This window comes from Bacteroidia bacterium (assembly GCA_040880525.1).
Taxonomy (GTDB): Bacteria; Bacteroidota; Bacteroidia; order CAILMK01; family JBBDIG01; genus JBBDIG01.
Map to the genome: position 1 here is coordinate 1 of JBBDIG010000016.1, position 115,343 is coordinate 115,343.

General features: G+C 44.8%; 104 protein-coding genes (1 of these 104 running past the window's edge). 69 read left to right on the top strand and 35 right to left on the bottom strand.

Features of this window, described 5'->3' with window-relative positions; genetic code table 11:
* The 4 genes from WD077_03255 to WD077_03270 all read left to right on the top strand — a co-directional run.
* Positions 1–212: gliding motility-associated C-terminal domain-containing protein (locus tag WD077_03255; GenBank protein ID MEX0966228.1), on the top strand; the 212-nt coding region annotated here is incomplete at its 5' end.
* A gap of 262 nt (positions 213–474) precedes the next feature.
* Complete coding sequence (locus tag WD077_03260) at positions 475–2,703, top strand: SBBP repeat-containing protein (GenBank protein ID MEX0966229.1); 2,229 nt, start codon at positions 475–477, stop codon at positions 2,701–2,703.
* Entirely contained in the window at positions 2,645–2,854 is a 210-nt protein-coding gene (locus tag WD077_03265) for a gliding motility-associated C-terminal domain-containing protein (GenBank protein MEX0966230.1), read from the top strand. Before WD077_03260 ends, WD077_03265 begins: the two co-directional genes overlap by 59 nt.
* A 634-nt stretch (positions 2,855–3,488) precedes the next feature.
* On the top strand, positions 3,489–4,244 hold the full coding sequence (locus WD077_03270) for an NAD(P)-binding oxidoreductase (GenBank protein ID MEX0966231.1): 756 nt from the start codon (positions 3,489–3,491) through the stop codon (positions 4,242–4,244).
* Between the two features lie 72 nt (positions 4,245–4,316).
* On the opposite strand, the gene WD077_03275 is transcribed toward WD077_03270, so the two are convergent.
* Positions 4,317–6,449: a Tex family protein gene (locus tag WD077_03275; GenBank protein ID MEX0966232.1), complete on the bottom strand. Its 2,133-nt coding sequence runs from the start codon at positions 6,447–6,449 to the stop codon at positions 4,317–4,319.
* A 445-nt stretch (positions 6,450–6,894) separates the two neighbouring features.
* Between WD077_03275 and WD077_03280 the strand changes: the two genes are divergently transcribed.
* The 4 genes from WD077_03280 to WD077_03295 all read left to right on the top strand — a co-directional run bounded on the left by WD077_03280 (position 6,895) and on the right by WD077_03295 (position 9,892).
* Positions 6,895–7,473: a hypothetical protein gene (locus tag WD077_03280; GenBank protein MEX0966233.1), complete on the top strand. Its 579-nt coding sequence runs from the start codon at positions 6,895–6,897 to the stop codon at positions 7,471–7,473.
* Between the two features lie 240 nt (positions 7,474–7,713).
* Positions 7,714–8,433 (top strand): hypothetical protein, encoded by a 720-nt coding sequence (locus WD077_03285; GenBank protein ID MEX0966234.1) that lies wholly within the window; start codon positions 7,714–7,716, stop codon positions 8,431–8,433.
* 584 nt (positions 8,434–9,017) lie between these two features.
* A complete protein-coding gene (locus WD077_03290; protein MEX0966235.1) occupies positions 9,018–9,740 on the top strand; it encodes a hypothetical protein in 723 nt (240 codons plus the stop codon).
* A gap of 29 nt (positions 9,741–9,769) precedes the next feature.
* Positions 9,770–9,892 (top strand): hypothetical protein, encoded by a 123-nt coding sequence (locus tag WD077_03295; GenBank protein MEX0966236.1) that lies wholly within the window; start codon positions 9,770–9,772, stop codon positions 9,890–9,892.
* Between the two features lie 183 nt (positions 9,893–10,075).
* On the opposite strand, the gene rdgB is transcribed toward WD077_03295, so the two are convergent.
* Together rdgB and WD077_03305 are read right to left on the bottom strand one after the other, a co-directional pair.
* Entirely contained in the window at positions 10,076–10,666 is a 591-nt protein-coding gene (gene rdgB / locus WD077_03300; protein MEX0966237.1) for an RdgB/HAM1 family non-canonical purine NTP pyrophosphatase, read from the bottom strand.
* Entirely contained in the window at positions 10,666–11,214 is a 549-nt protein-coding gene (locus WD077_03305) for a hypothetical protein (GenBank protein MEX0966238.1), read from the bottom strand. The genes rdgB and WD077_03305 overlap by 1 nt, the downstream gene beginning before the upstream one ends.
* A 56-nt stretch (positions 11,215–11,270) precedes the next feature.
* On the opposite strand from WD077_03305, the gene WD077_03310 reads away from it, so the two are divergent.
* On the top strand, positions 11,271–12,329 hold the full coding sequence (locus WD077_03310; protein ID MEX0966239.1) for a branched-chain amino acid aminotransferase: 1,059 nt from the start codon (positions 11,271–11,273) through the stop codon (positions 12,327–12,329).
* 417 nt (positions 12,330–12,746) lie between these two features.
* Positions 12,747–14,015 carry a patatin-like phospholipase family protein gene (locus WD077_03315; GenBank protein ID MEX0966240.1) on the top strand — a complete coding sequence of 423 codons (1,269 nt, stop codon included), beginning with the start codon at positions 12,747–12,749 and terminating at the stop codon, positions 14,013–14,015.
* A gap of 230 nt (positions 14,016–14,245) precedes the next feature.
* On the opposite strand, the gene WD077_03320 is transcribed toward WD077_03315, so the two are convergent.
* From WD077_03320 to WD077_03335, 4 genes are all read right to left on the bottom strand, one after another.
* A complete protein-coding gene (locus WD077_03320) occupies positions 14,246–14,368 on the bottom strand; it encodes a hypothetical protein (GenBank protein MEX0966241.1) in 123 nt (40 codons plus the stop codon).
* Complete coding sequence (locus WD077_03325; GenBank protein MEX0966242.1) at positions 14,356–16,575, bottom strand: TonB-dependent receptor; 2,220 nt, start codon at positions 16,573–16,575, stop codon at positions 14,356–14,358. The genes WD077_03320 and WD077_03325 overlap by 13 nt, the downstream gene beginning before the upstream one ends.
* Positions 16,576–16,956: 381 nt before the next feature.
* Positions 16,957–17,865: an acetyl-CoA carboxylase, carboxyltransferase subunit beta gene (gene accD / locus WD077_03330; GenBank protein ID MEX0966243.1), complete on the bottom strand. Its 909-nt coding sequence runs from the start codon at positions 17,863–17,865 to the stop codon at positions 16,957–16,959.
* A 109-nt stretch (positions 17,866–17,974) separates the two neighbouring features.
* Positions 17,975–19,033: a class I fructose-bisphosphate aldolase gene (locus WD077_03335; GenBank protein ID MEX0966244.1), complete on the bottom strand. Its 1,059-nt coding sequence runs from the start codon at positions 19,031–19,033 to the stop codon at positions 17,975–17,977.
* A 158-nt stretch (positions 19,034–19,191) separates the two neighbouring features.
* Here WD077_03335 and WD077_03340 point away from each other — a divergent pair, with 158 nt between their 5' ends.
* From WD077_03340 to WD077_03355, 4 genes are all read left to right on the top strand, one after another.
* Entirely contained in the window at positions 19,192–19,491 is a 300-nt protein-coding gene (locus WD077_03340; GenBank protein MEX0966245.1) for a DUF2752 domain-containing protein, read from the top strand.
* A gap of 5 nt (positions 19,492–19,496) precedes the next feature.
* Complete coding sequence (locus WD077_03345; protein ID MEX0966246.1) at positions 19,497–19,853, top strand: CCC motif membrane protein; 357 nt, start codon at positions 19,497–19,499, stop codon at positions 19,851–19,853.
* The gene (locus tag WD077_03350) at positions 19,853–20,914 is read left to right on the top strand and encodes an agmatinase family protein (protein MEX0966247.1); all 1,062 of its coding nucleotides are present in this window, start codon (positions 19,853–19,855) and stop codon (positions 20,912–20,914) included. Before WD077_03345 ends, WD077_03350 begins: the two co-directional genes overlap by 1 nt.
* A 249-nt stretch (positions 20,915–21,163) precedes the next feature.
* Positions 21,164–21,445: a hypothetical protein gene (locus WD077_03355; protein ID MEX0966248.1), complete on the top strand. Its 282-nt coding sequence runs from the start codon at positions 21,164–21,166 to the stop codon at positions 21,443–21,445.
* Here WD077_03355 and WD077_03360 read toward each other — a convergent pair.
* Positions 21,442–22,308 (bottom strand): EamA family transporter, encoded by an 867-nt coding sequence (locus tag WD077_03360; GenBank protein MEX0966249.1) that lies wholly within the window; start codon positions 22,306–22,308, stop codon positions 21,442–21,444. The two genes, WD077_03355 and WD077_03360, sit on opposite strands and share 4 nt — an antisense overlap.
* A 227-nt stretch (positions 22,309–22,535) precedes the next feature.
* On the opposite strand from WD077_03360, the gene WD077_03365 reads away from it, so the two are divergent.
* The 4 genes from WD077_03365 (at position 22,536) to WD077_03380 (ending at position 24,950) form a co-directional block, all read left to right on the top strand.
* Complete coding sequence (locus WD077_03365; protein MEX0966250.1) at positions 22,536–22,736, top strand: hypothetical protein; 201 nt, start codon at positions 22,536–22,538, stop codon at positions 22,734–22,736.
* A gap of 249 nt (positions 22,737–22,985) precedes the next feature.
* Positions 22,986–23,393: a cobalamin B12-binding domain-containing protein gene (locus tag WD077_03370; GenBank protein ID MEX0966251.1), complete on the top strand. Its 408-nt coding sequence runs from the start codon at positions 22,986–22,988 to the stop codon at positions 23,391–23,393.
* A gap of 83 nt (positions 23,394–23,476) precedes the next feature.
* Complete coding sequence (locus tag WD077_03375) at positions 23,477–24,250, top strand: enoyl-CoA hydratase-related protein (GenBank protein ID MEX0966252.1); 774 nt, start codon at positions 23,477–23,479, stop codon at positions 24,248–24,250.
* A gap of 7 nt (positions 24,251–24,257) precedes the next feature.
* On the top strand, positions 24,258–24,950 hold the full coding sequence (locus WD077_03380; protein ID MEX0966253.1) for a phosphatase PAP2 family protein: 693 nt from the start codon (positions 24,258–24,260) through the stop codon (positions 24,948–24,950).
* A gap of 282 nt (positions 24,951–25,232) precedes the next feature.
* On the opposite strand, the gene WD077_03385 is transcribed toward WD077_03380, so the two are convergent.
* Together WD077_03385 and WD077_03390 are read right to left on the bottom strand one after the other, a co-directional pair.
* Positions 25,233–26,990 (bottom strand): OstA-like protein, encoded by a 1,758-nt coding sequence (locus WD077_03385; protein MEX0966254.1) that lies wholly within the window; start codon positions 26,988–26,990, stop codon positions 25,233–25,235.
* 33 nt (positions 26,991–27,023) lie between these two features.
* Positions 27,024–27,644 carry a SprT-like domain-containing protein gene (locus WD077_03390; protein ID MEX0966255.1) on the bottom strand — a complete coding sequence of 207 codons (621 nt, stop codon included), beginning with the start codon at positions 27,642–27,644 and terminating at the stop codon, positions 27,024–27,026.
* A gap of 215 nt (positions 27,645–27,859) precedes the next feature.
* Here WD077_03390 and WD077_03395 point away from each other — a divergent pair, with 215 nt between their 5' ends.
* The 3 genes from WD077_03395 (at position 27,860) to WD077_03405 (ending at position 33,760) form a co-directional block, all read left to right on the top strand.
* Positions 27,860–28,342, top strand: coding sequence for a DinB family protein (locus WD077_03395; protein MEX0966256.1), 483 nt, complete (start codon positions 27,860–27,862; stop codon positions 28,340–28,342).
* Positions 28,343–28,672: 330 nt separating this feature from the next.
* The gene (locus WD077_03400; protein ID MEX0966257.1) at positions 28,673–30,811 is read left to right on the top strand and encodes a TonB-dependent receptor; all 2,139 of its coding nucleotides are present in this window, start codon (positions 28,673–28,675) and stop codon (positions 30,809–30,811) included.
* A 153-nt stretch (positions 30,812–30,964) separates the two neighbouring features.
* Positions 30,965–33,760, top strand: coding sequence for a T9SS type A sorting domain-containing protein (locus WD077_03405; protein MEX0966258.1), 2,796 nt, complete (start codon positions 30,965–30,967; stop codon positions 33,758–33,760).
* Between the two features lie 236 nt (positions 33,761–33,996).
* Here WD077_03405 and WD077_03410 read toward each other — a convergent pair whose 3' ends face one another.
* A complete protein-coding gene (locus WD077_03410; protein ID MEX0966259.1) occupies positions 33,997–35,193 on the bottom strand; it encodes an AAA family ATPase in 1,197 nt (398 codons plus the stop codon).
* Between the two features lie 319 nt (positions 35,194–35,512).
* Between WD077_03410 and htpG the strand changes: the two genes are divergently transcribed.
* Entirely contained in the window at positions 35,513–37,432 is a 1,920-nt protein-coding gene (htpG, locus tag WD077_03415) for a molecular chaperone HtpG (protein MEX0966260.1), read from the top strand.
* A 103-nt stretch (positions 37,433–37,535) separates the two neighbouring features.
* Here the strand turns inward: htpG and WD077_03420 are convergent, their stop codons facing one another.
* The 3 genes from WD077_03420 to WD077_03430 are packed head-to-tail and all read right to left on the bottom strand — an operon-like array spanning position 37,536 to position 41,775.
* The gene (locus WD077_03420) at positions 37,536–40,532 is read right to left on the bottom strand and encodes a T9SS type A sorting domain-containing protein (GenBank protein ID MEX0966261.1); all 2,997 of its coding nucleotides are present in this window, start codon (positions 40,530–40,532) and stop codon (positions 37,536–37,538) included.
* 32 nt (positions 40,533–40,564) lie between these two features.
* Positions 40,565–41,092 carry a hypothetical protein gene (locus WD077_03425; GenBank protein ID MEX0966262.1) on the bottom strand — a complete coding sequence of 176 codons (528 nt, stop codon included), beginning with the start codon at positions 41,090–41,092 and terminating at the stop codon, positions 40,565–40,567.
* Entirely contained in the window at positions 41,089–41,775 is a 687-nt protein-coding gene (locus WD077_03430; GenBank protein MEX0966263.1) for a hypothetical protein, read from the bottom strand. The genes WD077_03425 and WD077_03430 overlap by 4 nt, the downstream gene beginning before the upstream one ends.
* Before the next feature lie 27 nt (positions 41,776–41,802).
* On the opposite strand from WD077_03430, the gene WD077_03435 reads away from it, so the two are divergent.
* Genes WD077_03435 through WD077_03450 form a run of 4 tightly spaced genes read left to right on the top strand, consistent with a single transcriptional unit; the run spans position 41,803 to position 42,736 of the window.
* Positions 41,803–41,958, top strand: coding sequence for a hypothetical protein (locus WD077_03435; GenBank protein MEX0966264.1), 156 nt, complete (start codon positions 41,803–41,805; stop codon positions 41,956–41,958).
* Between the two features lie 7 nt (positions 41,959–41,965).
* A complete protein-coding gene (locus WD077_03440) occupies positions 41,966–42,187 on the top strand; it encodes a hypothetical protein (GenBank protein MEX0966265.1) in 222 nt (73 codons plus the stop codon).
* Positions 42,147–42,383: a DUF433 domain-containing protein gene (locus WD077_03445; protein ID MEX0966266.1), complete on the top strand. Its 237-nt coding sequence runs from the start codon at positions 42,147–42,149 to the stop codon at positions 42,381–42,383. The genes WD077_03440 and WD077_03445 overlap by 41 nt, the downstream gene beginning before the upstream one ends.
* Positions 42,383–42,736, top strand: coding sequence for a DUF5615 family PIN-like protein (locus WD077_03450; protein MEX0966267.1), 354 nt, complete (start codon positions 42,383–42,385; stop codon positions 42,734–42,736). The genes WD077_03445 and WD077_03450 overlap by 1 nt, the downstream gene beginning before the upstream one ends.
* A 63-nt stretch (positions 42,737–42,799) precedes the next feature.
* On the opposite strand, the gene WD077_03455 is transcribed toward WD077_03450, so the two are convergent.
* Both WD077_03455 and WD077_03460 read right to left on the bottom strand, forming a co-directional pair.
* Positions 42,800–43,189 (bottom strand): HepT-like ribonuclease domain-containing protein, encoded by a 390-nt coding sequence (locus WD077_03455; GenBank protein ID MEX0966268.1) that lies wholly within the window; start codon positions 43,187–43,189, stop codon positions 42,800–42,802.
* Entirely contained in the window at positions 43,182–43,523 is a 342-nt protein-coding gene (locus tag WD077_03460) for a nucleotidyltransferase domain-containing protein (protein ID MEX0966269.1), read from the bottom strand. Before WD077_03460 ends, WD077_03455 begins: the two co-directional genes overlap by 8 nt.
* A gap of 131 nt (positions 43,524–43,654) precedes the next feature.
* On the opposite strand from WD077_03460, the gene WD077_03465 reads away from it, so the two are divergent.
* The 4 genes from WD077_03465 to WD077_03480 all read left to right on the top strand — a co-directional run bounded on the left by WD077_03465 (position 43,655) and on the right by WD077_03480 (position 44,768).
* Complete coding sequence (locus tag WD077_03465) at positions 43,655–43,846, top strand: hypothetical protein (protein MEX0966270.1); 192 nt, start codon at positions 43,655–43,657, stop codon at positions 43,844–43,846.
* 27 nt (positions 43,847–43,873) lie between these two features.
* On the top strand, positions 43,874–44,071 hold the full coding sequence (locus WD077_03470) for a hypothetical protein (GenBank protein MEX0966271.1): 198 nt from the start codon (positions 43,874–43,876) through the stop codon (positions 44,069–44,071).
* Complete coding sequence (locus WD077_03475) at positions 44,068–44,337, top strand: type II toxin-antitoxin system RelE/ParE family toxin (GenBank protein ID MEX0966272.1); 270 nt, start codon at positions 44,068–44,070, stop codon at positions 44,335–44,337. Before WD077_03470 ends, WD077_03475 begins: the two co-directional genes overlap by 4 nt.
* A 254-nt stretch (positions 44,338–44,591) precedes the next feature.
* Positions 44,592–44,768, top strand: a complete 177-nt coding sequence (locus WD077_03480; protein MEX0966273.1) for a hypothetical protein — start codon at positions 44,592–44,594, stop codon at positions 44,766–44,768.
* A gap of 52 nt (positions 44,769–44,820) precedes the next feature.
* On the opposite strand, the gene WD077_03485 is transcribed toward WD077_03480, so the two are convergent.
* Both WD077_03485 and WD077_03490 read right to left on the bottom strand, forming a co-directional pair.
* Positions 44,821–45,063 (bottom strand): type II toxin-antitoxin system HicB family antitoxin, encoded by a 243-nt coding sequence (locus WD077_03485; GenBank protein MEX0966274.1) that lies wholly within the window; start codon positions 45,061–45,063, stop codon positions 44,821–44,823.
* A gap of 62 nt (positions 45,064–45,125) precedes the next feature.
* Positions 45,126–45,329 (bottom strand): hypothetical protein, encoded by a 204-nt coding sequence (locus tag WD077_03490; protein ID MEX0966275.1) that lies wholly within the window; start codon positions 45,327–45,329, stop codon positions 45,126–45,128.
* 142 nt (positions 45,330–45,471) lie between these two features.
* On the opposite strand from WD077_03490, the gene WD077_03495 reads away from it, so the two are divergent.
* The 4 genes from WD077_03495 to WD077_03510 all read left to right on the top strand — a co-directional run bounded on the left by WD077_03495 (position 45,472) and on the right by WD077_03510 (position 47,467).
* Positions 45,472–46,407 (top strand): T9SS type A sorting domain-containing protein, encoded by a 936-nt coding sequence (locus WD077_03495; GenBank protein MEX0966276.1) that lies wholly within the window; start codon positions 45,472–45,474, stop codon positions 46,405–46,407.
* Between the two features lie 14 nt (positions 46,408–46,421).
* The gene (locus WD077_03500; protein ID MEX0966277.1) at positions 46,422–46,664 is read left to right on the top strand and encodes a hypothetical protein; all 243 of its coding nucleotides are present in this window, start codon (positions 46,422–46,424) and stop codon (positions 46,662–46,664) included.
* Between the two features lie 62 nt (positions 46,665–46,726).
* Positions 46,727–46,957 (top strand): addiction module component CHP02574 family protein, encoded by a 231-nt coding sequence (locus WD077_03505; protein ID MEX0966278.1) that lies wholly within the window; start codon positions 46,727–46,729, stop codon positions 46,955–46,957.
* 279 nt (positions 46,958–47,236) lie between these two features.
* On the top strand, positions 47,237–47,467 hold the full coding sequence (locus WD077_03510; GenBank protein ID MEX0966279.1) for a hypothetical protein: 231 nt from the start codon (positions 47,237–47,239) through the stop codon (positions 47,465–47,467).
* Between the two features lie 227 nt (positions 47,468–47,694).
* Here WD077_03510 and WD077_03515 read toward each other — a convergent pair whose 3' ends face one another.
* A complete protein-coding gene (locus WD077_03515; GenBank protein ID MEX0966280.1) occupies positions 47,695–48,789 on the bottom strand; it encodes a T9SS type A sorting domain-containing protein in 1,095 nt (364 codons plus the stop codon).
* 56 nt (positions 48,790–48,845) lie between these two features.
* Between WD077_03515 and dnaG the strand changes: the two genes are divergently transcribed.
* Positions 48,846–50,765 carry a DNA primase gene (gene dnaG, locus WD077_03520; GenBank protein ID MEX0966281.1) on the top strand — a complete coding sequence of 640 codons (1,920 nt, stop codon included), beginning with the start codon at positions 48,846–48,848 and terminating at the stop codon, positions 50,763–50,765.
* 13 nt (positions 50,766–50,778) lie between these two features.
* On the opposite strand, the gene WD077_03525 is transcribed toward dnaG, so the two are convergent.
* Complete coding sequence (locus WD077_03525) at positions 50,779–51,768, bottom strand: polyprenyl synthetase family protein (protein ID MEX0966282.1); 990 nt, start codon at positions 51,766–51,768, stop codon at positions 50,779–50,781.
* Positions 51,769–52,163: 395 nt separating this feature from the next.
* Between WD077_03525 and WD077_03530 the strand changes: the two genes are divergently transcribed.
* The 3 genes from WD077_03530 (at position 52,164) to WD077_03540 (ending at position 54,822) form a co-directional block, all read left to right on the top strand.
* Positions 52,164–52,667, top strand: a complete 504-nt coding sequence (locus WD077_03530) for a hypothetical protein (protein MEX0966283.1) — start codon at positions 52,164–52,166, stop codon at positions 52,665–52,667.
* A gap of 158 nt (positions 52,668–52,825) precedes the next feature.
* The gene (locus tag WD077_03535) at positions 52,826–53,668 is read left to right on the top strand and encodes a UDP-2,3-diacylglucosamine diphosphatase (protein ID MEX0966284.1); all 843 of its coding nucleotides are present in this window, start codon (positions 52,826–52,828) and stop codon (positions 53,666–53,668) included.
* A complete protein-coding gene (locus WD077_03540; protein ID MEX0966285.1) occupies positions 53,668–54,822 on the top strand; it encodes a glycosyltransferase family protein in 1,155 nt (384 codons plus the stop codon). Before WD077_03535 ends, WD077_03540 begins: the two co-directional genes overlap by 1 nt.
* Here WD077_03540 and WD077_03545 read toward each other — a convergent pair.
* Positions 54,819–55,877, bottom strand: a complete 1,059-nt coding sequence (locus tag WD077_03545; protein MEX0966286.1) for a DNA topoisomerase IB — start codon at positions 55,875–55,877, stop codon at positions 54,819–54,821. The genes WD077_03540 and WD077_03545 overlap by 4 nt on opposite strands.
* Positions 55,878–55,973: 96 nt before the next feature.
* On the opposite strand from WD077_03545, the gene WD077_03550 reads away from it, so the two are divergent.
* From WD077_03550 to WD077_03600, 11 genes are all read left to right on the top strand, one after another.
* Positions 55,974–56,465 carry a histidine phosphatase family protein gene (locus WD077_03550; GenBank protein ID MEX0966287.1) on the top strand — a complete coding sequence of 164 codons (492 nt, stop codon included), beginning with the start codon at positions 55,974–55,976 and terminating at the stop codon, positions 56,463–56,465.
* Between the two features lie 128 nt (positions 56,466–56,593).
* Positions 56,594–58,057 carry a cysteine--tRNA ligase gene (cysS, locus tag WD077_03555; GenBank protein MEX0966288.1) on the top strand — a complete coding sequence of 488 codons (1,464 nt, stop codon included), beginning with the start codon at positions 56,594–56,596 and terminating at the stop codon, positions 58,055–58,057.
* 1 nt (position 58,058) lies between these two features.
* Positions 58,059–58,523: a hypothetical protein gene (locus tag WD077_03560; GenBank protein MEX0966289.1), complete on the top strand. Its 465-nt coding sequence runs from the start codon at positions 58,059–58,061 to the stop codon at positions 58,521–58,523.
* Between the two features lie 3 nt (positions 58,524–58,526).
* Complete coding sequence (locus WD077_03565) at positions 58,527–59,531, top strand: M28 family peptidase (protein ID MEX0966290.1); 1,005 nt, start codon at positions 58,527–58,529, stop codon at positions 59,529–59,531.
* A gap of 437 nt (positions 59,532–59,968) precedes the next feature.
* Complete coding sequence (locus tag WD077_03570; GenBank protein ID MEX0966291.1) at positions 59,969–60,961, top strand: putative sulfate exporter family transporter; 993 nt, start codon at positions 59,969–59,971, stop codon at positions 60,959–60,961.
* Positions 60,962–61,250: 289 nt separating this feature from the next.
* Entirely contained in the window at positions 61,251–61,661 is a 411-nt protein-coding gene (locus WD077_03575; protein MEX0966292.1) for a DUF6157 family protein, read from the top strand.
* 213 nt (positions 61,662–61,874) lie between these two features.
* The gene (locus WD077_03580; GenBank protein MEX0966293.1) at positions 61,875–62,471 is read left to right on the top strand and encodes a NifU family protein; all 597 of its coding nucleotides are present in this window, start codon (positions 61,875–61,877) and stop codon (positions 62,469–62,471) included.
* A gap of 104 nt (positions 62,472–62,575) precedes the next feature.
* Positions 62,576–65,515 (top strand): T9SS type A sorting domain-containing protein, encoded by a 2,940-nt coding sequence (locus tag WD077_03585; GenBank protein MEX0966294.1) that lies wholly within the window; start codon positions 62,576–62,578, stop codon positions 65,513–65,515.
* 316 nt (positions 65,516–65,831) lie between these two features.
* The gene (locus tag WD077_03590; protein MEX0966295.1) at positions 65,832–67,031 is read left to right on the top strand and encodes a pyridoxal phosphate-dependent aminotransferase; all 1,200 of its coding nucleotides are present in this window, start codon (positions 65,832–65,834) and stop codon (positions 67,029–67,031) included.
* Positions 67,028–68,041 (top strand): bifunctional ADP-heptose synthase, encoded by a 1,014-nt coding sequence (locus WD077_03595; GenBank protein ID MEX0966296.1) that lies wholly within the window; start codon positions 67,028–67,030, stop codon positions 68,039–68,041. Before WD077_03590 ends, WD077_03595 begins: the two co-directional genes overlap by 4 nt.
* A 199-nt stretch (positions 68,042–68,240) precedes the next feature.
* Positions 68,241–68,429 carry a transposase DNA-binding-containing protein gene (locus WD077_03600; GenBank protein ID MEX0966297.1) on the top strand — a complete coding sequence of 63 codons (189 nt, stop codon included), beginning with the start codon at positions 68,241–68,243 and terminating at the stop codon, positions 68,427–68,429.
* 297 nt (positions 68,430–68,726) lie between these two features.
* Here WD077_03600 and WD077_03605 read toward each other — a convergent pair whose 3' ends face one another.
* From WD077_03605 to WD077_03620, 4 genes are all read right to left on the bottom strand, one after another.
* Positions 68,727–73,514, bottom strand: a complete 4,788-nt coding sequence (locus WD077_03605) for a T9SS type A sorting domain-containing protein (GenBank protein ID MEX0966298.1) — start codon at positions 73,512–73,514, stop codon at positions 68,727–68,729.
* 174 nt (positions 73,515–73,688) lie between these two features.
* Complete coding sequence (locus WD077_03610; GenBank protein MEX0966299.1) at positions 73,689–78,455, bottom strand: T9SS type A sorting domain-containing protein; 4,767 nt, start codon at positions 78,453–78,455, stop codon at positions 73,689–73,691.
* A 264-nt stretch (positions 78,456–78,719) separates the two neighbouring features.
* Positions 78,720–79,520, bottom strand: a complete 801-nt coding sequence (locus WD077_03615; GenBank protein MEX0966300.1) for a M15 family metallopeptidase — start codon at positions 79,518–79,520, stop codon at positions 78,720–78,722.
* Between the two features lie 291 nt (positions 79,521–79,811).
* Positions 79,812–80,261, bottom strand: coding sequence for a hypothetical protein (locus WD077_03620; GenBank protein MEX0966301.1), 450 nt, complete (start codon positions 80,259–80,261; stop codon positions 79,812–79,814).
* A 148-nt stretch (positions 80,262–80,409) separates the two neighbouring features.
* On the opposite strand from WD077_03620, the gene WD077_03625 reads away from it, so the two are divergent.
* The 8 genes from WD077_03625 to WD077_03660 all read left to right on the top strand — a co-directional run bounded on the left by WD077_03625 (position 80,410) and on the right by WD077_03660 (position 90,109).
* Positions 80,410–81,957, top strand: a complete 1,548-nt coding sequence (locus WD077_03625; protein ID MEX0966302.1) for a T9SS type A sorting domain-containing protein — start codon at positions 80,410–80,412, stop codon at positions 81,955–81,957.
* A gap of 213 nt (positions 81,958–82,170) precedes the next feature.
* Positions 82,171–83,889 (top strand): T9SS type A sorting domain-containing protein, encoded by a 1,719-nt coding sequence (locus WD077_03630; protein MEX0966303.1) that lies wholly within the window; start codon positions 82,171–82,173, stop codon positions 83,887–83,889.
* A 336-nt stretch (positions 83,890–84,225) separates the two neighbouring features.
* Positions 84,226–85,917 carry a T9SS type A sorting domain-containing protein gene (locus tag WD077_03635; GenBank protein MEX0966304.1) on the top strand — a complete coding sequence of 564 codons (1,692 nt, stop codon included), beginning with the start codon at positions 84,226–84,228 and terminating at the stop codon, positions 85,915–85,917.
* A gap of 166 nt (positions 85,918–86,083) precedes the next feature.
* Positions 86,084–86,389: a hypothetical protein gene (locus WD077_03640; GenBank protein MEX0966305.1), complete on the top strand. Its 306-nt coding sequence runs from the start codon at positions 86,084–86,086 to the stop codon at positions 86,387–86,389.
* A 164-nt stretch (positions 86,390–86,553) separates the two neighbouring features.
* A complete protein-coding gene (locus WD077_03645) occupies positions 86,554–87,378 on the top strand; it encodes a calcium/sodium antiporter (GenBank protein MEX0966306.1) in 825 nt (274 codons plus the stop codon).
* Between the two features lie 413 nt (positions 87,379–87,791).
* Entirely contained in the window at positions 87,792–88,538 is a 747-nt protein-coding gene (locus tag WD077_03650; GenBank protein MEX0966307.1) for a CDP-alcohol phosphatidyltransferase family protein, read from the top strand.
* On the top strand, positions 88,528–88,779 hold the full coding sequence (gene purS / locus WD077_03655; GenBank protein ID MEX0966308.1) for a phosphoribosylformylglycinamidine synthase subunit PurS: 252 nt from the start codon (positions 88,528–88,530) through the stop codon (positions 88,777–88,779). Before WD077_03650 ends, purS begins: the two co-directional genes overlap by 11 nt.
* Positions 88,754–90,109 (top strand): M28 family peptidase, encoded by a 1,356-nt coding sequence (locus WD077_03660; GenBank protein MEX0966309.1) that lies wholly within the window; start codon positions 88,754–88,756, stop codon positions 90,107–90,109. Before purS ends, WD077_03660 begins: the two co-directional genes overlap by 26 nt.
* A 158-nt stretch (positions 90,110–90,267) precedes the next feature.
* Here the strand turns inward: WD077_03660 and WD077_03665 are convergent, their stop codons facing one another.
* Complete coding sequence (locus WD077_03665; GenBank protein MEX0966310.1) at positions 90,268–91,725, bottom strand: PAS domain-containing protein; 1,458 nt, start codon at positions 91,723–91,725, stop codon at positions 90,268–90,270.
* A gap of 372 nt (positions 91,726–92,097) precedes the next feature.
* Between WD077_03665 and WD077_03670 the strand changes: the two genes are divergently transcribed.
* Together WD077_03670 and WD077_03675 are read left to right on the top strand one after the other, a co-directional pair.
* A complete protein-coding gene (locus WD077_03670) occupies positions 92,098–92,676 on the top strand; it encodes a sigma-70 family RNA polymerase sigma factor (GenBank protein ID MEX0966311.1) in 579 nt (192 codons plus the stop codon).
* The gene (locus WD077_03675) at positions 92,669–93,772 is read left to right on the top strand and encodes a TonB family protein (GenBank protein MEX0966312.1); all 1,104 of its coding nucleotides are present in this window, start codon (positions 92,669–92,671) and stop codon (positions 93,770–93,772) included. The genes WD077_03670 and WD077_03675 overlap by 8 nt, the downstream gene beginning before the upstream one ends.
* A 204-nt stretch (positions 93,773–93,976) precedes the next feature.
* Here the strand turns inward: WD077_03675 and WD077_03680 are convergent, their stop codons facing one another.
* Positions 93,977–95,824: a T9SS type A sorting domain-containing protein gene (locus tag WD077_03680; GenBank protein ID MEX0966313.1), complete on the bottom strand. Its 1,848-nt coding sequence runs from the start codon at positions 95,822–95,824 to the stop codon at positions 93,977–93,979.
* A gap of 283 nt (positions 95,825–96,107) precedes the next feature.
* On the opposite strand from WD077_03680, the gene WD077_03685 reads away from it, so the two are divergent.
* A complete protein-coding gene (locus WD077_03685) occupies positions 96,108–97,130 on the top strand; it encodes a metal-dependent hydrolase (GenBank protein ID MEX0966314.1) in 1,023 nt (340 codons plus the stop codon).
* Positions 97,131–97,145: 15 nt separating this feature from the next.
* Positions 97,146–98,078: a M20/M25/M40 family metallo-hydrolase gene (locus WD077_03690; protein ID MEX0966315.1), complete on the top strand. Its 933-nt coding sequence runs from the start codon at positions 97,146–97,148 to the stop codon at positions 98,076–98,078.
* Positions 98,079–98,163: 85 nt separating this feature from the next.
* Here the strand turns inward: WD077_03690 and WD077_03695 are convergent, their stop codons facing one another.
* The gene (locus WD077_03695; protein ID MEX0966316.1) at positions 98,164–98,625 is read right to left on the bottom strand and encodes a GNAT family N-acetyltransferase; all 462 of its coding nucleotides are present in this window, start codon (positions 98,623–98,625) and stop codon (positions 98,164–98,166) included.
* 415 nt (positions 98,626–99,040) lie between these two features.
* Between WD077_03695 and rsmA the strand changes: the two genes are divergently transcribed.
* From rsmA to folE, 4 genes are all read left to right on the top strand, one after another.
* Entirely contained in the window at positions 99,041–99,841 is an 801-nt protein-coding gene (rsmA, locus tag WD077_03700) for a 16S rRNA (adenine(1518)-N(6)/adenine(1519)-N(6))-dimethyltransferase RsmA (GenBank protein ID MEX0966317.1), read from the top strand.
* Between the two features lie 138 nt (positions 99,842–99,979).
* Entirely contained in the window at positions 99,980–101,341 is a 1,362-nt protein-coding gene (gene mgtE / locus WD077_03705; protein ID MEX0966318.1) for a magnesium transporter, read from the top strand.
* A gap of 69 nt (positions 101,342–101,410) precedes the next feature.
* A complete protein-coding gene (locus WD077_03710; GenBank protein ID MEX0966319.1) occupies positions 101,411–102,400 on the top strand; it encodes an NAD(P)-dependent oxidoreductase in 990 nt (329 codons plus the stop codon).
* Positions 102,401–102,581: 181 nt separating this feature from the next.
* Positions 102,582–103,271 carry a GTP cyclohydrolase I FolE gene (gene folE / locus WD077_03715; GenBank protein MEX0966320.1) on the top strand — a complete coding sequence of 230 codons (690 nt, stop codon included), beginning with the start codon at positions 102,582–102,584 and terminating at the stop codon, positions 103,269–103,271.
* Positions 103,272–103,290: 19 nt separating this feature from the next.
* Here the strand turns inward: folE and WD077_03720 are convergent, their stop codons facing one another.
* From WD077_03720 to WD077_03730, 3 genes are all read right to left on the bottom strand, one after another.
* Positions 103,291–103,839 (bottom strand): hypothetical protein, encoded by a 549-nt coding sequence (locus WD077_03720; GenBank protein ID MEX0966321.1) that lies wholly within the window; start codon positions 103,837–103,839, stop codon positions 103,291–103,293.
* Between the two features lie 335 nt (positions 103,840–104,174).
* Positions 104,175–107,519 (bottom strand): gliding motility-associated C-terminal domain-containing protein, encoded by a 3,345-nt coding sequence (locus WD077_03725; GenBank protein ID MEX0966322.1) that lies wholly within the window; start codon positions 107,517–107,519, stop codon positions 104,175–104,177.
* Between the two features lie 512 nt (positions 107,520–108,031).
* Positions 108,032–108,229, bottom strand: a complete 198-nt coding sequence (locus WD077_03730; GenBank protein MEX0966323.1) for a T9SS type A sorting domain-containing protein — start codon at positions 108,227–108,229, stop codon at positions 108,032–108,034.
* A gap of 135 nt (positions 108,230–108,364) precedes the next feature.
* Between WD077_03730 and WD077_03735 the strand changes: the two genes are divergently transcribed.
* Both WD077_03735 and WD077_03740 read left to right on the top strand, forming a co-directional pair.
* Positions 108,365–109,108, top strand: coding sequence for a TlpA disulfide reductase family protein (locus tag WD077_03735; GenBank protein MEX0966324.1), 744 nt, complete (start codon positions 108,365–108,367; stop codon positions 109,106–109,108).
* Between the two features lie 4 nt (positions 109,109–109,112).
* Complete coding sequence (locus WD077_03740; protein MEX0966325.1) at positions 109,113–110,543, top strand: T9SS type A sorting domain-containing protein; 1,431 nt, start codon at positions 109,113–109,115, stop codon at positions 110,541–110,543.
* 369 nt (positions 110,544–110,912) lie between these two features.
* Here the strand turns inward: WD077_03740 and WD077_03745 are convergent, their stop codons facing one another.
* The 3 genes from WD077_03745 to WD077_03755 are packed head-to-tail and all read right to left on the bottom strand — an operon-like array spanning position 110,913 to position 113,760.
* Positions 110,913–112,010 carry an endonuclease/exonuclease/phosphatase family protein gene (locus WD077_03745; GenBank protein ID MEX0966326.1) on the bottom strand — a complete coding sequence of 366 codons (1,098 nt, stop codon included), beginning with the start codon at positions 112,008–112,010 and terminating at the stop codon, positions 110,913–110,915.
* Positions 112,011–112,056: 46 nt separating this feature from the next.
* A complete protein-coding gene (locus tag WD077_03750) occupies positions 112,057–112,962 on the bottom strand; it encodes a rhomboid family intramembrane serine protease (GenBank protein MEX0966327.1) in 906 nt (301 codons plus the stop codon).
* Between the two features lie 21 nt (positions 112,963–112,983).
* Positions 112,984–113,760, bottom strand: coding sequence for a hypothetical protein (locus WD077_03755; protein ID MEX0966328.1), 777 nt, complete (start codon positions 113,758–113,760; stop codon positions 112,984–112,986).
* Between the two features lie 79 nt (positions 113,761–113,839).
* Here WD077_03755 and WD077_03760 point away from each other — a divergent pair, with 79 nt between their 5' ends.
* Both WD077_03760 and WD077_03765 read left to right on the top strand, forming a co-directional pair.
* Complete coding sequence (locus WD077_03760; protein MEX0966329.1) at positions 113,840–114,196, top strand: CoA-binding protein; 357 nt, start codon at positions 113,840–113,842, stop codon at positions 114,194–114,196.
* Positions 114,197–114,252: 56 nt separating this feature from the next.
* Complete coding sequence (locus WD077_03765; GenBank protein ID MEX0966330.1) at positions 114,253–115,248, top strand: sugar phosphate nucleotidyltransferase; 996 nt, start codon at positions 114,253–114,255, stop codon at positions 115,246–115,248.
* Positions 115,249–115,298: 50 nt separating this feature from the next.
* On the opposite strand, the gene WD077_03770 is transcribed toward WD077_03765, so the two are convergent.
* Positions 115,299–115,343 carry the 3' portion of an ATP-binding protein gene (locus WD077_03770; GenBank protein ID MEX0966331.1) on the bottom strand. 3,687 nt of this gene lie beyond the right edge of the window, so 45 of the gene's 3,732 nt are visible here — the last part of the coding sequence; its start codon lies beyond the right edge, outside the window; its stop codon occupies positions 115,299–115,301.

The following is a 115,343-nucleotide window of genomic DNA, read 5'->3' on the forward strand; positions in this document are numbered from 1 at the left end:
GAATTGCGATAGAATCCTTCCGCATGTCAATTTACAACCGCTGGGGCGAAAAGCTTTTTGAGAGCGCTGATATTACTATTGGTTGGGATGGGAATTACCGCAATGTTTCGGCTCCGGTTAGCGTATATATTTATTTAATCGAATACAGCTATATTGAAAAAGGGCAGTTGGAGAGGAAGATTAAAAAGGGGACGGTGCAATTGGTAAGGTGAGGATAATTGTTCTCGGTACGCCTTATTAAATGCGTGTTCATTGCAGATTCCAAATTTAATAACCCATCCTCCTAATCGCAGCGGATAGAATAATTGATGCTTGAATAACCGCGCGTACCGCACCCACCAGATCCTTCGCTGGCGCTCAGGATGACGTGGGTTGGGCTACGTAAGATATCTTGGCTTTGTTTTCAAGCCCAAGACTTTAAGGTCCAATCTTCTTGGTATCTTTGTGTCTTAAAGAGTGCCAATACCATACTCCATGAGAATCATAGCCCTGAATTTATTTGGAATTATCTTTAGCCATTTGCTCTCTGCACAGCCTGAACTGGTGTGGGCGAAACAGATGAAGGGCAGCAGCGACATCCTTTGTGATGGAACCGCAATCACCACTGACAAAAATGGGAATATATATAGCACAGGTTGGTTTACAGGGACAGTGGATTTTGATCCGGGTCCAGGCACATTCCAGCTTTCTACTTTGGGTAATCAGAATATGTTTGTATCAAAGTTGGACGCTGATGGAAATTTTTTATGGGCAGTTCAGGTGCAAAACATGGGCACTGCCGTAAGTTATGGCACCCAAATTTCGTTGGACACTGATGAAAATATAGTTATAGCAGGAGCATTTTTTAGACAGGTGGATTTTGATCCAGGGGCCACAACATTTTTGTTAAATACAACTTCGGCTACAGGTGGCGATATTTTTATTGCAAAATTTAATAAGAACAGCAATTTCCTATGGGCTAAACAATTAGCAGGAACCAATGCCAACAATTATCCGTATTCTCTGGCTGTTGATTCTTTAGATAATATTTATGTTTCCGGAGAATTTAAGTATACCGTTGACTTTGATCCTGGTCCTGGCACCTTTAATTTAACTGCTACTGATTATAGAAATGGCTTTGTGCTGAAACTGGATGGTAATGGCAATTTTCAATGGGCAGGGAATATTTTGGATGGGCCAGGGAGCAATGGGGCTACAGTTTCAATGAATATTGACACGAAGGGAGATATTTATGTCTCTGGCAGTTTTCACGACACGGTAGAGTTAGACCCTGGGCCCAATAGTTTAACTGTTTCGTCTGTAGGAAAGGATGATATGTTTATTTCAAAATTAAACAACAATGGGAACTTAATCTGGTCCAAAACAATAGGGGGCATTGAAAATATTTTAACTTACTCTTTAGCTGTAGATGGGAGTGATGAAGTTTATGTTTCGGGATATTTTTCAGGAACGGTTGATTTTGATCCTGGTCCAGGAATTTATAATCTCACCTCGCCCGGTGAATATTTTGTACTTAAATTGACTTCCGCTGGTGTTTTTGTATGGGCAAAAAAGTTTGCTGAAGGAGGTGGACTTTTCCTAGCAGGTAATTCTATATTTACGGATTCCTCAAATGATGTTTTTATTACAGGCGTATTTCATAATACGGCTGATTTTGATCCTTCTATCGCAAGCTATAATCTGAGTGCTAAACATTCTATGGATTATTTTATATTGAAACTAACGGGGGCCGGTGATTTTCAGTATGCCGGTCATTTAGCTACTCAGGTAGGGTTTCAGCGTTATGAGCCCCTTCCAATATGCTTGCACAACGACTATATCTATGCATTGGGCGATATTCTGGGAACCGGAGATGTAGATCCGGAGTCGGATTCTTTTTTAATTTCATCCACTGGTTATTCAGATCTTTTCGTATTAAAACTTAGGCAGTATCGGGAATTTACGCTTGGCGAGGACACCACCACTTGTGCAGGTGACATATTTACTATTATTCCAAAAAGCATTTACCCTAACGATAAAATCCTCTGGAGCACCGGAGATACCACACCAACACTTTCCATCACAAAAACCGGCACCTATTTCGTTGAAGTAAAGGATCAGGATACAACTTACTACGACACCATTACCGTCACTTTTCTGCCCAAGCCAACGATTTACGTTGGCCCTGACACAGCCTTTTGCGATTTTGTGGATCATCTGCTACAGCCAACATCCAACGGCAGCCATTTCCTCTGGAATACGGGTGACACGACAAAGGATTTGCGTATTAATAAAGATGGCACCTATAGCCTTTTGGTAAAAAGCAGCCAGATGTGCGAAAATGCCGATACCGTGAAAGTTGATAAAATCAATTCCCCTTTTGGTTTTGCTTCAGATGATACCTCCGTGTGCGGTGACAGAGCCGTTTTGGATGCAAAAAATGGCGGAAATACTTATTTGTGGAATACCGGTGAAATAAGCCAAAAGATAGAAGTAATGCAGGACGGCTTGTACAGTGTCACCATCAGCAATGGTTTTTGCACCACTGCCGATTCCATCCATGTCACCGCTTGTCCCGCTAATAGATTGTGCTCCACGTCTCTTCCTGCCCAACAGCTTCTCTCCCAATCAGGATGGTCTAAACGAAATTTTCCTGGCGTCAGGAATTGCGATAGAATCCTTCCGCATGTCAATTTACAACCGCTGGGGCGAAAAGCTCTTTGAGAGCGCTGATATTGCTATTGGTTGGGATGGGAATTACCGCAATGTTTCGGCTCCGGTTGGCGTATATATTTATTTAATCGAATACAGCTATATTGAAAAAGGGCATTTGGAGAGGAAGATTAAAAAGGGGACGGTGCAATTGGTGAGGTGATTCTATCGGCCAAACCCTGAAAATTCTAAACCAGGAGATATAAAACAAGCCCTGCTGCTACCAGACCTATGGCGTAGCTTGCGCAATATGCCATTATATTTTTGTACTGTGGAGAACTGGAATTTCGGGCTATCAAGGGCAACAAAGCAGCAGCTATCACAACTCCTGCGATATAAAACATACTAATTTGATCTTGACTCAAAATTCCTGTGGACACTATCGCCTTGGAGAATATCGCAAGGATAACCAGGCATAAGGGAAAGGAAATTATTGCTGTCTTGCTAAGCTTTAGTACGGTCATCAGTAGTTTGCTTTTGTGAATGGTGCAGGCTTAATCTTCAGTGTTGAAGCAACATAAAAAAGATTGGCAGCAGCGTAAAACATATTTACAGTATTTGAGTTGCTCCTCAGAATTGAATTGGTATACAAATTTGAAAAAATAAAAACCTAATCACGAAATCTCTTCCAAAAACTTTTATCATCGCGATTTCCCGGGTTGTGGCAATCCGGATTGCCGGGCGAACTGGTTGCTGGCTGACTTTGCTTTTCCCCGCCATTCAAACCAAAGCGCGATGAGCTACATCATGAATAAAAATTATAAATAAACCAGGCTCAACTTAATACATCAAAATCTATGTCAACATTAATAATTGGAGCAAGCGGTGCTACGGGCAGGCAACTCGCAGAGCAGTTGATGGAGAAAGGACAGAAAATCAGGATCATTATTCGTGAAACCAGCAAAATTCCTGACTATTGGAATAACAATTCCGGGATAACAATAATCAAAGCTAATTTATCGGAAATGAGCGTGGAAGAGATGACAAACCACCTTGCCGAATGTCATGCTGTTGCCTTTTGCCTGGGACACAATTTAACATGGAAGGGTATTTATGGAAAACCCAGGAAACTCGTTACAGATGCAGTCCGGCTGGTATCAGAAGCGATTCAGAACAGTACAAATAAAATTCCGGGCAAAATTGTATTAATGAATACTACAGGGAACAGAAACCGGGATATTTCCGAACCTGTTTCATTTGGAGAAAAAATTGTGACAGGGTTAATTCGATTATTACTGCCGCCACATTCTGATAATGAAAAAGCTGCAGATTATTTAAGAATCAGTATCGGGCAAAATGATCCTTCAATAGAATGGGTGGCGGTTCGTCCGGACAGTTTAATTAATGAGAGCAGCGTAACCGAATATACTTTGCATGTTTCGCCCACCAGAAGTGCCATTTTTAATCCCGGAAAAACGAGCAGAATCAATGTAGCTCACTTTATGGCAAGCCTGATTTTAGATGGCAGCTTGTGGAATAAATGGAAAGGGAAAATGCCAGTAATTTATAATGTTGAAAACCAGAAATTAATAAATGAACCGACTACAACGTGATCTTTAAAATATGAATTTGTGCTTGTTGACTTTTCCGCCAATCGTGGTTATTCCACTTGCTTTAATCCGCCCTTACACATCCTTCATGCTCAACTGAATTCGCTTTCTTGCTGCGTCCACTTCCAACACTTTTACCTGAACTTGCTGGTTCAGCTTTACCACATCTGCCGGATTGCTCACAAATTCATTTTTCAGGTTGCTGATGTGGACGAGGCCGTCCTGCTTTACGCCCACGTCAACGAAGGCACCAAAGGCTGTGATGTTGGTTACCAGCCCCGGCAAGATCATCCCCTCTTCCAGGTCGTCAATTTTTGTGATGCCTTTTGCGAATTCAAAGGTCTCCGCCCTTTTTCGCGGGTCACGGCCCGGCCTGGCGAGTTCGTCAAGAATATCCGATAGCGTGGGAAGGCCCGTTTCTTCCGTTACGTAGCGCTGCAGATCCACTTTGCTGCGGATATCCTTGTCGCCCACCAGCTCCTCCGGCTTCGCTTTCAGGTCCTTGGCCATTTGCTGCACCACCGCGTAGCTTTCCGGATGAACTGCGGTTTTATCCAGCGGGTTTTTCGCATCCGGTATCCGAAGAAAACCGGCTGCCTGCTCAAAGGCTTTGCCGCCAAGCCGGGGGACTTTCTTCAACTCCTGCCTGGAACCGAAGGCGCCATTTTCGCTGCGGTAATCCACAATGTTTTGCGCCAGCGCAGGGCCAAGCCCGGAAACGTAGGTGAGCAGGTGCTTACTGGCCGTATTAAGATTTACGCCCACACTGTTCACGGCACTTTCCACCACCTTGTCCAGACCCTGCTTCAATTTGGCCTGGTCCACATCATGCTGGTATTGCCCTACCCCAATGCTCTTGGCGTCAATTTTCACAAGCTCAGCCAGCGGGTCCATCAGCCTTCTGCCTATGCTCACGGCACCACGCACGGTAACGTCATAGTTGGGAAATTCTTCCCGCGCCACAGGCGAAGCTGAATACACGGATGCTCCGGCCTCGCTCACCACGTACGCCTGGACATCGCGCTCAAAACGTACCTGCTTCACCAAATGCTCCGTTTCGCGACTGGCCGTGCCGTTGCCAATGGCGATCGCCTCGGTCTTAAACTGGTTGGCCAGCGTATGCAGCTTTTTAATGGCCGCTGTTTTTTCCTGTTGTGGCGGGTGCGGATATATGGTTTCGTTGTGAATCAGGTTTCCCTGCTCGTCAAGGCACACAAGCTTGCATCCGGTGCGGTAGCCGGGGTCCAGGGCCATCACGCGCTTCTGGCCCAAGGGCGCAGCAAGGAGCAACTGCCGCAGGTTCTCGGCAAATATCCTGATAGCTTCCTCGTCCGCGCGCTCCTTCAGGCTGCTCCTGAATTCCGTTTCGATGCCCGGTTGCAGCAGCCGTTTGTAGCTGTCTTTCATGGCCAATTCCAGTTGAGAAGCCGTGGCTTCCGAACTGCCACGTTTTATGAAGATCCGACCAAGCTGCTCAAGGGCCTCCTCTTCCGGTGGCGCTATGCTCACCCGCAAATACCCCTCATCCTCACCGCGCCTGATGGCCAGAATGCGATGCGAAGGCGCCCGCCACTGCGACTCTTCGTAGTTGAAGTAGTCCTTGTACTTTATGGCCTCCTCAGCCTTAGCTTTCACCACTTTAGCCTGAAGCGTTCCTTTTTTGCTGAATAACCAACGCACTTTGTTCCGGGCGGCCGGACTTTCGTTTATCCATTCAGCAATAATGTCGCGTGCCCCTTGCAGCGCCTCTTGTTCATCGGCTACTTCATCTGTAATAAACTGGCGGGCACGGGCTTCAATATCCCGTTCGTGCTGCGCCATGATAATTTTGGCCAGGGGCTCCAATCCCTTCTGGCGTGCTGCGCTGGCCCGTGTTTTACGCTTCGGCTTGTATGGCAGGTAAAGGTCTTCCAGTTCCGGCAGCGACCATGTATTCTCAATTTGCTGGCGCAATTCCTCTGTCAGGTTCCCTTGCTCGTCAATCGTTTTAAGGATTGTCTGTTTGCGCCTGGCCACTTCCTGCAGCTTTTGCAGCAACAAGTGGATATCACCTATCTGCACTTCGTCAAGGCTGCCCGTCCGCTCCTTCCGGTATCGTGAAATAAACGGGATCGTAGCGCCTTCCTCCAGAAGCGCAACAGTATTCTCCACCTGCCTGTGCTGAATGGAGAGTTGAGCAGAAATCAGATCTATGAATTGCGTAGCCATCCTGCAAAGTTCAGCAATGCGGGGTTTATAAACAGGATGGAAAATGATAAGAAACCCCTGGTGAAGCAAGTGTTTGATTTGGAGCGGCTGTCAAAGAATATGCTGAATGGGAAAGAGCTGACGGAGTAGATACAGCGGAGTTTGAATTATTTGTAGGTCTGGATTCTATTCGGAAACTTTTAGTCAAATTAAAGCCTTGTTCAGGAATGGATGGAGCGTTTTATATTTTAATCAAAAACGGAGGAAAATTAGCTGTTAATAAAATTTTTACTAAACTTTGCTTTGTTCTTTATTTCTTACAACACAATCCAAAATTCAATTACCATGTATACCATGAAAATTACCCCTCTGGGTTGCAGAACGAAGATGAAAGAGCAAATTCTCCTGTTACAGAATGCAGTGACGGCTAAATAGTATTATTCCTAAACACTAAATTTATAAAGCCATGAAAGCTTACAAATTTTTTTTAGGACTTCTGTTGTGTGTTTGCTTTGCAGCAGGTTGTAAGGACAAGAATAAAGATTCAAAACCGCATTTCCAATTAGACCCTGAGTTTAAATCCTACTTTGTAAATGGGTCCGTAGGCACCAAGTACATTTATGTAGATACGGGAGATAACAACCTTACTGAAATTGCCGAGATTATTGAGATAAGGGAAATTATCGGTGAGTTGCATGAGGATTATACCAGTGAGAATTATGTTTATGAATGGAAGGATAATCTTCACAATTTAAATAGTCTGAGTTTTGACATTCGCAGGAATGAACATAGATCCTCTTTTATTATTCATGCCCCTCCTTTTGGTAGTGGCCAAGGCATTACTAAAACAGGCAATGATTGGGGGCCGGAATGTTGTGTCCGGAAATTGGACAGTGTGGAAATATTTGGCACCACTTACTATGATGTGCTGGAAAGTAATCAACGAACATTAACTTATTATGATAAGTTATGGTTTGCCAAGGATGTAGGGATAATAGCTAAATTTTCGTCAAGCAATTCCATGTTATTAAAAGAGATCCAATGAACAGGGCAAACACGCTGCAGGCTTTTATTTTGATTTTCATAAGATGCTTATTTAGCCGCGCCTTTAATACAGAATCAGATCGGCTGGGTTCTGATAACACACAAGTAGTCTGAGGAGCCACGGCTTTGCTTCAAATATCTTCGATAATAGATGGATATGAATTGGGCGCAAATGGCGGAGGACATTACAATTCGACTCAGACGATATATGCGGCTACTGTTTACTGTAAAAAATTCTTCTATGACAAACACTATTAGAATTTTAGTATTAGTATTTGTATTTTGTGTACATTGGTGCTGTATACATGCACAAAATGAAAAGTTCTATGTCTCCCAGGAATTGGGCATTACCAATACCGGAGTGATACTAACCAAAATGGCTTTGACTGAGGCTAAAGCAAAGAACCAATTAAATTTGGCTCCCAGCATAAGGTTGAAATTATACATTCCTCATTTCCTGGATTCAGCCTATTTCTTTGTAACCGGGATAGAATTATTAAATACGGATAACTCAATATTTATTCAGTCAAGATCGGCAAATTTTGGTTGCCTTATTAACAAAGATGATTTACTGCAAATTACCTATTCAACAGTTAGTATTCCTGTATATATTGCCCGCATGGTGCCCGTAAATGCAAGTACTGCCCTTATGTTTGCGACAGGTTTTGAGGTTCATTTTAACTATAATCATAACTATAATATATATTCATTCTTAAGATGTCCCATAGGGTTTCCTGATGCCGGGGAAGCACTAAGAAAAATTCAGGTTTTTGGTTCTTTATCATGGAACCTTGAACATCAGATCAACGAAAAGACAAATGTCTATGCCGGTGTAGACGGAGGCATATCCTTCAGGAGCATTCTAAATTATGAAAGTGGCAAAGCTCCGCTTTTGTACATATCCAACACGCATAGTTATGAATTGGGAATTGTCTTTGGTTTTCGCTATGCCATTTATTAAGTCGCGAAACAGTGGGCTCGCTGATGGAAGTCGCCAATAATTTCCTTTATAATGAGTTTCAGATCAAACATGTTTCCTTTGTATAAGGAAACAAATTTAGCATTTTTCCTTGAAGTTGGGAAATGGCGTCTATTGAGAACCGGCCCTGGTCATCACCCGTGATGAATTCATGCACAGGATGCGCGATATGAGCAAGCTCGGAGGCGGAATGATGATGGGAGAAGTACAACCTGAAGATCAACACCAACCACCCGCTGGCCAGGAAGTTCAGCCAAGCAGGCTTGGTAGATGCGAAAGGCACAGAAACCGCCAATGGTTATAAGAAAGCCTTGTTCAGGAATGGATGGAGCGTTTTATATTTTAATCAAAAACAGAGGAAAATTAGCTGTTAATAAAATTTTTACTAAACTTTGTTTTATTATAGTTTTGATTCTGCTCATCCAAAATTCAATTGTAATGAAAGATCCACATAATAACACTTTAGCCAAACAATTCATACTATTCTTTTTAGTTTTACTGTTGATTCCGGGAATGGCTTATTCCCAGGGCTAATGAAATGAAAATGGTTCGTAAAAAATTCTTCTATGACAAACACTATTAAACTTTCAGTTTTTGCATTTGTCTTTTGCTTACATTGGTGCTATACTCAAGCACAAAATGAAAAATTTTATGTGTCCCAGGAATTGGGCATTACCAATACCGGAATGATATTAACTAAAATGGCTTTGACTAAGGCTAAAGCAAAGAACCAATTAAATTTGGCTCCCAGCATAAGGTTGAAATTATACATTCCTCATTTCCTGGATTCAGCCTATTTCTTTGTAACCGGGATAGAATTATTAAATACGGATAACTCAATATTTATTCAGTCAAGATCGGCAAATTTTGGTTGCCTTATTAACAAAGATGATTTACTGCAAATTACCTATTCAACAGTTAGTATTCCTGTATATATTGCCCGCATGGTGCCCGTAAATGCAAGTACTGCCCTTATGTTTGCGACAGGTTTTGAGGTTCATTTTAACTATAATCATAACTATAATATATATTCATTCTTAAGATGTCCCATAGGGTTTCCTGATGCCGGGGAAGCACTAAGAAAAATTCAGGTTTTTGGTTCTTTATCATTTACCCTTGAACGTCAGATCAACAATAGGGCATATATTTATACTAGTGTTGACGGAGGTATATCTTTGAGAGAAACTCTTGTCCAAAACAGCGGTGATTATGCTCCCCTTTCTTACATATCCAACACGCATAGTTATGAATCCGGAATTGTCTTTGGTTTTCGCTATGCCATTTATTAAGTCGCGAACAGCCATAAATTCTTATGCCTGTGCCTGCAAGCTCTAACGGGCAGCAGGTGGAATGCCAGACGGTGATCAAGATTACGATGCTTGAATCGAAGATCAATAAGGGAAAAATAAATATCGTCAAAAAGCTTCCCGTCATCTTATGAAAGCTTTTATATAAACTCTTTGTGAAGCCCAGAGATGCGATCGGCACTGAACCTGTTCTTCCTCCATTTCTTCTATTAAAATTCCAGTAGAGCAATTAATTAAACCAATATTTTTTACTATAAATAAATTTAAAAACCAATAAATTAAAATCTTACAATTATACTAATCCTTGCAGATATTATTCATTTTTTCCCGCCTAAAGAACTAAGGAAATCCAGCATTTTTTGCAATGCCCTGCCCCGGTGGCTGATCGCATTTTTTTCCTGCATTGTCATTTCTGAGAATGTGCGCTGCTGTCCTTTGGGAATGAATACCGGGTCATAGCCAAAGCCCTTGCGACCCCTCCGGCTGGTGGTTATGTTGCCTGCAGTCATTCCCTCGAAAAGATGTTCCCTGCCTTCGAGAATCAGCGCGAATACCGAACGAAAGCGGGCCGTACGGTCAGCATGAGGTTCCAGCCGGCTGAGCAGCAGCGATACATTGTCATCAAAAGTGGCTGCCGGGCCTGCATAGCGTGCGGAGTAAACGCCCGGATCTCCATTCAGGGCCGCTACTTCCAGCCCGGTATCATCAGCGAAGCAATCCATCCCGAATCTCGCATGGATGTATTGCGCCTTTTGCAGGGCATTCTCCTCAAGCGTTTCATAGTCTTCAGGGATGGTTCCTTCAAAATCTACGTCTGCCAGGCTCAGCAGTTCAAAGCCGGCCGGGAATGCGTCTCTTACTTCCTGAAGCTTATGCGCATTATTGGTGGCAAAAAGCAGCTTTTTCATTATTTGCTTTTTTTGGCAGGAAACATTATCTGCAGCCATTCCCAAAGCAGCCGCTTCCGCTGCTTATCGTTAGCGGTTTTCGTGAGATCCCAAACGCAAAGCAACTGCAAGTCCGGCAAGTCATACAGACCGGGTTTGGCAATACCTTCCGGGAGGCGGTCTGCTTCCAGACCCAGGGTAATAACCTGCCGCGAATCTCCAATGGCTTCAGCAAAATCAAAATTGCTGCTCTCAGCGATATTGATCAGTTTCACTTGTTTCATATCAAGCTTAACTGCGGATAAAACCTTCATCAGAAAATTCTTGTCCTTTGCTGGCATTTGCTGCTGGCCTGGATACGTCATCAGCACACGGATGACAGGTGTTGCCACGGCAGACGGCATGAATGGTTTCTTTGCTAAACCAGGAGCGGAAGCCGGAGGTTTATCACTATCCGGTTCCTGTGAAGTAATTTTGGCGGGCACAGGCTGCACATGATAAATGTCTTCAGTAAAGAAACCGGCAAGAAATTCTGGTGAATCAGCGAGCAGTGAAAAATTCTTCTTCATAAAATTGATTATTTTTAATATCTTGAAACCCAAAAAAGGCATAAAATATTAACGACATGAGTTACCCAATCACAATCAAAAAGACAACCCAATCCAAACATTCTGACGAAGTAATGCAGAATGTTGATTTTGGAAAAGTGTTCTCCGACCACATGCTTGTGGCGGACTATAATGAAAATGGCTGGCAAGGTATACATATTGTGCCTTACCAGGAAATCAGCCTTAGCCCGGCAGTTTCTGCCATTCATTACGGGCAATCGGTTTTCGAGGGAATGAAAGCTTATGCCGACAAAGACGGCCATCCCCTTCTGTTTCGCCCTGCAGAAAACTGGAAGCGCATGAACAGATCAGCCGAGCGCATGTGCATGCCGGAGGTGCCTAAAGAAATATTCCTGGATGGGCTGCGGGAACTGATCCAAATAGACAAACATTGGGTTCCGCGCAACGAAGGCAGCTCGCTCTATATCAGGCCGTTCATGTTCGCCACTGATGATTTCATTGGGATACGTCCTTCGCAGAATTACCGGTTCATGATATTCTGCTGCCCGGTAAACGCCTATTACCCGGAACCCATCAGGGTGAAGATTGAAACTGAATACTCGCGGGCATGCCAGGGAGGAGGCGGCTACGCTAAGGCAGCCGGCAATTATGGCCAGGCACTCTATCCGGCTCATCTTGCCCAAAAGGAGGGATACCGCCAGTTGATATGGACAGATGCCTGCGATCATAAATATATTGAAGAATCCGGCACCATGAACATCTTCTTTCAGATCGGAAATTCAATTGTGACGCCTGAAGCCGGAGGTACCATCCTGGAAGGAATAACCCGCGACAGCGCTATTGCCCTTATGAAAGATCATGGAATTGATGTGCAGATCCGGAATGTGAGCGTTGATGAAATTACTGCTGCCTACAACCAGGGCGAACTTTTGGATGCCTTTGGCACCGGCACTGCCGCCACTATTGCCCAGATCTCTGCGATTGGTTATAATGACCATGATATGATTCTGCGGGATGCTAAAACCCGTGAGATCTCAAACTGGTTGCTCAAAACACTGGAGGAAATAAAACGGGGAACGGCTGAAGATAAATGGGGCTGGATAGAACCGGTGTAACAGTATTTTCATAAAGTCCGGGTTCGCTCCTCAAGGCTTCATGGTTTGGGTTTCACAAGTTCCTAAGCCACATTGACATTTCCTGTATTAAATTAGGATTAAAAATGCTCAAAAACCACGTGTTCAATTTTAATGGTAAATGTATTTTAACTTTAACATTTATTAAACCAGATGTGGCAGATTCTATTGAAGAATAATTTGTTCAATAAAAACGATCGTATATCCTCAAGCTAAGCCAAATTCATTGTTGACCAGCCAAATCAGAATTATTTCTATTCGCTCACTGATTCATTGTTTTGGATCCCTTCAAAAAATATTTTTGTTCCCAACCAAAGGTCAGCATTAAATTCAAACCATTCCCTACATTTACCTGACGATCAAAATGATCATTACATTTCAAAACCTAAATAATTTACCATGAAAGCGACACAATTCACGGAACATGCAGAAGTGCTGAAAGTCATAGACAGCTTAAAGAAAGCTGGCATCCGGCAGAAGAAATTTACAGACATCGCAGATGATGAGGGCCTTCAGTACGTAGACCTTGTAATGGAAGGCGGGGGTGTACTGGGCATCGCCCTGGTAGGATTTGTTTATGTGCTGGAGGAGATGGGGATCCGCTTCCTGAAGATGGGCGGAGCCTCAGCCGGGTCAATCAATGCGATGCTGATGGCGGCTGCCGGCCCCATCAATGAGCGCAAATCTGCCTGGATCACTGAGAAGCTGGCCAACAAAAACCTGGGCGAATTGGTGGATGGCGACAATGACGCCAAAGACTTTGTAAAAGCCCTGCTTGAAAAGTCAAAGACCATAAAAATGATGTGGAAGGGATGGCAGGTAATTGATAATTTCAATGAAGATTTCGGGCTGAACCCTGGCGATAATTTCCATGAATGGCTATCAGGAATGCTTAGGGAGAAAGGAGTCCATACGATGGCCGACCTCAACAGGATCCGGGAGGAAATGCCTGCCGGCCTTCGCAACATCCGGAATAACGAACCTTACAAAAATTATAAGAGGCTTGGATTTGTTTCCGCTGATATTACTACTTCCACAAAAACCACCTTTCCGGAAATGGCTGACCTCTATTGGGCAGATCCGGAGGCCGTAAACCCGGCAGATTTTATCCGTGCCTCAATGTCCATTCCGCTGTTCTTCCATCCGTTCCGTGTGAAGAATATTCCCACAGGCCCCGGCCAGCGGGATAAGTGGAAGGAAAAATCAGGCTTCCTTGGAAATATTCCTGAGGAGGTATTTTTTATTGATGGCGGTATGATGAGCAACTTTCCAATTGACTTATTCCACAATTTCAATTCTGTGCCTACCGCGCCAACTTTTGGTGTTAAGCTCGGAGTAGATCGCGTTTCTCCCAATAACATCAGCAAGTTTCCACAGATGGCGGGCGCCACTTTCGATTCGATCCGCAATGTACATGACTACACTTTCCTGCAAAAGAATCCTGACTACCGCCACCTCATCGCCATCATCCGCTATGGAAACCACGACTGGCTGGACTTTTACCTTAGCGATGAAGCCAAAATTGACCTCTTTAAAAACGGAGCTATTTACGCAGGTGAGTTTTTGCAAACGTTCAACTGGGAAAATTATAAGGATGTCCGCAAGAGCCTGGCAGAAATGAACGTGAAATCTGACAGAATGAAAGGGCAGGCAGAGGCGAATTCATAATTTTAGTGCTCTTTAATTTATAGCCGGATTATTATTTGTTTAATTAAAAATCATCTGGCCGGATTGGGTTTCAAATTAAGGTTCTGCTATAAAAATAGTGGAGTATATATCAATGGCTAAAAAGCAAATCCCGGCAGAACCAAATTTTAAATGAATAAAATAAACAGGAAAAGAACCGGCAGTTCCCGTATTATAATTTCCGTGGCCGGTTCTCTTCCTGACTAAAAAAACTAAAATTCAATCTTATAATACATCACCGGTAATAAAGGCAACTGATAAGCATATTCTACCTCACCTTTGCGGGCATTATAATAATCATAAAGTTTCGCCTGGCTGTTGGTTACGTTCTGCACATCGAAGCGGAATTCATGGGTAGTGCGTTCCTTTCTTTCCGGTAGTACACCACGAGGTTAGCCATAAAGAGATCCTCTGCTTTTGCCCCTAAATAATTATTCTCATCCCTAACGGTTTCGCCTTTATGCACGGAGGCTTCCATATTTACCGGAGTATGATTTTTCCCACCTGCCGCAGTAATTTTCCCGGAGATACCAAGTGTGCGGTTCTTTGAGTGATCGCCCAGGCTGAATTCTTTTCCAAAGAGAAGATTGCCTACATAGTTTCCGTTGAAAACCGATTGGCGCCATTTACCATCCAGGGCTTTGTATTCTGAATTGTAGAGAGAAGCTGTGGCAAGGAAAAAATAACGCTTGGTAAAATAACGCTCCAGCGTAAGTTCAAGGCCATAATTCCTTCCTCCGCCTTCATTTACAAGTGGGAAGTTGGTAAACCCTTCTGATGAATTTATTAATGAAAAGGGGTTGTCCAAACTATTAGCCACGGGAATATGATAAAGATGCTGATAATAAACTTCTGCTTTTGCCAGAAGATTCTTGTGCAAAAGATTTTCGTAACTGAGCACATAATGCGCGGCTTTCCCAAAGTCAATATCCCGGTTTGGTTTTCTTCCGAGGCTATCAATAGAAAAGTAGGTGGTAAGCGATTCCAATTTGCTATGAATACCAAAACCTGCATTTAATGACTGCTTTTCAGTTAACTGCCATTTCAATGCTGTCCGTGGTTCTATGGAGTTTGTGTTGTTCATCATGAACTGCATATAATGCACCCCGCTCACCAAAGTTAGTTGTTCGGCTATGCGGAATTTCCAGCTTGTAAATGCCTGAAGCTGCCCGGCATTTCCAGACTGATCCAGCAGGTTGGCCATTCCTCCTTTGTCTTCGTCAAAATATCGCGATCTGAAATCAAATTGATGCAGCGAGTAAATGGCTCCGATCTGCAATTTATGGCGTGCATTGAGTTTTGTATTAAAAGTAGAAGCCATCCGCCAGGTATACTTATTTAAATAATCGTCATATTTCAATTCTAATTCTCCATCTTTCAGTTCCTTATAGTCAAAGCCGCTGCCATTGGTTGAGCCTGAAAAAGTGTTGCGTAAATATGAATTTTCATTAATAGGGAAAAAGTGATTAATACCCGCCACGCCCATCCCGGCTTTGTAATTTGAATTGGCGTGTATCAGGTTCTCATTATCTTCATCCTGATCCTGCTGAAAAATATTGCTTTTGCCTCCGAGACCGAAAACAGAAAAAATACCGGCATTTTTAGTGGGAAACATAAGCTTAAACGAGCCATCCTGGTATTTCGGAATTCCCTGGAAATCTACCAGTCCGAGGTTGTCCAGAATTGCGAGCGAGGAATAGCGGTAGTTGGCCAGATATGAAGATTTGCCGCCCTTAGCAAAGGGTCCTTCTACCGTGGCATCAATCCCTATCACGCCTGCACTTACTGAATATTCCCGCTCCTCATTATTTCCGGTGCGCAATTTCATATCAAAAACCCCGGAATAGGCATTGCCATATTCGGGTGCAAAAGCCCCGGTATAAAAATCAGAATTGGCAAGCATTGCACTGTTCAGAGCATTGATTGGCCCACCGGTTTCGCCTTCGCTGGCAAAATGATTAGGATTGGGAATCTCCACGCCTTCCAGCCGCCACAAGATGCCCTTAGGCGAGTTTCCCCGGACGATGATATCATTATCGCCCTGAGCATCGCCCGTTACCCCGGCATAGGATGAAACCATTCGTGCCGGATCGTTAAAGCTGCCGGCATATCGCTTTGTTTCCTCCACCGAAAATGTGCGGGCACTGATCAGCGCCATTTCATTCAGTACCTCCGATTTGTCTTTGGTGGCAGTTACTTCTGCAGCCTTCAGCATCACCAGCGATTCCCGGAGATCTATTTCCAGTACCACCTGCTTGCCGCCACCTACCTGGATGTTGGGAATTACTTTTTCCTCGTATCCCAGATAGGTAACTCTTATATTGATCCTGCCCGCAGGCACCTCTTCAAGAACGAAATTTCCGTCAAGGTCAGTAATTGTCCCAATAAGGGGATCAGAATTCAGTACCTGCACATGTGCCCCGATCAAACCTGAGCGGGAATCCAGATCGCGCACGACACCGCGAACGGTTTGGGTTACTTTCTGTGCTTGCGCCTGGAAAAAGAATAAACCCGTAAGAAATAAAATAGCAAAAGTTCTCATGATTGTCCCGGCAATTATTTTGTTGATTTTAATGCTGAGACAATTGAAGTTGAGGATACCCTCCAAGAAAATTCAGGTTTTAAAAGATCACTCTAAATAGACCTTGATATTCCGGTTTTCTGGTGGATAGTTCCCTTTTTCTGAAATATCGTATAGCTCCCACATTTCAATTTTAATGACGCTTCATATCAGTATCCCTGTCCTTCAGGGAAGGGTAAAAAAACGAACACTCCTTTGCTCAGGGCTTCAGCCCTTTTATATCATCACGGGAATACCGGAAAGGGCTAAAGCCCTGCAAGCGGTTTGGAGCATTTCATTTCCTCCGACCTGAAGGACGGAGCTCCTGATGGAAAAACGGAATTGCTGAAAACACTTTTGTGTTTATGCCACAGCGATTGCCTTCTCACGCGCTTTAATGGCTTTCACTGTTTTCGCCTTCACCTTGCTGTCGCCAAAGTGGCCCAGCATAGTGGAAAGATTATCCTTCAGATCCTTCCGGTCCACAATATAATCCAGGAATCCATGCTCCAGCAGGAACTCTGAGCTCTGGAAACCTTTGGGAAGATCACGTCCAATGGTTTCTTTAATTACACGCGGGCCTGCAAATCCAATTAGCGCTCCCGGCTCGGCAATGTTAATATCGCCCAGCATCGCAAAAGATGCCGTTACTCCGCCTGTAGTCGGATCCGTAAGAATGGAGATGTACGGAATCTTTTGACGGTCAAGCAGCGCAAGCTTAGCAGAGGTCTTGGCCATTTGCATCAGGCTATGAGCGGCTTCCATCATCCTGGCCCCACCCGACTTGGAGATCATGATAAAAGGAAATTTCTTCTTTAGTGAAAAATCTATGGCCCGGGCAATTTTCTCTCCCACCACTGCGCCCATAGATCCACCGATAAATGAAAAGTCCATGGCACCCACCACAATATCCACCCCGTTAAGTTTACCGTGCGCGGTGCGGATTGCATCCGTAAGATGCGACTTGGCCTGCGCCTCCTTCAGCCGTTCATTATATGGCTTCTTATCGGTAAAATGCAGGGGATCGGCTGAAGCAAGATCCTTGTTCAACTCCCGGAATTCCTGATCGTCAAATAGTATCTGGAAATATTCAATGGAATTGATACGGAAGTGGTAGTTGCAGGCGCTGCATACGTAAAGGTTGTCTTTCAATTCCTTTGTGGTGATGCGGCTGTCGCAGGCAGGGCATTTTGACCACAAACCGTCAGGCGTCTCCTTTTTGTCTTTGGTGGCAGTTACAATACCTTCTTTTACTCGCTTAAACCAGCTCATAGTATGATTTCGGTTGATGAAATAATATATTGCAGCCGGCCAGTTTTAGGAGTGCCTGTTTCTGCCCGGTTGCATTTTATGTGGGTGCTCGTGTTATCGTCTTCTGAGATCAGGCAATGCTTATTTTTTTCTCCAGATATACATCCTGGATGGCATTGAGCAATTCCACGCCTTCCTTCATAGGGCGCTGAAAAGACTTGCGGCCGGAGATTAAACCACTGCCGCCTGCCCGTTTGTTCACCACGGCAGTAAACACCGCTTCAGCCATATCCGATGCGCCTGAGGAAGCTCCGCCTGAATTGATAAGCCCGATACGGCCCATATAGCAATTGGCCACCTGATACCTGCAAAGGTCAATCGGATGGTCAGATGACAGCTCATCATAAACTTTCTTATGCGTTTTGCCAAACTTCAATGCATTGTACCCGCCATTTAACTCAGGGAGTTTTTGCTTAATAATATCCGCCTGAATCGTAACTCCCAAATGGTTGGCCTGCCCGGTAAGGTCAGCCGAGGTATGATAATCCGTACCCTCTTTTTTAAAGGCATTGTTTCGGGTATAGCACCAGAGAATGGTGGGCAATCCTAACTCATGGGCACGTTCAAATGCCTGGGCCACCTCCACGATCTGGCGGGAGGACTCATCAGAGCCGAAATAAATAGTAGCCCCCACGGCTGCGGCTCCCAGGTTCCATGCATCATCTACCGATCCGAACATGATCTGATCGTATTTATTCGGGTAGGTCATCAATTCATTGTGGTTCAGCTTCACGATGAAAGGGATTTTGTGGGCATATCTGCGGGCAGCATTGGCAAGAACGCCAAAAGTGGTAGCCACTGCATTGCAGCCGCCTTCTATTGCAAGCTTCACAATATTTTCAGGATCAAAATAAATGGGATTTGGCGCAAAAGACGCGCCTGCTGAATGCTCTATCCCCTGATCAACAGGAAGAATGGACAGATACCCTGTATTGCCCAGGCGGCCATGGCCATAAATGGCCTGCAGATTTCGCAATGTCTGTACGCTGCGGTTTGAATCCTTAAAGCGCTCTTCCACAACGTTGGGGGAAGGAAGGTGCAGCAAATCTTTGCTTATTGTGCTGCTCACATGGTTCAGCAGTTTTTCGGAATCCTTGCCCAGCAAACCTGCAATCTTATCGTAACTCATCTATTTTAGTAGTTTAAAAAAATGGAGTGCAAAGTAAATAAATTGACCAGTAAGACTGAACTGTAGTTATTACTGGTGGTTTTAGATCAAAAACCAGAATATTTGCTTTAGAATGAGTTGGAATCTTAGTTTCGCAGTAATAAGAAAACCGTCTCTCCATGATCAAATGGCTTAATGAGCATTTGTTTTCCTGCTTCTTTCTGAAGCATTTTCATCTCCCTTGCCCGGGATGTGGAATGCAGCGGTCATTTCTTGCGCTGATACAGGGTCAAATTACTGAGAGCATTATACTGTATCCTGCGCTCATTCCCACCATTATCATGTTGCTGCTTTTAATCACGCACATTTTAAGGCCCTTCCCGGGAAGCCTGAAGTACCTTGTCGCAAGTTTTCTCATCTCAACCACCATTTTAATGGCTGGCTACATATTGAAAATTATCCAACTCATAAACCTTTAACTATTATGGCTGACGAAACGATCCTTCGCCCTGAAGCTACATTTCCACAACAATCCACGCCCAATTCCACGGCTGTGCTGATATTGGGCATCGTGTCCATTGTCACCTGCTGGTGCTGGGGCATCGGGATCATTCCTGCTATCGCAGCCATTTTTATGGCCTCCCGTGGCAAAAAGGAATATGAAGCACATCCTGAAAGATTTACAGTCAGTTCCTACAACAACCTGAAGGCAGGAAAGGTGGTGGCTATTATTGGTCTTATCCTGTGCGTAATAGTTGTTCTACTATCCTTGATCAGCAATATTTTCTTCCATGATGAAATCAGGGAAATGATGGAGGAACTGCAGCAACAGGAATTCTGATGGCAAAAACGCCACGTGAGGAAAAACTTGCATCCTTCAATCCTGATTTTAATGGACTGGAAGCAAAGGGCCTTTTCGGACTGCCCTTTACGCCTGCCGAATCTACGGTGGTGGTAGTGCCCGTTCCCTGGGAAGTAACAGTTTCTTATGGTGCCGGTACTGCCCATGCGCCTGCCGCTATTCTGGAAGCCTCACAGCAAATTGACCTGCATGATTTTCACTTTGGCAAGGCATGGCAACATGGATTTGCGATGGATGCCATTCAACCGCTGTGGGAACAACGAAATGCTGAGTTGAGGCTTCTCGCTGAGCCGTACATTAAAACGCTGGAATCCGGAAAAATGCAGACATCCGCGAGTGATTTTTCGCTGGAACTTGAGAAGATCAATGAAGGCTGCTCGGAGATGGTGGATGATGTTGAGGATGTGACGCGGCAATGGCTCAGCAAAGGGAAGCTTGTGGGCATTGCAGGCGGGGATCACAGTTCTCCGCTGGGATTGATGCGCACGCTGGCTATTCAGCATCCGGGATATTCTGTCCTGCAACTTGATGCGCACGCAGATCTGCGTCCGGCCTATGAGGGTTTTGAATTCTCTCACGCTTCTATTATGCACAATGCCCTGAAGATCTCAGCGATCGAAAACCTGGTTCAGGTAGGTATCCGGGATATTTCTCAGGGAGAATCAGACGTAATTAAAAAAGCGGAGGGCCGCATAAAGGTCTTTTATGATGCTGCGCAAAAGGAGCAATTATTCAGGGGGAAGTCCTGGGCCTATTGCTGCGATGAGATCGTTGAGAGCCTGGAGAAGAAAGTTTATATCAGCTTTGATATTGACGCGCTGGAACCCCATTTATGCCCCAATACCGGGACGCCCGTTCCGGGAGGACTTTCATTTGAACAAGCAGTTTTTCTGCTGGAAACGCTGGTAAAAAGCGGTCGCCAGATTATTGGTTTTGACTTGTGCGAAGTTTCACCTGGCCAGAATGAGTGGGATGCTAATGTCGGAGCACGGATGCTCTATAAACTCTGCGGCTTTGCAGCTACTGCTTTAAAGGCATAAAGGTGCGCAATCTATGAAGCATGAAAAGGCAGCGTACTGCTTTCTGAGTCATATTTCTTACAAGATGTAAGTCAGGTATTTAGTATTTAATTAAACAGAATGTAATCTATTATTATTTACTTATTATACTTTCATTTTCATGGTAACTTTGGCAAACATCCATCATTGGGTTTTGGCTGGGTGGATCATGAAGAAAGGAATCAAAAAAAGAGGGCAGATTATTTGTTTCACCAAAAACAACCCTCTACTATGTACATCCTGATTTATCACAAAATTCACAAGCCCGGGGAATTCTGGGAACGTGCAAGAAGTTCGGTTGCCGACCTTCCGGCTCATATCAAACTTCACAGCATTTTGCCGAATCAGGACGGCACTACTGCTACCTGCCTCTGGGAAGCTCCCTCAATTAAAGACGTGAGAGATTTCGTCACGCATCATGTGGGGGAATTGAATGAAATGGAGCTTTTCGAAGTTGATATGGATAAAGCTCCAAACAATATTCGCCCTCCTGCTGAACGTGCTGACAGCTAAAGAATTTGCGGCCTTTTTCGCTTCATCAGACGCCCGCTCAGCACGTGGCCAAATACCGCCAGGAGGATGATTGCAGTACCGAAGTAGAATTCCAGCGGCAGGTCCTTTCCCTCTTTCAATACCAGATAGGCCAGAATGATCCCATAGACCGGTTCCAGATTCAGCGCCAGATTGGAGATATAGGCTGAAAGATGTTTAAGCGCCTTCAGTCCCAGGTTGTAAGCGAGCGTAGTACAAACCAGGGACAGCACGAGCAGGTAAATCCAATCCACCTTCACAGGCATAAAGTCCGCTTCCGGAAAAACCTGCAGGTACCACGGCATCAGCAAACTCAGAAAGACGAAGCCAGAGAACAGCTCAATGAAAGTGATCATATTCGGGCCTGCCTCCCCCACCACCTTTTTATTAAAAATAGTAAACACGGCCGCCAGAAATGCCGCAATAATTCCCAGTACAATACCGGTAACGTATTCTCCGCTCACCCTGAAGATCATGTAAATACCCACAATCACCAAGGCGCCAAGAAACACCTCCATCCGTTTTATTTTTTTCCGGAAAACAAGGGGTTCTAAAAAAGCCGTGAAAATGGTAATGGTGGAAAAGCAAATGAGCGCAATGGAGGCATTGGAATATTTTATTGATCCGTAAAAGGTGAGCCAGTGTATGGCTACCAGCACTCCTATTCCCGCCAATGACCAGAAGGTTTTTCGCTTCAGCAATTTCCATTCGCGCCAGATACGGGGCAGGAGGAGCAGGCTCAGGCACGTAAAAAGCAGTCGCCACCAAACCAGAGGCCCTTCAGCAAGCGAAATAAGCTTCCCCAGGATGGCGGTGAAGCCAACCAGGAAAACTGAAATGTGCAACTGGAAATAAGCTTTGGTAACCGGTGTCAAAATCAGTAATGGCGTTTCCGGCAAAAGTAGATCAAGGCCCTGTGATTAGGTGCCTGAGCAAAATGGTTACTTGAAAATCAAATAATTGAACAGCAAACGCAACCCTTCGGACAACTTTTCAATCTGTGTAAGATAGAACCCGGAATTGGTGGGTTCAGATTTTGGAAATTAAATCACACCACAAAAAACACTACGATATGACAAGAAAACGACACACTGAACTTTCTGAAACTCCTAAAGTACATTCCGAGCTACAGGGGTTCGAACTGCGGCTCAATTCGCTTGGTGAAATTGAATGCACCGTTTCTGACAGTGAAATAAATGAATTTCTTTCACGGCATGTATTTGATAAAAAACTTCAGAACGAATTAGCACAAGCGCAAGATTATTCTGTTTAATCAATTGGTTTTGAGTATCTCATGGTAAACCCCGTTCCCTGAAAAGTGAGCGGGGTTTTTTTATTGATATTTTTGATAATCATGTATTCCGTATAAAATGCTGAAAATCATAGTGGTTTTAATGATCACAAATAAATTATAACAGCTTTTTCATGGAACGTAAAAGATATTGAACCTTTCGCATTTGTTCTCAACTATCTCTTTTTAAAAATACCTTCGCCCCTCATTTAAAGTATTCTGAGTATGACAATGGACAGGCCCATCAGGGTATTGGTGGCTAAAGTGGGGCTGGATGGCCACGACCGCGGGGCTAAAGTAATTGCCATGGCGCTGCGTGATGCAGGCATGGAAGTGATCTATACCGGCCTTCGGCAAACGCCAGAAATGGTGGTGAATGCGGCCATTCAGGAAGACGTGGATGCCATTGGCGTTAGTATTTTATCCGGGGCGCACAATACGGTATTTCCCCGCATCATTAAGCTGATGAAAGAAAACGGGATGAACGATGTGCTGCTCACCGGGGGAGGCATTATTCCCGGAGCGGACAGTGAAAAATTGCACGAAATGGGCGTTGGCAAACTCTTCCCGCCTGGCACTCCGATGGATCAGATCGTGCAGTATATCCGCAATTGGGTGGCATCCAACAGAACCCACTGAGCCTTTCTTTAAAGTCGTTATGCTTTCCACTGCTACCTTTGGAGCGCATTTCAATTCTTAAAAATTAAAATCGAACACAATAGATGTCTACACTGAAAACTGAGATCGTTAATGGTATTTTAACCATAACTATTAACCGCCCTGACAAATTGAATGCGCTGAACCGCCAGGTGATCAGCGATATTAAAGAAGCGGTTGAAAGCGGACTAAACAATAAAGAGGTGCATGGAATGATCCTGACCGGGGAGGGCCCAAAAGCCTTTGCTGCAGGAGCAGACATTGCTGAATTCGCCAATTACTCGGAAGCGAAAGGAGAGGAATTGTCAGCCACCGGCCATCATGTTTTTGATAAAATTGAGCACGCCTCCAAACCCATTATTGCGGCTGTTAACGGTTTTGCTCTGGGCGGAGGCTGCGAACTGGCAATGGCCTGCCACCTGCGCGTGGCCAGCGAAAATGCCCGCTTTGGGCAACCGGAGGTAAACCTGGGCGTCATCCCCGGATATGGTGGCACCCAGCGTCTTACCCGCCTTATTGGCCGCACGAAAGCGCTGGAGTTCCTGATCACGGGAGACATGATAAAGGCGGATGAAGCCCTGCGGCTGGGCCTGGTAAACCATGTGGTGACACAGGATGAGTTAATGAACAAATGCAGGGAAATACTCGACAAGGCTGGCAGTAAATCGCCACTGGCCATCGGGCGCATCATTGCCCTTGTAAACACTTGTGAAGAAGGTGGAAATACCGGTTTCCAGGACGAGATCCGGGAATTTGGCCGCTCCTTTGGCACTGCCGATTTTAAGGAAGGCACCACAGCATTCCTCGAAAAGCGTACTCCGGCATTTACAGGAAAATGAAATTCCAATGGCTGACAATCCTGAAAACATCCGGCTTCCCCGCCTTCGGGATGTGATCCATGATCATCCTTTTTTCTTTTATCCCTACTTTTTGCTGTTGCTCTTTACGGCCATTGCGATGGGATTTTATGATTACAAGGAAATGTTTTTCAGCATCCACGGCCTGAACGCGCCTTTTTGGGATGACTTTTTTTACTACGGAACTTATCTTGGGGATGGCCTCTTGTCGTTCTTTGTGGCGGCAATGCTGTTGTTTGTGCGGTACCGGCTCGCCATTGCTGCCGGGATTACATTTATTATCACGGGAATTGTTGCACAACTGCTCAAGAATTTCGTATTTGAAGGTCGCCACCGCCCGTTCCGGGTGCTCACTGAAGCGCCTGATTTTAACGTCATTGAGGGCCTGGAACTTCACAGCTATCACAGTTTTCCTTCCGGCCACACAGCCACCGGGTTTGCGATATTTGCTTTCTTGGCGCTGGTTATTAAGCGGCCGCCCGTAAGCATCCTTTGTTTTTTAATTGCTGTGATGGTAGGTTATTCGCGAATTTACCTCGGCCAGCATTTTTTTGTGGATGTATATGCCGGTTCCGTGGTAGGTGTTACCTGTGCCATCCTTGGCTATTGGTTCCTGGAGGTTAAGAAACCGGGAAAACTGCTGCGGAAGAATTGGATGGAGAAGTCGCTGCTCAGAAATTGAGTTATGAATTTGAAAAAGAATAAAGCCCTATACGTGTTTACGATTCCTTTGTAATAAATTGGTTTATCAATAACCTGCTCAATAGCGTAGTGTTTAAACCTTACGCTATTGAGCAGGGCGGGCTTGGCTAAAAAGCAAATGCCAGAAAATTTGAGCGTCTTTATATTAAATTAACAATAAAAACCTTTAATTTTAATAATAAAGAATTCAGCAAGATTTAATTGGTATTTTAATTTTCAGATAAAACATAATTAAGGAATGAAAATTTGAAATTCCACGCGGCTATTCCTCCTTCACCTCTTCCTCTGAAGCATTCTCTTCTTCTTCTTCAGTTTTTTCTAAGGATTCTCTCTGCATTTTTCTGCCTTTCCTGAATTTCAACAGAGGGTTAGCATTTTGAGTGGATGGCTGCTCCAATTTTTCTTCCTTTTCTTTTAATTCTTTTTCTTTAGTCTCCGGAGGGATGGATCCCATAGTACTATCTTCTCTGTAATCTTCACCGACCAGTGATCTTACGGAAAGAGGCCGAAGTTCCTCCCGCCAGTCAAATCCCTTCAGCTTCAGGTCTGCGGCTGCCACCTGCATTAAGGGGTTCATGTCTCCTGACGGTTTTTTAAGAAAAGTGATCTGGCTCACCTGATTGCTGTCAATACCTATCCGGATATCGCTGCTCTCGATTTTATTTACACCAATGTATTTATCCTTTTCATCTTTCACAAAATAGATGCTCTGGCCATTGCCATATACGTCTACCTGATACATTTCATTGTTGCGAAACCAGGCCGTCATGTCCTTGCCTTTTATCTGGTTGTAGCGGATGGAATCTTCGGGCGAAATGATGAAGGCATCTTTGGTCATTTCCAGGCGCTGCACGTTGTTGTTTCTCGTAAATATTTTGATGTGTTCCGCAGTCACCTGGAATTTGTCGAACCACAACACAGGCAGGTGGTAGAGGTCAATCACCGAATCGCGGAATGAGTAGACGAGCGAATCGCAGGCAGTCTGGAAATCTGTGCTGAAGGACCGGGCATCATAATATCCGCGCAGTACGCGGTAGCGCACCAGGCTGTCAGGCACAGCAAGTGAATCCACCGTTTTTACAGAATCGGTTTCATAAGCGGCCCACAGCGTATCGCTGGTCATAAAAAAAGTGTCCTTTTCAAATGGCTTCACCACCAGAACTTTTTTTGTAATGAATGTTTCTTCGGAATACTCAAAATGCTTGGCATAGTTTCCTTTGATCCTGAATTTCTCCACCGTATCCAAAAGCGTGATGTTTCCTTCGGCCCGGCCCAGGCCGCGATTTCTATCATAGAACAGGCTGTCGCCATATAGTTCCTGTGCTCCGCTCTTGAGACTGGCGTTCTGCCCAAAGCGCGCTCTGTCAGTTTCGGTATTATACCATCCGTTTTCGCAGTAGAGTGCATTGCTATCGCTGAGGATATGGGTAGGCCCGTAGAAATAAGCTACTTTGGTGGGAATGTGATATCGCAATGTATCGCAGTTCATGGTATACCGCGGATTGACCAGCTTCACATTGTGCCGGAAATAGAGGTCCTGCGAGGTTGAATAATAATATCCGCGGTCGCTGGTGAGCGTATTTTCATCACTGTAAATAATACCGCTGTCGAGGTAATAGCCCTGGCTCAGTCCTACATCGTAGTAAAGCTTTTCGGTTCGCAATTCCATTTCACGATCCATGAGCCGTACATCGTCAGAGATCACGGCAAACTTCCGTGTAGCGTCATAGTCCAGCCGCTTACCGTAGAGGTCAATGCTGTCGCCTTGTTCGATGTGAATGTTTCCGTAAGCCTCAATGGTATTGGCCGTAATGTTTTGGTAAGCGCTGTCGCAATGGAGGATCATGTCCTTCTGCTTCAGCACCACGTTACCAGTCAGCATCCGCACCTCCTTGCCACCGCGCGAAACATACTCCAGCACCTTAGCGCTTTTAATCTCCATCACATCTCTGGTTTGGGAAAAAAGCGAAAGACTAATTAAAATAAAAAACAGAAGAGAAAGCTGGAATTTGCCAGTCATAGCGGGGATTAGGTACACGTGAAGGGCCGCTGGTCAAAAATCAAGCAGCTTTACCTCCGCCAGCGGGCTGAATAAATAGAGCCGTTTGGTTTCCACTTCCATGCAGCGATACCGCTTTCGCAGCTTTTCTTTTTTCTGGAAAATGCGACCATCATGCCACTCAAAATGGCAGGAGCCCGGCAACTCTTCCAGCGTGGGGAGGCGCTTTATGGCTCCGTCATAATTGCGGAGGAGGCGGTGTAGCTTCACGTCAGTGCAACTGGCCGCTGCCGGGTTCAGCATATACGCCTGTAGTTGGCGGGTTACGTCCTGGGGGAATACTTCGGCCTGGAAAAATGGCTGCATCAGTACCTTAAACTGCTCCTTCCATTCCGTGCCATGAGGTTTGGCCTTTTGTCCGTGAAGTTTCCAGGTAGCCAGGTGCGCATATTCATGGATGTATGTAATGAGGAAGAGGAAAGGGTTGAGGTTGTGGTTCACGGAAATGCGATGCGGCTGCCCCCGGAAGGATGGCCGGAAATCGCCATACTTGCTCTTGCGTGCCCGGCTGATCTTAAACTGGCAGGAATGCTCGTAAAATAACCTGAAGGCGGGGGATAACCCTGCCTCAGGCATATACTTGCGCATAATGTTGCTAAACTGCTCTTCCGTCATTTTCCTTGTACGTTGCAGATGCGAAGGTAAATGCAATGGCCCGTGCAATCATCTCAAACAATTCACAGATGGTGGAAAAAGCAACGAAGTCTACAGAGACCAACAGCAAACGAGTGGCAAAATCCATTGCAAAAAGAAGTGCATAATCCAGGATATTCCTTTTTAATTTTACACTGCTAATTTTAATTAATAATTTAAACGAAAACAATAGAAAAATGGACGAAAACACGGAAACATTGCTGCGGAAACAATTGGCAAAGCATATTGAAGGCGGGGATGCTTTTATGCCCATGGAAGAAATGCTGAAGGAGATTTCCTTTGAGAAAACGGGTATCATTCCTCAAGGTGTCCCTTATTCCTTTTACCAGCTTTTTTATCATACCTGGTTTGCACAAAATGACATTCTTGAATTTTGCCGAAACCCGGATTATAAAGCACCCAAATGGCCGGAAGGCTACTGGCCTGGCAAAAAAGCACCCGACAACGAGGCCGACTGGAACAACCTGAAAGCGCAATATTTTAATGACCGAAAGGCTTTTTGCGATTATTTATTAAATTCTGAAAACAATCTTTTTTCTCCGATTCCTCATGGTTCCGGGCAGACGTTGCTGCGGGAAGCAATATTAATTACAGAGCATTCCGCCTACCATTCGGGGCAGCTTCTCATTATTTTGCGGTTGCTGGGTTTACACTTTTGAATTAAGAATTTTGAATTAGGAATTTTGAATTAAAAAAAGAAGCACTTTTTGAGAGGTGAAGAAAATAGCCGGGGTAAGATGAATTTAAGCTTTTTGAAACCCATTTCGGCTTTACCCGTTTTCAGGTAATGAAAAATTCCTCGATTCTCTTTTTGCTGATGGCGATTTGCTCCACTGCCAATCTGAGCGCACAGACTGATAAATTAAGAATTTTGAATTAGGAATTTTGAATTAAAAAAAGAAGCACTTTTTGGGAGGTGAAGAAAATAGCCGGGGTAAGATGAATTTAAGCTTTTTGAAACCGATTAGGGCTTTGCTCGTTTTCAGGTAATGAAAAATTCCTCGATTCTCTTTTTGCTGATGGCGATTTGCTCAACTGTCAATCTGAGTGCCCAGACGGACGTTGTGGACACCCTGAAGCTTGCCCCCGCTGAGATCAGGGCCACGCGCGAAGAAATGATGGCGAATGAAGTTCCGGCTTCGCTGAGTTTGGTGAATCAGGACGAGATACAGCTCCTGAAACCCACACTGGCGCTGGAAGAGTCGCTGCGGAGGGTGCCGGGCGTATTTGTGAGCAACCGCCACAATTTATCGCAGGGCGAGCGCATCAGCATCCGCGGAATGGGCAGCCGCGCGCAGTTTGGCGTGCGCAGCATAAAGATGGTGCTGGACGGCATCCCGCTCACTTTTCCGGATGGCACTACGCAGCTCAACAACGTGGACCCAAGCTGGATTGGCCGCATGGAGGTATTGCGCGGACCGTCATCCACGCTCTATGGCAATGCTGCCGGTGGCGTTATTTACATGGAATCTGAAACCCCCGCTGCCGATGAGGTTGTGCTTACTCCCAGGCTGACGGCTGGCTCCTACGGTTTTTACAAAGGGCAGTTGCAGCTTGCCGGGAATACGGGCAAGACCAGCTATCTCATCAGTGCGGATGGCACAAACTACAACGGATACCGCGATTTTTCGGAGGCGCGGCTCTACCATCTCAATAGTGTGGTGAACTATCGTCCCAGCAATTCCACACGGCTGACGTTCATCCTCAACATGATGCACGCGCCTTACATGTACAACCCCAGCAGCCTTTCGCGCCAGGAAGTGGGGTTGAACCGCAGGCAGGCGCGTGGCATTGTGCAGCGTCAAGTTTCCGGTAAAGCAGTAATGCAGGGCCAAAGCGGCATCGCCCTCAAACAGGATTTTGGGAAATGGGGAAGCCTCAACTCCACGGTTTATGGCATTGCCCGCGAGCTGGATAACCCGATTTTCGGGCGCATCATTGATCTGAGCCGCTGGTCGGGGGGTACGCACAATGTGTATGAGAAAAGCTTCGCCACCGGCAGGCGCTCTTCGTTGAAATGGCTGGCCGGTTTCGATATGGAATTTCAGGCGGATGACCGGCAGGAATTTGAGAATCCTGGAATTACTGACGCGGAACTGGCCACTGCAAGCCTGGCAGACCGGATGGATATTTTAGAGAAAGGACCAATGGTTCTGTCGCAACGCGAAAATGTGAATAATGCCGGATTATTTTCTTTATTAAAATATCGCTATAATAACAGACTGACCCTTTCCGCTGGCATTCGCCAGGATTGGTTTGTATTTAAAATAAACAATGAAACATCTCAGCTCAATTCTCCGGCTATTAATTTTAATCAATTAAGTCCCTCTGCTGGGGCGCTGTATCAGTTCAGCAAAGGCTGGGAGAGCTTTGCCAATTATTCCACGGCATTTCAAACGCCCACCGCCAACGAATTTAGCAATGATCCGCAAGGAGCAGGATTTAACCAAAACCTGCTGCCCGAAACGGTTTGGGGATTTGAAGCGGGCCTTCGCAAAAGCAGCGGCAGATTTAAGGGCGGGCTTACGGCCTTTTATTTAAAAATTCAAAATCAGCTTATTCCCTACCAAGCCAGTACGCAGAGCGATGTAACCTTTTACCGCAATGCAGGCGAAACCTCCAACCGTGGCCTCGAAGGCTGGCTGGCGGTGAGTCCCTTTAAAATGGTTGAATTTTTTGCGAGCTATACATATATGAATTATTTATTTGATAATTATAATGTAGAAACCGGTTCTGAATTCGTGCAGTTGGCCGGAAATAAAGTTCCGGGCGTCCCGGCCCACCACCTTTTTACCGGCATTGACTATAAGCATCCCAAAGGACTACTTGCCACGCTGGAGGCGCAGTGGATAGGAGAATATTTCGCCAACGACTTCAACGGCCCAGTTCCGGGAGCGACAGACCCATTGCATAATTATATAAATGAAGAATATTTTCTTTTAGATTTAAGATTGGGTTATAAAAAGCAATTCAAAAAATTTGGCTTCACAATTTTTGGTGGGATCAATAATATTTTGGATGCAAAGTATAATGGCTCAGTAGTTCCCAATGCCGCAGGAGCACGTTTCTTTGAACCTGCACCGGGAAGGAACTATTATGTGGGCGTGGAAGTGCCGTTGAAAATATAAGGGCAAATGGAACGAGGATAGAACTGATTTAACGAATTTGAATTGCGTTTTTAGTTTTTAACTGGTTCTGCCGATGAATTTAATATTAATGCCGGGAAGCCACTTTTTCCAGCCAGATTGCTTTCCTTTGAGTAGAAGAAACAAGCCACAATTATGAAAGCAGCCCCGTCCCTATCCGTTTTCCTATTGGTCACCATCCTTTGCTCAGCACAGGTACAACCATTCCGTCAGCCTGAACTCCTTTGGCAACAAATGATTAGCAATACCGGAGGGCAGCAAAGCTCCGGGTTTATGGATGCGTCTGCTGACCCGAATGGTAATAGGGTTTCGCTTGTTGGTTATTGTGATAATGAAGTAGCCGGGAGCGACATCATGGCAGTTCTTTTAGATGACGATAGCCGTATCATTTATAAGATTCAATTGGAAAGTGAAGTACCCGCCCTGAACATCGGATACAAAGCAGCACTGGACCAAAATGGCTATGCAACCGTGGCCGGGAAATATTATGTGCCGGAGGAAGGGTACAAACTGCTGCTGGCCCACATCTCGCCTACCGGCAATATTATGTGGAAGCGTCTTTATGACCAGGCACTTTTGGAGCGCAATCCTGAAGATTACATCTCATTGCACGTAGACAAGGCAGGAAACATCTATTTTTTCTTCAGCCAGTTTTCAGCGCCAAATGAGGGTAAATTAATGGTGGAGAAAATCCATCCAAACGGTAATGTGCTCTTCACCAAAAACGTGAAACATGAAAGCAACTCCATAAATAGACTTCTAAAAGCCAGGGTGGCTACTACTGGTAATTTTTTCGTATTGATCCAAACTTCTGATTCACTTCCTCAGGCATTCAATGGGTACAGCCTCAAACAATTTGATACCGATGGGAAGTTGGTTTATGACATTCAGTATCCCAACGTATGGAATTATGTGCCGGTTGACTTCGCCCTGAAAGAGTCAGACGCTTTTCTTTTGAGCACCAATGGTCCCCTGGCAGAAATACTCGTAGAGAAATTTGATGATCAGGGCACTAAAGTTTTTGCCAGGAACCTACAGGACACGGCTTATAATTTCTGGCCACTGGCCATCAAGGAAAACAAAGGAGTATTGTCCATTGGCCTTCGCGGTTATATAGATCAACCCAGGACTTTTTTCTACCGGATACTGGGAATGGATGCGAGCGGGCCGATTGTATTAGATACGATCTGGACTGGAAATTCATTAATTGACTTTGATGTGGTTCCTTACAATTCCTATCATTTAGATTCGAATGTTTGGCTAATGTTCACGCACTCGTTTGGCAGGGATTACAGCACTACTGTGGATCACCTAAATGGGTATCGTTATACTTCGGAGCTTGCTTTGCCAAATGGGTATTCAGTAAGCAACCCGATGATAAAATTAATTGGGCAACAAATCTTTGATATAAATGGGGATAAAGCAATTCTCGTTTTCAATATCTATAAAAGTTATCAGTATCAGGCAGCCAGTATTGCTACGTTTCACAAGACAAAACTTCTTTACCCGGAAAATTTTTATAGTGAATCCACCTCTGACCTTAAACTTGATCGTTTACTCATACATCCGGATGAGCCAAACCAGGTATATATCACAGGACCATCACTTAGCGTGAGTGGCAAGCTCTACACAAGAAAACTCAACAGAAACGGAGAAACGGTTTGGGACCGGGAAGATGTATCGGATATAGCATTTGCACGTTCGAGCTATAAGGATCGTCAAACCCATGCCCAGATCACCGACAAGGGAGAGCTACTTATGGCAACCTCAGGAGAGGACCACATCTCCATTTTCCGGTATAGAAAAGATGGGGAATTGCTGGAATCTTTTAACAGCAAGGGAACCACGCCTATTTTGCTTGAAGAAAACGAAGCTGGTTATTTTATTTGGCGAGGCCATGCATGGAAGCAGATTGACCATGCAGGCCACACTATATGGGGCTGGGGCGTTTCAGGCGGAGGAGGATATTGGTCTCGCCCGGCAAGGTTCGCAGGTTGTTATTTTGACACACGCTTTTATTTGTTTTCAGAAAACGTGATTGGACCATCGTTCACAATATATGGCCCGGATGGAAAAGTGGAGTTTGAGAAGGAAATTCCGGAATGGCGCTCAATAGCGGCATTTGACAAAGAGGCCAATCTTTTTGTAATGAACCATGATACGATGAGAATTTATAACCGTTTTGGCGATATGCAATCAGTAAGGGTATATGATGATACGCTTCTTCAGCATTATTATAGGGGAGCCATGTATTTTGACCTTGAAGAAAAACCCGTAGTTGCAATTAATAATTATCCATCAGGACAAATATCAAAATTTGAGAGAAACGGGAATTTAATTTGGACTCACCGCTTCCATAGCATTGCGCCTAATCATCTAAAGTTTAACAATGACAATGATGTTTTTACCATTGCGGAAAATGGCCTCACCAAGATTGATGAATTAGGGGAAATAATGTGGCAAAAGGAATTACCTTTCCATCCTGCCAGTTCAGTGCATTATGAAGTAAGAGACATAGCCCTAAAAAATCAACTGATTTATGTATTAATGTCGGTTTCCGCCTCAGGAGGTGGGTCTCTAAATAATACTGAAAACAGAATAAACAACTCGGGTAACCTCCTCCTGAAATTCTTCGACTTCGGCACTTATTGCGTACCCATGGATGACGAACTGGAACTGATGACAGGATATCCAAATCCATTTTCGTCTGCTACTACTTTTTGCTATGACCTCAAGGAAACGGCAGACGTACAGTTCAGGATTTATGACTTGCAGGGGCGGCTGCTCTCCACCCATCCTGTCGGCCAAGTGGAACCCGGCCCGCATCACTTTCATTATACGGCACCACCCAGCCTGGCAAATGGTGAATATTTGGTAAGGCTCTCTGCCGCAGGCAAAGAGACCGTGACAAAAATCCAGCATATAAAATAAGGAGTATATCGCCCCACAATTTATTAGCGTCCCCCAGCCCTTTTCTTTTTGGCAATCAAAATATTAACTCAAATTTTCGTGCTAATTAGTGAAATTAGTGTCAAATGAAGGTCACCTCAAAAACCTGATTGGAACACGGGATCGAACTGATTTAACCGATAAGCACGGATAAAAAGAAAATCCGCGAAAACCCGTTTGATCTGTCCAATCCGCGTTCCCATTTTTGGCAGTTTATCTCATCGCAAAAACCCAAATAGCCAGAGCGGTATTTTATTCCCATACCCCACCTCTATATCATCGGCAGCGACAAAGCCCTTCTCAGCATCTTTTAGCTGCGTACCTTTTTTCGACCTCCCGCCAATCTCGAAGATCATGGAATTATCCACTAAAAAGTTGCCAATGTCGGTGTGGTTCACGGTATGCCGGCTGGACAGTTGGTTCAGGAAAAACGTTTCGCGCAAAGTGCCCTTGTCCGGAATTTGGGGCGCGATGGCATACGCAAGGTTGGTATTGTGCAGGTAGATTTTGGCAGGCTTGGCCAATTGCGAATAGCCCTTCCCAGCGCTTCTCAGCAGGTTCACCAATTGTGCATCGTGCAGATAATCAAAATACAACGGCAGCGTTTTCCGGGCCACTTCCACGCCCGCGCTGATCTTGGAAACATTGGGCGTCATCGGGGCAGTTGTCGCAATCATGTAAAGGAGGCGTTTGAGCTTGCGGCTGCTGTTCACGTCCACCGCACGGCATAGCGGTAGGTCCACGTCCAGCACCAGGTTGATGGTGGCCATCAATTGGTCAGGGTAAGAAGGCAAATCTTCCAGGTAGAATGGATAATAGCCATGTTGCAGGTAAGCCTGGAAATGTGCCAGCGGCTTCACCTGTGCTGTGATTTCCCCGGCAATGGAAACGTGGTTCCCGGTTATATCGCTGAGCGAATAGTGCGGCAGGCTGAGCTTGGTTTCCGCGTTGACAAATTCCCGGAACGACAGTCCTTCCATTCGGTAAATCCTTGCCCGCCTGCTCAAATCTGCCTGCCCCTGGATGAGGTGTAGGATGGAAGAGCCGGTGAACACGATCTTCATAGCAGGAAAGGAATCATACAGGTTCTTGATTTCCTGCGACCAATTCTGGTATCGGTGTACTTCATCGAGAAACAAGTACTTGCCACCCGAATTGTAAAAATCGCTGGCCGTATCGAAAAGCGGGTTGGAGTTGAAATAAATATTGTCCAGGCTCACGTAGAGTGCGCTGGGATCACGGCCGTGCGTTTCCTTTAAGTGGTTCAGCATAAGCGTGGTTTTCCCCACGCCCCTGGTGCCGAGAATTCCACTCAGGCGCAGGCCCCAGTTCAGTTCCAGGCCCAGCGGCCGTTGCAGCACGGAAGGCGTAGCAGTATCAATCAATCGGTTGTGGTGGGCACGAAGCGTTTCCATAAGTGTTACATTAAGGTAGCAAATGTAAGCAAATAATGTTACATGCAAGTAACACTTATAGGCATTTTATGATACATATGGGTAACAATAAAGTCTGGCCAATAATCCCTTCCAACTGCCAAAATTTCACCCCGCATCCCACTGGCAAAGTCATTGACAACCGAGGCTCCTGAACGCAGATCGTCATGATCTTTAACAATAATTCAGAACGCAGATCTTCATGATCCTTATGAAAATAAATCATGATTAATTTCATGAGAATCATAAAAACCAGCGTTCCCATTTAAAATTCAACACTCAAAATTTAAAATTAAAAGAAGTGAAAACCGGAACATTAAACGTACATACCGAGAACATTTTCCCGATTATTAAGAAATTCCTTTACAGCGATGAGGAGATTTTTCTGCGGGAACTGGTGAGCAACGCGCAGGATGCCACCAAGAAAGTGGAGACCATAGCACGCAAAGGCGACCTGACGGAAGAGCTGGGCGAGCTGAAACTGAAAGTGACCATTGACAAGGAAAACCGCACCATCACCGTGAGCGACCGCGGCATAGGGATGACAGAAGAAGAACTGGACAAATACCTGAACCAGATCGCGCTGAGCAGTGCGGAGGAGTTCGTGGAGAAATACAAGGACGTGGAGGACAGGAAGCAGATCATCGGCAAGTTTGGCCTGGGCTTCTACTCTGCGTTTATGGTGTCTGACAAAGTGGAGGTGCAGACCAAAAGCTGGCAGAAGGATGCCAAGCCTGCCGTTTGGGAATGCGAGGGTGATACCAACTTCAAGATAAAGCGCGGAACGAGGAAGGAGCGCGGTACGGACGTGATACTGCACATCAACAAGGATTCTGACGAATACCTGGAGCCCGCACGCATCAAGACGCTGCTGGAGAAATACTGCCGCTTCATGCCGTTCGAGATCGAGTTTGAGGGCGAGGTGATCAATAACCCCAACCCCATCTGGCTGAAGCAGCCTGCCGACCTCACCGCGCAGGACTATCAGGACTTCTACAAAGAGCTGTACCCGTTCAGCCAGCCGCCCCTGTTCTGGATCCACCTCAATGTAGACTACCCCTTCCGCCTCACCGGCATTTTGTACTTCCCCAAAATCACCAACCAGATAGAGCTACAGCAGAACAAAATACAGCTTTACCAGAACCAGGTGTTCGTAACCGATGAGGTGAAGGACATCGTGCCCGAGTTCCTCACGCTGCTGCATGGCGTCATTGATTCGCCCGACATCCCGCTGAACGTGAGCCGCAGCTACCTACAGGCTGACCGCAGTGTGAAGCAGATCAGCAACTACATCGTGAAGAAAGTGGCCGAAAAGCTGGAGGAGCAGTTCAAGAACGAGCGCGAGGCATACGAGAGCAAGTGGCAGGACATCAACATGTTTGTGAAATACGGCATGCTCAGCGATGACAAGTTCCGCGAGCGGGCCGAGAAGTTTATGCTGGTGGAGAATACCGATGGCAAGCGCTTCACCATAGAGGAATACAACGAAAAGGTGAAGCCGCTGCAAACCGACAAGGAAGGCAACACCGTGTGGCTCTACACCAACAACCCTGACGAACAGCACGGCTACATTGATGCCGCCCAAAAGAAAGACTTCGATGTGCTGGTGCTGCGCGAAATGATTGACAACCACGGGGTGCAGATGCTGGAAAGCAACCAGGAGAAGCTGAATATCAAGCGCGTGGATGCCGACACGCCCGACAAGCTCATTGACAAGGGCGAAGAAAAGCAAAGCGTCCTGAGCGAAGAGCAGATCAGCAAGGTGAAGGCGCTGTTTGAGGAGGTGGTGAATGGCAGCCCCTCCCCGGCCCTCCCCCTGGGGGAGGGAGAAAAGGCGGGTGAAGAGAAAGTCTCACCCCAGCGGGGAGATTTAGAGGGGGGCATGTTTGCGGTAGAGACCGAAGCCATGAGCCCCGAAGAACCGCCCCTGGTCATCACCCGCGATGAATTCATGCGCAGGATGAGCGACATGAGCAAGCTCGGTGGCGGAATGATGATGGGCAACTTCCCCGAAAAGTACAACCTGAAGATTAACACCAACCACCCGCTGGCCAAGAAGCTCAGCGAAGCCGGCCTGGTAGATGCCAAAGGCTCCGAAACCGCCAGTGCAGACAAGAAAGCCCTGGCCAAGCAGGCATTTGACCTGGCGCGGCTAAGCCAGAATATGCTGAAAGGGAAAGAGCTGACAGAGTTTGTGCAGCGGAGTATTAACAGCTTGTAGGTCCGAATTGCATTCGGACGAATTCATCACAGTAATAAATAAAGGGGACAATGGTTCTGATCCATTTCCCCTTTATTTATACTCCACTAAAATTAATTTCTACTCAATTCTTAATCAACTTAATAACTTTAATACTGCCTGCCCAATGAATACGTAAGTAGTAAATACCTGTCGTTAGATGCGAACCATGAATGACAACAGAATTATTCACATTGTAGCTTACACTGTTAATGATGACCCTACCCAAACCATCAAGTAAGTCCATTCCTTTAACTCCATCTTCTTCAAGGCTAAGGTTCCAGTTTTCAGACGTGGGATTTGGATAAATAAGCAATGGCATCTCCTTGTTTTCTGTCGTATTGATTGAGGTATTCCAATCTTTTTTCCACATACAGCCCGAAGGTGCTGTTTGTACTGTGAAGTTCTTTTGGTAAGTAGAAACACCACAGGCATTAGTAATCTTTAGCCAAACTGGAACATTTGAACCAGTCATAGGAATAAATTCTCCGTAAGTGTGGTTCCCGTTGGTGTAGTTGGTTCCATTTTCACTCCACGAATAAACATAGTTGGAATTCACCGGTGATGCCACTGCTTCAAACCAGCATGTACTACCCACCTGAACAAAATTAAAAGTAGCATTAGGTTGACCTGAACCGACAATACGGGTTATTACCGTATTGGCACCACATGGATTTACGAGTGTAGCTGTAATAACGGCCGAAGGATTATAACCGTTTGAAGTTATTGTAACCGAACTGCTATTGGAGGAAACCAAGGAAAGGCCAGAAGACAGTGACCATTGTACCGTAACAGCAGATGGAACGGCAACATCTAATGAAAATGTATAATTAGAACCAGAACATACCCATTGAGAACCACCGGTCAATAAATGGGTACAAATATTATCGCATCCAGGAAGACCTTTTGTAATCTCCTGTTCTAGCCAATCTGCATTTGCTTTTGTCAAAAATACGTGAGCCTCATTCAAATTCGTTGCTGCGAAGAAATAATTATCGAAGGGTATTTCACTGTTGCAAACCAGATTCCTATCATCAATGCGGGTACTCCAGTTAAAATTCGGATTAATAAATGCCAGTGAGCTGACGCTTGGTATAAAAGTATGATTTTTCCGGTAAGTATCCCATGTATAGTCAACACCTTCCTCATCCATAAATTCTGAGAATTGAACTTTCAAATCTTCCTGGGAATTGTAAGTTCCCCCTGGAACTATATCCATTATACCTCGTGGATTAGAATTAGTCAAGGATATTTCCTCAGTAATCATTGTAAAACCTAAAAAATGTGGAATGGTAATCCGCGCCTTCATGGTGCGCTGCAAGGCCCCATAATTATTCAAATAGTTGGTATGAAGCTCAACCACCTTAATATTGGCAAACGTTTTCCTTCCTTCCATGCTTAGATATTCAGCCCCGGCAAAAGAGGTATTCGTTCCTGTTCCAGAACCATTGGCGAGCGCAACCTTGCGCAAATTAACTGGGAAACCATTGGAACCGCTGAGTCCGTTCGAGGTGAGATTACTAATATAACTCTGCCGGAATGCTGATTGATTATTTAGCCCATCTAACTGCTCAATGAGCATCTGGCGTGCGGCAGGTGAAAGTATCTTAGTTTCTAAAGCTTTTGCAGCTTCTTGCTTTCCTCCAGTGTATCCAAAAAATTCCAATGTCTGTTGTGAGCCTATTGGGATGTTTGCTCCCAAATGCGGGCTGTCAAAACTTACCCATAACCGGGTGTTGTGGTCAAAGTCCGGATTGGTGGTAGCCGCAAACTCTTGTTCCATATAAGCCAGCGCATAGCGACTTACCTGCCCGCCCATGCTTGGTCCAACTACCACAAGTTCCTCAGTGCTGCCGTTAGTCGTTAATGAATCATTGATCTGCTGGATGAGCTTTACCAGCAAGAAAGCATTGCGCTCAATATAATCTGAACCGCCATCACGGCCTAACCGGCTCACATAACCATTGTAAGTGCTACCGGTATAAGATTTTACCTCAGTTTTATGTTCTGTTTCTGCGCTGCCGATGACAGGAAAATTCAGGATTATCACGTCATAGCCTAACGAACGCAGAGTTTCACCCAAATACACGGTGGAGCCATTATCTGTGTATTGAAGTTCATTCTTATATAATTTTTCAATACTACGTATGTCCAAAAAATCAATCCCATCCAGAATAATTATGGGCTTTTCCAGTTTATCCTCACATTCCTCTGTGCTGCCTGCTTTGTAGCGGTAATAAATGGCATAATTGCCAATACTTGTAGTCGCCACTGTTTCATTATAGCCCTGGAAAGGGATGTCGGATTCAACAAGATGGCCAGCCGGATTAGAACAGTCATCAATAGTACGCTTCATCATCACATGCATTTGCTGATAAGAGGTAAAGGTTTGTCCGCCACTAAGCTTTGCTTCAATTTTTAGTAAGTGCCATCCGGTGTCATTTAAGGTTATGGGAACCATGTCATTCAGTCCCAGGGAATAAGTAGGTTGGTTTTCATCCGTGAGGTCAGTGACCTTTACTTCTGCAAATTCATCTGTGGTGTTGTTCAGTATCCATGCTTCGTCAAAAACCAGCTTGTATTCCGTATCTTCAAATATGCTATCAACAGGCAGTGCGGCAAAGGTTACCTGATGACTGTCATAGGGATGCTGTGTAAGATTATTATCTGTAAGGATACCGTTGACCAATGAGAGCCTTCCATCATTCAAGGCATTGGTGTCAATGGTAGCAAAATTGTAACGGACCATCGGAATGAGTATCCTGTTCCTAAGGGCATTATTGTACATGCTATCGCGCATAGCCGGATAGGTTTCACTAAACGTACCCACATGGCTGTTCTCCAGGTCCCACCATGCCTGCCTTGCCCTCATTGAAGAAATAGTGTCGCCATCGCTCCATTCCGTCAGGTTGCTCCAGGGGAACACCCGGTCATAAAGCACTCCATAAGGAATGCGTTCTTCAATTAAGCCTGTACTGAGGCTGTCAAAAATTTCAGGATATGCCCTTCCATTTGAGGCAATTGAAACAGTGTCTTGTGCTTTTGCTACAAAGCCAACAAAAATAATTATAGCGGGTGGCAATTACTCTTTTCATTTTTGATTGATTTTATTGATTATTTGGATTTTTTTAAGTCAAAACGGCCATCAGTTACATGGACTAATTCTCCCCTTGAATCCACAGCCTCAAACTCGAAAGTACCAGCTATAATGTCAGCCTGAAAATAAGTCACGGTTACCGTACCCGTATGCTCCTCATTGGTATTGAACTCCGACTCTGCTAACACATACTCGTCAACTGGCAGGATGACTGTACCATGACGCTTCTCATATTGTAGTAGCTTAAACACATTCGCAGCTTTGCTATAGATAAAGCTCAACGATAGATAGGCTTTTAATGGTTTCTCCTCTTCTTGGCCACTTAAATAAATGGCACTATCTTTCGTAAAACGGTAAATCACCCCATCTTGCGACCAGCCACCGCCAGGTTCTCCTTCTGCAATAAAAATCTCCCCGTTGATTTTACAGGCTAAAATATTCTTTCCTTCATGGGTTAGAGGAGGCAGTTTCAGTTCGGGTTCTTGCTTTTTACAGCCAGAGCCCGCTAGTAAAAGGGCTGCGGTTATGATCATTAGTGTTCTCATGGTTGTTTATCTTTAGAAAAGCTATATCTCACTCCTCCGGTCAGTCCTAATAAAAGAATCTTCTCCCCAAGCAATGGGTTTCTCTGGAAGTGTGTAGTGGAACCTAATATTATTCCTGGAACAACACCTGCATGAAAGGAAAACCGGCAAGAACCGACCTTATTAAGTGAAAAAAGCAATGGAAGGCTTAACTCAAATCGGTGAAAAGGATCTCCTTCAAATAATTTATCAGGTTTAGGTTCTAGGAACGCTAAGTATTGAACCTGAGGCCCAAATCTTACATCCAGTTCGTTCTGGATTAATGCCTGACGATAAAGAACAGCAACTCCCGGATAAACTGATTTTCTTATTTTGGTGGTTGTGGAAACACCACCAATGGCATCATGACTGATGATTTCTTCTTTAAATCTTAAGAAACCCAGGGAAGGTTCCAGGATTAAGTTGGGGTTCAAGCGAAAGTCAGCCAAGAGAGCAAAACCATACCCGTTCCCCAAGGTAGAGTTATTACTAAACTTATAGTAGAAAGCTCCACCTACCTCCTGTCCAGACAGGGAAGTTGAAACCACGATAAGTATTATTGCCATGAGGGGCTTCATGGTATCAAATGTAGCATGTAAAACAATACAAGATTCCACTGCACAAAAATAATTTTGATGGAATTTTACAACCTTTTGGTTAGACAACAAACGTCTATTCAAGCCGACCGCAGTGTGAAGCAGATCAGCAACTACATCGTGAAGAAGGTGGCCGAGAAGCTGGACGAGCAGTTCAAGAACGAGCGAGAGGCATACGAGACGAAGTGGCAGGACATCAACAAGTTCGTAAAATACGGCATGCTCAACACCAACAACCCTTCAAGGGTTTAGCCGCAGGTTGAGCGACATGAGCAAACCCGGTGGCGGAATGATGATGGGCAACTTCCCCGAGAAGTACAACCTGAAGATTAACACCAACCACCCGCTGGCCAAGAAGTTCAGCGAAGCCGGACAGGTAGACGCCAAAGGCATTCTTTTGGCAGCATTATTACCACTAAATTTGTTGAAAGAGCATAGATATGGATCAGTCCCTTCAAAATCGTATTACCGTAAATCCTGACATTTGCCACGGCAAACCAACCATCCGCAACACCCGCATGATGGTGGAAAGCCTGCTTGAGTATTTAGCTGCCGGTGACACCATTGAGGATATCCTGGCCGAATTTCCTAACCTTGAGCGGGAGGACATTTTAGCCGCAATAGCGTACGCTAACCGGATTCTCCAATTTAAAAACATCTCCTTCAAAGTAGCTTAATGCGGTTCATTGTAGATGCACAACTACCGCCTTCCTGGGCTAACATCTTAAAGGAGGCCGGGCATGAGGCTATGCATACCAGAGAACTTCCTGATGGAAATGATACTTCGGACAGCTTTATCATAGAAATGGCAACCACCCAAGGATGGGTAGTAATAACTAAGGACACTGATTTTCTCTACTCTTTCTTAACTACCGGACGTCCACCAAGACTTGTTCTGGTGCGCCTTGGAAATATGAGGTTACGGAATATTAATATGGCTTTAAGCAATAATGTGAACTTGCTAATAGACTGCCTTAATGAAGGTTCCTTAATTGAACTCTGGCCTGACGAGATTAGGATAGTTTATTAAAGGAACTGGGTGTCGCAAATTGCGATACCCAAATTGATTACGTAGCATGAACCAGATAAGCAACTACATCGTAAAGCAGGTGGCCGAGAAGCTGGAGGAGCAGTTCAAGAACGAGCGCGAGGCGTACGAGAGCAAGTGGGAGCTGCAAATTATTCCCTCAGCCTTTCCATCCCTCAACTTCGGAAGGTGCCTTTTCAAAATAGCCCAAACTGTGGTGTTATCAATTGCATCATAAGCATGTATGAGCCAGTTCCTGAAACCGATTATTTTCGCGGCATTGTCAATCTGGTTATTTGGGTGGGCTTTGAGAAACCTGTTAACCGCCTCCCCTATAATGGCCAACTGCCTTTCTACGGCACTCCGGGTTTTTGCATCAGCTTCATAGTCTGCCAAAGTTTTTATGTCTGCAGTAAACTCTTCCACCTTTTGGGCAGCAATTAGAATGTCAGACAAGTACTTTTTCTCCTTCCCGGTCATAGATGAGTACTTTGGTGGATTCTACATTTTCACGCAAGTAAGCGTTTTCTATTGGCTGGTCGGTCAGCAAATCCACCTTTCTATTGAAGAAGTCCTGAAGTGCCATATAAAAATCCAGGAGCAACTCCCCTTTCTCAATGGGATCGGTTTCATCAATCTCAACCATCAAATCAATGTCACTGGAATTATCGGAAAAATTAGCTGAAACACTTGAGCCAAATGCAAAAAGATATTTTACATGATGCGCCTGACAGAGCGTGCGCAATTCATTTTCCCTTCCGTGGAGGATCTTACTTAGTGGCAAGTTCATATTCAAAACTAACTGATTTTTCGCTGATCCTGTTGCATTGCTAATCACAACCCTGCTGGCGCAAGTATTTCATGAGCTTTCCCTGGGACAGGGCTGGATTTTTTGGTAGCATTTGTTCTTAAATTGCAGGTATGAAATCAATTGTCGTCACACCTCGAAATGCCAGGGAAATGGAGTTTCTTCTGAAATTGCTGGAGAAGCTCGGAATCAAGAACAAGTCACTGTCAGAAGAGGAAATGGAAGATGCCGGACTGGCCTTGCTCATGCGGGAAGGAAATCGTAATGATAAAGTTTCGGAACACGAAATCTTGGCAAAGTTGTAGTCGCCTTTGAGAAATAAACAGCAAATCATGAAAACAGCGTTAATATCATCTGAATCTGGAAAGGACCTGAAGCTTATTCTCGAAATTGCAAAACGAATGGGGCTCAATTTCAAGCAACTCTCTGATGAGGAAATTGAGGATTTTGGTCTCATTGAAGCCATAAGATCAGGAAAAACGGGAGAAACGGTTAACACTGAAGAATTCCTGAAGGAACTGGAGCCTTGATAGTCCTGATTGATAAAAAATTCAAGAAAGACCTAAGCGAAAAACGAGATGTCCAGTTAAACAAGAAAGTTGCTGCTGCTATTCGTGACGTACAGGTTGCTGGGACATTGCAGGAAATTCAGCACCTAAAAAAGCTTAAGGCTACAGGTGAATTCTACAGGATCAGGATTGGCGACTACAGAATTGGCATTGAGAAAACCGGATCAACCACCCTTTTATTTGTTCGATTTATTCATAGAAAAGACATCTATCGCTATTTCCCTTGATCAGGTGACCCGACCGTAGTTCAAAGCAGATCAGCAACTACATCGTGAAGAAGGTGGCCGGGAAGCTGGACGAACAGTTCAAGAACGAGCGCGAGTCATACGAGAGCAAGTGATTAACAGGATTGACTACCTGGTAAGCTGGAATTACAAACATTCGGCAAACGTTAACCGTGAAAGAAGAATAAAAGCAATAAACGAAGCAAATAATTATTTACATCCCATAAGGATATTAACACCCATTGAATTGATTCACTATGAAAACTGATGACCTAAAATCAATACAGGAAGTGTGGGAGTGGAAGGAAAGGGCAAACGCAAAAATCAAAGACCTTCCTACGGCTGAGCAACTTAATGCTATCCGTGAAAGTACCCGGAAAATCAGGGAATGGGTAGAAGCCCAAAAGGCTAAGAAGAAAGGCCAAGTTGCTTGATAACATTAAAATACTTTACGCTTGGCAAACTGTAACTCACAGCCATTTTCCCTCAGGTGTTTAATAAGTTTATGACGCTTCTTTCACAGTCGATCACTTCAATAGTATATTGCTTCCCGGCAAATTCTTTCTTTAATTCATCCCGGTTTGCTTCCATTAACAACTTAAGTGCATCCTTTAAATTAGCTTTTAGTTCCTCAATTGTCTTCCCCTGTGAAAGTGCAGCCGGGAATTCTTCCAGTTGGCCAACATACCAGCCATCTTCTGACTTTTCAATAATTGCTGTTAATTTCATAAGTGTAAAGTTAAAAGGATTTAGACGCAAATAATGCACCTGTTGTTGAATTTATGCGCAGATCAGCGACATGAGCAAACCCCGGTGGTGGCGGTATGATGATGGCCAACTTCCCCGAAAAGCACAACCTGAAGATCAACACAAACCACCCGCTGGCCCAAAAAACTCAGCAAAGCCGGACTGGTAGATGCCAAAGGAAAAGAAGTCTCCCCAAAGGGGGGAGATTTAGAGGGGGCCGCCAGTGCCAATAAGAAAGCACTTGCCAAGCAGGCGTTTTACCTGGCGCGGCTGTCAAAGGTTATTCAGCGGAAGGAATTTATTCAAGGGGGCTGTGTTGAAGAGGCTAAACGATTTTTGATTAGCGAGGTGAACATTTAGAATTCGTATAATTGTAATAAAGCGATGATCATGAAAAATACCTCACCAACCTTTTTGTTATTGGTAGCTCTAATGGGCTGCTTAATAAATGCGAATGCGCAGAATATGGTGCCAAATCCAGGTTTTGAAGAATTGAACACTTGTCCTTCGGAGCAAAGCCAACTCAATGCTACCAAAAACTGGCATAGTTTACGTGAAACCCCGGACTACTTTAATACCTGCGCAAAACCCGGCATGTCACCTACACAGTTCAATGCCGGGATACCTCGTAATACCTGGGGATATCAACCGGCTGCGTATGGAGAGGGGTATGCCGGTATTATGCTGTATTATTCACCTCAGGTTGACTTCCGTGAATTTTTAACGGTCAAGCTAAAGGAACCACTCATTTCAGGAAGGCGCTATCAAATAAGTTTTGTAGTAAGCCTGGCTAACCACGGTGGAAGAAATCCCCCCCATATGAGCTGCAACAACTTGGGCATTCTATTTAATTTTGGAAGCATCGAAGGGATCCCCAACTTTGCGCATGCGTTTATTGATACTTTGATTGAAGATACGCTTCAGTGGGTAGAAGTTAAATTCAACTACCTGGCAGATCAGGCTTATACCCACCTTGCCATCGGCAACTTCTTTGATGATGCTAATACAATAAAAAATAAAACCTCGTTCTTCTCGCAATATGCCTTTTATTATATTGACGAAGTAAAGGTTATAGCAAACAGGCCACAAATAGTTATTCATCCCAATCCAGTAACCGAGCAAGTCTTTATCACCAGTTCAGAAGACTTTAGTCCGGATGTTTCATGCAAGATGTACAGCGTTAATGGGCAGAGAATAAACATCGAAGCTATTTTGCATTCCAGCAATCAGCTCAGTATATATTTCGAAGCATATCGCCCCGGTATCTATATTTTAAGATTAAGGGATAAGGCCGAAGTTTGGCAGGAAAAAATCCTCAAGATTTAAGTTCTTTCAGATTGATGAGACTACTGAGTCGGAATGATGATGGGCAACTTCCCCGAGAAGTACAATCTGAAGATCAACACCAACCACCCGTTGGCGCAGAAGCTCAGCGAAGCCGGACTGGTAGATGCCAAAGGAAAAGAAGTCTCCCCTTTGGGGGAGATTTAGAGGGGGCCTTTGACCTGGCGCGGCTAAGCCAGAATATGCTGAAAGGGAAGGAACTGACGGAGTTTGTGCAGCGTAGCATCAACAGGCTGTAAGTCAAAGGAACTAACCTCAGGTTGAAATGTTGCGTATATTTACACCCATAAAATTTTGTTGTATGAACATTCAGCTTATTTCTGACAGTAACGGAAAAACCACTGGCATTTTCATTCCCATAGAAGAATGGAATGAACTTAAAATGAAATTCAAAGGGCTTGAAGATGAGGAGATGGATATACCAGCTTGGCAGAAGCTCAAAATTGAACAACGGCTAAAGGATTATAGAAAAAAGCCAAAAGAAGCTTTGGATTTTGATAACACAATTGATGAAGTAGATAATTCCATATAATGTTTAAGGTAATTATATTACCCAAAGCCGCTGAGGACATTCTAGCAGCGGCCAAATGGTATAATTCCAGGCAAAAAGGCCTCGGTAAAAGATTTACGGCCAAGGTTAGAGAAAAAGTTCACTTTATAAAGCAGAACCCAACAGCAGTACCCATACGGTATAACGAAGTAAGAACTGCGCTATTGGATACTTTTCCATACATGGTTTATTTGTTGTGGAAGATATTAGTCAACAGGTCGTGATCCTGGCTGTTTTTCACACTTCCTTAGACCCGGAAAAGTGGAAGAAAAAATAATAATCGAACCCGAAGAACCACCGCTGGTCATCCCCCGCGATGAATTTATACGTAGGATGGCCTACATGAGCAAACCTGATGGCGGAATGATGCCGCCTAAATGTAGGTCGGATTTGCAATCCGACAATTTCGCGGTAGCGAAATACCTGCGATGCCTGAAGCTACCAGAGGTGAATTTCTATTGGTTCCGTGTAGCCCATGCGGGCTTGTCGTAACACAACTAACTACCGACCTACATGAACTGACCAGTGGCACTGAAACCACTAATGCTGACGAGAAGGTGCTCGCCAGGCAGAGGTGGGGTATAAAAAAATTGTAAAGACGTAATTTCCTTTTAGATCTTTGCTCATCTGGCTCATTAAGAAATCATGTGCAGAAGTAGCCGGAATCAGAAGCAGTTAATTATGTTTAATAAAAAAAGGTTAAAATAACAAAACTCAAATTACTTTATTACACTAACCCTGGCCTGCCTTGTCCCTTTTTTATCCTGAACAAGGAGCAGATAGTTTCCAGCGCTCAGGCCACTCACATTCAGTTTTGCTATTTTACTACCAGCAAATATTTGCTTTTCAATTACCAATTTACCGTTTAAATTAAAAAGCATGATCCGTGTATTAAAATTAAAATTGTATTGAATATTTAATTGGGAAAAAGCAGGCGATGGGAAGATTTTCATATCCTCTGGTTTTTCAGCTATCGGTTCGGTTAAGGTAGGGTTGCTTTGTGCCGGCTTTCCTATGAAAAATCCGGAGATGGGAAGGAAATTGCCGGCTACCATTCTTCCGGAAACGGACATAACGGGAATCCCTTCATTACGAGCCAGCCACTCATACGTTACCTCCTGCTCTGGCGGGGTGCGAATTCCCTGACCCAGCGTATCCATGTATATGGAGTCCTCCCGGAGGATCAGCGTTCGTACGCGAAGCACCTCGAACGTATCGGCAGGTGTAATGAGCGTGCCGTGGCCGTCCACGTGCACTTTTCTTATCAGGGCCTGCTCATAATAACCAAGCCCCGGCAACTGAATATTAAAGAAAGCGGTGGAAGAATCCCTGTCAGTAAATTCCAGCGGAAACTTATAAATTTCATCGGGATCAGCATATTTCACCGGGAAAGGAAAGCCACTGAATTCGAAAGTGAAACCTGTATGTATAAATGCAGAAGAGGTTTTGTTGATGATGAGCGTTCCGCTGTTGGGGATGGGTATAGGCAGCGGAAGTGAATCCAGCCCCGGTACAGCAGTGTTAATAGCCAGGTTGCCGCTGTTGAAGAATGCCAGCCGGACAGGAAGCGGCAAACTTGAGAAACTCAGGAAGCTGTCAGTTTCCTGCGACCCGGCTGTGAGATTGCTGAAATTCCAGGTTTGGTTGGCGCCTGTCTGCTGCACATCAAGTTGAAGGACGTTCAGGATATTGGTAAACTCATAGCCAACATTGGCCTGTGGCATATCGCTGCTCCCAATTACGATTTGGGCCATTGAACGGGCAGGCGAAAAAACGAAGAACAGGGGCAGAAAAATCAGCGTCAGGATTTTCATAATTGTAATTTTGAAACCATCCAAAATTAAGGAATTTGAAGCGGTAGTCCATATTTATGATTAAACAGGAAACAATTGATCAGGTAATTGCCACCGCTCCGGTAGAGGAAGTGATTGGTGAATACGTACACCTGAAAAAGAGGGGAGTCAATTTCATTGGCCTCTGCCCGTTTCATGATGAAAAAACACCTTCCTTCAATGTTTCTCCGGTAAAAAATATTTACAAATGCTTTGGCTGCGGCAAGGGTGGGGACGTGATCCGTTTTATGATGGAGCACGAAAAGTACAGCTACCCGGAGGCGATACGCTTCCTGGCGCAGAAGTATAACATACCGGTGCTGGAAGATGGGCAACAATATTCTGAGGAGGAAAAGGACGAGCGCGAGAGTCTTTATATCGTAATGAACTTCGCGAAGCAGTATTATCATAACCTTCTTCTCGAAAGCGATGAAGGGAAATCCATCGGGCTATCCTATTTCTACGAACGAGGGTTTAAGGACAGCACAGTGCAGGCGTATGAACTGGGCTGGAGTCCTTCCGGCAGAAGTACGTTCTCTGACCATGCGCTGAAAAGCAGCTACTCCAAAGAAGTGCTGCTAAAGGCCGGCCTCAGCTTCGAGACTAAGGATGGCAGCCTGATGGATCGTTTCCGGGAGCGGGTTATGTTCCCGATCCACAGCATCTCAGGCCGGGCGATAGGTTTTGGAGGACGCACGCTCAAAACCAAGAGTAAAGAGGCGAAGTACATCAATACGCCTGAAACGGATATTTACCACAAGAGCCGCATTTTGTATGGCATTTCGCAGGCCCGGAAAGCCATACGGGAGCAGGATGGCTGTTTGCTGGTGGAAGGTTACACCGATGTGCTGTCGCTTTTCCAGAAAGGAATACTCAATGTGGTGGCTTCTTCAGGAACCAGCCTCACCGAGGAACAGGTAAGGCTGATAAAGCGATATACTGAAAACGTAACGCTGCTCTTTGATGGAGATGCAGCGGGTACGAAAGCCGCGCTGCGGGGCATTGACATCGTGCTCCAGGGTGGGTTGAACGTGAAAACCGTGATTTTACCTGAAGGTGAAGACCCCGATTCTTTTGCCAGGGCGCACAAACAAGAGGAGATCGAAAAGTTTGTTTCCGAAAAGGCAGAAGACTTTGTGCTCTTCAAAGCAAAATTGCTCCTGGGCGAAAAAACGAATGACCCGTTACACAAAGCTCAGGTTACGAAGGATATAGTGACAAGCATTGCCCAGATCCCCGACCAGTTGAAGAGAAGTATTTTCGTGAAGGAAGCCGGACGGCTGCTGGAAATTGATGAACAGGTGCTGTATGCTGAGCTGAATAAAACCATAGCACAGAAATACAGGAAAGGCTGGCAAAAACCTGCTGATGAGGAGGCGGCACCTCCGCCTGAGCCGGATGAAAAGGAAGCTGCCGGCACAGCGGCTTCTGTAAGCATTGATCTTTCTGAACGCACCATCATTAGCCTCGTCCTTAAATTTGGTACAGAAGTGCTGAAAGATGATGTGAAAGTGGCGGATTATGTATTTCAGGAAATAGGCACCACGGAATGGAGCAACACCAATTACCAGGAAATGGTAGAGGAATATCTGCAGATGCAGGAAAAGAATGAGGCAGTTACCCTCAATCAGTTTCTGCATCACAAAAACCAGGAACTGCAACAACTATCTGTTGACCTGCTGGGCCAGAAATATACATTGAGCCCTCGCTGGAAGGAAATTGCAGGAAAGGACATGGAGGCGCAGCTCCAGTTTTATTATCCGCAGGTAATGGGCTGCATGCGCCATCTCAAGATGAAGAAGCTGCTGAACCTGATCATTGAGAACCAGGAAGAAATAAAGAAGGCAGAAAAGGAAGGCGATGAGGAAGAACTGACAGAGCTGCTGGAAGTGCAGAAACACCTGAATGATCTGAAAAAGGAAATTGGGAAAGAACTCGGTATGGTGGTAGTGCGCTGATTAAGAAACCCGGTTATTGGCTGCGTTCCATCAGCCTCATGCCCAGTTTCCGCAGTGGTTGCTTCTTTTCATCCGGAACTGATATCGCATCCAGGTTGCGGAGGGCTTCGCTGTAGTGGCGTTCTACTTCCTGCTCCACAAGCTCCGGAAGGCCCAGTTTCCGGTAAATCTCCGTTACGCCCCGCACCTTTTCTGAGTTCTCCTTGTCAGTCGCAAGCCAGGAACCCAACTCCTTTTTTTCTGCATTTCCGGCAAGTTCCATTGCCTGCAGCAGCATATAGGTTTTTTTATTGGCCACAATGTCTCCCCCCGGTTTTTTACCGAATTTCTCCGGGGCGCCAAATACATCCAGGTAATCATCACGAAGCTGGAAAGCCAGGCCCAGGTGCGTTCCAAGTTGCGACAAGTGGTGGCGATCTTCCACGCTTGCCCGTGCCAGCAGGCCGCCCATGCGCAGGCTGGCCGCCAGAAGCGAGGCCGTTTTCAGCCCTATCATTTTCATGTAGTCGGCAATCGAAACATCATCCTTTGTTTCGAAGATCATATCCCATTGCTGCCCTTCGCACACCTGTATCGCAGTCTGGTTAAAAAGATGCATCACCGGCTTGAAAAGATCATCCGGTACCTGAGACAGCAGTTCATTCGCCATAATCAGCATCACGTCTCCGGAGAGGATGGCGGTGCTGCTGCTCCAGGTTTCATGTACCGTGGCTTTTCCCCTGCGGAGGCTGGCTTTGTCCATAATGTCGTCATGCATCAGCGTGAAATTGTGAAACACTTCCATTGCCAAAGCCGGGCTCAGCGCCTGCTCCACCTGCTCTTCAAAAAGATGGAAGGCCATCAACAACAACACGGGCCGGATGCGCTTGCCGCCAAAAGAAAGCATATACACCACCGGTTCATACAGCTCTTTTGGCTGCCGGTCCAGCCGGATGTGCTCAAGCCTGTTTTCTATTAACTGTTGGAAATCTTCGTACTCCTTCACTTTTACATCTGTTTTCACGGCATTATTTACGTGAAAAACCGGCTAAGGTTTCCTTGCGGCAAAAATAAAGGATGATATGCCTCTGGTGATGGGCGCACAGATTTTATACTTCAGTGAGAAAATTGCGGCTGAGCTACATATAAAAAAGTTTAGCACCTGATCAGGTATTAGAAAATGATCAAAATAATTAATACCAGAACCAATATTTATTGTCAGGGGTTAAAAATTTTAACGGAAGAAGTTTTATCAAAAAATTCAAATTTCAATGTAATATCCCGGTCCCGATTCCGTCAAATCTCTTTATGAAATTTCCCGAAGGTTAGCTGCTGAATTAATGTGGAAATTTCGATCTTTGAGAGAGACCAGGAGCAGACCGAAGGCGATAATAATTTGAAACCAATAATTTTGAAAATATGAAAAAGTTAATCCTTGTATCGTTTGTACTGCTATTTGCAGTTTCTACAGCCGGAGCGCAATCACAGGAGTATATCTCCATCCGCATTGACTATCAGGAGAAATTAGGCCACATTAATCAGAAAATTTTTGATGCCGTAATGGAAGGCCGTATTAAGGCGTTCCGGGACGATATGGAGACAACCTACTCCAAAGAAGAAGTGGCAGAAAGAAGCCGGAGAGAAACGATAATCCAGATATATCCTGATGCTAATGATCCCCATTTTTATATTGATTCCATTGCGCTTATGCCTTTTCAGGATCAGGTAACAGGATATGCCGTAGACTATGGCGAAAACCAGGAAATCACCTCCATTGCTTTCGTCCGGAACGAAGAGGAGACGACTGGTGATGCAGCCAGCCTGGTTCCCCAAAATATGTTCAGGGTCCGGTGGAAACACCTGGTGAACTTTTTAAATGAAAGGGAACTCCATTTTCTAGAAAAATTTATTAATGTAAAATGATCGTCATTCTCTGGCTGCTGTAAGTGTTGTTACATTTCTTCAAGATGGGTACTGAATTTCCCGGTCTCAAATAATCTGCGATTTAATTTAATAATGAAGCCGCCATAAGATGCACGTAACCTGGGGCCACCAAATTTGTGGCAATAAAAAAAGTGCATTTGAAAAACAGGAAGTTTTACAAGACAATCGTTATCTCGGACCTCCATCTTGGCACCAATGGCAGCAAAGCGGAAGAGTTGGTGGCATTCCTCAGAAAATTCCGGTGTTCTAATCTTATTCTTAATGGCGACATCATTGACGGCTGGCAGTTGAAGAAATATGGCGCATGGAAGAAAAAACACACAGCATTCTTCCGTCAGGTGTTAAAAATGATTGAGAAAGACAACACACGCGTAATTTACCTTCGCGGAAATCATGACGACTTTCTGGATCAGGTAATTCCATTCCAGGTGGGCAACTTCAGCATTCAACGGGAATTCATTTACGAATCGTGCGGAAATAAATATCTTGTAGTGCATGGCGATGTATTTGACGCGGTTATGAACAACCTGAAATGGATCGCAAAGCTTGGCGACATTGGCTACACTTTCCTGTTATGGCTGAACAAGCTGTACAACCAATACCGCAGCTACCGCGGACTTCCCTACTATTCCTTATCTCAGCAAATTAAATTGCGCGTAAAATCTGCTGTGAATTTTATTTCCGATTATGAGAAGCAGCTTGCTGAAGTGGCGAAAGCGCAGCGATGCAACGGGATCATCTGCGGGCATATTCATCAGCCGGCTATTAAGCAATTTCCCGGGGTGTTATATCTCAATTCAGGAGATTGGGTGGAATCGCTCACGGCCCTGGTAGAAACCGAACAGGGCAAATGGGAGATCCTTCATTACAAAGCTGACGAAGTAGAATTGAATGAAGAGGAAACAGAACTGACACAGGAATCAGCGATGCAAGGCATATTTTGGGCGGATGCACTATTATCGAAACAAGCAGTGAAATAATGGAAGAGGGAAAGCTGAGGGTATTATTTGCAGTACAGGGAGAGGGCCGCGGCCACATGACGCAATCGCTTGCTTTGGCAACTATTCTCAGAAATGCCGGACATGAGGTGGTATGCGCTATGTTGGGAACCAGCAGCAGGCGGGAAATTCCGGGTTTCTATTACCGGAAAATTGATTGCCCGGTCCAGCTTTATGAAAGCCCTAATTTTATTACTGATAAAAATGGTAAAGGAATCCGGGTGCTGCCTTCCGTGGTTCGCAGCCTACGCAGGAGCCGTGCGTATTTTCGGAATCTCGCAATACTAAGAAAAACCATTGATCATTATGAACCGGATCTGATCGTGAATTTTTACGAGCCGCTGATGGGGATCTTGTACCTACTGCATAAACCGCCTGTGCCTATGGTAACCGTAGCCCATCAATACCTGCTTCATCACCCCGATTTTCCATTTCCTGACAGCAAAAAGCTGGATCAATGGATGCTGAAGGCATTTAATCATCTTACTGCTTCGCGCTCCGTGCTGCGGCTGGCGCTTTCTTTTTCGCCATTGAAGCAGCCGAAAGACAAGAGCCTGATTATCCTGCCACCGCTGCTCCGGCAGGAGGTGTTGGAATATCCGGATGTGAGAAAGGGAGACTCGTATCTGGTTTATCTTCTCAACAGTGGCTATAGTGAAGAGATCATGGATTGGCACCGGCAACACCCCGATGTGGTAATAGATTGCTTCTGGGATAAAAGCGGGGCCGGGGAAGAATTTCGCCCTCATCCAAACCTCACCTTCCACCGCATAGATGACGAGAAGTTTCTTCGGCTTATGGCGTCTTGCCGGGCATTTATCAGCACTGCCGGTTTTGAATCAGTGTGCGAAGCGATGTACTTTCAGAAGCCGGTGATGATGGTGCCCGTGGCAGGCCACATTGAGCAGCTTTGCAACGCAATGGATGCCAGGAGAGTGGGCGCAGGTATCCATTCTTCGGTATTTGACCTGAATAAATTCCTGCACTATTTGCCCGGCCATAAAACCAACTATACAAGCTACCGGAACTGGGTGCAGGTTGCTCCTCAAAAGTTCATGGATGTGCTATCAGCCTTTGAACCGCGAAAGCCACAGAAAGCAAGGCAACCGGAGGAAGCAGGAGCGCTTGTTTCTTAAGTTTTCGCCTGAAATTTTTGCAGCACTTTCATCACTGCCTGCTCCTCGCGGGTAAGTCCGGTAGCAGCAGCAGCCTGGCGCGAAGAGCGGTACAATGCTTCTAATTCGCCTTTTCTGTAAGCCTCCACCACGGATGGATGCACATAATATTTACGGCAAATAGCAGTGGTATTCCGCAGATGGCTGGCCACCATCTTTATCACCTGAACCGTATTTTTCTCTGCTGACTTTTCATCCTCACATGGCCCTATTTCGCAGTAGCATTTGGTGGCCCATACGGTTCCGCCCCACGTTCGGAAATCTTTGGCGGTGAAGTCATGGCCGGATATTTCACGGATATATTCATTCACCTCCCCTGAATCTATTGCGTGCTTTTTCCCTTTGTCATCATAATATTGAAAAAGCTCATACCCCGGAATATCCTTGCACATCTTTACCAGCCTTGCGAGCCGTGGATTATCAAGTGAAATATGATTCTGCTTCCCGCTTTTGCCTTTAAATTCAAATGTTATTTTATCCCTTCCCTGCTCTTTTACGTGTTTATCCCGAAGTGTTGTGAGGCCATAAGATTCGTTCTTCTGAGCATATTCCTGATTGCCCACCCGGACCTGCGTATGCTCCAGCAACTGCACTACGCAGGCCAGGACTTTTTCGCGTGGCAATCCTCTTTTTCGCAGATGCTCCTCTGTCGTTTGCCTGATCTTTGGCAAGGCCTTTCCGAATTCTCTCATGCGGCCAAATTTTGACTTGTTCCGGAATTCATTCCACAGTTCATGATACAGGTACTGCTTCCGCCCCTTTGCATCAAAGCCGGTGGCCTGAAGATGACCATGCGGCAGCGGGCTTATCCAAACCCTTTCCCAGGCAGGGGGGATCGCCAGCTTTTTGATCCGCTGTTTTTCCGCCTGATCCGCTACTCTGTTCCCTTCCCTGTCATATATAATGAACCCCCGTCCGTGGCGGGTACGGGAGTAGCCGTGACGGTCATCGCTATAGTAACGAAGCCCGGCTTTACGGGTTGTTAGCTTAATATCCTGCGTGGGTTTCCAGGGCATATTATTTCAGATATTTCATAAAAACAGCCAAAAGTATTCTTTGATCAATTCAAAAACTTAATTTAGTCCACTCATTGATCATCAGCAAATTTACCCGTGAAAACTCTCTACCTCGTTCGCCATGCGGAGGCTCAATACCCGAGTGCTGTCATTAAGGACCGAAACCGAACCCTAACTCATACCGGTGTTTCTGAAGCGCATGAACTCGCAAGGCGGTTTTTGTTGCTTTCCTCTCTGCCTCAAAAAATCTTTTATTCCGAAGCAAAACGCACCATTGCAACGGCTGAAATAATTTCAACGCTGCTGAATATCCCTGATGGCTGCTGCATTCCGCTACCGGGCTTATATGAAGCGGATGCAGAAAAGCTTCTTGAGATGATCGGGGAAAATTCTATAGATATTGAATCAGTGATGGTGGTGGGCCATAATCCCGCGGTAACCGATTTGGCCGTACATCTCTGCAAGGGTTTTGTGAACGTTTTCCCGCCATCAGGGCTGGCCTGTATTTCCCTGTCTGCCGCCTGCTGGCTAGAGGTTTCCCGAAACTGCGGCAGGATGAATTATTTCATTAACGGCAGGAAATATTAGGCGGCTCGCCCTGAAGGCTCTGTCTTTTATATTTAAATATGGATAAAATACATGGGCAGCCAATACATCCGAAATGCTATGTTTAGCAACAAGTCAGGTAAATCTTGAATCGTCAATACCTTTGCCTGATGCAAAATGACCTCTTAATTTACAATACGCTTAGCCGCACCAAAGAAAAGTTCAACCCGCTGAACCCGCCTTTTGTGGGTCTCTACGTTTGTGGCCCCACCGTTTATGGCGATGCTCATTTGGGCCATGCCAGGCCATATATCATTTTTGATGTGCTGTACCGCTACCTGCGCCACAATGGATACAAAGTGCGTTATGTGCGGAATATTACGGATGTGGGCCACCTTGAGAATGATGCCGATGAGGGCGAAGACAAAATAGCAAAGAAGGCGCGCCTGGAACAACTGGAGCCGATGGAGGTAGTGAAGTATTATACTGACCGTTTTCATGATAATATGGATCGGCTCAATACACTGCGGCCCAGCATTGAACCTACCGCAAGCGGCCACATCATTGAGCAGATACGGATGATTAAGGAAATACTGGAAAACGGGTTTGCTTATGAGGTAGACGGCTCCGTTTATTTTGATGTCCCCAGATATAATGAAACGGAAAATTATGGCAAGTTATCCGGCAGAAAAGTGGAGGATCTTTTTGCCAATACACGGGAACTGGAAGGTCAGCAGGAAAAACGCAGCCCTCTTGATTTTGCGCTATGGAAAAGGGCACAGCCGCAGCACATCATGCGCTGGCCTTCGCCCTGGGGGGATGGCTTCCCGGGCTGGCATCTGGAATGCTCGGCAATGAGCACCAAATACCTTGGCGATGAGTTCGACATACACGGTGGCGGCATGGACCTGTTGTTTCCCCACCATGAATGCGAAATAGCCCAAAGCCGCGGCAGCAAAGGCCACGATGCCGTTCGTTATTGGATGCACAACAATATGATCACGATCAACGGCCAGAAGATGGGCAAGTCGCTGGGCAATTTCATCACGCTGGAAGAACTCTTCAGCGGTACGCATAAATTGCTTGCACAACCCTATTCTCCAATGACCATTCGCTTTTTTATTCTACAGGCACATTATCGCAGCACGCTGGATTTTAGCAACGAAGCACTGCAGGCTGCAGAAAAAGGATTGCAACGGCTGATGCACGCTCACAAAATGGCGGGCCAGCTTAGGCCATCCAAAAAATCTGACTGGAATGTGGCGGAATGGAAAGAGCGGACTTACGAAATGATGAACGATGACCTGAATACTCCCCGGCTCATCGCAGAATTATTTGATGCCGCCTCCGTGATCCATAAAATAAAGAATGGTCAGCTTTCGCTCGATGAAGCCGCATTGGAGGATTTCCGCGCGCACTTCTACACTTGCACAGAGGAGATCCTGGGCCTGCAGCGCGAAGAAGAATCTGCGGACGATAAATTAAATGGTGTACTTGAATTGCTGCTGTCCATCCGGAATGAAGCTCGCGCGAGAAAGGATTTTGCAACGTCAGATAAGATCAGGGATGAACTGCAAAATGTGGGAATTAAAATAATGGACGCCAAAGAAGGAGCCCGCTGGGAAATTGAATAATATGAAAGATACAAATGGCAGCCATAAAGAAATACGAGCCGTAAACAATCCCTGGCGCAGATTCCTCAGAATATTCCTTTTCAGCACCTTTATATATTTTCTAATTTCGGTTGTTGTAGACCTGGTAAAAAGCGGACTTGCGCTCACGGAAGCATTAACCGCTAACATTTCCTCTTCTCTTTTCCTGGGCATTTTCTTCGGAGCTTTTTATTCCTGGTGGTTTCGCAATCATTCCTTTTTTATATTAAAAGAGGAATATGAACGGGATTTCGTTAAAGTGGAATCTGCGATTGCGCGCACAGGATGTACTCACAAGAAAAAGAAAGGGGATGCGCTCCTTTATACTCCCATGCCCCGGAAGCCGTACCTGCTGGGTGCCATAACAATTTACCCCGAAGAAAACGGGTATAAAATAGTGGGGCCTCATTTTTACATAGATAAAATAAAGAAAAACCTGGAGCTGTAAAAAATGAGATTTTTCCCGATAATACTTCTTTTATCACTGCTTACCCTTGCAGGCTGCGGTGGGTGCGATGATAAAAAGCCTTCGTCAACTAAAGTCCCAAAGCCGGCCCGCCATGTGGAAGTGCCGGATTTTAATGCTGATACCGCCTTCGCCTATATTGAAAAGCAGTTGAGTTTCGGCCCGCGTGTCCCGAATTCACCTGAACATGCCCGTGCAGCACAATATCTTTCAAGCGAGCTGGGCCGCTATGCTGATACCACTTATATGCAAACCGGCAGCGTCAGAGCGTTTAACGGTAAATCCCTGAATCTGAAAAACATTATCGGAATATTTGGCCCGGAGAAAAAGCGCAAGATCTTGCTTTGCGCGCATTGGGATACGAGGCCTTTCGCTGACCAGGATGCAGACTCTTTGTTCAATGAACCCATACCGGGTGCGAATGACGGAGCCAGCGGTGTGGCAGTCCTCCTCGAAATGGCGCGTCACTTCCACGAAAAGCAGCCTGACGTGGGCGTGGTCATGATATTTTTCGATGCAGAAGATTACGGAAAGCCCGACCAGATACCGGGTCCCCAAACCAATAGCTATGCACTTGGCTCTCAATACTGGGCCAGGAGTGTAGACAAATCGCGATACATAGCCGATTACGGAATATTGCTCGACATGGTGGGCGGCAGTGATGCCCGTTTCTTTCGGGAAAAATACTCAATGGATTATGCCCCTTCCATCGTAAAAAAAGTGTGGCGCACCGCTTCTCAGCTCGGCCACAACGGCTACTTTATTTCCCTGAATGGAGGAGGCGTGGTTGATGATCATTATTATATTAATACGCTTGCACAAATACCTACTATTAATATCGTGGATTTCGATAATTCCCGCGATAAAGGTTTCAATGATCATTGGCATACGCTGGATGACGACATTGAAAATATAGACCGGAATACGCTGAAGGCTGTGGGCCAAACCGTAATAAAAGTGGTGTATGAGGAGGAGGGACTGGGAGTTTAATTTTTAACCGGAAATCCACCTATAACCATTTGCAATACCAGGCAACTCACCTGAGAAGTTTAACCTGAAGATCAACACCAACCACCCTGAACCGTTTTCCCTATCTTATTCATTACCTGATTAAAGAGCAAGTTAGATATTCACAGAAATGAAACCACTTCAGGCGTCAGGGTTTTTCTTACTTCTGACATTACTCACTATATTAGTAAAATTGATGGTTATTGGGAAATATGAACACAAATATATTTTTGATCTTATTTTATTGATATTTTATAATTGCTTTTTAGAGCTCTTTTCCTGAAAAGACGGAGATGTTATTCTAATCTAAATTCAGAAAAAATTGCAGCCGGAATTAGTGCCACAATTCATTATCATGGCGGCAATTTGCAGGGATAAACCGAAGTTTGCCGGACAGAGATATTTCTTCCGGCTTGGCTATGAATAATAAGATCACCTTCATCAGAGGCATTTTGCCCGGACTGTTGCTGGCAGCGGGCCTCGCAGCTTTGGCTATTGGCCTGGCGCGGTATCTTCCGTTTGCCGGGTCTGCAACGCTGGCGTTGTTGCTGGGCATTGTGCTCGGCAATGCCGGCCCGCCATTCAGCCGGCTGGTTCCTGGCCTTAGCTATGCTGAGAAAAAAGTGCTGGAAATATCCATAGTGCTCATTGGCTTTGGGCTCAATATCCGCATCTTTTCGCAGCTTGGATTTTCCATTTGGGTTTTTATTGGGGCATCCGTGGTTGTGGTAATGGGTGTAGCATTTCTGATCGGAAAGGCGGTGGGCCTGACCTCGCGCCTCAGCGCACTGTTAGGTGCAGGCAGTGCCATTTGCGGATCGGCAGCTATTGGTGCTGTTGCTCCACTTATTCAAAGCACAAAGGAAGAAACCGGCCTGGCGATCGGAATTATTAATGCACTGGGAACTGTTGGCCTGCTCCTGTTGCCGGCTGTCATTACGTTGATGGATTACAGCGATGACGCTGCGGGCCTGATGATTGGCGGTGTGCTGCAATCTATGGGGCACGTGGCGGGCGCGGCTTTCGCAGTGAACGATAATATCGGAACGTTGGCCACCGTCATCAAAATGGGCAGGATAGTTTTAATTATTCCGCTTCTCATCATTCTTTATTTTGCAGGCAGAGGTAAGTCCACAGAAAAGAAACGTGGATTAAAGGGGTTCCCTTTGTTTATTTTATTTTTTCTGGCAAGTATTGGAATTGCACAGATCGGGGCATTTCCGCAGGCTCTTGCCACCCAACTTTCGCAGGCAGGCAATTATCTGCTCATCGTGGCAATGGTGGGCATTGGGTTTAAGATCCGCATCAGGCCTTTATTTAATATAGCCGGGAGAGCGCTGGCTTCCGGAGCGCTGATATTTGTTTTCCAGATTTTACTTTATCTGGTGTATTTAAATTTTAAACAGTTTTAAAACCAGATGTTCAAATTTATTGTTTGCCTTGCGATAATAAAGAAATCATTGAAACCTGAAATCATAATTTCTGAATGCTTTGTGAAATAGAATTTAATTATCCCGAATTCAGGGTAATTAAATAATTCATTTTGAGATGAGTAACAACCCCAATTATAAAGGGGTCGAATTCGACTCCTTTTTGTTTGAGACGGCCAGCAATGGTTTTAAACTATCATTTCCACTAAAATGGCGATGAACCTTAGTCTTGGCTTTTTTGCTCAAAAAATTAAAAACACGCTCGCTAAAAATGAAGACGACCAATTACCATAACACATTTATAAAAGTGGCCGAAGATTGTCCGGTAACCGCTGCTGAAGTTCCGCCACAAAAAAGCGATAAGAAGACGATTGCCAATCTTCAGTTTGAGATGATCAATGACGCTCCCTACCAATACACCTCGGATGACGTGATCTTTGAAATACACGCAAAGAGAAAAGGGGTGAGCAAAGCAGCGTTGGCGTCCGCCCGGCAGGAATTCTTTTCCTGTGGTCAGGCATGCCTTCGCACTTCGCCTCTTGCAAGGCGATACGGATGGGGCATTCACAGCGATGCAAGCGGAAAGGTGGCGCTTTACCCGCTCGGGTCCGCGGAATACAATCGTTTCGCAAATGATGAAACACTGAAGCAAGTAATGGCAATGCGCTCCACGAGAGGTTGAGATTGTATAGGCTCCGCCCCTCCCGCAAGCTTTGGAAATCTTTCCTGAAACAATAAAACCTTTGGATTTGCGCTGGCTTGCAGGCTGGTGAGCCGCAATCTGCTGAATCAAGCCTTCGGGTATTGTCCGCATTTTGCCTGACTTTTGCACCCTTGCGAAGCAAATTCGTGTCTATACAACAATTCATTTTTCGTTTCTGAAAATCAACATATTATGACGACTGCTCAAACCGCGATTCCACTTACCATTTACGCTGAAGCAACGCCCAATCCTGAGACCCTCAAGTTTGTGCTCAACAAGCCTTTGGTAAAGAAAGGGATCTTTGAATTTGATAATAGTACCGAAGCCAAAAACTCTCCTTTGGCTGAAATGCTTTTCGGATTTTCATTCGTGAAAGGCGTTTTCATTATGAATAACTTCATCTCCGTTACCAAGGATCCCGCATATAAATGGGTGGACCTGATCCATACGCTGCGTCAAAGCATCAAAGATTTCGTGGAGGAAGGAACTGAGATCATCAGCCAGGAATATTTAGATGCGCAGGAAGCGACTGGCGAAGATGGAGCGGCAGACGAAGACAATGCTGTAGTTATGATCAAGCAAATCCTGAACAGCCAGGTTAAGCCCGCAGTGGAGATGGATGGGGGATTCATTGAATTTAAATCATTTGAAGAGGGAAAAGTGACGCTCATCCTGCGGGGTGCCTGTAGCGGCTGTCCGTCTTCTACCGTTACCCTGAAAGCAGGAATTGAAGGATTGCTGAAAAGATTTGTTCCCGAGGTAAAAGAAGTAGTGGCCGAGGCGATGTAATTGCCAAAAAAGTTCAGGTTCAGCTTTTCGTTGTATATTTCTGCGGTTTTAATGATCAGGGATTAGGCCCTCTTAGATAGTATTCATTTTAACAAATCATAATCATGAAGAAGATTAACCGCCTGCTGATGGCAGGGCTCCTGTTGCCTTTCGCACTTATGGCGAGCAACCTGCCGGAACATCATCATTCCCACGAAAACGAAAAGCCCCTGGCGGCTGAAGCTAGGGCCAATCCTGCAACCCAGGCGCTGCTGAGAAATGCTGCTCCCTGGCAAAAATTTGAGCAGCAGCATGGAAACTGGAATGTTGTGTTCAATGAAACGACCGGCATCCCTTCCCGTGCTTTTGGCAGCCCTATAGCCGTGCCCCTGAATGCTGACAATGTAAGCCGTGCGCGCTACTTCCTCCGCAATGCTCTTTCTGATTATCCTGTTCCGGCAGATGATCTTGAACTGCGGAGCAATGTCAGCACATCAAAATATACGTATACCAAATTCTCCCAATATCATAAGGGATTGAAAATACTGAATAGCAACGCGCAGGTCAGATTCAATGCTGAAGGAAATGTTACGCTTTTCCAGCTTTCGGTTTATCCTGATGCTGATGCCGCAACCTCACCGGAGATATTGAAAGAAGCGGTTTCCGGCCACCTCGAAAAGTTCTTTGATCACCCGGTGAAACGCATTGAGGCGGATGATGAACTTGCATTTCTGGCAGTTCCGGGTAGCGAAGGAAACGATCTGAAATTGGTATACCAGCTAAAAGTGTATACGCAGGAATCAGGAAGGCCCGAGGGAGAATTCAAGGTTTTCCTGGATGCACAATCCGGAGCGGTACTTTACAGCCAGAGCCTGGTGCATAACGCGAATTCGTCAATGAACCTGACAGCAACGGTTCACGAAACGAATCCATTGCAGGCAGCGGCAGAATTCCCGGTTCCGCATGCAGAAGTGGAGATTAATGGAACCACATACCATACGGATGAGAATGGAAATCTGGATATTGACCTTTTCTCAGCTACACAAGCCACTATCAAGCTTTCGGGAAAATGGAGTACGGTTTACACCGGCAACAGCAGCAACACAGTTTCTTCCTTTACAACTACACTGCAACCAGGAACCAACGCTATTTCTTTTGACAGCGATGCCTCTCTGAGAGAGCTTTCTGCTTATTACCACGTCAATAAGATCCATGATTTTCTGAAGCTAAGCATTCCTGCTTTTGACGGTATGGATTTCTCGCTCGCAACCAGGGTAGACCGTACAGATGGAAGTTGCAATGCATTTTATAACGGAAGTTCTATCAATTTCTACACTCCGGGAAATGGCTGTCAGGCATTTTCGCTGCTGGCAGATGTAGTTTATCATGAATATGGTCATGCCATTAATTACGAGTTTTACGACTGGTTAGGCGAAGACTTTGAGAACAGGGCATTGGGAGAAGGATATTCTGATATCTGGGCCCTGGCGATTACCGGGGAAGCGGTTCTGGGCCTTGGCCGCAGCCTCACCAATAATAATTCCTATGTCCGGAGGTATGATGCTGATCCTAAAGTTTATCCCCAGGATTTAACAGGAGAAGTACATGACGATGGAGAGATAATAGCCGGTGCCTGGTGGGATCTGGGCGTAAACCTCAACTCGCTGGAAGATATGTTTGACATATTCCTGGAAGCCTATCATGCTACGCCCAATGCTTTTGCCGGGGATGAAGGACGGCTTTATCACGATATACTTATAGATGCACTGATGGCCGATGATGACGATGGTGATCTAACCAACGGCACACCCAATGAAATGGACATAATTGATGCTTTTGCCCGGCATGGTATCACGATGCTGGCCCTTGCAGAACTGGAACATAATGAGATGCAAAGGGTAGAAGCCAATACCGGAATTACGATCGAAGCCACACTTGAAACTGACTTTACCTCCTATGTGAAGGACCTGGAGGTATATTATTCGGTAGGCGATACCGGCAACTGGCAGGCGACTACAATGACCAATACAAGTGGAAACTTTTATTCAGCGGCCATTCCTTCACAGTCCCAGGGAACTATAGTAAATTATTACCTGCGCCTCCGGGATACTTATGACAATGTAACACAAGTGCTTCCCGCTGAAGCAGATCTTGCAAACTCCAATATTCCCTATCAGATACTGGTGGGATACAACCGATTCCATATTGAGGATTTTGATGAGAATGAAGGCTTTTGGATGATAGGGCAGCCGGAGGATAATGCCAGCACCGGAGAATGGGAAATCGGTTATCCGCAGGCATCCTATCTGAATGTGGGCAGCGCATCCCCAAGTTCACAGGTGCAAACCGGAGAAGATCACACCACAGGCTATGGGAGATGTGCCATAACGGGGAATTCGAGTACAGTTACCGCAGCAAGCGTTCATGATGTGGATAATGGTATTACCACGCTGATATCCCCGGTGTTTGACCTTTCGGAATATGATGATCCTGTGATCGGGTATCATCGCTGGTATACGAACCGGCAGGGCGCCAATCCCGGAAATGATTATTTTGAGGCAGCGATTAGCGATGATGGCGGATCAACCTGGAAGGATGTGGAGAATACAAATGTGCCAGACAAAAGCTGGAGACGCTACGCCTTTAAAGTCAAAGATTACATTGACGAGCTGGCCATTGTGCGCGTGCGGTTTATCGCGGCTGATAAATCAATTTCGGGTCCCAACAGCGGACAAAGCCTGGTGGAAGCTGCAATTGATGATCTGGAAATATTTGACACAAGGGTAAATACAGGTATTACCAGTCATTCTTCCGGAGATCTTGCGTTGCAGGTTTTTCCAAACCCTGCAACCGGTAACCTGCGCATCTCCTGCAACAGCGACATGAGCAAGGGAACCCTTCGATTCATCTCGGTTTCAGGCAAAATATTGGAGCAGATCCCTTTGGCTGAAAGCAATCCGGGTATACTCGAAATGAATGTTTCGCACCTGCCTGCCGGTCTCTATCTTGTAGAACTTTCTGATGGCACACATATTAAACGGGTAAAATTATCCGTAGTAAAATAATAATTATTAAATAAATAAAAAGAGGGGTTTTCAAAAAATGAGAGTCCCTTTTTTTATTTCCTCTATCCGGGCCGAACGAAGAAATGTAGTTTCAGCAATTGCAAGTTTAAATTGAAAATCCTATTTTATTTTCCGGTTTATTATTTTTTATTTGCGTGCTTTAAAAATCACTCAATATTTCCTGCGGAAAGCAGAGCGATGGCCGGAAGACGATTTTTTTTTGACAACTTGATAAGTACCTGCGAATGCACGGAAAAGCACCAGAATCACACAGGTGTTTTTCTTTATTTTTGCCGGTCTTTTTGAAAATATCATAATGAAGCGTGGACTCACTCAACGTATAAGTGAATTACAGGAAGCGGAAACGCTGAAGATGGCGCGCATGTGCCGTGAACTTCAGGAGGGCGGTAGCAAAGTGATCAGCCTGAGCCTGGGGGAGCCTGATTTCGCTACTCCGGAACATATCCGGGAAGCGGCCATTCAGGCCATTCGCGATGGATACAGCAGCTACCCGCCCGTTCCCGGATATTCTGACCTGCGCGAGGCCATAGCGGCTAAATTCAGGCGCGATAATAATTTGGATTATGGGGCATCGCAGGTAATGGTGAGCACAGGCGCAAAGCAATCTTTGATGAACCTGCTTCTGGCGCTGGTGGAGAAAGGGGATGAGGTGATTCTGCCCGCTCCATATTGGGTCAGTTATCCGCAGATGGTGCAGTTTGCGCAGGCCACGGTTGTTCCCCTCAACACTAGCATTGAGAACGATTATAAAATAACACCGGAGCAACTTGAGGCAGCCATCACTGACAAGACCCGTGTATTTCTTTTTAATTCACCATGCAATCCGACAGGGAGTGTTTATTCAGAGGCAGAGCAGCGCGCGTTGGGAGAAGTGCTGGCAAGGCATCCGGAGGTGCAGATCATTTCAGACGAGATTTACGAATACATTACTTACGGAGAAAAGCATTTTTCGCTGGCGCAAATTCCTGAGCTGAATGAGCGAACTACGGTGGTAAATGGCGTCTCCAAAGGATTTGCAATGACCGGCTGGCGGATAGGCTACATGGCCGGCCCCGAATGGCTCATCAAGGGTTGCGAGAAACTCCAGGGGCAATTCACCTCAGGGGCATGTTCTATCTCGCAACGGGCCACGCTTGCCGCGCTCACCAGCTCCCTGGAACCAACCCGCCAAATGGCCACGAGCTTTGCGAAACGCAAAAAGCTTGTTGTCGAAAAGCTGAGCCAGATAAACGGCATTAAAGCCAACGATCCCAAAGGCGCATTTTATATTTTTCCCGAAATAAAACATTACTTCGGAACCCATACCAACAACCAGAGAATCCAGACCAGCAGCGAACTGTGCATGTATCTGCTTCAGGATGCGCACGTATCGCTGGTAGCCGGAGAGGCTTTTGGCAGCCCCAACTGCATCCGCCTTTCCTTCGCTGCCTCAGAAACCGACCTTATTACAGGTTTGGAAAACATCAAAAATTCACTTGATAAACTGGAGGTATGATTACAATGAAAGAACGGCTGGACGAAAAGAAGCTCAACTCAATTTTCGAAGATTTTACAACCAAGCGCGTGCTCATCGTGGGAGATGTGATGTTGGATGCTTACTGGTGGGGAAACGTAAACCGAATTTCTCCGGAAGCTCCGGTTCCCATAGTGCTGGTAAAGAAGAAAGAACACCGGCTGGGCGGAGCAGCCAACGTAGCGCTTAATGTAAAAGAACTCGGTGGGAACCCAGTACTTTGTTCGGTAATAGGTAAGGACTATGATGGCGGACACCTCACTGACTTGCTGGAATTGAGAGGTATTTCATCAGATAATCTCATCAGGTCTAAAGATCGTCCTACCACGGTGAAAACACGGATCCTGGGGAATAACCACCAGTTGCTGCGTGTGGACAATGAACTGGATTTGCCGCTCACAGAAAAGGACAAGCAGCACCTGGAAAAAATGGTGGATGACCTCCTGACCAATATTGATGTCGTGGTATTTGAAGATTATGACAAGGGTCTTCTTGCGCCAGGTATCATTAGTTTCATTACAGGCCAGGCACGTAAACTGAACATCCCGATCGTAGTGGATCCAAAGAAGAGCAACTTCAACGAGTACCATCATGCTACGCTGTTTAAGCCCAACTTCAAGGAGCTTACTGATGGGCTGAAGCTGGATGTCTCGCGTGAGTTTAATATTGATGAGGTGCGTGAAGCTGCGCGGGTGTTGCGCAAGCGGCTTTCACTGGATATGGCGATGATCACACTGTCAGAGCATGGCGTCTTCATCATGTCAGAAACCGAGGAGCACCTCATACCCGCGCATTACCGCGACATATATGATGTTTCAGGAGCCGGAGATACCGTAAGCAGTGTAGCAGCCCTTGCCCTGGCTTGCGGCCTTTCACCTTACGTGCTGGCCGAATTATCCAATCTGGCCGGAGGCATCGTCTGCGAACATGTAGGCGTAGTCCCCATCCAAAAGGAAAAACTGTTGGAGGAAAGCATCAAGGTTTTTGGGTAGAGAAGGAATAAGCGAAATACTAATAACGGATACTAATTCGGCCAATGGAAAATTGGCCAGGTTGTAAAAAACCGTTGAAACGGTTGTTGTCTTATTTTCAATTGCCCTCCGGTTGAAACCGGAGGCTATGTGCTCGTGTTTTTTCAATTGCTCCCGGTTTCAACCCTATCGTGTGGACACATCTTTTTAACATAACTTTATGCAGAAGAGAGAATTTACAAAATTAAAAGACCATCGCTTAGAAGAAAGAGGCAACCGGATCTTGGGAGATTTATTCTGGAAAAGCATTCATTCTATCCGGCAGCTTACAAAAAATGATGCAGATGCAGATGCAAAAGGATTTTATCGCTTTTTGCAAAACGACAGAGTAAGAGTTTTATTAAAATAGAACCTGTCAAGGATGATAGCCTGATCCAAACGAACAACTATTTTGTGGATATTTAAGTGATGATGCCCCGTTCCATTTTGGGTCAAGGGGAGCTGGGGAATGACGTTTTATTCCTTTAATTCTCTGAAAGTTCCTCTGTTTATCCAAATTTTCGGTGCGTGGCTACGTTTTACAAAACGTTTGAAATGGTTGTTCTCCGAAGTAACCCTGGTTTAAACCGGGGTAATGCAAGCAAAATCCATTAATGGCTTAGCTATTATGATTTGCCCATTTCCATGTTGGATTTTGTTTAGATTATTAAGGAGCACTATTTAATATCACTACCCGCTTCTGAATAACACCTTCATCAGCCATCACTTTTACCAAATAAACTCCTGCCGCAAGATTCGAAGTATTGAGGACTTCCTTACCCTCCACCGTGAAGTCTGCACTCCTTAACTTTTTAACAAGCATTGTCCTTCCCCGCAAGTCGAGGATTTGAATCTCATTTACATGAAGTCCGGTGAAGTTTACGCTAACCTCATCTTTGGTAGGATTAGGATAAATAACCACACGGTTATAAATATATGTTTTGGCTATGCCAGTAACAAACCGGATAGAATCACCTTCTAAATTATACGGTAAAGGAGTTTCTGTAGCATTTATTAGCAGTACATCTTTTAGTTCGACCTTCAGGTGCGAAAGTGCTGTTTGTGGTAGCGGATCTTTTAGACGGAACTGGATCACACCTATTTTTCCAGAACCGGATACATTGCTGTGATTGATTCTGCTAATGGCCGTTTCCACTTCACCGTTTCCATTAAAAGATTTGTTTAAGTAAATCAATTCACTTCCTACATTACCAAGCCAACTATTGTGATAATTCAGCATTAAGCTATTCGGCTCAATGAATTCTGCTGGTACAGATACAGTGTATGCAATTCCATATACATCTTCTGCTTCTTGAATATCTGAACCAAAGTGAATATCCGCTTTCATTAACATTCCGGCAGTTAAGGAATCTTGTTGAAATTTTACTGACAGCACAGGATCATCCGGTCCTCCTAATTTGCTCAAACCCGTTTTATTATGGGTTTTATTATAATTAACTGAAACGGCTGTGGTATCAGCGGCAGATATAGTTCCACTACCATCGCAATCTGCATGTTTAATATTTGCTCCATTGGCAAGTGTATCGCTCCAGTCAGAGGCATGTTGTGCCGTCCAGGAAATTGAGCTATTGGCCCTGGTGGGGCCGGTTTTGCTGTATTGTGTGCCTATGGCGAGGATGTCAAAATTATTTGCCACTCCATCACTATTAGCATCTCCCGGCCAAACGCAGTCGCTGTCCAAAGTCAGGTTAACAGAAATTATGCTATCGCATCCTATAAAATTTGGAATTGTATCGGTGTAATTTCCTGTGGTTGTCCAAACATATTTTCCACTTGGGGAAACAAAGCTGTCGCAAACAACCGGGCTAATACTGCTGAAAGTGGAATTCGTTATTGTTAAATATAATTTGATGATGGAGTCACATCCAATGGCGTTTTGAAATACTGCCATCAGAGTGTCACTAGAATAATAGGTAATGCCTGTAACCGGCCAATATAAGCTATCACAGGCTACAGTGCTGTAACTATCTATGCTGCTATTGTTAATGGTTAGCCCAATGGTGATAATACTATCACAACCATAAAAATTTGGAATTGTATCGGTATAGCTACCATTGCTTTTCCAAATGTACCTGTTACTAGGGCTGATAAAACTATCACACACAACGGGATTAATGCTGTTATAGGAGCTTCTAATGGTAAGATTAATCGTTATCACGCTATCACAGCCCAAAGCATTTAGCAGTGTGTCGGTATATGTCCCGCTGCTATTCCAAATATACTTACTACTTGGACTAATAAAGCTGTCGCAAGCTGTGGGGTGTATTGCACTAGTAGTGCGAGGAATAATCGTAAGGTTCACAGAGATGACACTATCGCAACCCAAAGCATTTAGCAGTGTGTCGGTATATATCCCGCTGCTATTCCAGATATATTTATTGCTGGGGCTAATAAAGCTGTCGCAAAAGAAAATTTGTATACTGCTATCCGTAATTTGATTAATGGTTAGATTAACTGTTATAATGCTATCGCAACCAGATGAATTGAGTAAAGTATCAGAATAAACACCGCTGGTTGTCCAAATATATTCACCGCTTGGACTAATGAAACTGTCACAGCCATTCGCAAAAATGTTGTTTTGAGAAATTTCACAATTAGTGTATTTCGCGAGGAAAATGCTTGGATATACGTTTGGGGTAACAAAGTTTGCAATTCTTGGAGATGCGCTAAAATCAACGGTATGAGTAAATAGCCCTGTCAAATAAATAATGCCGGTATCCTGAACCACAATAGCTCTTGCTTCCTGATAACCGTAAATCACTCCAATTGGTTTAGCCCACATATAATTAGCGGCTGAGTCATATTTTGCAAAATACATGTCGTTATTCGATTTCGAGGTAATATAAGCATTATTTCCAGAAGGATCGAAATCCACGGTACCGCGAAACCCACCAGTTAAGTATATATTATCTTTTTGATCAGTGTATATGGCGTTATTGCTACTATGTATTTCCATGTGTTTACTACCTATATCCATTTCCATGTTTCTTCCCCATATATAATTCCCTGTACTATCATATTTAGCCATAAAATATGAGTAAAAGTAGCCGCCTGCAGGAGAATAGAAACTTGCAATTACAGGAGAAGGATCTATGTCAGTAGAATCAGTGAAATGTCCATATAAATAGATATCTCCGTTAATGCCAATAGTGGAACCTATTGCCTTATCATCTTTATCTCCACCCACAATCTTAGCCCAAAGGTATTTTCCTGCGGTATCATACTTAGTTATAAAAATGTCCTGGGCATTTGACGTAAACTGGGCTGAATTTACAGAAGGGTCAAAATCCAATGTTCCATTAAAAGTGCCAACTATATATATTCCAGAACTACAGTAGTACATTGAACGTATTTCCTCTTCACCCACTCCATTTAGTTGATGTGCCCATTGATACTGTCCCGAGGAGTTATACTTAGCTAAAAAAATATCAGCACCATTTCCAGTGGGTGCTGTCAAATTTGCCACGGCAGAAGAAGGGTCAAAGTCTTTTGTTCCCCTAAAGTTCCCTGCAACATAAATATTATTATCATCATCCATTGCGAAGCCTTGGGGCCGGTTATGGTTAGAGTAATCAGGCAAGTTTCCGCCTATTAATATGGACCAAATAAAATTTCCCGAAGTATCTAATTTTTTTATAAACATTCTTCGAGTATTATCAATGCTGTCGTGAAGATACCCACCCAGATATACATACCCGCTATCATCAAAAGCTATATTGACGACATAATCATTCCATATATTGCCCATTCTTTTCGCCCATAGCAATTCTCCTGATGAAGTATATTTACCGATATACGCATCATGCCTTCCCATTTGTGTTTCTTCGGACATAAGGTAATGCGTTTTTAAGGAGGGATCAAAATCAATCATTCCGCTAAATGCTCCGGCAATGTAAACATTTCCTTCTGCATCAGTTGCTAATGCATCCCCACTACTCTGGTTGTAACCGTACTCTTTGACACTCCATGCGGCTTCACATAATCCGTTTAAGGAATACTTCGCTACAAATGGGGAGAGTTGTTGTCCCTTTAACTGAACAAAATGAGCCGAATTATCAAATCTCATAGCTGCACCAAAACCGGTATAATACACGCTGTTTTTACCATTAAAAATAATAAACTGACCTACGTCATTTTTATCAGTTACCGGTCCTCTCATCCAAACGAATGCACCTGCGGAGTCATATTTAGCCAAGAATGTCCTTCCGCTTCCAAACATATGACTGGTAAGCGGAGCGGGGTCAAAATCAACCTTTCCACTTGATCTGCCTGTTATATAGTAACTCCCTATGTCGTCACTTGCTATGGACAATCCGGTAAGAGATATAGTTGATAATGAACTAATACTTCCAATTCTTTCAGCAAAAAAATAATTTCCAGCAGTATCATACTTCGCAAAAAACATATTCTGATTCCCCCATGAAGTGAGGAGGGCAGAGGCCCCTGAAGGATCAAAATCCGAAGTTCCCCCAAAGCCGCCTGTCATGTATATATAGCTTTCTCCATAGAAAGTAATAGAGTGGCTCGAATCTGCTCCGCTGCCGCCCATTTTTTTAGCCCATGTATAATTACCTGCAGTATCATATTTAGCCAAAAAAATATCGGTATTTCCTGAAGAAATAAGATTTGCTGTAGCTATTCCTGGATTGAAATCGGCCGTATCTTCAAAAACCCCTGTTAAATACAAGTACCCATTGGAGCCGTAAATCATGGAGTACGAAAGATCATTTCCCTGGCCCCCTATGCCTTTAGCCCATATTGAATTGCCTGATGTATCATATTTGGCTATAAAAAAATCTTTACCTCCGGCTGAACTAAGTCCTGAAGGGATTCCATTATTTACAAAAATCAAAGAATCACTAAAGTATCCTGAAAGATAAACATAACCATCATTGCCTATGACAATAGATTTCCCAACATCCTCACCAGTGCCTATGATGCTACTGGCCCAGATCAAGTTTCCCGAAGAATCATATTTGGCAACAAAAACATCTGAACCCGTTGATGCAACCATGCTTATCGAATTGTAAGGATAGTCGAAATAAGCAGTATCTTGAAAAGACCCGGTTACATAGATATTATCTGCATTATCTATAGCTATTGCCAACCCCTCGTCATCAAACTTGCCTCCTAAACTTTGTGACCAAATATGATTGCCAACAGAATCATATTTGATAAGAAAGACATCATTCATCCCAACTGAAATAAGTGGATCTACAGGGGTAGTGGTTCCAAAACTTACGGTACTCTCAAATTTTCCTGTTATAAAAATATTACCGGAGTGGTCATTTGCTATGCAATAGCTTTTTTCATTTGTGTTTCCCGCATCTCCAAGCCCGATTGCCCAGCGATTACTCACCTCTTGAGCCGAGGCTGAAAATGTGAAAAGTAAGGTTATAAGTAAGTTAATGCAAGAAGGTAATAAGTTTTTCATTTTTTGATTTCTTAGGGTAATTTGATTTGACGCAGGCAGGTCAAGTTCAACTTAGCAAAACTGCGTCTCAAAGAAACTGAAATTCTGTGACTATAAAGCAGAACTTCACATTTTTTGTGGGTTAAGTTTCTCGTGGAACCAACAGTTGAGCAGTTTTATGAGTTTCGCGACAGATTAGCGGTGAGCCGTATTTAGTTTCACCACTCGCCTCTGAATAACTCCCTCTTCAGCTATAATTTTTACGAGATAAACTCCTGCCGCAAGATTCGAAGTATTGAGGACTTCCTTACCCTCCACCGTGAAGTCTGCACTCCTTAACTTTTTAACAAGCATTGTCCTTCCCCGCAAGTCGAGGATTTGAATCTCATTTACATGAAGTCCGGTGAAGTTTACGCTAACCTCATCTTTGGTAGGATTAGGATAAATAACCACACGGTTATAAATATATGTTTTGGCTATGCCAGTAACAAACCGGATAGAATCACCTTCTAAATTATACGGTAAAGGAGTTTCTGTAGCATTTATTAGCAGTACATCTTTTAGTTCGACCTTCAGGTGCGAAAGTGCTGTTTGTGGTAGCGGATCTTTTAGACGGAACTGGATCACACCTATTTTTCCAGAACCGGATACATTGCTGTGATTGATTCTGCTAATACCCGTTTCCACTTCACTATTTGCGTCAAAGTATTTGGTTAGAGAAATCAATTCACTTCCAACGTTTCCAAGCCAACTATTCTGATAAAACAACAGGAAACTATTCGGCACAATGAATTCTTCAGTTACCGATACCGTATATGCAATTCCATAAATATCTTCTGCTTCAAGAATGTCTGACCCTAAGTGAATCTCGGCAGTCATTAGCGCTCCGGCTGTCAATGAATCTTGTTGAAACTTTACCGTCAGCAGAGGATCATCAGGGCCTCCGAGTTTGCTCAATCCCCTTTTGTTATGCGATTTGTTATAGTTAACTGAAACAGCAATGGTGTCAGAGGCAGATATAGTTGCATCACCATCGCAGTCTGCATGTTTAATGTTAGTTCCATTAGCCAAAGTATCACTCCAGTCAGGGGCATGTTGTGCAGCCCAGGAAATGGATGCATTAGTCCGGGCAGGGCCGGTTTTGCTGTATTGGGTACCTATAGTAAGGATGTCAAAATTATTTGCCACTCCATCACTATTAGCATCTCCTGGCCACACGCAATCATTGTCCAATGTCAGATTTACAGTTATCACACTATCACAACCTGTAGCATTAGGGATTGTATCCATGTAAGTTCCATTGCTAGTCCAAATATATCGTCCACTTGGCGAAGCAAAGCTGTCACAAACAACCGTGTTAATACTGCTGAAAGTAGATTTTTTTACTGTTAGGAATAATTTGATTATAGAATCGCAACCTGTAGCGTTTTTTAATACAGCGGATAAAGTATCACTTGCGGAATAGGTGATGCCGGTAACCGGCCAGAAAAAGCTATCGCAGGCGGAGGTGTTGAAAGTATCCATGCTGCTGGTATTAATGGCTAACCCTATTGCTATTATACTATCGCATCCTTGAGCATTTGGAATAGTGTCAGTATAATTTCCGCTGCTTTTCCAAGTAAATCTACCGCTAGGGCTAATGAAACTGTCACATGCCATAGGGCTTATGTTGCTATAGGAAATGCTCTTAACAGCGAGCATTACAACTAACACACTATCGCAACCCATTGAGTTTTGCAGCGTATCTGAATATGTGCCACTTTGATTCCATACATATCGTCCGCTTGGGGAAACAACACTATCACAAGTTGAAATAAAAATGTTGCTATCTGTAGTTCGATTAATGGTTAGATTAACTGTTATTATACTGTCACAACCCCATGAACTGAGCAGCGTGTCCGAATAAATACCATTCGTTTTCCATACGTATTTTCCGGAGGGACTAACAAAGCTATCGCAAGTTGTAGGGCTTATTGCATTTGTGTCATGAGGAATAATTGTAAGATGGACTGTTATTACACTGTCGCAGCCCACAGCATTTTGGAGTGTGTCAGAATATAATCCAGTAGCTGTCCAAATATATTTATTACTTGGACTAATAAAACTATCGCAACCCATAACCATAATATCAGCATACGTCCCGCAATTCGTATAATGAGCAACGAACATTGATCCATCAAAGACGTAGGCAGTGCTCGGTGAGGGATCAAAATCAACTGTGTCAGCACCAAGGCCGTTAAGAATACCAGTAATAGAGACATCGTTCTGGCTATTAAGAGAAAGGGTAGTTCCACGGCTGGCGTTCGGGCCGCTCATGATTTTTACCCACAGATAATTACCAGAGGAATTATACTTGGCTAAATATATGTCTGCATATCCCCCCTTTGAACTAAAAATTGCACTATCTCCTGAAGGGTCAAAATCCACCGTCCCTTCAATTCCACTCGTTATAAAAATATTATCCATCGCATCCGTTTTTAAACCATTATTAACATAGCCTAAACCCATGCTTTTACCCCATTGGTAGGTGCCCGTGCTATCATATTTGGCTAAAAAAGCGGAACCGCCAGGAGCATATAAAGGGGCAATGGCTGGTGAGGGATCCAAATCAGTGGAGTCTATAAAAACGCCATACATATAAATATCACTGTTTACTCCCAGTGCTGTAGCAAATAAGTCATCCATATTTACCCCTCCAATAGTTTTTACCCATTTATAATTTCCTGATTTGTCATATTTCGCAATAAAGATGTCCAGAGAATTTGCTGTGTCACGGGCCGTATTTGCGGACGGATCAAAATCGATAGATCCAGAATAATCTCCAGTTAAATAGATACCAGAGCTATCGGCCATAAGTGTTTGTAAGTATATTCTATTATTTCCTATCTGCCGCGCCCATTGATATTGCCCTTGATTGTTATACTTAGCAAAAAAAAGTGCCCTCCCCCCCCATGCTGTTAAATTTGCGGTGGCAAAAGAAGGGTCAAAATCCTTAGTATTGATAAATTCATCTGAAATGTAAAGGTCATTATTTTCATCAATAACAAAACCTAGTATTCGTCTCGTGTATCCTAATCCAGCACTCCCTCCTAATTTTATTGACCATTTATAATTACCGGAAGAATCAAATTTTGTTATAAAAACCTTATCACCGCCATCCGCGGTCATGGTATCTAAGGCCGGTGAGGGATCAAAATCTACGGTATCTTCAAAACATCCTGCTATATACACATTACCGCTATCATCAAGCTGCACATTGACGGCATAGTCTGCCCTAATGCCGCCCATGCTTGCTGCCCATTTAAGTTGTCCTCTTGAATCATATTTTGCCAGAAAGGCGTCAGCTGCGCCTTTTGAAAAAAGGTTATATCTCTCAACAGATGGGTCAAAGTCAACTGTTCCTGAAAATTCTCCGGCAACATAAACATTTCCTTGTGTGTCACTTATTATCGCCCGCCCTACACTTGCATCTCCAGTGTGCTCTTCTACGCCCCATGCGGAGTTAAAGTCTCCTGATGCTGAAGAACATTTCCCTACAAAAACTGAAGAAATTTTACCTCTTATAATACCAGCATTTGGAAAATATGCCGAGCCAGATTGGGTGCCAGTAATGAAAATCCTATCGGTACCATCAAAGGCTATGGATTGCTCGTATGTCGTACCGCCTTGATAAACAATACTTACCCATTGATATATTCCTGAAGAATCATATTTAGCAACAAAAACAGTTTCGTAGCCGGCTGCTGTGTGTATTGCTGTTCCAACAGAGGGGTCAAAATCAACCGTATTACCAAATCGCCCGATGATGTAAAAATTACCCACACTATCCGTAACAACATCTTGTCCTGAGCAATATGCATCGTTGCCTTCACCTACAGCCTTAGCGAGGACAAAGGCTCCAGATGTATCATATTTCGCCAGGAACATAAAGGAGTTCCAAAATTTATCAGAATAGACATATATATTAAAAGTATTAGGTGATGGATCAAAATCAACAGAATCTTGAAATTCACCTGTGACATATAAGTACTGACCATCAAATGCCAAGGACTCACCCTTCGCCTGAGAAGTTCCCCCAAGTCGTTTGGCCCACACATAGTTTCCGGCCGTGTCATACTTTGCCAAAAAAATATCAGTGCTGCCGGAAGCTGATAGATTAGCTGTCGTTGATCCCGGATCAAAATCAGTAATACCTTCAAAATACCCAGTTAGATATAGGTATCCTCTTGGGTCTACCACCATGGATTGGGCGAAATCGTCATTTGCCCCACCAATACCTTTGCTCCATATATAATTACCCGAAGTGTCATATTTAGCTATGAAAAAATCTATTCCTCCTGCTGATTTAATTTCAGCAGTGCTACCGGCAGGATTAAACATCAAAGAGTCTGTGAACGATCCTGAAATATAAAGGTCTCCGCTGTTTCCTACCACAATAGATTTCCCCATTCCTTCTCCTGGCCCTCTAATACTCCTGGCCCATTGATGTTGTCCAGAAGAATTATATTTAGCTATGAATACATCGGAACTATCAAACGAAGCCAGCTTCGCTGTGTCATAGGGAGTAGCAAAATCAGCAGTATCCTGAAAAAATCCGGTTACATATATATTATTAGCGCTATCCACGGCCAAAGCCATTCCGCGGTCATTCAGTCTGCCTCCCATGCTCTGAGTCCATAGACATTTGCCAGTTGAATCATATTTTACCAGAAAAACATCATACTCACCTGCTGAAATGACGGGATTTATTTCTCCAGTTGAAAAGCTAACTCTCCGATCAAATTCTCCGGTTATATAAACATTCCCATTGTGGTCAGTAACAACACTATGGGCTTTTTCACTTTCACTTCTTTCGTCTCCAAAACCGTGAGCCCAACTATAATCAACATCTTGGGCAAAGGCTGGAAAAGCGAAAATCAATGCAACCAGTGTGGTAATGCAGAAAGGTAATAGGGTTCTCAAAATATTGCTTTTTAGAGTTAAGGCTATCAGACCACTTTGTAAATAGTCAAAACAAAGATACTATTTGAAACACTTTGTTAGAGGCAACTCGAATTATTAAAGTGCTGCAAGGAAGATTACAAAATGGTTTCTCCTCCCAACTTTTTTGCTATCCATCCGAAAGCGGGATTAGTCTTCTGCCCAAATATTTAAGGGTGGCGATGCGATGCGCTTGCGGCCCATGCAGTGGCAACGTTTTTTGGAAGTGTTCACGCAGGTTGCTTTTCAAAGTTTAGCAGCCTGAATATGCATCCAATCGAAATTGCGTTGCTGGCCCAGGCTCACCCAACCTTCTTCTTCCCAGAATTTCCACCACATGGCGTATTCAGGTTTTGCGAATGAGGCCCGGTCGCGTCCCCATTTCAGTTGGTTTCTTTCCGGGTCGTAGTCTACTGCCATGCCCCAACTATGTGTAGAGTACCGCGAACCTCCGCGCATCTTTCTCACGTTGAGGCATCCTCCCCATAAATCTAACCGGAGCCGCTGGATTTCGTCCAGGCCGTAATGGTTGAACACCTTAGTGAGAACCCTGAGCATGCTATCATGCACTTTTTCATGGCAGGAAAAGCGATTGATCACCTTGCTCTTGTCCCACGCCAGTTTGTGCGGGTAAGGGACATTGATCGTGGTTTGCCTTTGACCCACCTGGCCATAGAAAGCAATTATTTCCGATTCAGGCGTCTGCTTCGGCCATTGATTGGGATTAACTTCAACCAACTCCTCCGGACGCCAAATCTCGGGTTCCTTATGCTCCACCAAAACCCTGATCAATGCATCGAGGGCAAATCGAGTTTGCGGCCCGAGGAATCCGTCAACAGGCCCTGCTTCAATATTGTGCTCGCGCGCCAACAATTGGATGAATCCCACTACTTTCCGCGCATTTGCCCAATCTCTGGGAAGATCAGGAATGTTGCTGAGCGCACTCATGGTTTTTGAGCCGAGCATACCGTCAACAGGCCCTGCATTGTACCCTTTCGCGTTTAGTTGCTGCTGTACGAACCTGATATCTTTTTTTGTAATGGCCATGGTTTTGAGAATTGGATGAAGTTCAAAGGTTGCTAAACTTGGGGGAATTGCAATGGTTGATGGGCTACCCCATTAGGAAACCCGCTTTATCTTTTAAATTCTATTTGGGCACTAACCCTGAGTATTTTACTCAGTATCAGTTCATTATTACTTCCAATTCAAAAAGCCCGCTCACAATGTCGTTTACATTATTGATTGAGTAGTCATTGGATAGTATGATTTTATTGCTTATTTCTTTTATGTTGTTTAATGGTGGAAATCTCATTTCTCTTAATTCTGTTGCACTTACATTTAGATTACCGTAAAAAATTGGAAGTAAGTATTAAATAATTCGGAGTTGAGCAATGCACAAAGGCCAACAACTTCGTCACGGTCTAAATGTCCGTCTTTTCTGTATATGTAGTTTACTTTATTTTCAACTCCGATATAATCCGATTTGGCATAGTTACAGAAATAAGGGGCTGCAATTAATCTGCTCTTGTCATCTTTGGTGCTAAATCGTCTTAAAAGAATATAATTCTTATTGGGAAGCAACAAAGATTTTGAGCCGCTTTCTATTTTTATAAATTGCCCTTTTTCTTTCAGTTGTTTTGGCCATTTCATTATCATTTTGTTTATGTTGAGTAACCAAAATAATGGAGCTAAAAATACTGTCCCGTTTTCGTAATTTTTTTGAATAAAATCTAACGCACGGAAGGAAACAACGGGTACTGTTGAAACTTTTATATTAAAACCTGTCAAAACATTTTCCCAAATTTTCTTTTATAAGGAGGCATTGCAGGTGCGGTCCGGAGATTTCAGGATGAATCAGCTGCGTTGTTGAAATTAAAAATTTTGGAACTAAAGCAGCTTTGAGTTAGGTTTGGTGGCTGAATTAAAAAATAAACTCATGAAAGAATTATTAACAGCGCTGGCAATGGTGATGAGCTTAACCGTCTTAGCGCAACCCGGCACTCTTGATAGCAGTTTTGGCACGGATGGAATAGTGACGACATCAATAGGAGCGGAGAATGACCAGGCTTATGCCGTGGCGGTGCAGGATGATGGAAAGATAATCCTGGGCGGCAGCAGCTATGTCGGCAGCGTTTCTGATTTCACTATGGTGCGATATAATGCGGATGGCTCACTGGACCAGAACTTTGGGAACGGTGGCAAAGTTATTACCACCTTTTCTCCGAATGCCTTCAGCGTAATCAGGGCATTGACCATTTTGCCGGATGGGAAAATCCTGGCAGCCGGGCAAACCCCGGATCAAGGTAATTATCATATTACTGTGGTGCGATACAAGGAGGATGGAAGCCTTGATGCAGGTTTTGCAACTGGTGGAAAACAGGTACATAATATCGCCTCTGTCAGCGATAGCTATGTAAATGGAATGGCAGTGCAGGATGACGGAAAGATCGTGGTGGGCGGATATGTATCAGGCTTCGATTTTATGCTGGCGCGCTTCAATGAAAATGGTTCAGTGGATGCCGGATTTGGCAGCAACGGCAGCTTCATCACTGAGGTTGGTGATGGTATTGCTCTGGGTAGCGATGTAGCTTTACAGAGCGATGGAAAAATTCTGCTGGCCGGACGTGCGATAAATGTCGCGGTAAACAATTTCGCGTTGATTCGCTGCAATACGGACGGTACGCTGGATGCTGGATTTGGCGATGCCGGCCAGGTGATGATGCCCATCAGTACCGGCTTTGAGGAAGCAAAAAAGGTGATAGTGCAGCCTGATGGAAAAATTCTGCTGGTAGGGCATGCGGAGGCAGGCAGCGGGTTTGAGTTCGCCATTATGCGTCTCAAAGCTGATGGCACTTTGGACAACAGTTTTGGCAACAGCGGCTCCGCTCTGGTTTCGTTCGGTACACCCGATGCATTTGCAACAGCAGTAGTGTTGCAGTCTGACGGAAAAATGGTGGTGGCAGGATATACCGGCAGCAGCAATACTACCTGGAAATTCGCGCTGGCCAGGCTCAATGCGGACGGTACGCTGGATCAAGGCTTCGGGATAGGTGGGAAACTCACCACCGCTGTGGGAACCACCTTCGACTATTGCCAGGCGGTAGCTATGCAGCCTGACGGAAAAATTGTGGCGGCAGGCTATTCCGACAGTGGAGCGAATTTCGACTTCGCTGCAGCCCGCTATCTTTCGGGACTTAACGTGGGAATTGTGGATTTTTCTATTTCTGAAAATTCAGTGCTGATTTATCCCAATCCTGTAAATCAAAATTCAATTTTTAAATATACACTGACAAGCACTGAAAGAATAACCATTGATTTGGTGGATATCAATGGGAAACGGCTCCAGCGTTTTGTTGACCAGGAATGGAAAGAAGCCGGGCCGCATCAACAACCGGTCAGGATCTCGGAGGAAATCCCGTCAGGCAATTATTTCCTCATTTTGTCAAATTCCAAAGGACAGGTTGCCATTAAAATTTTCAAATGATGTAAACTGCCGGTTTTGCCGAAAAAATGTAGCTGTGGCGTGCGCTTTGGGAGTTTAAAATACCTGGCTTTCTTCGGGTTGAACTGTTTTAAAGTTGAAGGTGTTCATTTTTGTAATGTATTTAAAATTGATAATCTTAGGTACTTAATTGAACATCCTCATCAGTTTTAATCACAGTAGTTGCATCTTCCTTAAAACATAAATTTTCCCACTATGAAAAAGCTACTCGGCACCTCTGGCATTTTGTTTTGTATATGCATGCTCCCACAGATTCATGCACAACCCGGTATAGCCGGTGGTTACATTGATTATTCCTGTGTCGGTCAGGATAGCTTCTCTATCTCCCTCCACGTAATTGCTGACTGCAATGGCTCGCTCGCATTCAGCAAAACATTTACTGCCACTCCAGGATGTACTTCTGCTTCGGCAGTATCCATTCAGCTTGCCTTGCAGGATTCTGCAGATCGCACCCAACTTTGCGAGGGCATTTGCAACAGTTGTAGCGATTCTGCTTGCTCAACGCCTTATGGATTTAAAGAATACAGGCTTACTGGACTTCTTGATCTTAGCCAGCAGGTATGTGATAACTGGACCTTTAGCTGGCAGGAAAGCAAGCGTTCAGGAGCTATCACCACCGGCCCGGCAAATGATGGTATTTACTTGTATGCCACCATTGACAAATCGGTAGCGCCCTGCAACTCCACCTCTACGCTACGTCCTTTTGAAAGCACGCTCAGGTGTCCGGGCCAATGCTTAACGTTTTTTGATGATGCCAGGGATCCGGATGGCGATTCGTTGGTATATTCTATAGTTTCAGCAAAATCATCTCCCACGTTGAATGTCACTTATACCACACCTTACAGCTCTGAGAAACCACTTTACTTCAATGGTTTTCCCAACACTAACCTCCCATACAATCCTCCACTTTGCAGAGGATTTCATCTTTATGCTAACAATGGTGTGTTGGCCTTTAAGCCCCTGCAGGCACAAGGCACTGTCATCAGCTATAAAATTGAGGAATATCGTAACACGGTTAAAGTAGGTGAACGTGTAAGGGATTTGATGGTATTAATGATGAATTGTCCACCAAACAACCTTCCCACCCTCTCCGGAATTAACGGAGGGAATAGCTTTAGCACTGAAACTTGTGCGGGTCAAACTATTTCATTTAATGTACACAGTGACGATCAGGATAATGACTCAGTGAATTTGGACTGGAATGGAGGAATCCCCGGTTCGAATTTTACGGTTGGTACTGGCCGGACACCTATGGGAACATTTACATGGACTCCCCGGGAATCCGATGCAAATGCGGTCCCTTATTTCTTTTCGGTTCAAGCCTCGGACAACGCTTGTCCGCTTCCCGGCTATACAGTTCGTTCATACCGGATCACGGTCCGTCCTATTCCCACGGCAAATTATACAGTTACCAATCTGGGAATGGGATTGTATGAATTTGCCATAACCAAAACAAATCCTCCGAACGCTCTTGTAGAATGGAGTGGCGAGGATGGCATTGGAAGCGGCAACGGTGGTGCCGATGCCGAGAAGCGGGTGTTTACACATCAATTTTCCCGGGAAGACACCGTGGCGTTTCAATTAAGGGTAATTTCAGATTGCATCAATATTTATAGAGACACCTTGATCGTGGAATTTACGGTTGGAATGACCGAACCTCTGGCCAGTAATCCTAATATCCGTCTTTTCCCCAACCCGGCAAAAGGCCATGCAGTCTTGTTATTTGACAAAGATGGATTTGCTCCAACTGAAGTGGAATTAATAAGCCCCGAGGGCAAGATCGTTGGGAAATGGAAACAGGATAACCCAGGTGAATTGAGAATTGAGAGAGACGGCCTGGCCAGCGGGATCTACCTTTTGCGGCTTCAAAATAATAGGGGGCAGAGCTGGCAGTCTAAATTAATATTTGAATAATTGAGGTAGCACCCGCTACAGGAAGGACAGCGTACGGAAAGGAAGTTTAGATGCACGGGGATCTATAACAATATGTAAAATTGAGTTTAAATTCGGAAAATTCTGAAACACATATTTCAAATAATACTTACTTCCGGTTCTGCCAAAAAAACTTGCCTCCCGGGTACCATTGATGAGCTTTAAATCTTTGGTTCGCTATAGCGTGAACTATTAAAAAATTCAAGATGTTCATTTTAAAAATGTGCTAAAATCAGCAATTAGAACCTCTTAATTGAACATCCTCATCAGTTTTAATCACAGTAGTTGCATCTTACTTAAAACATAAATTTTCCCGTTATGAAAAAGCTCCTCGGCATCTCTTGTATCTTGTATTGTCTGTGTCTGCTCTCTCAGGTTAATGCACAACCCGGTATAGCCGGTGGTTATATTGACTATTTCTGTGTGGGGCAGGATAGTTTCTCCATCTCCCTTCACATCTTAGCTGAGTGCAATAGCTCGCTGACGTTCAGCAAAACCCTTACTGCCACACCGGAATGCAGTTCTGCTTCACCTGTTTCTATCCAGCTTGCTCTGCAGGATTCTGCAGATCGCACCCGCACACAAAATTGTGAGGGTGTTTGTAATCGCTGTATTGATACTTCGTGTACGGAACCTTTCGCATTCAGTGAATACCGTTTTAAGGGAATTATAGACCTTAGTCAACAGGTATGTGATAAATGGACTTTTAGTTGGCAGGAAAGCCAGCGTTTCGCAGAAATTACTACCGGCCCGGCCAATGAGGGCATCTACTTATATGCCACCATTGACAAATCAGTAGCGCCATGTAACTCAACGTCTACGCTTAGTCCTTTTGAAAATACGATTAATTGTGCGGGTAAATGTCTTTCGTTTTACAATAATGCCTTGGATCCGGATGGTGATTCGCTGGTATATTCGATAGTCTCGGCAAAATCATCTCCCACGCAGGATGTCACTTATCTCTCACCTTACAGTGCTGAGAGACCCCTTTACTTTAATGGTTTTCCAAAAACAGACCTGCTATACCATCCTCCGCTTTGCCGGGGATTTCATCTTGATAGTACCAGTGGCGGGTTGCATTTCAGACCTATGCAGGCGCAAGTCACTATCATCAGCTACAAGATTGAAGAATATCGTAATAACATAAAAGTTGGTGAACGCGTCAGGGATTTAATGGTAGTAATGGAAAATTGCGAATCAAATGAACCGCCCACCCTCAGTGAAAAAAACTTTAATAACTATGTTTGTTCGGGTCAAAATATTTCTTTTACTATACACAGTGACGATCAGGATAATGATTCAGTGAAATTAACCTGGGACGGAGGCATCCCTGGTGCGAATTTCACCGTTGGTATGGGCCGGACCCCTACAGCTACCTTCTCTTGGACTCCCCGGGACTCTGATATAAGTGTAGTTCCTTATGTCTTTAAAGTTCAAGCCTCTGACAATGCATGTCCTCTTCCCGAACATACCGAGAAAACTTACCCCATCACTGTAAGGCATACTCCCACCGCAGATTACGCAGTTACGAACCTGGGTATGGGATTGTATGAATTCGCCATAACCAGAATTGATCCTGCGAGCGCTTCGATGCAATGGAGCGGTGATGACAGTATTAGTAGCAACTATCCGAAATTTACACATCAATTTTCTCAGGAAGACACCGTGGAGTTTGAATTAGCGTTAGGTGGGTATTGCCACAATATTTATAAAGACACCCTGATTGTAGAATTTACGGTCGGAATGAACGAACCTCTGACCAGTAATCCTAATATCCGTCTTTTCCCCAACCCGGCAAAAGGCCATGCAGTCCTGCTATTTGACAAAGATGGATTTGCTCCAACTGAAGTGGAATTAATAAGCCCCGAGGGCAAGATCGTTGGGAAATGGAAACAGGATAACCCAGGTGAATTGAGAATTGAGAGAGACGGCCTGGCCAGCGGGATCTACCTTTTGCGGCTTCAAAATAACAGGGGGCAGAGCTGGCAGTCTAAATTAATATTTGAATAATTGAGGTAGTACGAGGTACGGGATTACAACAAGGCAGAAGTACTGCCATACCTTGCTTTTCTACGAGGCACTTGCCAACCTGCGGGAATATTTCCTGGCGTAACAAGAAAGTTAGCTCCAAAACATGGTAAATTGGTATTTGTAGAATTTCATCCTGTTTGTTTGGATGTTTGATGATAATTTTGATAAAATTAGTTTCCGTTATTTTAATACCGGTGCAGTTATAGAAACCGAAACTTATGCAGACCGAAATGTTCCCATCACTCAGGAATATGTAATGAGGAATCACGGAATTAGCGAGGCTTTAAGCAGCTTAATTAAAAACGGAATTGAAATAAACTCATTTGACGAATTTGATTGCTCACCTTACAATTGTTTTAAAGAAGCTGTAGAATTTAGAACAGGAATGTATCGCATAAAATATCTTGACAATAAAATTCCAATGGTATATGCAGTTGGGGCGACTAAGTGAGACAAATAGCTAACAGCACCTACCCGCGAGCTATAGACGGCTTTAATACCGCTCCGGTTGGGGTTTTACGGTGAACAAAGAAACACCTCGTGCTTTTATAGCACAACCGACAATGCTTCTCTACGTTTATTCAGACCAGAATGGAAAACTAACGCAACTACAGTATGATAACTCAAATTTTATTATTGATACTGGGATTTGGAATCTTGATTAAAGGTGCTGATTGGTTGGTAAGTGGGGGATCCGCATTAGCCAGGAAATATAAGATATCTGAGTTAGCGATTGGCTTAACTATAGTCGCATTTGGAACATCAATGCCTGAATTGGTTGTAAATGCTTTTGCTGCTTATCAATCACATGCAGACATTGTATTTGGTAATATTATTGGGAGTAATATTTTTAACTTATTTGCAATACTTGGCATAGCAGGATTAATTGCCCCCTTAATAGTGCAATCAAGCACCGTATGGAAAGAAATTCCTATTTCTTTTCTTGCAGCTTTATTGCTGTTTTTTCTTACTAATAGCATTATCTCTGAATACGAAGTTTTGTCAAGGATGGATGGTGTTATTTTATTAATATTCTTTTGTTTATTTCTCTATTATGTATTTAAACAATTGAAAAGTGAAAATATGCCGCTTGATCTTAAACGAATAGAATTGTCCAACTTTAAAATTTGGATGTTTATTTCATTGGGCCTGGCATCTTTAATTGCAGGTGGCAGACTTGTAGTTATTAATTCAGTAAATATAGCCGAAGATTTAGGCATCAGCCAGACAATAATTGGATTAACCATTGTTGCTGCAGGTACTTCACTTCCGGAACTTGCTACATCAGTAGTAGCAGCGATAAGGAAAAATAGCGATATTGCTGTTGGCAATATAATTGGCTCCAATATATTTAACATTTTCTTTATTCTTGGAGTAAGTACGCTTATAAAACCAGTTGAGTATAACATTAGATTCAATTACGATTTATATTTATTATGATTTGGTACTATTTTGCTGTTTATCGCTATGTTTTCGGGAAAGAAAAAGAAACTGGATAGATGGGAAGCCGGGATTTTACTTTTAATCTATGTAGGATATACTATATTTTTGATTACCAAGGAAATGTAAACGATACCTTACTGCCAACCACAACAAAGCCAATTAGGGCGGACAGGAGTTTCTGCAAGGTTTGTTCTCCCTGGCGGCCATTATTTAAAGCAGACAATAATGACCTTCAAAAACTCCACTAACGTATAGCAAACCGTTAGTACAGTTGAATCCTTTTCCGTCATCTTTCCGCTCACGTTAAGCATCCCGTTCTGACACTTCTGCCAAAACCCTAAGCTGCCTTACCTTTGCGGCCCTTTAATCAGCTAGAAACGGTAAACCAAGCGATAAGCAACTCTGCGCACATGACCCGCCACATTCCCAACCTCCTTACGATAGCCAACCTCTTTTGCGGATTCTTTGGCATTGTAGCCGTCTTTAACGGAGAGATGGTGCTGGCCGGATGGATGGTCATTGTTGCGGCTATTTTCGATTTCCTCGATGGAATGGCAGCCCGGATGCTGAAAGCGCACAGCGACTTGGGTGCCGGGCTCGATTCGCTGGCAGATATGGTGAGCTTCGGAGTGTTGCCGGGAATGATTATGATGGTGCTTATGATGCGATCTCACACAATGCCCCTGAACGATTTCTTTGCCGGACCGGTGCCGGTAGTGAGCTTGCTGGCTTTCCTCATTCCCGCTTTCAGTGCGGTGCGCCTCGCAAAGTTCAACATTGACACCCGCCAAAATGTGAACTTCATTGGCCTGCCGACACCGGCCAACGCGCTTTTCTTTGCCGCCCTGCCCCTCATTCTGAGATATGATATTGTGATGATCGGGATGGATACTTTCTATCTCTCACCGCTCATCCTCAATCCCTGGTTCCTGATCCTGACAACACTTATTTTCAGTTACTTGCTAATATCTCCCCTTACGCTGTTCTCTCTTAAAATGAAACACTTTGGCTGGAAAGGAAATGAGGTACGCTATATTTTTCTGATCGTTTCGCTGGCCCTTTTCATCGCTTTATTGTTTACGGCTATTCCCATCATCATTATATTCTACATAGTTTTGTCAATGTTAATGAAAAAGCAAATTGCACATGAAGTTTAAGGCTGAAATTGACGTAATGCCCCTGGAGGAATTGCTTGATCCTCAAGGAAAAGTAGTGCAGGGAAACCTAGACAAACTGGGCATTACTCACGTAGGTAAAGTGCGGATTGGAAAGCACATCCGGCTGGAACTGGAGGCAGACAGCGAAGCTGAAGCAACGGAAAAAGTAGAAGCGGCTTGTAAAAAATTTCTTGCTAACCTAATAATGGAAAACTATGCGTTTACGATTCATAAGTCTTGATTTCACCAACTTTCTCACTCTTCTCTTATTTGTCATTGCAGTTCCAGGAACTGTGCACGCACAGGATACGGCTTTCGCAAGGTCGGTGATTGACACCCTCACCAGCGAATATATGGGAGGGCGCGGCTACGTGGAACAGGGAGATATGAGGGCGGCACAATACCTTGCAGCATGGTATAAAGAAATTGGTCTCGCGAGTTACAAACCTATAGTAACGCCTGATGGAAGATCAGTACACAATTATTTCCAGGATTTTGAACTGCCCGTAGTGACTTTTCCAGGAAAAATGGAGGCCCGTATCAACAAGAAAAAGCTGGTACCCGGGAAAGATTTCATTCTTGATCCCAACTCTTCAGGAACTTCCGGGAAGATGAAAGCGAGAATCGTAGAAATGCCAAGGGAGGCGCTAAGAGACCTCACCAGTTTTGCCGATTTTGCTTCGCAGAAAAAAATGCAAAAACGGGCAGTTTTAATTGATGAAAAAAAGTTTGCCAACCTGATAGATGATGAAATGCTGGTAAGCGCTAAGGGAAATGTTTTCGATGCCAGGGCACTGATCATCATTCCGGCCAATAACCGGCTAACATATGGTGTCGGCACGCAGCCACTCAACTATCCCGTCATTATAGTCGACTCCAATGCGGTGCCCGAGGATCCCAAAAAGCTGAAGCTGAAGATCGAATCCGAGTTTGTGCCGCGCTACAAGAGTCAGAATGTGATCGGGTACATATCAGGGCGGAAATATCCTGATTCGGTGATCGTATTCACTGCGCATTACGACCATCTGGGCCGAATGGGAAGCGATACCTATTTCCCCGGTGGGAATGACAACGGATCCGGGATCGCGCTGATGCTGGACCTGGCCCGTCATTTCGCCAGCTACGAAAACCGCCCGGACTACTCTATCGCATTTATGGCTTTTGGCGGTGAAGAAGCCGGCCTGGTGGGTTCTAAATATTACACAGAAAATCCGCTTTTCCCTTTGAATAACATTGCCTTCCTCATCAATATAGACCTAATGGGAAGTGGAGAAGATGGTGTTATGGTAGTGAATGGAGCCGTATTTAAAGAAGAGTATGAAAATTTTGAAAGGATAAACGATGAAAATGAATACTTGCCGGAGGTGAAGAAACGTGGGAAAGCAGCCAACAGCGACCATTACTTTTTCACCGAAGCGGGAGTTCCTGCTTTCTTTTTATACCTCATGGGTTCTTATAAAGAATACCATACTATTTATGACAAGAATGAAATGACCCTGAAGGGATACCACGGCACTTTTAATTTGCTGGAAGATTATACGGACTGGCTCCAGAATCGTTTCGTCCGGTAAATCCAATGCTCTGAAACGAGGGATTTAAACCCCAAAGGGCCAGGGGCACTGGTTGTAAAAAAATTTCGGTTAATAATTTTCCTGAAGAGGTACGGGGCTATTGAAGCTTCTTCCAAATGGTGTCTATCAGTAAATGCATGAGACCATAATGGCCTCTCTTATTTCATTATTGTAAAAATAAATTCTGAACCCTTTCCCGGTTCGGATTTCACCTTGATAGCACCACCATAGCCGGCTATTATTTTCTTCACCAGGGCGAGTCCAATACCGGAGCTGTCCGGCATGCTATCCTTATCCAGCGTCTCGAACATTTTAAATATAGATTGATGGTATTTCGGATGAATGCCCTTGCCATTATCCAGTACGCTGAATTCATGAAACGAGGGCAGGTCCTTATATTTTATCTCAATTAATCCATGTGGCTTATCATTATACCGTATCGCATTGCTGATGAGATTGCTGAACACCTGTAACAATTTGGTGCGTTCGCATTGCATGACCGGTAGCACCTCCGGTATTTTCAGCGTAATATTTTTCGGAACAGTGATCATGGTAAGGGTATTTTCCAGGATAAGCCTTACATCACAAGGTTCTTTCTTTCCGGCTGCCGCACCGGCACGGGAATATTCAAGGATGCTTTCAATCAGGCGGTGCATTGCCTGTGCTTTATTGATGATAAGCTTTAAATGTTCCTGGCCTTCTTTTCCGAGGGCGGTATAATTATCATCATAAAGCCACTGAGCGAGATTGCTGATAGCGCGCAGTGGCGCTTTCAGATCGTGCGAGGTAACGTGGGCAAATTCTTCCAGGCTCTGATTGGTTTGCTGGAGTTCGCGGTTTTTATCCTTTATCAGCGCTTCTGCATTCTTCAGGTCGGTTACGTCCTGGGCTGTGCCTATCAGCCCGGTGGGTTTACCTTTGTCATCCACCACGGTCTCTCCCAGCGAATGCAGCCACCGTACCTCTCCCCTCGTATTGATAATTCTGTGATGGAATCTATAAGGCCTTTGGTGTGTGATGGCAACGCGAATGGTTTCTTCCACGCGCTCCCGGTCTTCCGGATGCAAAAAGCTGGTATAGCGGGAAAAGTCCACTGGCGTTCCGGGTGCCAATCCGAAAATCTGGAAAAGCTCATCTGACCAGACCACCTGGTCTTTCTCCATATCCCATTCCCAGCTTCCTACATTTGCAAGGTGCTGAGCGGCTATCAGTTGCTTCTGGCTCAGCGCCCTGTGTTCTGTCGCTTGCTTTCTGTCAGAAATGTCAATCAGAGAACCGGCAAACCCGATAAATTCTCCACTTTCATTATAACGGGGCCGGCCCAGGTTCTGCATCCACCGGTAGGTTCCGTCTTCCCTTTGCAGACGGCATTCACAGTCGAAAGGTGTTCTTGTTTCCAGGTGTTCAAGCAATTGCGACAAACAGGCTTCTTCATCATCCTGATGAATTCCCTGGATTCCTTTGCTTCCGGTTTCCTCCTTCATTGAGCGCCCGCGAAACTCAAGCAGAGTTTCATTTACATATATAATTTTCCCATGAGTATCGCTCGCCCATATCAATACCGGTAAATATTGCAATAATGATTCACCTAGTTCCTCTGTTGCCATATCAGTCATAAAAAATAAATTTTAAGAAATATGCTAACTCTCTAATTGTTTGAAAATAAGAAAATTTAATACGGAATAATGAAGTTATGGAATGCTCTCAGGTAGAAGTGCGGGGAAAACAAGTAGGCTGCGTTTAGCAGCAATTTCTCACAAAGCCGTTAACTACTAACCGGAGGTAAAGATTTTTTGTTGAAATTATTTTTAACACCGGGTTCTTTGCTTTAAAATATGCTGATACCTGACGGATCGGAAATTTTGGAGCTTTGTTTCTCAAAAAGTAAAACAGTCTTGCTATTATTGCCGAAAATGGCAGTGGCGGTTGTGAGCTTGGAGTTCTAAATTTACGGCTCATTTCCAGTGAGATCATTAAACCTGATACGGTTGTTCGGAAGCAAAAATTATAAATCTTTTACTGATGCGAACCTTGTGGAGCGGTTTCGCAACTCGCATGATAATGCGTTTATAGGAGAACTCTACCAGCGCTATACCCATCTTGTATATGGAGTTTGCCTTCAATACCTCAAAAATGAGGAAGAAAGCAAAGATGCAGTAATGGAGATATATGAGCATATTATCTCCGCATTGAAAAAGCACCGGGTAGGCAATTTTCGTTCATGGCTCTACAGCGTTTCAAAAAATCATTGCCTGATGAAGTTAAGGAAGGATAAAAGCCTGGACCGCCAGCGCGATGAATATGAGCGATTTCTGATGGGTTTTATGGAAATAGATGAACAAACGCATCTGCTCAATGGCGAAGAAAAGGAGATTAAACTACAGCACCTTACTGAAGGATTGACAAACCTAAATGAGGGCCAGCGACAATGCCTGGAACTGTTTTATTTTTATAATAAAAGTTATGAAGAAATAGCAGATGATACAGGACTGAACCTGAAGCAGGTAAAGAGCCACCTTCAGAATGGAAAGCGCCAGTTAAAGATATATATGGATAAGAATGCCTGAATCTAAGCATATACCGCGCAGCCCGAAATCGGGAAAATGTCTTACGCTGGAAAGTATCAGAGGATACATAGAAGGCCGGTTGAGCACGGATGGCAAAGCTCGTGTGGAACAGCACATAAAGGGTTGTCCTCTCTGTGCCGATGCTGTGGAAGGATACCGGTCTTTCAACTTCAATCGCTCGGCAGCGAATGTCGCTGAGCTGAACCAGCGCATTACAGGAAAGCAGCCGCAACGGCTACGGCAGGGCATTGATTGGGCTCCCATTCTGCGCATTGCGGCTGTAGTTGCCGGGCTACTGGTGCTCGTGGGAGGTAGCTGGCTGGTTTGGCATTTTACTGATGGTTTCCAATCTGCTGACCAATCCACGGTTCAAACTGCCGGAGAGGAGACGCAGCAAGATGCCAAAAGATCTGCGCCAGAACCAAGAATGGCTGCCATACCTGACACGGCCGGGCCGGATACTTCGGAATTGGATGAAACCGGGAATGAACTGGCTTCAGCCTTAAATGAACAGGATCGTGTTGTTCGCAGGGAAATAAAGCCTGAGGCTCCCCGTGAAGAACCGGAGGATAAAGAAGAAATTAGTAAGAAAAGTATAGAACCTTTAGCAGAGGAATCTCCATTGGTTGTTCAGGAATCTGATGACAACGCAGATGGGTATTTTGATACAGCGCTAAGAAATAATGCAGCCCCTCAGAGCAAGAACGAAAGCGATAAAGATGCATCTTCCGGGCAGATGATGGAAGTGGAAAGGGAAGCTGAAGCCAAAGACTTTTATTCGACAAATGAAGTAGATGCACCTCCGGCATATCCCGGTGGGAACCAGGCTATGCAGCAGTATATCAGCAATAATATCCAGCATCCCTCTGGCGATGAAAATGCTGCCCTGGCAGGTACGGTTACGGTCAGGTTTAGTGTGAACGAAAAGGGTAAAGTAAAGGATGAGGAAGTTGTAAGTGGCATCAATGCCGATTTCAATAAAGAAGCTTTGCGGATAATAAAGCGAATGCCCAAATGGACTCCCGGTAAACTAAACGGACACGATGTAACCGTAAAAATGACAGTTCCGGTAAGATTCCCGCCTTCACAGAAATAATATTTACCTGGCAACTAATAATTCCAGGACCTTCAATTTTATCAAAGTAAAAATATTACAAAGAAAAACCGGGAGGATTGAGACTCAACAAACCATTATGTTTATTCTTTTCAGAATTATATTTTTAACAAAAAAGGATTGCCCCTATGACAAGGCAATCCTTTCAACTAAATCACGTCCAAATAAAAAACCTAATAAAAAAACCTAATGAGCAGGCGGTGCTGCTATCACGATACGACCATTTTTAGCAGGAACACCGTCTGCGCATATCGAATATATATAGACTCCGGAACTCAGATCTTCGCGCTGTACCGCCACCTTAGAGCCGGTACCGGAGAGATGTCTCACTTCGTTACCAAGGAGATTGTACAGCCTGAGGTCGTAATCTGATACGGAGGGAAAGTCAATGTAGAAAATGTCATGGGCGGGATTCGGATAGGGGCCGGAAGCGGATTGAACCTGAGCGGGTTCAGCCACTGACGAAGGAAGCGCCTGATAGAAAAGTCCTCCCGGAGCCATCCATTCGTCTGAAAGCAGCGAATCTAGCGCACCACCAAAATAGAGTGCATCCCTGAAAACGATACCGGTATTAAGGCTTCCTTTCATCGATGCCATGCCTTCACCATAGCCGGCTTTATTATATTCAATGATATTTTGGCCATAGTTTCCGATGCCTGGGAAAAAATTGAAATCACCGATAATATAAAGATGATCCCCGTGTTGGAGAAACCTGTTGATCCTTTGTCCGGAAATGGATTGACGGGTGTGCTCAGTTTCCCAGTTATCACCATCCCATGAGGCAAATCCTTCAATGTCTGCCTGATGTTCATCCTTCAGTTCTCCTCCTGCATAGATTTTTCCATCATACTCCGCTAGTGCGTTTACCGGGCCTTCAATTCCACCATCCATTGCCTGCCATGTATGGGAGCTGTAAAGGGCAATGTGCTTTGCCGCGGTGGTGCCTGCCATTGTGAATTCACCCGCTACCACCAGATCGCCCTCAGAGGTTGATATCAGTGCATTCACGGGTCCGTTCACCTGTTCAGGCAAGGAAATCCAGTTACCGAAACCCAGCCGTGACAAATACAAATTCGACACAGTGCCGGATGCGGTAAATGAACCTCCTGCGTAAAGTGTATTGTCGTGAACGGCCAATGTCCTTACAGGAGCGTTGAAACCGTTGCCAACTGCTTCCCACTTGGAACCTGTCCAGCGGGCCACGTATGCAGCAGGTTCTCCGTCTGCCAGGGTGAATTCTCCCCCCACGTACAGCGTGTTGGTGTAGATTGTCATTGCACTGACGCGGCCATTTAGTCCATCGCCCAGTTTCATCCAGTTGTTGCCATCAAATGCTGCAATATTATTCATCCCTTCCATTCCTTCCACTTTATCAAATTCGCCTGCCACATAAAGCATTTCCTTTCCACCTACCATCGTGGATAGAAATACTTCGATCTCTCCTTCCACCTTTGCACCTTCTGTTGTCCAGCTATATTGAGGTTGGTAAGCCGGTTGTATCCAGGCGAGTTCATCCATAGTAAATCCTGACTGCTTCACCCAGTCGTTAAGTTCAGGAAAATGCATTTGGCGGAGGTAAGCATAGTTGTCTTCGCGGCTGACCATCTCCGCCAGTTCGCGGTGGCCACTGCTGATAATGAGCTGGCCTACAGCGCAAGGCGTGCCATGAACATCAATAAAATAAGGAATGCGATGCTCGTGGAATGTGTTAACGGGAAATTCCCCGCGATTCTGGTAGCGGTGCAAATCATCCAGTGATTCAGCGCGGTGGGCTGCAAAGGCGGGCGCGATAGCCGGAGTATGTGCCCTGAGATGCTGCTCCACCAGGCGTAAATGTGTTTGGATGCGGGCAATATCATTCTCAAAGCTGACTTCTTCTGAGAGTGAATGAGGACTTACTTTCAGCCATTCTTTATTGACTTCGCAGAGGTGTGCATAAAGAGAGGCTTTTTTTTGAGGTTCCAACGCGTTGATGCTGCCGGCAACCAAAAGAAATACGGTGATAAAAATTGAATGCTGAATTAAAGTTTTCATAATGTGATTATTTTTAAGTTAGCGGTACCGGGTTTTTCAAAATGACGACAGGAACCCAAAAGAAGTTGCCTGTAAATTCGTCCGGATACCGGTGTACATGATGACGATTTGAGAGTCAAAAGGTCTATTCTCAGTTCATATTTGAAATGAAATAAAATACAAGCGGGCGTTGCTGTTTATAAATGGCGGGCGGCTTATCAGGACAAACAAAAAGATTGACAGAAAAAATATTTTTAATATTGACATTTGCCGGGAGGCCGGAACACAATCTTAAAAGGCTTAAATGGATTCGATAACGCAAATAGCTTTGGGAGCCGCAGTGGGAGAAGCCGCACTTGGAAGAAAGGTGGGAAACAAGGCGGTTTTATGGGGGGCGGTGGCAGGCACCATCCCTGATCTTGACGTGATTCCCGGCCAGTTTCTCTCTACCCTGCAGGAGTTGGAGTTCCATCGCGGAGCGAGCCATTCCATCGTTTTTTCGGTAATAATGGCTCCCATCCTCGGATACCTTGTTTACCGCCTTCATAAAAATAGCGGAGCTTCATGGCGCGGATGGACGCTGCTGTTTTTCCTGTCACTCATAACCCATCCGGTGCTGGATTGCCTCACGACCTGGGGAACGCAGTTTTTCTGGCCGCTGGATTATCGAGTAGACCTTAAGTCCATTTCGGTGATTGATCCACTCTACACCCTGCCATTGCTCATCACCACAATATGGCTGATGTTTAAGAGTCGCTCCGGCCGGGGGCGCAGGGTGCTTAATGTAATTGGTATCAGCCTCAGTTCCTTTTATTTAATTTTCACATTAGGAAATAAGGCAATGATCCACCAGATATTTGAAGAGGAACTGGAGCGGCAGAATATCAGCTATAACCGGTTTGATACACGGCCAACTTTGTTTAATAATATTCTCTGGACCTCCAACGTGGAAGCCGATTCCGGTTATTACCTCGGTTATTATTCCTTTCTTGATCCTGATGAAAGCATACACTTCAGGTATATTCATAAAAATGAAGAACTGCTGGGGGAAGTGGAAAACGAGCCGAAAGTGAAACGCCTTCTGAAAATTACGCAGGACTGGTACACGCTGGAAAAAGAGGGTGAGCTGCTCCTGGTAAACGATCTGCGTTTTGGGCAAACTATGATCTGGCCGGATGAAAATGAGCGATTTGTCTTTACCTATACCATCGAAAAGGATAATGGAGAAGTCATCATCGGCCAACGGGAAAATGACTTCAGTCAGGGAACCGAATTGCTGAGCCAGCTTTGGCACCGCCTCAAAGGCCATAAAAATCCACCCCGTTAATATTACAGTTATTAAATGAGCAAAACAGATATTGAACAAATCGAGCTGTTGCTAAAGTATATAAAGCCTGAAGCAGTGAGGACGCATTTGCAGGCGATAGCCGGTGAACGCCACCGCATTTCAGCACCCGACCACCTGGAAAAAGTCAGGGAATACATCAAGCGGGATTTTATCCGGTGGCTTAGTAAAAGTGATTCCAATAAATTCTCAACAGCGGAAACTGCCGGAGAAAATTTATGGAGTCATATTGCCGGGGAGGCTCCGGAAGGCACTTGGCTCCTTACAGCCCATTACGATTCTGTAGCAGGTTCTCCGGGAGCTGATGACAATGCTTCAGCCGTGGCTGGAATGCTCTGTGCATTACGTGCGCTGAGCCATTTCCGGTACAGGGATAATATTGTTTTTGTAGCATTCGACCTTGAGGAGGCTTCCCTGGCGGGCAGCGAGGCTTTTGTGCAGCAGCTTAACGATTGGCCGCTCCAGCCTGTGAAAGGTGTGATAAACCTGGAGATGATAGGATATACCGCAGAGGAGGAGAATTCACAGTTTTTCCCGCCAGGGATGGAACAGCTTTTTCCGCAGCAGATAAGGGAGGTGGAGCAGCGGGGACGCAAGGGCGACTTCATCACCAATGTGGCCAATGCCGGTTCCCTTTCATTGATGTCGAAGTTTGAAGCTACGGCAAAGGAACTGTTGCCGGACCTGCCCGTGGTTTCCATTGCCGTTCCGGGAAATGGAGAGATGGCGCCCGTTCTCCGGAGGAGTGACCATGCTCCATTCTGGGATGCCGGCATCCCTGCTCTGATGCTGACGGATACCTCCGAATTCAGAAACCCGAATTACCATCTTTCCACGGATACGCTTTCTACCCTGAATATTGACTTCATTACAGTTGTAACCAAAGCCGCCACCGCCACTATTGCCCGCCTTGCAGGTTTGCGCATTTAAAGGAGGCGTAAAAACAGATGTATTACTTTGGTTGGAGACCAAAATTTATTTAGAATATTCCTTCATTTGTTCCTGAGGTTTCACGTTATAGCCTTTCCCACTCCTCCCGTTCAATGCGATAAATATAGACCGGCATTTCCTTGAAGGTTGTGCGGGCGCCTCTTTTCATGCCGTTCCTCACGGCTACAGCTTGTGAAGGAATATTATTAATATTAATAATTGAAATAAGAGAGTCAGCGATGTGATTATTAAATGCATAATTGCGAAGGGCTGAAGCTGCTTCTGTTGCATATCCGTTTCCCCATGCGCTGGGGATCAAGTGGTAGCCGATCTCAATTTCCGGGCGGCCATCTACCGTTTGCTCAAGGAGTCCGCACTGCCCGGCCATCTTCCCGGTTTCTTTATTCACCACGCCATAGAGGGCAAAGCCTGTTTGCCCATAGCGCAGTACTTGGCTGTCAATCCAGCGTTTGCAGGTGTCCTCACTCCCCAACTCCCAATTTGAAAAGCGCAGGGCTTCCGCAGAATTGAAATATTCCATCCATATTTCAAAATCCCCTTTTTACAATTCCCGGAACCGAAGGCGGGGTGTTTCCAACCCACGTAATGAGATTCTCTTCATTTTAAAAGTTTGTTTTATTGAAAGTCAAGATAAAAATTCAAATATATTAGACACAAAGGCACAAAAACTCAAAGGGTCACGAGGTTTATTTTTAACTCATTTTTTTGAGGATTATTAGACACGAAGGCACAAAGTCTCGAAGGAGCACGAAGCCATTATTTAAACACATTTTTGCTGAGATAAATAGACACGAAGGCACAAAGGCACGAAGAAGCACTATGTGGTTATTTGAACGAATCAGGGGTATTTTAACCTTGAATTCAAAGTTTATGAGCAGCCCTGGAAGGCTGAACCCGGAACTCGGAATCTGGAACGGTATTAAACCTTAAATTTGAAGGTTATGAACAATAGCGGTATCAAAGCAAAAAAGCATCTGGGCCAGCACTTCTTAAAAGATCAGGAGGCAGTGGAGCGAATAAGCCAAAGTCTCCTGCTGGCCGGCAAGAGTTACGAGAAGGTGCTCGAAATAGGTCCGGGGCTGGGTGTACTTACCAAATCTCTTTTGCAGCGTTTCGGAGAGCAATTATATGTGGTGGAGATTGATGCTGATATGGTGCAGTACTTAAAGAAAAATTTCCCTGCACTCAATGGTCGCCTGCTGCACCAGGATTTCCTGAATGCCGATCTGAGGGCGCTTTTCGGACAGGAGCAATTCGGAGTTACCGGCAATTTCCCTTACAATATTTCCAGCCAGATTCTCTTTCGCGTGTTGCATTACCGCGATCAGATCCCGGAGTTGACAGGGATGTTTCAGCGTGAGGTGGCAAAGCGGGTGGCGAGCGGACCCGGAACGCGGGACTACGGCATTCTCAGTGTGCTTGTTCAGGCATTTTACGAAACTAGCTATCTCTTCACGCTGGATGAAAACGCTTTTTCTCCTTCGCCAAAAGTGAAGTCGGGAGTACTGCGGATGGAACGAAAGGCAACGGGGCCGCTGGATTGCGATGAGAACTTCTTTTTTCGCGTGGTAAAAACGGCCTTTAACCAGCGAAGAAAAACGTTGAGAAATGCATTGAAGATTTTTGGCGAAAAGCTGGACTACATTGAAACTGCGGTGTTGCTAAGGCGCGCTGAGCAGTTGGAGGTGGAGGATTTTATTGATCTTACAAAACGATTGCAGGACACGCCACCTTCCGGATAATACGGAGCCGCAATTTCCATTTACATCAATTATCCCATACACCGTATAAAAGCCGCAGAGGATTTTGAACCTTTGCCGGAGCCAACTGATCTTCTCCGCGTCCTTCTGGCGATGTAGGGAGGATAAACCTGAAAGAATATGTATTCGGAATTCACTAATGAACTGTATAGCGATATAGAGGCAGCGCTCCGGGAGCGTGACGAGGCGCTGCTGCGCGAGTACCTGCGAAACCTGCATCCGGCTGATATTGCTGAACTGATGAAGGAGCAGGAGATGGAGGATGCGAAATACATCTTTTCACTCATCACTCCTGAAAAGGCGGGCGATGTGCTGGCTGAACTCGAAGATGACATGCGTCAGAAATTTCTGTCGTCTCTGCAGCCGCGCGAGATCGTGGACCGCTTTATAGGCGAGATGGAGACAGATGATGCGGCAGACGTGATCAATGAGTTGCCTCCTAAAGTGCGGGAGGAGGTGATCCGCCAGTTGTCTCGTGACAAAGTAGTTTCAGAGGATCTGGTTTCGCTGCTGGATTACCCTGAGGATAGTGCCGGTGGCCTCATGGCAAGGGAACTTGTGAAGGTGAACATCAACAGCGATGTAACCCAATGCATCGAATCCATACGCGAGCAGGGAAGTGATCTGGAAATGATCTATGCCGTTTACGTGGTGGATGATAACGGAGTGCTGAAAGGAATGATCCCCCTGCATAAACTCATCGTTTCTCCATCCACAGCTAAAATTGAAGACATTTATTTTAAGGAGATCATCTGCGTTTTGGCTAATGAGCCTGCTGATGAAGTTGCCCGGATGATGGACAAATACGACCTTCCCGCTGTGCCGGTGGTGAACGATCATCAGGAACTGGTGGGGCGCATTACCATTGATGATGTGGTGGACTTTATCCGCGAAGAAGCTGAGGAGGACATGCAGTTAATGAGTGGTATTTCTGAAGATGTGGAATATTCTGACCGCATTTTCAAGATCAGCCGTGCTCGGCTTCCCTGGCTTTTGCTCGGCCTGCTGGGGGGCATTGCAAGTTCCAAGGTCATTGCCAACTATGAATACGAACTGGAGATTTATCCTGAGATGGCCATTTTTATCCCGCTGATTGCTGCGATGGGGGGGAATGCAGGAGTGCAGTCTTCTGCGATTGTGGTACAGAGTCTTGCCTCCAAAACGATGGGCCAGGGCGGGTTGGCTTCCAAAATATTCAAGGAGGTGGCGGTGGCGATGCTCAACGGCCTGTGTTGTGCCGTGCTGCTTCTGGGCTACGGTTTTATTTCAGGAGAGGCCCTGCCGCTGGCTTATACCATTAGCATTTCGCTGTTGTCAGTCATTCTTATTGCCTCCCTCTTGGGCCTGTTGATTCCCCTGATGCTCAATTCTCTGAAGGTGGATCCGGCCCTAGCCACCGGCCCGTTTATTACCACATCAAATGACCTCATTGGCCTGTTCGTCTACTTTATGCTCGGAAGGCTGATGTACGGCATGTTTTAAAAATAATATGCCTGATGATAAAAAAAATGCAAGGAGTTGTAAAATGTTAGTCATTAGAAATTCTGAATAATGTCGCAAGAACAAGTATTGGTATGTGATGAAGTTCCTGAATTTTTTCTGTCAGCGCTAAGGGAGATGAACTTCGCTGTGGATTATCAGCCGGGTATTTCTTATGAATCGGTGCTCAAGGAAATAGGCCGCTTTAATGGGGTAATGATCCGCAGCAGTTTGCTTATTGATGCTGCGGTAATAGAAAATGCCGAAAAGCTGAAATTCATTTTGCGGCCTGGCTCAGGGCTGGACAATATTGATGTAGAGGCTGCAACACATTCCGGCATCACGATCATTAATTCACCTGAGGGAAACAGGAATGCAGTAGCAGAGCACACTGCGGGCTTGCTGCTTTCGCTGCTGAACAACATCAGCCAGGCAAGCAGGGAGGTGAGGCAAATGAAGTGGCAGCGCGAAGAAAACCGGGGCTGGGAGCTGGCTGGCAAAGTAGTGGGCCTGGTGGGCTACGGAAATACTGGCTCTTCCTTTGGCCAAAAGCTTATGGGGTTTGATGTAGAGGTAATAGCTTATGACAAATACAAAAGCGGCTTTTCTGACAGCGTGGCCCATCAGGTAGATCTGGAGGATATTTTTGAACGGGCGGATGTGCTGAGCCTTCACATACCGCTGAACCGCGAAACTTATCACTTCATTAATGCGGAGTTTATTGCTAAATTTAAAAAGCCCTTTTATTTGTTGAATACCTCACGGGGCAAGAACGTGAATACCAAAGACCTCCTGGACGCAGTAGAGCAGGGAAAGGTGTTGGGAGCCGCGCTTGATGTGCTGGAGAATGAAGATTTGGAAAGCTATTCGCAAGAGGAGAAGGCGCTCCTGCAAAGGGTGATCAATAACGGAAAGATCCTGATCACGCCCCACATTGCCGGATGGACTTTCGAATCGAAACAAAAAATATTTTCCACGCTTATTGACAAATTAAAAATTCATTTGGCGAACCCGGAGGAGGTGAAGGAAATAATGATGAATCCTGGAGAAGATGATGCTTAACCTCCAAGGTACCCGGATTATAGGCTTTGTTTTCTTATGATAAATATTGAAAAGCATGTTTAAAACAACCTTAATTAAAAGCCTGGGTTGGATATGAATTCAGAACCGGTATTTTTATTTGAATGAAAGACTTTTTAAACCGGTACTGTATAAAGTATTTTTGAAGTCAAATTTTTTTGAAATGAAGGAAGAAGAAAAGAGTGCGACAAATGGTGATAATCATGATCTGACGCAGGAATTGGTGGACTTTGACGGTCATCAATCTACTTCTGTTGATACGCCTTTGCGTGAAGGTGCATTTGAACTGGATGATGAAGAAAAGATGCTTTATATAGAAAAGCATTTTCGCGAGATCATGCTGCTGCTGGGCCTTGACCTCACAGATGACAGCCTGAAACATACGCCTAAGCGGGTGGCAAAAATGTACGTGCAGGAAATTTTTTCCGGCCTTAGCCCGGAAAACCGCCCCAGGATCACGCTGTTTGACAATAGCTTTAAATATGGACAAATGCTGGTGGAAAAGGATATTACCTTTTATTCCACATGCGAGCATCATTTTCTGCCTATTCGCGGCCATGCTCACGTAGCATATATCTCCACAGGAAAGGTGATCGGCCTCAGCAAAATTCACAGGATCGTGCATTATTTCGCTAAGCGGCCACAGGTGCAGGAACGGCTTACCCGCCAGATTGCCTGCGCCATGAAGAAAGAGCTGGATACCGAAGATGTAGCCGTTTTGCTCCAGGGACATCACATGTGTGTTTCAGCGCGCGGCATCAGGGATGAAGACAGCTTTACCGTAACCTCGGAATATTGCGGAAAATTTAAGGAGCGTGATGTAAAAAATGAATTTTTAACATATTTAAAATAAGGCTCCGGGCTGCAAGATGTTATGGTTCGTCCGGAATTTCTTCTTCTGACTTATCTGTTTCTACGCCTTGCTTCTTTAGTTTTCTGATTTTCTCTTCTTCCAGCGCCTTATATCCTGAGTAAAAATTTATGCCCATCTGGTATCCCAGGTCACGGTGATCGCCATAGTAGCGGATGAAGGCGGTGAGAAATGCCGCAGTCATATAATCATCCAGTTGTGTAGCGATCTTTTCCAATAATTCGGCAAGTTCAGCATTGTAAGAGTAGTTGTTGTCATTACCGGGAATTGGAATGGCAAGGAAATAAGTGCGACCGCTAACTCCTGAGAAGGCTTTTACAATAATTCCTACCAACCCCTGATCAGGGTTCCTGTACACCTCCGTAAAATGAAAGCGATAATTTGTCACTTTGTAATCCCCCATCTCAATTACCCGGTTGTCACCTTTAAAAATGGAATCTGCATATAATTCATAAATATCCTCACTTTCCGAAGTATCAGTGCCGGGCGTCTGGGCATTTATAAATAAGCTGCAAACCAGGAACAGGGAGAGTAACAGGAATTGTCGCATAAATAAGTTTTGTAATGATAACGCGTGTTTGTTTATCAAGGTTGCAGGAAACTAAAAACCCGCTGCCTCTATTCCTTGCTTTTGGGCTGTCTTCTATTCGATCAGCAGGCGGCAAAGCTCCACTCAACTTTTTAATGATTTTATATAAATTATAAAAAAGGAATATAAATTTAGAACATTAGGTAAGTTTTAAAAAACAAAACCCGCTATGTTGGCAATTAAAAAGCTAATTATAAAATGAGCTCTTTCAACACTTTTTGTTCAGGTCAATGACTCCAATTCCAAACTGTATCATTTTATCAAAGTAATAGTCCTGTATTATATATCGAAAGAAGTTAAAAAACGGTAACGGTCCCTTCCAAGTTAACGGCACGTTCCCCGTAGCAAGGCTGGTCTATAATCATTCTAATACTATAGACAAATACGCCTGGTGGGACTGTTCTACCATCTCGTTTTCCATCCCAATGCTTTTCAATATCCGTGGTGGTATATAAGATCTCTCCCCAGCGATTCGTAATTAACATCTTAAATTCTAGAACATTTAATATATCCGTGTCCACTATAATTCCGAAGCGATCATTTATTGCATCATCAAGGATTGGTGAGAACGCATTGGGGATATAATAAAAATTACCCTCCTCAACCGCTACATTAATGTTATATTCTTTAGACAATGTTTTCCCACAAGCTACAGTGGTTACAGTATAAACACCTTCGTTAAATACCGTGAAATCATCGCCCTGTTCTCCTCCCTCCCAGTTGTAAGTTATTCCCGGCAGAGCGGGTAAGCTGAGCGTTACACTGGAACCCTGGCATATCTCAATGGTTTGAGGCTGAGAGAATGCAGACTCATCAAAAATGCCCACTTCGATAGTATCACGGTAGGTACAGCCGATTGAATCCGTCACCATTACATGATAGGTTCCACTTTGGTCAACAGGGAAAATTCGTTGAACAAGGGAGTCTTGCCAGATGATTGTGGGAAACGGGCCAGGATCTAATGTTAGCGAACTATTGTCACAAAGTGTGGTATCCGGCCCAAGAGACAAACTATCCATGCTTGCTATGGCAACAATGATTGTATCGTACGCCAAACAGCCATTGCCGTATGTTGCCATTACGGAATATGTATCTGGTACAGACACGGAGATGGAGTTTGTGTCCAGGCTGGAAGACGACCAGCTATAACTCAGTGCAGCAGGATTGACTGTCAGCACTACGGTTTCACCGGCACAAAGCAGCGTATCAGACCCTATACCCAGTTGGAGTTGTGGTGCGATGGAAATAACAACAGTATCGCGGAAAGTACACCCACCTGAAACAACCTCTACCCAAAAGGTATCAGCAACCTTTGCATAAATTGTGTCGCTGTTTTGGCCGGTACTCCAACTATAAGTGGTAAAGCCATTACCTGGGGTGAGTGCGATACTATCGCCATCACATATCGTGGTATCATTTCCAAGTGTAATTGAGGATGGGACAAGCGTCACTCGAATAGTATCACTGGCACTGCAACCTACGCCATCAGTAACCTGAACCCAGACCAATCCGCTGTCCTTTACTGTAATAGAATCAAGGATGTTATTGGTGGACCACAAGTAGGTCAGGCCGGGTGTATCTACAGAGAGAATCAGGCTGTCGCCCGGACAAATAGAAGTATCGTTACCTAAATTAATGTTTAGATCGCCTGTCTGACCAATCACAACTGAATCAGTAGCCATGCAGTTTCCAATGGTTACCGAGACCCAATACGTTCCGGGAGAATCAATGGTAATAGTTTCAGAGGTATCCCCTGTTGACCAGGTGTATGAAGAAAAGTTACCTGGCGAGAGGGTGATGCTGTCCCCTTTACAAATTATGGTGTCAGGCCCCAGAAAGAGCGAACTTGTATTGAAGATGTTGACCCTTACCGTATCAGAAATGACACAACCATGAGGGAAATAGGCATCTACATAATACACCCCGGAGTCTTTTACTGTAATGCTTTGGGTGGTCTCACTGGTAGACCATAGATAGTTAATATCCGAGCTATCCACTGTCAGGGTAATGGAATCTCCAGGGCATATAAGCGTATCGGATCCAAGATTTATCAGAGAATCGTGATAGAATGTTACATTCAACGAATCAAAGTATGTGCATTCTGCTGTTTTTACTCTCACCCAGTATGTATCGGTTTCATTTACCCAAATGCTGTTGGTGGTGTCTCCGGTAGACCAATATATCTCGTCATAAGAATTGTCTATCCTAAGTTCAATGCTATCTGATTTACAGACGAAAGAGTCCGTTAATGTAGAATCCCCGCCCAAATGTGGTATAGGAACAAATGCCACAGTTACAGTGTCCGAGAGTTTACAATTTGTTGCAGTAGTAGCTACGAGGATGTAGGTTCCAGTGTCGTTGAGATAAATAGATACTGTTGTATCTCCTGTTGACCATTGGTAAGTATAAATAGGAGTATCCGCCATTACGAATAAAGAATCTCCGAAACATAACTGAATATAGCGATTGATGGGAACCATGGCTGAGTCCACAATTGATATTTTTCTTCTGGGGGTTAAAAAAGTAGGCAGGGTGGAGTTTACAGGCGTAGTATCAATGGCATAATCACTCCTTACAAACTGGCATAAATTACCAATAGCAGTACTGTCAGGACTTTTGATTGCATGCAAAGAATCGAGATTGTGTTGTGCTACATACAAATATCCATTAGGAGCCAATCTTATCCCGTTTATATAGTTATCACCGCTGGGGGTAGTATGGATAGTGGTATGCGTTGAGGTGTTCAGGTCAAACTGCCTTAGCCTGACCGTAACGTTAGGAATATTGCCAGTGGTTTCACAATAGTATAGTTTGCTTCCATCGGGAGAGAATGACATACCGTATGAAACCATGAAGGTACTATAGACCAACTGCCGGTTAGTTACTTCTCCGTTAGTATCATCAAAGTCGTAGGTGTATACACCCTGCAGGCCGGAGCTCAGCCTCCGCGCATTTAAGGCCAGCTTCTTTGAAGCAATGGAATAGGCGCTGTTGTAGGCAAGGTCAAACCTACCGCTCCCCAAGGCAAAAGGGGAGGTACTGATTTCATAAATGCCCGTGTCGGTTACATCAAAAACATGTATGCGGTTAGAGTTTTGTTCGGCATTCACCAGCCAGAATTCATCACTACAGGGTTTTGCAACAAGCATGGTAGCTTCAGTAGATGAATAGGGAGCGTTTCCGTATGGGTTTCCTGAAGCATTGATGGGTGTGTTTTTGGTTGATGCCACAACATCACCATTTGTCCCCAGCCGCATATCCACAATAGAGAGATAGAGATGTCCTCCTGATAAATAGTTTCCAGAGTTTGAGATCACATAAAACAGGGAAAAATCTTCATTGCCAGGTTTTTGGCAACTGACAACCGTGTTAGCACCCGATGCATTCCCGTTCAATCCATTATCAATTGAATTGTGGGTTTTGTCATATACCTTAATTCCATCAGTATAATAGAGGAGTTCTCCTGACCTCGGATGGGTCGCCACAAAACAGCCCTCAGTCCCCAGCGGCTGGGACACGTTATATGGAGAAGGTTGCTGGGTTGATAAATCGAATTTTACGCCTGCCGAACCAGGACTCCAGAACCAAATTGAGGATTCATATTGTGCATAGGAAGCAGTTTGCACTAAAACTATTAGCAAAATACAGAGGAAATAATTAGGCTTCATGGGTTCATCAATAAGGGCTAACGCATCTGTCTATTCTAATTCTAAACTATTCAAATCTATTATAAATTGGATTAAAACCTTGTTAAGATTGATGAGTATAGAAAAAAAGCAACTCAATTTTATTACGATTTTAGTGCAATATAGCACAATCAGCTCCTGCCCCGTTTTAGCCAGGCAGCCTAAAAATTAGTCACCAGCCTCAACCAAACCACCACATCGCTGAGGGCATTTTGTGGCCGATGGCAGGAAGCACAGCTCACGGAGCCATCTTTCGACAGAATTGGATCGAAAAACAGTTTCTTCCTAACTGCCACCATTCGGCTGTAAAAGAGTTGTCAGGGGGAAATTGCGGTTCAGGAAATCCCTTGGTACACTGCAATAGCGATTCAGGGTGGGTAGTCTCTATTGGCTCCTCAATACAGGAAATACAGCATGTAAGACAAAAAAAGAGATATAATGGAAAGGCTGCGCTCACAAGTTGTTTCCTATCGTATGACCAGCTTTGAAGTAGTCATCCGGCTACCTTCTTTCATGACATGTACCAGGTAAACTCCACTGGTGAGTTGTGGCATCTTCATCCATTCCAGTTCCGGTTGCACAGGCATAGAAATAAGTTCCCGGCCATTCAGGTCAGTTATCACAACCGTTCCATTTTGCAAGTCCCGAAAGTTTCTAAAATTCAATCTCTCTCCATCTTGTCGTCTTCAACTTCGACATCAGAGGTAACTATTGTTTGCATAAAATAATCGGTGCCCTGTTATCTTCAAATTTGGATACCGGAATAGCTATTTTTGCCAATTATGTCCAAAATTTTTTTAATGATTCTGATTTGGGTTTCTTTACCGATCAGTGCTTTCAGCCAGCAGAAAGCGCCTGATTTCACGATAACCACCACAGGGCAGGAGCAATTCCACCTCTACACCAATATTGTTGCAGGTAAAGTGGTGCTGCTTGATTTTTTCTTTGCCGATTGCGTGCCCTGTCAGAGCCTCTCGCCAATGGTGGATGAACTTTATAGGGATTACGGCAGCGGCTCAGGACGAGTCAGGGTGATTGGCATCAGTGATCGGGATGATAATCTGCGGTTAAAGACTTTCGACAGCACCTATAATATCACCTACCCATCAGCCGGAGAAGAAGGTGGTGCCGACACAATTACTGCTCTTTATCAGGCTGAGTTCAGTTTCCTGGGCTGGCCCACCTATGCAGTGGTTTGCTCCGATACAGGGATTGTCTGGAACATTAGGCCCCTTACCAACGGGATTCCTGAAATCCGTAAAGTTATTGATAGTTGCCTGATAGTCAGTGGAGTGAAAAATCAGGTTACTCCCTCCCTGGCTGTATTTTTCCATGATGGGCAGGTTATCATCAGGTCTGAAAAAATTCTTGAAATATCTGCTGGGGACATTTACAACATGCAGGGCCAGCATCTCCTCAGGTCTCATCCAGCAACAGGAACTGAATTTTTTATTCCTGTTCCGCCCCGGATGGAAAAGGAAATTATTATCTTGATTATACAAGGACCTCAAATTAATTTCCGAAAGAAAATTCTAATAAGATAACATTATGAAGTACGCCCTTACACTTTTTGTGCTTCTCACATGGAGCGTTTTAATCAGCGCACAGAACCTGGATTTCAGTACGCCTGGCGCTGTTGCTGATGATGATTACGGTTACACCCGTCCGAGGGTGGTTATGGCCAATATGATTCCGCTGGTAGTTCTCAACAACCAATCAACTGGGGAAATTTTTGTAGCCCGGTGGAATGGAAGCAGTTTCGATCAGCCTGTGAAAGTTACACCTGAAGGAGTGAAAGCGGCTATTGACAACTGGATGGGACCTGACATTGCTTCAAATGGGGACGATGTTTACGTTATTTTCAAAAGCGAACCTGAGGCCAGCGGCTACATATATGTGGTGCATTCAAGTGACGGTGGGAAAACCTTTGGTGATACCATGCGGGTGAATGGTGATGTGAATACCCGGTTGCCCTCAATAGCTGTACTTGGTGACGGCAATCCGGTGGTGATGTTCATGCAGTTTCAGCCGAACTTTTTGGAACCTGAATACGTGGTTGCCGTCAGCACCGATAAAGGTAGAACCTTCAGCGACTTTTTAACGGTTAGCGATAACGCTCCGGGAGAGGTTTGCGATTGCTGTCCGGCAGCACTGGTGGCATCGGGTGATACCATTGCTGCCTTTTACAGAAACAATGATAACAACATCCGTGATGCGTGGATAGCGCTCTCAACAGATGGTGGCAAGACTTTCCCAATGCAGCAGGATATTGACGAGAATAACTGGAACATCTTCAGTTGTCCATCCACCGGACCTGATGCTGTATTCAGTGGCGGTAAAGTGATAACTTCCTGGATGAGTGGTGCAGCAGGCAATCCACGGATAAATTTTCTTGAATTTGACCTTGGAACACAACAGACCTCAGCTACCGCCATGATCCATACTGAAGGGCAAGGTACTTTCAGCCAAAACTACCCGCGACTGGCAGCCTTTGGAAGCCACAAGATTATGGCTTGGCAGGATAACCGCAACAACGGCTGGGATGTCTGGATCAGCCATACTACCAACAGCCCCTTCATCACGAACAAAAACGTTCAGCAAGTCACCAATGAATCCGGCTTCCAGTTCAACCCTGATGTAGCCATAAACAACGAAAAGGTTTTCCTCGTATGGCAGGAACCAAAAGCGAAGGAAGTGAAATACGTTACGGCACCCTTAGCTGCTCAGTCAGGCATATCTTCGCCCACGGTAAACCTGAGCTTTTATCCCAATCCAGCAGAACCTGGCTCTCTAATTCAATTTGAGGGAGCAGCGATTTTGAGCACAACTATTTTCGATGCCCGGGGAAAGGTGGTTTGGTCGTCAGAAAAGTCTGATCACCCTGGTGTTATTCCAACTCCTGAGCATCCGGGGATTTATATTTTGCGAATAAAGTTCAGAGACGATGTTGTGGCTCGGCAGAAGTTAGTGGTGAGGTGATAATCAACCCTTAACATTATAGTAGCGTATTCACACCTGAATAAACCTGCTTCATATTGGGAGCGCTCCACAATTTCTGCTCCTCCTACCCTTTATTACAGCGTTTTATACAAAGTTCTGCGAAACACTTTTCCAAGAGTTGTTTGTACCAATAAGCACATTTATTTTACCCAAAGTACCCCTATGCTTTAAACAGACCTTACAATGGTGGAGACTGGTGTGATTGACTTGGTTTTTTAAACTGCTCCCATTAAAGGGATGGTAGTATCATAAAAATTTAATAAATCAATTATTAAGACGAATTAAAATTATTTAAATATTTAGTTTAACATTTAAATAATAAAACCGGAATTTGTTATTCCGTAGCGCTCACTTCCAATGAATTTTACAGAATACAGGATAATGATCAGACAGGTTTTTCCTGATCACCTCGAAATCGGAGACGGCAAATACCGTATCCGGTAGAATATAGTCAATGCGGAGGAGCGGAATGCGGCCAGCATACGTAATGCCGAGGCCCAGTCCGTCCTTTATAAAGGCATCCTGGAGGTGTGAACGGAATTTATTATAGGTATAAGATAGAGGTGTATCATTGAAATCGCCAGCCAGCACCACGGGATATGGAGACTGGCGTATAATTTCGAGCACACGATCAGCCTGGCGGGCACGCTGCACAAATGCAGTAGCCAGCCTACGCCTGTTTTTATTGATCTGCTCTTGTTCATCCATGCCGGCTTCTTTTTTCCCGTCTGTAAGATTAATGGACTGCAGGTGGACGCTCATCACACGAATGGTGTCATTGTCCTTCACCATATCTGCGTAAACGCAGCTATTGGTGCTGTTCTCGGGGAAAGGAACCACGCCAGGGTTTATGAGCGGATAGCGGGAAACGATACCCGTTCCCCCAACTTTGAGCGAAAAATCATCTCCGTTCATAAAATAAAAATCCGTGTAGCCTAAGGAATCCAGCAAAGGACTCAGGATGTTTGTCCGATTTTCCTTTTTAACGTTATAAGCCACGAATTCCTGGAAAAATAAAACATCCGGATTTTTCGTGGCGATCAACTTCAGGATGGCACTTTCCTTTTCATCGCTATAAAATTTCTTGACGTTGTAGGTCATCAGCGCCAGTTCCTTTCCCTCCGGGTTTTTGTCCCTGAAATGGAGCGCTACCGTTTTGTTAAGCTCGTTGGTGCTGATAAGAATGGCCACAAGCGGATAGATAAACCGGAGGCGCCTGCGCAGCATCCAGTAGACGATGCAACTCACCAGGCCAATCATCGTGGCAGGGAAGATAAGGTTGCAGAAAGCGGGAATGGTGGTAACACCAGGATGGATGCGCGGAGCAAACAGGGCGATGATCGTGAGGCCAATCAGCAGCCAGGTGGCGACAAAGCACAGGCGGTCAAGGACCAAAAGAAAAAAGGGCCGCGAATTATTCTCAGGGACTTCTGGTGCCTTAGCCATTACGGATGGTATCTGTAAAATTTATAGGTTGGATAGAGCAATGTCATCAGTCTTTGTTGCTGGCTTTAAAGAGGATGTCCTTTTCCTTTTTGGTTAGGCTGTCGTATCCTGACTTTGCAATTTTATCCAGGATTGCGTCAATTTGTTCCTGGCTCACTTCGCTGAGGCCTCCGGATTTTTTGGGTTGGGAGCGGTCACCCATATCTGACACCCGCAGGTTCGGCCCTTTCCGGAAGAATCCGCCAAGCCAGTCCACCAGCAAGTTCACCCACTGGCCGATGTCTCGGCCGCTCTGGAGCTGCCGGATATAAATAAAGCCATACGCAGCCCCGCCCAGGTGGGCAATGCTGCCACCTGCATTGGAGCCGGCCATGCTCAGGAGATCAATGATAACCAGGAACAAGGCAATATATTTAAGCCGCACCGCGCCAATAAGGATAAGCCGTATACTATAGTCGGGCAGCAAGGTGGCTGTGGCTACAAGAATTGCGAGCACGCTTGCAGAGGCGCCATACAGAATCGAAATATCGGATACTCTCTGGAAGAGCGGAACAAGATTATATATTAGAATATAAAGCAAGGCCCCGGCAATGCCACCAGCCAGATACACGCTCAGTAGCTTGCGGTTGCCAAGGTATTCCATAAATATCCTTCCGAACCAGAAAAGAATGAGCATATTAAAGATGATGTGCAGCCATGAATCCATGCTGTGGATGAACTGATACGAAACCAAGGTCCAGGGTCGGGTGAGCAGCGTGAGTGGATTGGAAGGCACGGCCAGCCAGCGGTATAGCTCATCAAACCAGCCGGGGCTGAGGAGGAACCAACGGAAGAGGACATATAATAACCCCGTTGCAACAAAAATTGCAAGGTTAATAAATATCAGGTGTAGGAGTGTATCATTGCTCCTGAGTACGCGGAGCTTGAATTCGTCCCAGATCGAATTGTTCATAAACCCGTAGGCGCTTTGTTTTTATTTCCTGTACGGAAATTTTCGTGCAAATTTATTCGTAACAGATTGCAGTACTTCCTCCGGTGGATAATCCCACGAAGCCTGCCGGTCTACCGCTACCTTCCATAACAACGAACCATCCGTTCCATTGAACAACGAAGTTTCTGCCTTAATGTCATAGGTTTTCTCAGCGTCAGGGGGAAGCGTTACATCCTCTAATAAATCTTCCAGTACCTCTGTTCCAAAGTCAATCCCGAAAGATTCAAGATCAGAGAGAAATCGCTTTTTGGAAATCCGTGTTTTTACTACAGCGTCCACTCCCAATGCCACCGCCAGTGATTCCGCGGGCACCGACCAGGACTCGCGAATCCCGATCTCCTTTCCTTGCAGCAGAAATAGCGTTTTTTCTACCGGCTGTATTTCTACTTTGATCGCATTCTTGCCCCGGCCGGATTTGCGAAGAAATGAATTGTAGAGGGAAAGCTGGAACATCCGGCTTTCGGCTTCCTCAATCTGATTTGCATGTTCCTGGGTCATCTTTGCCGGCTGCCGGCCTGTGTTTTCTATTTGGCAGGGAATAATTGCTATAAGCTTGTGATTACTCGTTTGCGCATCAAACCGGGGCGAAACGTAATGAACGCCACATGCCGACATCAAACAGAGACAAAAAACAAAAGTGAAAAATCGCATGTTTCCTTGTTTATCATTCCCAGCAAAAGTACCCATATCGGCACTTCTGATTCTCCTGAAGGCGTAGGTCATTTGTCGTCCGAAAAAGGAGTTACAAAGTATTAACATAAAGGTTTCGGGAAATTTTTGATTGTTTTTAAAAGAATTCCGCTGAAAATTGCCGCCTTTAAAACATCGAATTATTAAAATGAAAACACTTGTATTAGGAGCAACCAGTAATCCAGGCCGCTATGCGTTTACGGCAGTTCACCGGCTCAAAGCGAATGGACACGAGGTGGTTCCGGTGGGAATCAAAAAGGACGAGGTGGCAGGTCTCAGGATCATCAATGATAAACCGCCTCTGGATGGAATAGACACCGTTACCCTCTACGTGGGTCCTCACAATCAGGCTGAATGGATTGATTATATCCTCTCTCTCAAACCCCGCAGGATCATTTTTAATCCCGGAACAAATAATCCTGAATTCATAACAAAGGCGAAAGAACAGGGAATTGAAACCATACAGGCATGTACGCTCGTAATGCTCGCTTCGGGAACTTACTAAAGCTTGCTATTTGCCAATCAGAAACCCAATTTCATTTACACAATTTTAAAATTTTTATGAAAGCAGTAATCCCTGTGGCAGGTGTAGGAACACGCCTGCGGCCCCACACCCATACGCAACCCAAAGCACTGATCACTGTAGCTGGCAAGCCTATCCTTTCGCATATTATTGATGAACTGAAAGAAGCCGGTTTCTCGGAGTTCGTGTTCATTATCGGATACCTGGGAGAAAAGGTGCGGGATTTCATTACTGAAAAATATCCTGATCTGGATTCGGAGTTTGTGGTGCAAACCTCCCGCGAAGGAATAGGCCATGCGATTTGGCTGGCGAAAGATCAGATAGCAGGAGCGGACCAATTGGTGATTGCACTGGGTGATACCATTTTCGATATGGACATGCAAAAGCTGATCGCTATGGAACATTCCGCATTGGCCACTAAACCGGTGCTGGACCCAAGGCGGTTTGGCGTTGCGGAAATAGACCCGGAGGGATTTATCACCAAACTTGTGGAAAAACCCTCAATTCCAAAATCCAATATTGCACTGGTGGGAATCTATAAGGTAAGGGAAGTGGATGAATTGCTCGCAGCGCTGAAATATATTATTGATAATGACATCAGAACTAAGAATGAATTTCAACTTACGGACGCACTGATGCATATGATTGAGAAGGGCGTGAAATTCAAAAGCTTCAATATCAGCAATTGGTTTGACTGCGGGAAAAAAGAGGCAGTGCTGGAAACCAATGCAATCCTGCTGAAGCGGGAGGAATACACTACTTCCGACCATAAGAATTTCGCCAACACCATTATTATTCCTCCGGTAAATATTTCTGATGATGTGGATATCAAAGGTTCCATTATCGGCCCCAATGTTTCTATTGGAAGCAATGCCAGCATCGAAAACAGCATTATTCGGGAATCCATTATTGGCCCTTATGCAAAGATCACCACCTCGTTGCTGCATAATTCTCTTATTGGCAATGATGCACAACTGCGGGGTATGAGCCAGAGCTTGAATATCGGGGACAGCGCTGAACTGAATTACGACTGAGAGTTTAGCAGGCCGCTTGGAGCAAAAGTCCAGGTGGTGAAATCAACAGACTAATCCTGATCCTCAATAGCGTGGGTTTCCTGACGGGCATTATG

Excerpts from the sequence above, each read along its gene's own strand:
- WD077_03260 (MEX0966229.1), top strand. The coding sequence starts at position 475 with ATGAGAATCATAGCCCTGAATTTATTTGGAATTATCTTTAGCCATTTG.
- WD077_03270 (MEX0966231.1), top strand. The coding sequence starts at position 3,489 with ATGTCAACATTAATAATTGGAGCAAGCGGTGCTACGGGCAGGCAACTC.
- WD077_03275 (MEX0966232.1), bottom strand. The coding sequence starts at position 6,449 with ATGGCTACGCAATTCATAGATCTGATTTCTGCTCAACTCTCCATTCAG.
- WD077_03280 (MEX0966233.1), top strand. The coding sequence starts at position 6,895 with ATGAAAGCTTACAAATTTTTTTTAGGACTTCTGTTGTGTGTTTGCTTT.
- WD077_03285 (MEX0966234.1), top strand. The coding sequence starts at position 7,714 with ATGACAAACACTATTAGAATTTTAGTATTAGTATTTGTATTTTGTGTA.
- WD077_03290 (MEX0966235.1), top strand. The coding sequence starts at position 9,018 with ATGACAAACACTATTAAACTTTCAGTTTTTGCATTTGTCTTTTGCTTA.
- rdgB (MEX0966237.1), bottom strand. The coding sequence starts at position 10,666 with ATGAAAAAGCTGCTTTTTGCCACCAATAATGCGCATAAGCTTCAGGAA.
- WD077_03305 (MEX0966238.1), bottom strand. The coding sequence starts at position 11,214 with ATGAAGAAGAATTTTTCACTGCTCGCTGATTCACCAGAATTTCTTGCC.
- WD077_03310 (MEX0966239.1), top strand. The coding sequence starts at position 11,271 with ATGAGTTACCCAATCACAATCAAAAAGACAACCCAATCCAAACATTCT.
- WD077_03315 (MEX0966240.1), top strand. The coding sequence starts at position 12,747 with ATGAAAGCGACACAATTCACGGAACATGCAGAAGTGCTGAAAGTCATA.
- WD077_03325 (MEX0966242.1), bottom strand. The coding sequence starts at position 16,575 with ATGAGAACTTTTGCTATTTTATTTCTTACGGGTTTATTCTTTTTCCAG.
- accD (MEX0966243.1), bottom strand. The coding sequence starts at position 17,865 with ATGAGCTGGTTTAAGCGAGTAAAAGAAGGTATTGTAACTGCCACCAAA.
- WD077_03335 (MEX0966244.1), bottom strand. The coding sequence starts at position 19,033 with ATGAGTTACGATAAGATTGCAGGTTTGCTGGGCAAGGATTCCGAAAAA.
- WD077_03340 (MEX0966245.1), top strand. The coding sequence starts at position 19,192 with ATGATCAAATGGCTTAATGAGCATTTGTTTTCCTGCTTCTTTCTGAAG.
- WD077_03345 (MEX0966246.1), top strand. The coding sequence starts at position 19,497 with ATGGCTGACGAAACGATCCTTCGCCCTGAAGCTACATTTCCACAACAA.
- WD077_03350 (MEX0966247.1), top strand. The coding sequence starts at position 19,853 with ATGGCAAAAACGCCACGTGAGGAAAAACTTGCATCCTTCAATCCTGAT.
- WD077_03355 (MEX0966248.1), top strand. The coding sequence starts at position 21,164 with ATGTACATCCTGATTTATCACAAAATTCACAAGCCCGGGGAATTCTGG.
- WD077_03365 (MEX0966250.1), top strand. The coding sequence starts at position 22,536 with ATGACAAGAAAACGACACACTGAACTTTCTGAAACTCCTAAAGTACAT.
- WD077_03370 (MEX0966251.1), top strand. The coding sequence starts at position 22,986 with ATGGACAGGCCCATCAGGGTATTGGTGGCTAAAGTGGGGCTGGATGGC.
- WD077_03375 (MEX0966252.1), top strand. The coding sequence starts at position 23,477 with ATGTCTACACTGAAAACTGAGATCGTTAATGGTATTTTAACCATAACT.
- WD077_03380 (MEX0966253.1), top strand. The coding sequence starts at position 24,258 with ATGGCTGACAATCCTGAAAACATCCGGCTTCCCCGCCTTCGGGATGTG.
- WD077_03385 (MEX0966254.1), bottom strand. The coding sequence starts at position 26,990 with ATGACTGGCAAATTCCAGCTTTCTCTTCTGTTTTTTATTTTAATTAGT.
- WD077_03390 (MEX0966255.1), bottom strand. The coding sequence starts at position 27,644 with ATGACGGAAGAGCAGTTTAGCAACATTATGCGCAAGTATATGCCTGAG.
- WD077_03395 (MEX0966256.1), top strand. The coding sequence starts at position 27,860 with ATGGACGAAAACACGGAAACATTGCTGCGGAAACAATTGGCAAAGCAT.
- WD077_03400 (MEX0966257.1), top strand. The coding sequence starts at position 28,673 with ATGAAAAATTCCTCGATTCTCTTTTTGCTGATGGCGATTTGCTCAACT.
- WD077_03405 (MEX0966258.1), top strand. The coding sequence starts at position 30,965 with ATGAAAGCAGCCCCGTCCCTATCCGTTTTCCTATTGGTCACCATCCTT.
- WD077_03410 (MEX0966259.1), bottom strand. The coding sequence starts at position 35,193 with ATGGAAACGCTTCGTGCCCACCACAACCGATTGATTGATACTGCTACG.
- WD077_03425 (MEX0966262.1), bottom strand. The coding sequence starts at position 41,092 with ATGAGAACACTAATGATCATAACCGCAGCCCTTTTACTAGCGGGCTCT.
- WD077_03445 (MEX0966266.1), top strand. The coding sequence starts at position 42,147 with ATGGATCAGTCCCTTCAAAATCGTATTACCGTAAATCCTGACATTTGC.
- WD077_03450 (MEX0966267.1), top strand. The coding sequence starts at position 42,383 with ATGCGGTTCATTGTAGATGCACAACTACCGCCTTCCTGGGCTAACATC.
- WD077_03460 (MEX0966269.1), bottom strand. The coding sequence starts at position 43,523 with ATGAACTTGCCACTAAGTAAGATCCTCCACGGAAGGGAAAATGAATTG.
- WD077_03465 (MEX0966270.1), top strand. The coding sequence starts at position 43,655 with ATGAAATCAATTGTCGTCACACCTCGAAATGCCAGGGAAATGGAGTTT.
- WD077_03470 (MEX0966271.1), top strand. The coding sequence starts at position 43,874 with ATGAAAACAGCGTTAATATCATCTGAATCTGGAAAGGACCTGAAGCTT.
- WD077_03480 (MEX0966273.1), top strand. The coding sequence starts at position 44,592 with ATGAAAACTGATGACCTAAAATCAATACAGGAAGTGTGGGAGTGGAAG.
- WD077_03485 (MEX0966274.1), bottom strand. The coding sequence starts at position 45,063 with ATGAAATTAACAGCAATTATTGAAAAGTCAGAAGATGGCTGGTATGTT.
- WD077_03495 (MEX0966276.1), top strand. The coding sequence starts at position 45,472 with ATGAAAAATACCTCACCAACCTTTTTGTTATTGGTAGCTCTAATGGGC.
- WD077_03500 (MEX0966277.1), top strand. The coding sequence starts at position 46,422 with ATGAGACTACTGAGTCGGAATGATGATGGGCAACTTCCCCGAGAAGTA.
- WD077_03505 (MEX0966278.1), top strand. The coding sequence starts at position 46,727 with ATGAACATTCAGCTTATTTCTGACAGTAACGGAAAAACCACTGGCATT.
- WD077_03515 (MEX0966280.1), bottom strand. The coding sequence starts at position 48,789 with ATGAAAATCCTGACGCTGATTTTTCTGCCCCTGTTCTTCGTTTTTTCG.
- dnaG (MEX0966281.1), top strand. The coding sequence starts at position 48,846 with ATGATTAAACAGGAAACAATTGATCAGGTAATTGCCACCGCTCCGGTA.
- WD077_03530 (MEX0966283.1), top strand. The coding sequence starts at position 52,164 with ATGAAAAAGTTAATCCTTGTATCGTTTGTACTGCTATTTGCAGTTTCT.
- WD077_03540 (MEX0966285.1), top strand. The coding sequence starts at position 53,668 with ATGGAAGAGGGAAAGCTGAGGGTATTATTTGCAGTACAGGGAGAGGGC.
- WD077_03545 (MEX0966286.1), bottom strand. The coding sequence starts at position 55,877 with ATGCCCTGGAAACCCACGCAGGATATTAAGCTAACAACCCGTAAAGCC.
- cysS (MEX0966288.1), top strand. The coding sequence starts at position 56,594 with ATGCAAAATGACCTCTTAATTTACAATACGCTTAGCCGCACCAAAGAA.
- WD077_03560 (MEX0966289.1), top strand. The coding sequence starts at position 58,059 with ATGAAAGATACAAATGGCAGCCATAAAGAAATACGAGCCGTAAACAAT.
- WD077_03565 (MEX0966290.1), top strand. The coding sequence starts at position 58,527 with ATGAGATTTTTCCCGATAATACTTCTTTTATCACTGCTTACCCTTGCA.
- WD077_03570 (MEX0966291.1), top strand. The coding sequence starts at position 59,969 with ATGAATAATAAGATCACCTTCATCAGAGGCATTTTGCCCGGACTGTTG.
- WD077_03575 (MEX0966292.1), top strand. The coding sequence starts at position 61,251 with ATGAAGACGACCAATTACCATAACACATTTATAAAAGTGGCCGAAGAT.
- WD077_03580 (MEX0966293.1), top strand. The coding sequence starts at position 61,875 with ATGACGACTGCTCAAACCGCGATTCCACTTACCATTTACGCTGAAGCA.
- WD077_03585 (MEX0966294.1), top strand. The coding sequence starts at position 62,576 with ATGAAGAAGATTAACCGCCTGCTGATGGCAGGGCTCCTGTTGCCTTTC.
- WD077_03590 (MEX0966295.1), top strand. The coding sequence starts at position 65,832 with ATGAAGCGTGGACTCACTCAACGTATAAGTGAATTACAGGAAGCGGAA.
- WD077_03595 (MEX0966296.1), top strand. The coding sequence starts at position 67,028 with ATGATTACAATGAAAGAACGGCTGGACGAAAAGAAGCTCAACTCAATT.
- WD077_03600 (MEX0966297.1), top strand. The coding sequence starts at position 68,241 with ATGCAGAAGAGAGAATTTACAAAATTAAAAGACCATCGCTTAGAAGAA.
- WD077_03605 (MEX0966298.1), bottom strand. The coding sequence starts at position 73,514 with ATGAAAAACTTATTACCTTCTTGCATTAACTTACTTATAACCTTACTT.
- WD077_03615 (MEX0966300.1), bottom strand. The coding sequence starts at position 79,520 with ATGGCCATTACAAAAAAAGATATCAGGTTCGTACAGCAGCAACTAAAC.
- WD077_03625 (MEX0966302.1), top strand. The coding sequence starts at position 80,410 with ATGAAAGAATTATTAACAGCGCTGGCAATGGTGATGAGCTTAACCGTC.
- WD077_03630 (MEX0966303.1), top strand. The coding sequence starts at position 82,171 with ATGAAAAAGCTACTCGGCACCTCTGGCATTTTGTTTTGTATATGCATG.
- WD077_03635 (MEX0966304.1), top strand. The coding sequence starts at position 84,226 with ATGAAAAAGCTCCTCGGCATCTCTTGTATCTTGTATTGTCTGTGTCTG.
- WD077_03640 (MEX0966305.1), top strand. The coding sequence starts at position 86,084 with ATGTTTGATGATAATTTTGATAAAATTAGTTTCCGTTATTTTAATACC.
- WD077_03645 (MEX0966306.1), top strand. The coding sequence starts at position 86,554 with ATGATAACTCAAATTTTATTATTGATACTGGGATTTGGAATCTTGATT.
- WD077_03650 (MEX0966307.1), top strand. The coding sequence starts at position 87,792 with ATGACCCGCCACATTCCCAACCTCCTTACGATAGCCAACCTCTTTTGC.
- purS (MEX0966308.1), top strand. The coding sequence starts at position 88,528 with ATGAAGTTTAAGGCTGAAATTGACGTAATGCCCCTGGAGGAATTGCTT.
- WD077_03660 (MEX0966309.1), top strand. The coding sequence starts at position 88,754 with ATGCGTTTACGATTCATAAGTCTTGATTTCACCAACTTTCTCACTCTT.
- WD077_03665 (MEX0966310.1), bottom strand. The coding sequence starts at position 91,725 with ATGACTGATATGGCAACAGAGGAACTAGGTGAATCATTATTGCAATAT.
- WD077_03675 (MEX0966312.1), top strand. The coding sequence starts at position 92,669 with ATGCCTGAATCTAAGCATATACCGCGCAGCCCGAAATCGGGAAAATGT.
- WD077_03680 (MEX0966313.1), bottom strand. The coding sequence starts at position 95,824 with ATGAAAACTTTAATTCAGCATTCAATTTTTATCACCGTATTTCTTTTG.
- WD077_03685 (MEX0966314.1), top strand. The coding sequence starts at position 96,108 with ATGGATTCGATAACGCAAATAGCTTTGGGAGCCGCAGTGGGAGAAGCC.
- WD077_03690 (MEX0966315.1), top strand. The coding sequence starts at position 97,146 with ATGAGCAAAACAGATATTGAACAAATCGAGCTGTTGCTAAAGTATATA.
- rsmA (MEX0966317.1), top strand. The coding sequence starts at position 99,041 with ATGAACAATAGCGGTATCAAAGCAAAAAAGCATCTGGGCCAGCACTTC.
- mgtE (MEX0966318.1), top strand. The coding sequence starts at position 99,980 with ATGTATTCGGAATTCACTAATGAACTGTATAGCGATATAGAGGCAGCG.
- WD077_03710 (MEX0966319.1), top strand. The coding sequence starts at position 101,411 with ATGTCGCAAGAACAAGTATTGGTATGTGATGAAGTTCCTGAATTTTTT.
- folE (MEX0966320.1), top strand. The coding sequence starts at position 102,582 with ATGAAGGAAGAAGAAAAGAGTGCGACAAATGGTGATAATCATGATCTG.
- WD077_03720 (MEX0966321.1), bottom strand. The coding sequence starts at position 103,839 with ATGCGACAATTCCTGTTACTCTCCCTGTTCCTGGTTTGCAGCTTATTT.
- WD077_03735 (MEX0966324.1), top strand. The coding sequence starts at position 108,365 with ATGATTCTGATTTGGGTTTCTTTACCGATCAGTGCTTTCAGCCAGCAG.
- WD077_03740 (MEX0966325.1), top strand. The coding sequence starts at position 109,113 with ATGAAGTACGCCCTTACACTTTTTGTGCTTCTCACATGGAGCGTTTTA.
- WD077_03745 (MEX0966326.1), bottom strand. The coding sequence starts at position 112,010 with ATGGCTAAGGCACCAGAAGTCCCTGAGAATAATTCGCGGCCCTTTTTT.
- WD077_03750 (MEX0966327.1), bottom strand. The coding sequence starts at position 112,962 with ATGAACAATTCGATCTGGGACGAATTCAAGCTCCGCGTACTCAGGAGC.
- WD077_03755 (MEX0966328.1), bottom strand. The coding sequence starts at position 113,760 with ATGTTAATACTTTGTAACTCCTTTTTCGGACGACAAATGACCTACGCC.
- WD077_03760 (MEX0966329.1), top strand. The coding sequence starts at position 113,840 with ATGAAAACACTTGTATTAGGAGCAACCAGTAATCCAGGCCGCTATGCG.
- WD077_03765 (MEX0966330.1), top strand. The coding sequence starts at position 114,253 with ATGAAAGCAGTAATCCCTGTGGCAGGTGTAGGAACACGCCTGCGGCCC.